Genomic DNA, 115,343 nt, shown 5'->3' on the forward strand with positions numbered 1-115,343 from the left:
CGAGTGGAACATGGGCCAGTTCGCCTCGGCCAACACGCGCGCGTCCGGCACCTGGACCAGCGCCTACTCGGCGGACCTCGCGAAGGCCTGGCCCAGGTACGTCAACCGCCTGGGGCTGCGCGACGAGCAGGGCAGGCATCTGAAGCTGGCCGAGTCCAGCAGCGGCACCTACCTGGCCGGCAGCTACTACGACCACCTGATCGAGGTGATCACCACCTCGCTGAACAACTTCCTGTCCGACAACACCTTCCCGTACACCATCACCACGATGGGCGGCCCGCCCGGATCGGGCCAGCCGGGTTCCTCCACCACGTACGAGACGGTCGACGACTACATCGCCTACCTCAACACCGCCGGCACCTGGGTCACCTACGACGCCACGACCAACACCGCCACGGTGTCCGGCCTCGAAGGCTTCGTCAAAAGCCAGAAGACCGCGAGCAAGCCGGTCGGCGCGTTCGACGGGTACTCCCGCGGGCAGACCGAGAACGGCGTCTTCGCGATGGGGCTCAACGCTCCGTCGCACTTCGCGCCGCTCACCCGTGACGTCATCAAGGCGAACGAGACGACGTACGCCACCTACTCCGACTGGAACTCCGACTACGGCTCCTCGGCGTACGACAGCGACTTCGCCAAGAAGGACAGCGTCGGCAAGGACATGGCCTGGCGGGCCGACGCGTACAACCCCCTGTACTTCCTCTCGCCCGCCTTCGACGGCTACCGCAGGTCGCAGCCGGCGCGCCACTGGCGCATCCGCACCGGCATCATGCAGGGCGACACCGCCAACACGACCGAGATCAACATCGCGCTGGCCCTGCGGAACTACGGCATCCACAGCGTCGACTTCGCCACCGTGTGGGCCCAGGGACACACACAAGCCGAGCGCACCGGCAACTCCACGACGAACTTCATCAGCTGGGTGGCGTCCGTCACCAAGAGGTGACCACCGGTCCGGACAGCCCGGGCGCCTGACCGACCAGCCTCGATCAGGCGCCCTACACCGGCACCGGACGACGGTGTGAGCGCTGCCCGGGGGATGGCTACGCCGTGAGCGCGGGGGCGGTCGTTCGTGGTGGGGGCGCGGCTGGGCGGCTTATCTCGGCCAACCCCAACGCCCGCCGATTTCCCGGGCTTTGAGGGCGTCGGACCGGCTCCGGTGAGGGCGAAGGCCAGGACAGGGGCGTACCGCCGGGTCCGCGTCGCGACCACCCGCCCGGCAAATGCCAAGGCTCGGCCCCCCGCCCGCCGTTTCGCCCGTGACCAACCCCATACGGTCTGCGTAGCCGCCTGGTGGCGCACGGTCAGTTCTTGCCCCTACGCTGTTCGGTATGTCCCCCGATTCCCGAACCCCTGCTTCCGCGCGGTCTGCTGCCGAGGTCAACGAGCACATCCGCGCGCTGTGGCTGCGTGCGGGCGGAACGCTGTCGGCCCAGGAGCGGTCGGAGTACGAGCTGTTGGTGGTCGAGTGGGCCGAGGCGATCCGCGGGCGGATCATCGAGGCCGCCTGACCGGGGACCGGGTTCAGCGCCCGCCGGAGACCCGCAGCACCGCACCCGTCGTGTAGGAGGCCTCCGGCGAGAGCAGCCAGGCGATGGCGGCGGCGATCTCCTCCGGCCGGCCGGGCCGTCCCAACGGCACTGCGGCGCCCATCCGTCGGGCCCGCCCCGGGTCGCCCATCGCCGCGTGCATCTCGGTGTCGACGACTCCGGGCGCGACCGCGTTGACCCGCACCCCGTCCGGTCCGAGCTCCTTGGCGAGGCCCACGGTCAGGGCGTCGACGGCCGCCTTCGTCGCCGCGTAGTGCACGTACTCGCCAGGGCTGCCGAGCGTGGCCGCCGCCGAGGACACGTTCACGATCGCCCCGTTCCCGCGCTGCGCCATCAGCCGGGCGGCCCGCCGTGAACACAGCAGCGTGCCCAGCAGATTGACCTCGACGACCCGCCGCAGATCGGCGCTATCCACGTCCGTGAGCCGCCCGAGCGGCCCGGTCACGGCGGCGTTGTTGACCAGTCCGGTGACGGCACCCAGTTCCCGTTCCGCCGTGTCGAACAGCCGCTCGACATCCGCCTCCACGGCCGTGTCCACCGCTACGACCACACAACGCGCCCCGCCTTCACGCACCCCCTCGGCGACCGCCTCTGCGGCGCCCGCGTCCCGGACGTAGCCGATCACCACATCATGCCCATCGGCCGCGAGCCGCAGGCAGACGGCGGCGCCGATACCCCGGCTCCCACCGGTGACGACCGTGACGGGACGTGCCATACGAACCTCCTGAGACCGACCGGGCGATGATCTTACGGTCGAGGACGCGCCGAGGACGCGAAAGGCCCCGTCGGCGGCCGCACCCGAGGGAACTGCCACAGGCCGACGCCCCCCCAGAGGCGACCGGGGATTTCGTCGAACTGGTGTTCCTGTTCGACCCACCGGCCGTACACATGACCGAGGTCGGGGCCGGGTCGGTTCGAACATCGCCGAATATCACCCGCATATCGCCCACACCTCTTGGCTGTGCTCGCCCCGTGCCCAACACTGAGCCGATGACGCAGCGCGTGGAGCTCGCGACCGTGATGGACCGGCTGGCCGTGGACGGACTGGTCACCGACTACGCGGTGGCCGTCGACGACGGAGACTGGACGGCGTACCGCAGACTGTTCACCGCGGACGGGCGGGCCGACTACCGGTCGGCCGGCGGGATCGAGGGGGATGCCGGGCAGGTGGCCGGGTGGCTCTCGGAGAGCCTGACCCTGTTCTCGATGCGGCAGCATCTGATCGTCAACCGCCAGGTGCGGTTCGGGATCCTGGAGCAGGACGCCGGGGACACCGCCCACCTCCAGGCCGACTACATCAACCCCATGCGGTTCGCCGGCGGCGACGGCGCCTCCACCGCCCCGGACTTCGTGTGCGGCGGCCGCTACGCCTTCGCGTTCCTGCGCACCCGGGACGGGTGGCGGCTGCGCCAGGTGGTCGTCGAGGAGAAGTGGCGCAGGATGAGCGAGCAGCGCGCGGCGGTCGTACCGGACTGACCCCACGCCGATGCCCCCTGTCGGAGATCCCCGCCGGTCCCGCACACTGGAAGGACCCGCAGGCAGGAGGCGACGCATGAGGACCGTCGAGCGCTGGCTCACCTCCCCTTGGCGGCGTTCCTGCGTGGCGGCGCTCGCGGGCGCGCTGCCCGTACTCGCCTTTCCGGCGCCGTCGCTGTGGTGGTTCGCCTACGGCGCCCTGGTCCCCTGGCTGCTGCTGGCCCGCTCGGCGCCGACCGGGCGGCGGGCGGCGTACGACGGCTGGTGCGGCGGGTTCGGGTTCATGGTCGCCGTGCACCACTGGCTGCTGCCGAGCCTGCACGTCTTCATCTTCCTGATCGCCGGCCTGCTGAGCGTGCTCTGGGCACCCTGGGGCCTGCTGACGCGCCGGCTGCTGGGCGGGACGCCGTCACCGGGGCGGGCCGCGACCGCGGTGCTGGTGCTGCCGTCGGGCTGGCTGATGGTGGAGCTGGTGCGGTCCTGGCAGGGGCTGGGCGGGCCGTGGGGCATGCTCGGCGCCACCCAGTGGCAGGTGACGCCCGCGCTGCGGCTGGCCTCCGTGGGCGGGGTCTGGCTGCTGAGCTTCCTGGTCGTGGCCGTCAACGTGGCGCTGACCGTGCTCGTCTGCGTGCGCGAGGCACGGGTGCCCGCGGTGGCCTCACTGGTGGCCACGGCCGCCGCGACCTCCGCCGCCTGGGTGTGGTCACCGCGCCCGGACGTCGACGGCCAGGTCCGTATCGCCGTCGTACAGCCCGGCATCGTCGACGGCACCGACAGCGGTGACCGGCGCTTCGCCCGCGAGGAGCAGCTGACCCGGCAACTGGCCGGGCAGCACCCCGACCTGATCGTCTGGGGCGAGAGCAGCGTCGGGTACGACCTCGGTGACCGGCCCGACCTCGCCCGGCGGATCGCCGCCCTCTCCCGGGAGACCGGCGCCGACATCCTGGTCAACGTGGACGCCCGGCGCTCCGACCGGCCCGGCATCTACAAGAGTTCCCTCCTGGTGGGCGCGGACGGACCGACCGGGGACCGGTACGACAAGATGCGGCTGGTCCCGTTCGGCGAGTACATACCGGCCCGTTCCCTGCTCGGCTGGGCCACCTCGGTCGGCAAGGCGGCCGGCGAGGACCGGCGCCGCGGCACCGAGCAGGTGGTGATGAACGTCGGCCACGGGCTGCGGATCGGGCCCATGGTCTGCTTCGAGACCGCGTTCCCCGACATGAGCCGGCATCTCGCCCAGGACGGCGCCGAGGTGCTGATAGGCCAGACCGCGACCTCGTCGTTCCAGCACAGCTGGGCCCCCGAACAGCACGCCTCGCTGGCCGCTCTGCGGGCCGCCGAGACCGGCCGCACCATGGTCCACGCGACGCTGACCGGCGTCTCCGCCGTGTACGGCCCGGACGGGGCGCGGCTGGGCCCGTGGCTGGGTACGGACGCCAGCACGGCGCGGGTCTACGAGGTGCCGATCGCCCACGGAGTCACGCCGTTCGTGCGGTACGGCGACTGGACGGTGGACGGCGGGCTGCTGGTGCTGGCCGGCTTCTGTCTGGGCGAGGGGCTGCGACTGCGGGCGGTCAGGCTGCGCCGGGGTACCGCTGAACCTCTCGTACCACCTGCTCGCACAGCTCATGAGTCGCCAGTGCGTCCCGGGCGCTGAGCACCTTGCCGGCGCGGACGGCGTCGAGGAAGGCGAGCACGGCCTGTTCGATGCCGCGCTGCCGGGCGACCGGCACCCAGTCGCCGCGCCGCCGGACCGTCGGCTGCCCCTTGTGGTCGATCACCTCGGCGAGGTTGAGGACCTGACGCTTGGTGTCCTGCCCGGAGACCTCCAGGATCTCCTCCGCCGAGCCGCTGAGCCGGTTCATCACGCCGAGCGCGGTGAAGCCGTCCCCGGACAGTTGCAGGACCACGTGGTGCAGCAGGCCCTCGGCGACGCGGGCGCGGACGGTGATGTCGTCGACCGGGCCGGGGGCGAGGAAGCGGAGGGTGTCGACGACATGGATGAAGTCGTCGAGGATCATCGCGCGAGGTTCCTCGGGCAGCCCGACGCGGTTCTTCTGCATCAGGATCAGCTCGCGCGGGTGGTCGGCGCACTGGACGTAACCGGGGGCGTGGCGCCGGTTGAAGCCGACGAACAGCGACAGGTTCCGCGCCTCGGCGAGCGTCACCAGCCGCTCGGAGTCGGCGAACCGGTAGGCCAGGGGCTTGTCGACGTACGTCGGTACGCCCGCCTCCAGGAGCCGGGTGACGATCTCGGGGTGGGCGGTCGTGGGCGCGTGCACGAAGGCGGCGTCGAGATCCTGGGCGAGGAGGTCGTCGAGGGTCGCGTGCCGGCGGCCGGCGGGCAGCCGGAGGCTGTCGGCGACCTCGGCGAGGGTGGCCGGGGTGCGGGTCTGGAGATGGAGTTCGAGGCCCGGCTGCGCGCCCAGCACCGGCAGATACGCCTTCCGCGCGATGTCGCCGAGTCCGATGCAGCCGACCTTCACTGACGCTCCCCTAGCGGTTGCCTACGTGCCTGTCCGGAAGCATACGGGCCGATAATCCGTGGTGGGATCGGACGGGGGTGGGCGAGGATGCCGGGCATGACGACCGAACGCCGTTCACCCGCCTTCGACGCCGACGAACGCACCATGCTGGAGGACTGGCTGGAGTTCCATCGCCAGACCCTCGCGATGAAGTGCGCGGGCCTGACCGACGCCCAGCTCGCCATCGCCTCCGTGGAGCCGTCCCCGCTGTCCCTCATGGGGCTGGTGCGGCACATGGCCGACGTGGAGCGGTCCTGGTACCGCAGGGTGCTCGCCGGCGAGGAGGCGCCCCCGCTCTACTGGAGCGACGAGAACCCGGACGGCGAGTTCCACTTCGGCGCGGCGGACACCTGGCAGGAGGCCTACGCGAGCTGGCAGGCCGAGATCGGGGCCGCCCGGCGCAACGCGGCCGGCTTCGGCCTGGACGACCTCTCCAAGGGCCGCCACCGCCGCACCGGGGAGCAGCCCAGCCTGCGCTGGATCCACACCCACATGATCGAGGAGTACGCCCGGCACAACGGCCACGCCGACCTGATCCGGGAGCGTATCGACGGCGCGACCGGCGACTGACGTCAGCCTCGCAGCCGCCGGTCCCCCATACGGGGCACGAGATCACCCGTGCGGGGCACCAAACTCCCGTCGGCGGTGCCAACCTCCCTGCGGAACCAGCAGAGTTGCGCGGGTGCATCGAACGACCACCACCGCAGCGCTTCTGGTCACCGTGACCGTCTCGGCCCTCTCCGGCTGCGTGACGGTCCAGCGTCCGGCGGCGCCCGGCCCGCCGCCCGGTACGGCGCCCTCGCAGCCGTCGGTGCCCCGCCCGGACGGGACCGCCGAGCCCCGGGTGGTGCAGGCACCGGTCAAGGAGGCCCTGGAGATGGTCGGCCCGTCCCGCCCGGCCCACCGGGCCACGCCGACCGCCGCCCACGCCCCGGCGCCCCCTCCCCCGGCCCACCACCGGACCCCCGCCCCGCGCGTCGCCGCCCCGCATCCCCACCCGCACCCGCACCCGCACCCGCAGCGGACCCGCGGCGCGGGGAGCGACGTCCCCGGTCTCTCCGGGTCCGTGCCGAAGGCCCCGGACGTGTGCGCCCTCGGCAGGCAGTACGGCGGCTGGCACACGGACAGCCCGGAGGCGCGGATCTGCCAGCAGACGTACGGGCGTTGAGGAGGCGCCGGCCATGATGCGGTGAACCGTGATCGACCGGACCGCCGCTAGTTCGGCCGCTGCCGTGGTGGGCCCCAGGAGTCGCCGTCCGGCGTGTCGTCCTCCCCCAGCCGCAACTCCAGGCGGCTGATCGCGGCCCGCACCCCGTCGCCGTACCCGTCGTCGCCGAGGGCGGCGGCGGCCGCGCCGCGGGCCCGGCGCAGATGGGTGCGGGCGGCTTCGGTGCGGCCGAGCTTGACGTAGTCGGCGGCGAGGTTCAGATGCAGCGAGGGGTAGAAGCCGCGCAGCCCCTCGGCTCCCTCCGCCTCGTCCGCCGCCGACAACGCCCTCAGATCCCAGGCGAGTTCGTCGGCCGGGTCGTCCTGGGTATCGGCCAGATAGTGGGCCAGGGTGCAGCGGTGCAACGGCTCGCCGTGTTCGCCGAGCTCCGCCCACAGGTCGAGCAGGCGCCGGCGGGCCTCCTCACGGTCCCCGGCGTGGTGCAGCATCACGACCTGCCCGATCCGTGTGAGCACGGCATCGGGTGCCGTGCGCTCCTGTCGCTCCGCCACCACGTCCTCCGAGCTCTCCGCTGTCTCCGACGACGCTAACCGCCACCGGGGCCCCTCAGGGCCATCCGACCCACCCCGAAACCGACGTGTTCCCACGCACCGGCCGGCCCTCCACCCGACCAACCCGCACCACGCGGGACCACCGCCCCCCGGCGCCCCGCGCCGGACCGGATCGCCGCCCACCCACCGCGCACCACCGCCGCGCCCACCAGCCCGCCCCGCGGGCGACCACCCCCACCCGCCGCCCGCACCGCGCGGGACCGCCCCGGCGGCCCCGCCCCCGTAGGTCCGATGCCCCCTCCGGCCGGCACCCCCCGTAGCCCCGGCACCCCGGCTACCCGTGCTCAGCCCAGGTTCGGGATGCGCCAGTCGATCGGCTGGTGGCCCTGCTCGGCGACCGCCTCGTTGATCTGGGTGAACGGGCGGGAGCCGAAGAACTTCTTCGCGGACAGGGGGGACGGGTGGGCGCCCTGGACCACCACGTGCCGGGTCTCGTCGATCAGACGGAGCTTCTTCTGCGCGTAGCCGCCCCAGAGGACGAAGACCGCCGGGTCGGGCCGCTCGGCGACCGCGCGGATCACCGCGTCCGTGAACTTCTCCCAGCCCTTGTTCTTGTGCGAGTTGGCCTCACCGGCGCGGACCGTGAGCACCGCGTTGAGCAGCAGCACGCCCTGCCGGGCCCACGGCATCAGATAGCCGTTGTCCGGCGTCTCCTCCCAGCCCAGCTCCTCCTTCATCTCCTTGTAGATGTTCCGCAGGGACGGCGGGATCTTCACCCCGGGGCGGACGGAGAAGCACAGACCGTGGCCCTGGCCCTCGCCGTGGTACGGGTCCTGGCCGAGCACCAGCACCTTGACCTGGTCGTACGGCGTGGCGTCCAGCGCGGCGAAGACCTCCTCGCGCGGCGGGTAGACAGGGCCGTTCGCCCGCTCCTCCTCGACGAACTCGGTCAGCTCCTTGAAGTAGGGCTGCTGCAGTTCGTCGCCCAGAACCCCGCGCCAGGACTCGGGCAGCATGGCGATGTCGGTCACGTCAACGTCCTTACGATGTACGGTCACTTGCAGTTCCTGCTGATGCCCAAGAACCTACAGGCGGCCACTGACAATCGCCCTCGCACACCGGTTCACCAGCTGGTCTTGCGGTGCAGCTCCCACATCATCATGATCGTCGACGGGTCGAGCGCCAGCTCGCCGCCGGAGATGTCGTCGCTGGCCGCGACGTACTGCCGCCCCTGCCACAGCGGGATCAGCCGGGCGTCGTCGACGAGGATCTGCTGGGCCTCCTCGAACTGCTTGACGACCTCGCCGCGGTCGCTCTCGGTGCGCGACTCGGGCAGCAGCTTGCCGGTGATCACGGGGGACGGGTACGGCGTACCGAGCGCGTTCCGCTCGCCGACGAACGGGGCGATGAAGTTGTCCGCGTCGGGGAAGTCCGGGAACCAGCCGCGCCCGAACACCGGGTACTCGCCCTTCTGGTAACCGACGACATAGGTCTTCCAGGGCCGACTGCGGAGGGTGATGGTGAACAGCCCGGAGTCGTCCAGCTGTTGCTTGAGCTCCTGGAACATCCGGCCGGTCTCGGAGCCGTACCGGTCGGTGGTGTACCAGAAGGTGAGCGGGACCTTCTGGGTGATGCCGGCGTCGGCGAGGAACTTGCGGGCCTTGGAGGTGCTGGGGTCGCCGTAGTCGTCGAAGAAGCCGGTGGTGTGGCCGGTGAGGCCCGCCGGGACCATGGAGTAGAGCGGGTCGACGGTGCCCTCGTAGACGGTGTGGGCGATCGCGGAGCGGTCGATGAGCTGGGCGACGGCCTTGCGCACCGCGGGCAGCTTCGCCCACGGGTCGCTGGGGTTGAACACCAGGTAGCTGATGTCGGTGCCGGCGCCGTCGATCAGTTGCAGGTCGGTGTCGGTGCGCGCCTCCAGAGCGACGATGTCGGCGGCGGCGAGGCCGCGGTAGGTGACGTCGATGTCCCCGGACCGCAGGGCCTTGACCATGCTGGCCGAGTCCTGGAAGTAGCGGATGGTCACCGCGTCGTTCTGCCGGTCGGCGAAGCCGTGGTAGCGGTCGTTGCGGACGAGTTCGGCCCGCTTGCCGTCGTACGACTTGAGGGCGTACGGCCCGGAGCCGTGCACCGAGTCGTCCTTGCGCAGCGACCTCGCGGGGTAGTCGTCGGGGTCGACGATCGACATGGCCGGGGTGGCGAGCACGAACGGGAAGGTGGCGTCGGTCTTGTTGAGGTGGAAGACCACCTCCCGGTCGCCGAGCGCCTGCACCCGGTCGAGGCTGCCCAGCAGTCCGGCGGGGCCGCTGGGCGCGTTGATGGTCCGGATCCGGTCGATGGAGTACTTGACGGCCTCCGCGTCGAGCGCTTCGCCGTCGGCGAACTTCAGGCCGGAGCGCAGTTCGCAGCGGTAGGTGCGGTTGCCGGAGTCCGTGAAGGCGCAGTTCTCGGCGGCGTCGGGCTGCGGGGTGGTGGCGCCACTGGGGTAGGCGAGCAGGGTCTGGTAGATGTTCCGGAACAGCTCCCAGGAGCCGTCCCAGGACCCGGCGGGGTCGAGGGTGCTGGGGGCGCTGGTGGTCCCGACGACGATCGGCCCGCTGTCATCCGTCCTGCTGCCGGTGAACACACCGCAGCCGGCCACCAGGGCTATGGACGCGACAGCGGCCACTCGTCGAAGGCCTCGGTTCCGGTTGAACACGTGCTCGCTCCTCGATCCGCCATACCAGGGGTCGGCGGCAGACCATACCGCAGCGTTGTCCTCCTTGAACCGCCCCGGAAACACGGGCGTTGATCGAATGTGCTATGACGACGTTGTCATTCAGCTGTGCGGATCTTGTACGGCCGTCCGGGCGCCGTTTCCGTCGTTCCTGGGGGGAAATGTCTGTGACGAAAACGACGCCCGGAGGCCGTCCGGGGTCCTGTGGGGCCGTCAGGCCATGCCGGCGTTGAGGAAGATGCCGCCGTCGACCACGAGGGTCTGGCCGGTGACCCAGTCGGACTGCTCCGAGGTCAGGAACGCGGCCGCGCCGCCGATGTCGGAGGGCACGCCGAGCCGCTTGAGCGGGTAGCCCGCGGCGGCCTCCGCTTCCCGGCCCTCGTACAGGGCCTCGGCGAACTTGGTCTTGACGACCGCGGGGGCGATCGCGTTGACCCGGACGCCCGGCGCGAACTCGTGCGCCAGCTGCTGGGTCAGGTTGATCATCGCGGCCTTGCTGATGCCGTACGCGCCGATGAACGGCGAGGCCGACAGACCGGCGACGGACGCGATGTTGACGATGGCGCCGCCGTTGTCCTTCTGCCAGGCGTGCCAGGTCTTCTGGGCGAAGCCGAGGGCCGAGACCACGTTGGTCTCGAACACCTTGCGGGCCACGTCCAGGTCGACGTCGGCGATCGGGCCGAACACCGGGTTGGTGCCGGCGTTGTTGACCAGGAAGTCGACGCGGCCGAAGACCTCCATGGTGCGCTCGACGACCTCGCTCTGGTGGGCCAGGTCGTGGGCCTTGCCGGCGATGCCGATGACCCGCTCGGAGCCGAGGCTCTCGACGGCCGCCTTGAGGGCGTCCTCGTTGCGGCCGGTGATGGCGACCCGGTCGCCGCGGGCGATCAGCGCCTCGGCGACGCCGTAGCCGATGCCGCGGCTGGCGCCGGTGATGATGGCGACCTTGCCGGACAGCTCGGGCAGCTCAGGCATTTCAGTCATGTCCGTGATCCTCGATAGTCCCTGGTGGGTCCCTGGTGCCCGCTAGTCCAGCGGTCCGCCGGCCACGTACAGCACCTGGCCGGAGACGAATCCGGCCGCCTCGTTCGTGAAGAAGGCGATGGCGTTGGCGATGTCCTCGGGCTCACCGACACGCTGCACCGGGATCTGGGTGGCGGCGGCGGCCTTGAACTCCTCGAAGCCCATCTTCACGCGCTCGGCGGTGGCCTTGGTCATCTCGGTGGCGATGAAGCCGGGGGCGACGGCGTTGGCGGTGATGCCGAACTTGCCGAGCTCGATGGCGAGGGTCTTGGTGAAGCCCTGCAGACCCGCCTTGGCGGCGGAGTAGTTGGCCTGGCCGCGGTTGCCGAGCGCCGAGGAGGAGGACAGGTTGACGACCCGGCCCCAGCCGGCCTCGACCATGTGCTGCTGAACGGCCTTGGTCATCAGGAAGGAACCGCGCAGGTGCACGTTCAGGACCGTGTCCCAGTCGGACGCGGACATCTTGAACAGCAGGTTGTCGCGGAGCACACCGGCGTTGTTGACCAGGATGGTCGGAGCGCCGAGTTCCTCGGCGACGCGGGCGATCGCCGCCTGGACCTGGGCCTCGTCGGAGACGTCGGCGCCGACCGCGATCGCCTTGCCGCCGGCCGCGGTGATCTTCTCCACGGTGTCCTTGCAGGCGGCCTCGTCGAGGTCGATCACGGCGACCGCGCGGCCCTCGGCGGCCAGTCGTACGGCGGTGGCGGCGCCGATCCCGCGTGCGGCACCGGTGACGACCGCGACCCGCTGCTCTGTGGTGGACATTCCTGTGTCTCCTCGCCCTTGAGAGAACCTGATCGAGTGAGCCCGCTCACGGAGCCCGCCCTGCGGTGAGCGACCGCTTAGTACCTTCAGCAGACGTGACGCTAGAAGCCCTGGCACGCGGTGTCAACGTCACACCGCGCGGGTGTGATCCATTACCTCACCAGGAGCTCCAGCAACCGCTCGGTCTCGGCCGCCGGATCGAGGGTGAGCCCGGTGTGCACGGGGCCGGGCTGCACGACCGTCGAGCGGGGGGCGGCGAGCCAGCGGAAGCGCCGCCCCGGGTCGTCGCCGGCCGCCTGCCCAGCCGCCTCCCCGCCCGCGCAGACGCCCTCGACCGCCCCGAGCGCGGCCCGCACCCCGGCGACGTCCGCGTCCGGGTCCAGGGCCAGCAGCCGGGCCTCGTCGAGATGGGTGCGGGCGCCGACGTAGGCCTTGGCCCGGCAGTAGACGATCACGCCCGCGTTGATGCACTCGCCGCGCTCCACGCGGGGTACGACACGCAGCAGGACGTACTCGAAGACGTCCCGGTCGCCGCCCTGACCGTCCCGGGTGATGTGGCGCTCGGTCACATGTCCGGCCACGTGGATATGGGTCTGGCTCACTTGGCTCCCTTGGTGCGGGGCTCGACGCCGGTGATGCGCTCATGGATGACGGCGGCCCGGGCGAGCAACGGCCGGGCATAGGTCCGCCGCAGGTCGTCGGGGGTGTCGAAGCCGGGCTCGCCGGCGAGCCAGACGTCGGGGATCTCGGCGGTGACCTCGGCGAGCAGGTCCTCGGTGACCCGGGGCCCCAACTCGGCGGCGGCCGCCCGGACATCGGGGGCGAAGCCGCTCAGCGCGTGGTCGGCGGCGTCGTAGGGGCGGGCGGCGGAGGCCTCGGCGGCGGGCCAGTTGTGCTGCCAGATCATGGTGGCGCCGTGGTCGATGAGCCACAGGTCGCCGCGGTGCACCAGCAGGTTGGGGTTGCGCCAGGAACGGTCGACGTTGTTGATCAGCGCGTCGAACCAGACGATCCGCCCGGCCTCCTCGGGGCTCACCGTGAAGGCGAGCGGGTCGAAGCCGAGGGCACCGGAGAGGAAGCCCATGCCGAGGTTGCTGCCGCCGCTGCCCCGCAGCAGGTCCTGCACCTGCTGCTCGGGTTCGCCGAGCCCCAGCACCGGGTCCAGTTCGACGGTGACCAGACGGGGCATCCGGAACCCGAGCCGGCGGGCGAGTTCACCGCAGACGACCTCGGCGACCAGCGTCTTGCGGCCCTGCCCCGCGCCGGTGAACTTCATGACGTACGTCCCGAAGTCGTCGGCCTCGACGAGCCCCGGCAGCGAGCCGCCCTCGCGCAGGGGCGTGATGTAGCGGGTCGCGGTGACCTCTTGCAGCATGTCCCGGGGCCACCCATTCTCTTCAGCCTTGCAGTCCACGGTCGGGCCCGGAGGGAGGCAGCAGCGGAGATCAACCGCCAACAGGCCTGGGGAGAATCCGGGGAGTTTCGACCGGCGCCCCCATAGTAACCGAGGGTGATCGCAGGCGAGGAATGCCCGAGCCACAGGGCGGCTGGATATGCACTCTGGTACCGGATGGGACGCCTGGGTAGCCTGAGGGCCGTTTGTTCATCGCTCCCTTGACCAGCAGACAGTGTTGTGCAGCCGACCGGCGCATCGTCGCGGTGGAGTAGTGAGAAGCGGGAGTGCCAGTGAAGTACACGAACCTCGGACGCGCGGGCCTGACGGTGAGCCGACTGGGACTGGGGACGATGAACTTCGGCCCGGTGACCCCGGAAGCGGACGCCCACCAGATCATGGACCGGGCACTGGAGGCGGGCGTCACCCTGTTCGACACGGCCGACATCTACGGTTGGAAGCTCGGGGAGGGGATCACCGAGCAGATCATCGGCCGGTGGTTCGAGCAGGATCCCTCCCGGCGCGAAAAGGTCGTGCTGGCCACGAAGATGTACGGCCCGATGGGCCGCGGGCCCAACACCAACCGGCTGTCCGCGCTGCACATTCGGCGGGCCTGCGAGGAGTCGTTACGGCGGCTGGGCACCGACCGTATCGACCTGCTCCAGCTGCACCACGTCGACCGGAGCACCTCCTGGGAGGAGATCTGGCAGGCCCTGGAGATCCTCGTCGCACAGGGCAAGGTGCTGTATGTCGGCTCGTCCAACCACGCCGCCTGGCACATTGTGACCGCCCAGCAGGAGGCCCGGAGCCGCAACCTCCTGGGGCTGGTCAGCGAGCAATCGCCCTACAGCCTCCTGGAGCGCACGGTCGAGCTGGAGGTACTGCCCGCCTGCGAGGCGCACGGGATCGGTTTTCTTCCTTACAGCCCGCTGCAGGGCGGACTCCTCGCCGTCAGCAACGGACAGGAGGGCAAGGCCGTCGGCCGCGCCGCGGAGCCGAAGACCCGCAGGTCGCTGGAGCGGCACCGGGACAGGCTGGCGGCGTACAAGAAGTGGTGCGCCGACCTGGGCCAGGACCCCTCGCGAGTAGCCCTGGCCTGGCTGCTGCACCAGCCCGGTGTGACGGCTCCGATCATCGGTCCGCGTACCCTCGCCCAGTTCGAGCAGTCGTTGTCGGCCACGCGGCTGAAGCTGACCGACGAGCAACTGACGGAACTCGACGCCCTGTTCCCGGGGCCGGGCGGCGCCGCTCCGGAGGCTTACGCCTGGTGAATCGGGCCTGCCGTCCGGTTCAGGGCACGGGGGACGGCAGTCGACGACAACGCCGCGGGGGTCCCCACGCCTTTGCGGCAGTGGGGAGCGCGGGCCGGACCCGGTGGCCGCGGCGTGATCCAGACGTCGGGCCCAAGGGGCGCGGGTGGGTCAGCATGGCCCCAGCAGCGCCAGATGCTCCTTCGTCACCAGTCCGAATCTGAGTGCCGTCGACACCACCGCCTCGCGCTGCCAGTTCACCCGTACGCCTGTCCCGGGGATCTCCTCGTCCCGGACCCGCAGCTTGCGCCGGGCAAGGTAGTCGATGTGGAAGTTGACGGCGGCCCCCGTGATGCCCCGCCAGGTCCGCTGCTTCCGCAGCCGCCTCACGATCTCGGGGGTGCTGGGGATCGTGGGCGTCGACGCGCCGCGCAGTCGCGGTTCGCACAGGGCGACCAGGACGAGAAAGTACTTGGCCCGCTCGTCCAGCGAGAACGCGGCCGGCTTCTGGTCGTCCGGGCCGGCCGGCTCGCCGACGTAGGCGGGCGGCTGGGCGGTGACCGTCAGTGAGGACAGCCCGCCGGCCGAGGGCAGTGCCAGCCTCGCCCGGGTGAAGGGGATCGGCATGTTCAGCCGGCGAGGCGGCACGCGTACGTACTCTCCCTGGTCGTCGTCGTTCTGCACCACGTAGCTGAACACCTGGCTCAGGTTGGTGACGAGCCAGTAGTCCGCGGTGGCCCGGATGCGCCCGGCCAGCGGCTCGGTGGCGGAGTCGTCGAGCAGGATGTCCACCGGTTCACCGACGGAACCGCTGCCGAAGGTGACCTCCTGACCGCTCTCCACGTCGACCGTGCAGGACGTGCCGCCGGCCGGATCGGACAACTCGACGAGGAGGCCCGCCACTACGCCCGGTCCTCCGGTGTCAGACGCACCTCCAGATGCGCCAGCCCGTGCAGGAAGTTCGACGCCCGCCGGACGGGTTCGCCGACCACCTCGATGGTGCGGACCCGGCGCAGCAGGGCGTCCAGCACACAGCGCACCTCCAGCCGGGCGAGGGTCGAGCCGATGCAGTGATGGGGGCCGGCCCCGAAGCTGATGTGCGGATTGGGGCTCCTGTCGATCAGGAACGTGTCCGGGTCGTCGAAGACGCTCTCGTCCCGGTTGCAGGACGGGAACCAGATCACGACCCGGTCGCCGCGGCGGATCCGAGCGGGGCCAAGGTCGGTGTCCTCGGTGGCGATCCGCATGGCGTGGGTGGGGGGCGAGGTCCAGCGGAGGATCTCCTCGGCCGCGCTGTCGACGAGATCCGGTCGCTCCTTGAGCCTCTCCCAGGCACGTGGATGCTGCGCGAGGACCAGCAGGGCTCCCGAGACGGCGTGGGGGGTGGTCTCCAGCCCGCCGTTCATCAGGCCGTCGCAGTTGAGGATGACGTCCTCGTCGCTCAGGGGCCTGCCGCCGGGCCGTGCCTGTATCAGCGAGGTCACGATGTCCTGGCCGGGGCACTCGCGGCGCTGGTCGAGCAGGTCCGCGAAGTAGCCGAAGATCTCGGTGTGCGCCTCGGTGCGGGCGGCCCGCGCGGCCGGATCGCCGTCGCTGTCGTCGAACGCCCGGTCCGTCATCCGGGCCAGTTCCTCCCAGTCCTCACCCGCGACGCCCATCATGTCGAAGAGCACCCAGGTGGGGATCCGTACGGCCAGTTCGGCGACCGCGTCGAAGGGGGTGTCGCGGGCCAGGAGCTCCATCAGGGCGGCGTCCAGACGCCGTTGCAGCATGGGCCTGAGTGCGGCGACCGCCCTGGGCGTGAACCAGGAGGAGTGCGCGGAACGCAGGGCCCGGTGGCGTTCTCCGTCCGACACCACGAGCATCCGGTCCGAGGCCGCCCGGACCGCGGCGGGGTCACTGCCCAGGCGCATGCCCAGGCCTGACCTGAACAGCGCGGGCTGTTTCAGCACCCGCAGCCCCTCCCGGTGTGTGGTCACCGACCAGACTCCGCCCTCGCCCGATTCGGTCCAGGCGACGGGATGGACACGGCGTGCCGCGCGCCAGATCTCCAGATGGCGGCCGTCGGTGTAGAAGTGCGGATCGGCCAGGTCGTCGGGTGCGCGGCTCACTTCCCACACGGGACTGCGGCCGATGTCCCGCACTTGAGCGGGATGTGTCACGGACTCTGTCACGGTGTCTCCTGAATTTGTCGTCGTACCCAACCTGAATTTTTCGAGGATGGCAGGAACTCGTCGAATGCGTATCATCTGTCGATGACGGAATTATCTGGTCCGTGGAGGGGCGGTAGGGGCGATGGCTGACCGGGCGACTCTGTATTCTCCGTTGGTCAGGGAGGAGCAAGGAAAAGTATGGGTGGAGTTCTCGCCGGATCATCCCGGATATCATGACCAAAAATACCGGGATCACCGTGCACGAATAGCGAAGCAGGCGCTGTCCTACCGCCTCGGGCAACCGGTGCCGGTCATCGGATACACCGAGGAGGAGCAGGGCATCTGGCGGCTGATCAATGCCGACCTCGCCATCCGGCACGAGCGTTACGCATGCCGGGAGTATCTGGCGGCGGCCGACCGGCTGGCCCTGCCCAGCGACCGGATTCCCCAGCTCGGCGAGGTGTCCGAGGTGCTCCGACGGGAGACCGGATTCAGGTTCGCGCCGGCCGCGGGGCTCGTCGGGATCAGGGAGTTCTACGGGTCCCTGGCGAGCCACCTGTTTCTGGCCACGCAGTACATCCGGCATTCCTCCTTTCCGCGCTTTTCGCCGGAACCGGACATGATCCACGAGATAGTCGGCCATGGCACCCATCTGTGCGACCGGCGCTGGGCCGAGATGTACGAGCTCTTCGGACGGGCGGTGCGGCGGCTCACGGGCCTGGCGGCGGTGAAGGAGGTGTCGCGGGTTTTCTGGTTCACGGTGGAATACGGCCTTGTGCGGGAGGACGGGAAGGTCAAGGGGTGCGGTGCCAGTCTCCTGTCCTCGCCCGGCGAGATGGAGCACTTCCACAATGCCGAGATCAAGCCGCTGGACCTGCCGGCCATGGTCGGTCAGGAATACCAGGTCGAGAAATTCCAGCCGGTTCTCTTCTGCGCGGACTCCTTCGCGCACCTGGAGGACTTCCTGGGAGATTTCCTGACCACCGTGGAGGATCGGGAAGCGGTGCCGTCCACCTGAGCGGGTCACCCTCGGCCGTCCCCGGGCGGGGCCGGTCGGGGTCGGCTTTCGGGCGGCAGCAGCCGCCGCAGATTGCCGTGGAGGATCAGCTCGCGCTCCCGCGCGGGCACCCCCGCGAACACTCTCCCGCCCTCCAGGACCTCGGCCACCAGACGTTTCAGCCCGCCCGCCATCCGGCCGAGCGGCCAGTCGGTGCCAAAGACGATCTTGTGGTTGACGCCCAGCCGGAACAGCCGGTTCAGATGGCCCGGCCAGTCGTCGATCGTCGGGGTGCTCGCGAAGCCGCCGATGTCGAGGTACACGTTCGGACGGTGCGCGGCCAGGGCGCCGGCCTCGTCCACGTGGGTGAGACCCGCGTGCCCCAGGATGAAGTCCACCCCGGGGAAGAGCCGGGCCGCCCGGTCGATCAGCAGCGGGTGAGCGGGGGCGAAGTCGAGACTGCCCGCGGTGGGTCCGGTGTGCACGAGCACCGGCAACCGCCGCTCGGCGCAGATCTCGTAGTACGGGTACAGGCGCTCGTCCGAGGGCGAGAAACCGCAGGGCGGGTAAAGCTTGAGCCCCTCGAAGCCGTACTCGTCGATCACGCGCGCGAAGGCCCGTACCCCCTCGGGGCCCCGGCGCGGGTCCGCCCCCATGAAGACCCGGAACCGGCCGGGATGGCGCAGTCGGATCGCGTGGTGCTCCCGGGCCATGTCCTCCCAGGTCAGCGGCGTCTCCATCCGTAGACCGAAGTCCGGGACCAGGAGGACGGCCCGGTCCACACCCGCCATGTCCATCTCCGCCACCAGCCCGTCGGCCAGGTGGTCCTGGTGCTGCGTGACGTACCCCTCGACGATCCGCGCCAAGGAGGGAGCCTCGCCCCTCGCCTCCAGCCTGCGGTGGACGTTGCGGGCGACGTCCTCCAGGAACCGCCGGGGGATGAACCGTGTGGACGCCACATGGCAGTGGCCGTCGTAGAGCACTGATCCTCAGCCCACGCAGTGCCGCACCAGGCGGCGGATCGACGTGCCCTCGACCGGGTCGAAGGAGGCGAAGTCGAACGTGGCACCCGTGCGGTCCTCCAGGAACGCCACGAGTCCGACCAGGGCCATCGAGTCCAGCAGGCCCGTCGAGCTCAGGTCGGTGTCCGCGTCGACGTCCCCGTCCAGCTCTCCCTCGTTCCAGTTCACGACCCACTCGATCAGGTCCTGCTCCAGGTTCTTGTCGAGGGGCTTGGCCTCAGCGTCCATGTCCGTCTCCCGGTCCGTCTCCCGAGGCCTTCGCCAGCAGGCGCAGGCCGTTGCCGCTCGTGATCAGTTCTCTGCTCGTCCGCCTCACGCCGTCGAAGACGGCGGTGCCCTCCGCGAACTCCTTGACGAGACCGCCCAGCGATTCCGACATCCGGTAGGAGGGCCAGCACGTGCCGAAGAGGATCTTGTGTTCGAGCCCCTGCCGGAACAGCCGGTTCAGGTGCCGCTGCCAGCCGTCCGCGCTGAGCACAGAGTGGAACTGGCTGATGTCCATGTGCACGTTGGGCCGGTGCGCGCACAGGTACGACGCCTCGTCGACGTGCGTGACACCGCCGTGCCCGAGGACGAAGTCCACCGACGGGAAGTCCCGGGCGGCCTCGTCGATCAGCAGGGGCCGGCCGAACGAGAAGTCGAGCGGACCCCAGCCCGGCCCGGTGTGGCTGATCACCGGCAGCCGGTAGCGGGCACAGATCTCGAAGTACGGGTACAGCCGCCGGTCGCTGGGCGAGTACCCGCACAGCGGATAGAGCTTGAGGCCCGCGAAGCCGTACTCCGTGACGCACCGCTCGAAGAGGTCGAGGCCGTCCTGCCCCGCCCGCGGATCCACCCCCCAGAACACCCGGAACCGGCCCGGGTGCCGCCGGCTCACCCGGTGATGCAGCCGGGCGAGCTCCGGAGGGGACAGCGCGCAGTCCGCCACGTGCGAGAAGTCGGGGGCCACCATGAAGGCGAGGGCGATCCCCGCCTCGTCCATCTCCGCGACCAGCCGGTCCGCGTCGTCGTCCTGGTAGAGGGCGAACACCCGCTCGCGGATGCGGTCACGCCGTACCGCGTGGCCATGGGCGGCCATGCGGTGATGGGCGTTGTCCGCCTGGTACTCGATGAAGGCGCGGGGGATCGCCAGCTCGCTGCCCAACTGCACCTGCGCGTCCAGGAACAGGGGCCGCGGGCCGCCGGCCGCGCTCGCCGCCGTCATGCCTGGCGCCCGCCGGCCGCCCTCGGCGGGCTCTGCCCGGCCAGCGCCTCGGTGAAGAAGTCCGCGGCGCGCTGCCGGCTGACCTTCATGTTGCCGGTCATGAACCGTGGGTCCGAACGCAGCGGCTGCGCGCTGAACACGACCGACATCACCCGCTGGTAGGGCTCCAGCGTCTGGTTGACCTCGTGGATCCGCCGGCGTACGGCCTCCTGGGTCTCCGGTCCGTCCGGCGACGCAGTGACGATGGCCCCCAGCCGCTGGGACTGCGCGGTGGGGACGACGAGCAGCTCCGCGATCCCCTCCACGCCGGCGAAGAACGCCTCTATCTCCGCGGGGTGCACCTTGCGCCCGCTGCCCAGCGCGATGACGTCCTTCTTGCGGCCGAGGAGGGTAAGGAAACCGTCCTCGTCCAGCCTCCCGTAGTCACCCGTGACGATGGAGCCGTCGGAGCGGAAGGTCTGGTCGGCGGCCTCGCCGCCGGTGTCGAAGTATCCCGTGCTCAGCGGGGCCGGCCGACGGATGATCAGCTCCCCGTCGGACAGGAGGGTCACGGCATCCGGGTCGATGAGCCTGCCGACACTGCCGATCCGGTGGGCATCCTCCGTGTTCCAGGCGATCATGCCGGACTCGGTCATGCCGTACGCCTCCAGCAGCCGTACGCCCCCGTCCCGGAACGCCTCCAGCGTCTCGCGCCGGATCGGGGCCATGCCGGTGATCAGGAAGCGGATCCGCCCGCCCAGGAAGTCTCCGAGGGACGCGCCGCCGCCGGACTTGCGGTACAGCCCCAGGGCCGTGTCGTAGAACACCGGCGGGCCGATCAGGAACGTCGGCCGCTCGGCGGCGATCGCGGCGAACACCCGCTGGAAGGGCGTCAGTATCAGGTCGGCCCCGGTCCACAGGCAGCAGTACAGCGACAGCCGCTGCTGGTAGTTGGACAGCGGCAGGAAGATCAGGTGCCGGTCCTCGGCCGTGACGGAGAAGGCGTCCACGAACCGGGCGATGACGTACTCGGTGCCCTTGCGGCTGATCCGCAGGCCCTTGAGCCGTCCCGAGGTCCCCGAGGAGTAGACGAGGCTGTGCAGGTCCTCGGCCTCCTCGTGCCGGGCGGTGGCCGGCACCGCCTTCTCGTCCGGCGCGTCGGACGGACCGATCACGTACGGCAGGCTGCCGGCCGCGTTGTCGTCCGTGATCAGCAGGGCCAGTCCGTGGCGTGCCGTGAACTCCTCGACGTCGTCGAGCGCGGTGTCGTCGGGGAACGCCTCCAGGACGGCGCCGCTCAGGAGGACCGCGAGATCCCAGGCCGCCCAGTCCAGACTGTTGTGCGCCCGGATCCCGACCACGTGGCCGGGCAGCACCCCGGCGGCGCGCAGCTGATCGGCCCGGGTGACGGCCAGTTCGTACAGCTCGGCGTGGGTGAGGGTACGGCGTCGGCCCGCGGTGTCGATCTCGACCACCACGGCGGACGTGTTGCCGCTGTACCGTTCGGCGAGTCCGGCGAGGTTCATGCCCACTGCTCCTCCGCATGCGCGATGAGTTCCGAAAGCCGCCGGGCGGCGAGAAAGCCGATCCGGCCGGCGACCATGTCCTCGTAGGCGCCGCTGCCTGTGTCCCAGTCGACGCGTATCTCCACGGCCGAGCCCGTCTCGTCCGCGAGCGGCCGTACCACGGCCGAGCGCTGGAGCCGGTCCCACAGCCAGCAGGGCTCGGCCCGCAGCAGTACCCCGTCGGGACGGATCTCGGTCTCGTCCGCCCAGACGACGCGGTCCTCGCCGAGCATCCCTTCGAACTCCGGGTCGGTGTGCCGGCCGGACGCCGCCGCGGCCTTCGCGTCGGGGTGCGCGGCGAACGGGTCCAGCAGCCGGGGGGCGGCCCACAGCGCCTCCAGCACCTCCTTGGGGCGCACGCCGGGCAGTTGGACCTCGCGCACCAGCGGCGATGCGGCCGCCGGCCCGGTCGCGCCCCGGTGGTCGCTCACCTCGGCGAGCACGCCCAGCAGGACGTCGAGACCGTGACGGAGTTCTTCCGGCGAGATCACCATCGGTGGCTGCACCCGCAGCACCCTGGTGTTGTAGAGCGAGTACGTCGAGGTCACGCCCTCGGCGAGAAGCCGGCCGAGGACCAGTCCGACCAGGGATTCGTCCCGCAGCTCCAGGCCGTGCATCATCCCGATGCCCCGGTGCTCCACGATCAGGTCGGGGTGGTCCGCCGCCGCGGCGGCGAGCGTCTCGCCGATCACCCGCCCGGCGTCCTCGACCCCGGTGAGGAACTCGGGCGACGAGGCGACGGCGATGGACTCCAGCCCCACCCGACACGCCAGGGGGTTGCCGCCCAGGCTGGAGCCGAAGGACGACGGCAGGGTCTTCAGGACCTGCCACACCGCCTCGGTGCCGAGTACGGCGGACAGTGCCAGGATCCCCCCGCCGAACGCCTTCCCGATGCACAGCAGGTCCGGTGTCACCCCGAACCGCTGATGGGCGAAGAAGGTGCCGCACCGGCCGAAGGCGGTCTGCATCTCGTCGAAGATCAGCAGGGCGCCCGCCCGGTCGCACACCTCGCGCACCCGCCGCAGGTAGTCCGGCGGCGGCACGACCACTCCCGCCTCCGCCTGGACCGGCTCCAGCAGTACGGCGGCGGTGCCGCCGTCGACAGCACCGGCCAGCGCCTCGATGTCACCGAAGGGCACCTGGGTGAACGCGTCGGGGAACGGGCCGAACACCGCGCGGTGTTCGGGGCGGCCGGACGCGGCGAGGGTCGCGAAGGTCTTGCCGTGGAAGCAGCCGTCGGCGCTGACGATGTTCGCCCTGCCGGTGGCGGCACGGGCCAGCTTCAGGGCGTTGTCGATGCTCTCGCCGCCCCCGTTGGCGAAGTAGGCGTAGGGCAGGGCGCCGTCCGTGAGCTCGGAGAGGCGCTCGGCGAGGCGGATCGATTCCTCCTCGAACATGATCTTGGTGCTGTTCAGCACCGAGCTGTCCAGCTGCTCGCGGACGGCCGCGACGATCCGCTCGTGCGCATAGCCGAACGACTGGTTGCCGTACTGGTCGAAGAGCGCGAGGAAGGACCGTCCCCGTTCGTCCGTCACATGGCTGCCGCGGCCGGGCCCCTGGATGCCGCAGCCCATGACGAACGACATCTTCGAATAGGCCGGATGGTTGTGGGCGGCCTTCGCCTCCGCCAGTTCCTGACGCCGTGTCCGCACGGCTCACCTCCCTGCCGCGGGGGCCGGAAGGCCGCCCGCGTGGGTGTCGTAGTCCCCGAAGAAGTACTGGAGCCCTTGCACGGCGCGTCCCTCGGGGGTCCTGGCCAGCCGGACCGCGTGGTCGATGTCGAGCATCCCGACCACGCTCAGCGGTGCCCCCTGGAAGCGGGTGTCCGGGTAGGGCCTGCCCACCGGCACGAACCCGAGCTGCGTGTAGAACGACCGCAGGCCGCCGGAGTCGTCCGCGAAGAAGTCCCCGAGGACACGTGTCACCCGGTGCTCGCGCACGCTGTGGACCAGCGCCTCACGCATGAGCGCCATGCCGATGCGGTGGTGGCGCACCTCGGGCAGGGTCATGAGGTGTCCGAACTCCACCAGCCGGTGCCCCGGCCGGATCCCGGCCAGATCCACGACGTCGTCGCAGGGCAGCCCGGCGGCCGAGTCCGGGACCACCTTGATGGTGCCGACCGGCTCCGCGTCCAGACAGCCGAGGATGTATTCCGCCCGGTCGTCGAACCGGTCGAACGTCTCGGCGGTGTCCGCGGCGTCGGCGAGACGCCCCTGGTCGTGGACGTAGACGGAGTCGCGCAGCCGCAGTACCGCATTCCGGTCCGCGGCCGACCGTACGAGCCTGAGGGAGAGGGATCCCATTGCCGATGCCTTCCGGGTCACTTGCGCAGCAGTCGGTAGAAGAAGCGGCCGTAGCCGGAGTGGAAGTGCCGCAGCCGGTCGCGCACCAGGACGTGAGCCTCCGGAAGCCGCTCGATCGGGAGGTTGGGCAGCAGGTGGTGCTCGACGTGGAAGTTGTTGCCGTTGGTGAACCAGTACATGAAGCGGTTCGACCGGATGGTCCTGGTGTTCGCGAAGGCATCCTCGTCGAGCGTCTCGCAGCCGTAGTGCTCGGGCAGTTCGATCGCCGCGTGCACCGGTGCGGCGACGAGGAAGAGCGGCAGTGCCCACACCAGGACGACGACCGGCCGGCCCAGCGCGAACGACAGCACGGTCATCGCCACGAGCGCGGCCAGGACGACGAGATGGTCACGGCGGATACGGCGCGAGGTGGTGGCGGTCTCGCCCTCGAAGTCCCGGCCGCGCAGCGAGTCGAACAGGTTGCGCAGGAACAGCGCGTAGTGGTGCAGCATCGAGAACCGCACGAACCAGTTGAGCGCGGTACGCAGCCGGTTGCGGTCCTCCTCGGCGCCGTACTGGTCGCCGTAGTCGAAGAACTCCCGGTTCAGCGGGGTGCCGAGATACCGGTGGTGGCGCAGGTGCGCGACCCGGTACGCGGCGAACGAGATGAGCATCGGCACGCCCAGCACGATCCCCGCGACCGTGTTGGCCCGGTGTCCGCGGAACCCCAGGCCGTGCAGGGTCTGGTGCTGGAGTTCGGCGGCGTGGGCGAACATGCATCCGGTGAGCACGATGCCCGCGCACCGCAGCCACCACGGCTGTTGCAGCGCCGCCGTGATCCCGGCCGCCGTCAGCACGGCGCACAGAGCGAGTTTCAGGGCGAACAGCCTGCCGTTCACCTCGACGCGTAAGCGTTTCAGCGAGGCCCGCAGGTCCTCCTTGCCGTCCCCGGCCGATGGCGTGGCCGGCTCTGGCACCGGTGCCTGGGCCCCGGCCGCCGTACCCGTGGCCGGGGGTTGGAAGTTGCCGGACCTCATCATTCCTCCAGAGACTGGTGCCGGGGCGCGTCGTCCGGCCGGAGCGCGTTGTCGATCACGGCGGCGATCCGCTCCAGCGGGGCCGGGTGGAGCAGGTCGTCGTGCCGGGACTCGAGGGCATGGACCACCAGCCGCCCGCTCACATGAGACCGCCACGCGTCCGGCACGGGGGCGTCGGCGGCCCGGTCGAGTGCCGCGGCGAAGAACAGCGCGTCGCCTTCGAACGTCCCGGGGGTGAAATCGCAGGCGAGCTCGCTGGTGTGCTGGAACATGTGCATCATCGACGCCGTGTCGCTCTCCTCGAAGTGCTGCAGCTGTCCCCCGTGCGTCTGGAGAGCCTCGGTGACCAGCCCGGGTGTCAGCCGGCCGTCCGGCGGGGCGGGGGCCGTGACGTCGAAGTAGCGGAGCAGCGCCCGCAGCGCCCCGTCCTCCGTCAGCGGCTCGTTCATGTGGGTGTCCGTTCGGGGATAGCTGTCGAGCAGCGCGAGCAACTCGACCTCCTCGCCCCGTGACTGGAGCAGGGTCGCCATGGCGTGCGCGACCAGGCCGCCGAAGGACCAGCCCAGCAACCGGTACGGGCCGTGCGGCTGGACGGTGCGGACGGCTGCGACGTACTCGGCGGCCATCTCCTCGACCCGTGCCGCCCGGTGCGCCGGATCCTCGCTCGCCCGTGCCTGGAGTCCGTACAGGGGCAGGTCCGGCGGGAGGTGTCCCGCGAGCCGCAGATAACCCCAGGACTCGCCGCTGGCCGGGTGGACGCAGAAGAGCGGCGGCTCGTTCCCGGCCGGGCGCAGCGGCACCAGTACCTCGTCGTCCTGTTGGGAACGTTTCTGCAGGCGGCGGGCGAGGCCTGCCACCGACGGTGCCTCGAACAGGTCGCGCACGGACACCTGCGCACCCAGCCTGCGCCGCACCCGGCCTCGCAGCCGTGTCGCCGACAGGGAGTGGCCGCCCAGGTCGAAGAAGCTGTCGTCGATCCCGACCTGGGGCAGCCCCAGCGTCTCGGCGAACAGCCCGGCCAGGATCTCCTCGGTGGAGGTCCGCGGCATCCGGCGGCGCGCCGCGGCCGACGGGACGACGGGGGCGGGCAGGGCCTTGCGGTCCAGCTTTCCGCTCAGCGTGCGGGGCATGGCGTCGACCACGGTCACCAGATGCGGTGTCAGATGGGCGGGCAGTTCGTCGGCCAGCCGCTGCCGCAGACCCGCCGGGTCCAGGCGGGCGCCGGGTTCGGCGACGACGTATCCGACCAGCCGGCGGTCGCCCTGCTCGCCGTCGTGCACCGCGGCGGCGGCCTGGGCCACCCCGGGACAGCGGGCGAGGGCCGTCTCGACCTCGCCCAGTTCGATCCGGAAACCCCGTACCTTGACCTGATCGTCGTCCCGGCCGACGAAGACCAGCTCCCCGTCGGCGGTCCACCGCGCCAGGTCGCCGGTGCGGTACATGCGGGCTCCCGGCGGGCCGAAAGCGTCCTCCAGGAACCGCTCGGCGGTCAGGTCGTCGCGGCCCAGATAACCGGCGGTGACGCCGGCCCCCGCCACGTAGAGCTGGCCCACCGCCCCGGTCGGCACCGGCTCCAGCCGGGCGTCGAGGACGTAGGTGCGCACGTTGCGCAGCGGGCGGCCGATCGGGGGGACTCCGGCCGACGGTGCCGGCTCCAGCTGCTCGCTCATCGCGGTGGCGACAGTCGTCTCCGTCGGGCCGTAACCGTTGAACAGCCGGCAGACAGGGGCCCAGCGCTCCACGACGGTGGGCTTGCACGCCTCTCCGACCACCGACACGATGACCCCGGGCGGCATGTCCTCGGGCGCCATCACCTCCAGCGCCGAGGGCGGCAGGACGAGGTCGTTGATGTGTTTCTCGCCGATCAGCGCGGTCAGTTCGGGGCCCGGCACCAGCCGCTCCGCGGGGGCGCCCACCAGCGTGCCCCCGTTGAACAGCGACTGGGTCATCTCCCCGACGAACGCGTCGAAGCTGGACGAGACGAACTGGAGCGTCCGTGTCCCCGGTCCCGCGTCCAGCCGGTCGACGTAGGCCGCGGTCAGGTTGACGACTCCCCGGTGGGGGACCACCACGCCCTTGGGCACACCGGTCGAACCGGACGTGTAGATGACGTAGGCCGGCTGGTCGGGGCGGAAGCCGCCGGTCTCGTCCTCGGTGAGGTCGTGGTCCGGCAGCTCCCGCAGCTCTCGGACCACCTCGGCCTCGTCCAGCCCGAGGTACTCGGCGCCGAGCGCGGGACCGAGGTGGGCCGTCGCCGAGTGCAGCAGCACCAGGGTCGGCTTGGCGTCGTCCACCATGAAGGCCAGGCGGGGCAGCGGGTAGGACGGGTCCAGTGGTACGAAGGCCGCGCCGGTCTTGAGCACACCCAGGGCCGCCACGTGCAGGTCCGTCGACCGGGTCAGTGCGAACGCCACCCGGTGCCCGGCGCCCACCCCCGCGGCGGCCAGCCTGCGGGCCAGCCGGTTGGCCCGCCCGTTGACCTCGGCGAAGCTCAGAACCCTGTCCCCGAATTCCAGGGCGGGGGCCTGCGGGGTACGCGCCGCCCACTGCTCGACCATGCCGTGCACGGAGACGTCCGCGACGGGGCACTCCGGCCCACGGGCCCAGGCCAGCACCCGTTCTCTCTCCGCGGGGCTCGTCAGGGGCAGCTCGGACAGCGGCGTGCCGTGCCAGTCCGCGCGGCCGGCCGAGTCGAGCAGGAACAGCAGGCGCTCCAGGTGAGCGTCGACCTCCGCGGGGCCGTAGCGGTCCGGATGCGCGTCCACGAGCAGCTCCATCCGGTCCTCCGACGAGGTCCGGAAGAACGTCACCGAGAGGTCGTCCACCGCGGTGCGGGAGACGTTGCGCACCGTCGCGGGATGCCCGTCGAACCCCAGCTCGTAGGGGAAGTCCATGATGTTGACCACCGGCCCCCACAGGGAGCGCCGGGTGCCGACCAGACCGAGCTCGCGGATCAGGTCCTCGCTGCGGTACCGGCTGTGCAGACCGGCCTCCCGGACGGCCGCCTGGGTGCGGTGGGCGAGCTCGGCGAGGGACCCGTCCGGGTCCACGGCGAGCGGGATCGGCAGGCCGTTGGTGGTCATACCGGGGACGTCGCGCTGGTTCCTGCCCAGGCGCGCGGTCAGCGGCACCCCGAGGACGATCTCGCGCGCGGCGGTCATCCGGGCCGTGTAGGCCGCGGTGACCGCCAGCAGCAGATCCTGGCGGGCGACGCCCAGGGTCTCCGCCACCTCCCGCAGGCGACCGAGCGTCCGCGGCGCGACAGCCGCCCGGCGGCGGTGCGCCGGCCGGGAGGCCGCGGCCGGCGCGTACGTCAGCCGGACGGGGTCCTGGTGGCCGCGGAGCCGTTCCACCCAGTACGTACGGTCCCTGCCGAGGCGTGGCAAGGAGCGGTACTCCGTCTCGTCCTCCAGCAGGGTGTGCCACGGCGGGAAAGGCGTGTCGTCCACCGGCCGGTTCCGGGCGAGCGCGGTGTACACGGCCGCGGTCCGGTTGTGGAGCAGCGCCAGGCTCCAGCCGTCGAGCAGGAGGTGGTGGACCCGGCGGTAGAGGATGTGGCGGTCGGGGGCGATGCGGAACAGGGCGGTTGTGCACAGGGGGTCGTCCGGCAGCCGTACCGGCCTGGTGCCGTCCGCGGCCATCCAGGTCTCCGCCGCGGCGACCGGATCCTCCTCGGCGCTGACGTCCAGGTAGTGCAGCGGAGAACTCGCCGACTCGTCGAGATACTGGACAGGGCCCTCGTCACCGGCGGCGAACCGCAGTCGCAGGGCCTGGGCCTCCTGCTCGACCCGACTGTGCGCTGCCCGCACGAGGTCCGGATCCACCGGGCCGTGGATGTCGAGGCAGTCGCTGATGCTGTAGGCGGTGGAGGCAGGATCGGCCGACTGGGCGAACCAGATGCCCTGCTGCGCGCCGAGCAACGGCCAAATTTCCCTGCTGTGAACAGACAACACTCGTCCTTCCGAGATGCTCTTCCGGCATGACGGCACAAATGAATGCGTGCGCCGAACCTCCCCCTGGAAAACAGGAGGTGATCTTGAATGAAAGGAGCGGATGCGCTTTACGGATCGGAGTGATCAATCCGGCCGGTGGGCGGAGATCGAAGGCATCTTCAGGATCCTGCCCAGGCAAACTTGTGCCACACACGGACCTGGATGCACTTCGGTATTTTTGCTGCACTCCGCGCGCAGAGTCAAGAGTGCATTTTCCTGGCAGCGGGAGGACGAAGGGGATACCGACCGGCCACCTTGGCCGAATTTTGACCTCGCCACTTTTCGGCCATGATTGAACTGTCGGGTTCCAGATGCCCAGGGAGATCGTGTAGCGTCCACTTTCCGTTGGTCGCCACTCGAGGACGACTGTTCATGGACGGCGCGATCCGGTAATGCTTTCTCCAATTCTCCGGACAATTGGGGCGGTCGTGAAACTGGATGTCACCTTTCTTGAAATTCCCTTCAATCTGCCGTACAGCTTTGCGCGGGCGCATCATGTTGTCTCCGCACCTCTGATCCGGGTGGCTCTGTCGGACGGCTCCGTTTCGGGCCGGGGCGAGGCCACACTCTTCGAGAGCCCGCACGCCGACCCGAGGGCGGCGACGGCCGGACAACTGGAGTCCGTGCGGTCGGTGATCGAGGCGGGCGTCACCCGCGAGGACCTGCTCAAGCTCCTGCCGGCCGGCCCGGCCAGGAACGCGGTCGACGCCGCCCTGTGGGACCTCGAGGCCAAGCAGAGCGGCACCAGGGTCTGGCGCCTGCTGGGTCTGCCCGAGCCCGTTCCGCTGGAGGACATGGTCACCATCTCGCTGGCGGACGCACCGCAGTTCGAGCAGGAACTGCGGGACAGCTCCGACTGCCGTGTCCTGAAACTGAAGCTGGGGTCGGACAACGATATCGAGCGGCTGGAGGTCACCCGCCGGCTGCGGCCGGACGCCCAGCTGGTGGTCGACGTCAACTGCGCCTGGACCGTGGGGCGGCTCGAGGAGATGCTTCCGGTGCTGGCCCGCCACGACGTTCGTATGGTGGAGCAGCCGGTCCACGCGGACGACGAGGCAGGACTGCGCGGGCTGACCCACGCGGTGCCGATCATCGCCGACGAGTCGTTCTACGGCGAGGAGGACCTGCCCCGCATCTCCGAGCTCTACGACGGCGTCAACATCAAGCTCGACAAGTGCGGCGGCCTCACCGCGGCGCTGCGGATCGTCGAGCAGGCACGCGAGCGCGGTCTGCGCCTCATGGTGGGCTGCTTCGCGGCGAGTTCGCTGGCGACGGCCGCGGCGTTCCAGGTGGCCGGTCTCGCCGAGTTCCGGGACATCGCAGGCCATCTCATCCTGACCGAGGACACCGAGCCCTCGATTCCCTGTGTGAACGGCTGGCTGAGCCCGCCCGCACCGGAACTCTGGGGCTGAACGCACACCTTCCGCTCTTCCGCGGATCGAGATGGGACATCTGTATGGTTCAGTTCGGCATGCGACAGCGGGCCGCTGTCGTCGCCGCCCTGTCGTTGGCCGCCTTCGTGTTCAACACCACCGAAAGCCTGCCGATCGGACTGCTCGGGCTCGTCTCGTCCGACTTCGACGTGTCGGTGTCGTCCGTGGGTTACCTGGTCACCGGCTACGGGCTGGCGGTGGCGGTCATGTCGGTGCCGCTCGCCCAGCTGACCCGCCGAACCCCGCGGCGCCAACTGCTCTCCGTCGTCCTCGCCGTGTTCGTGCTCGCGACCTGGATCTCGGTGGCCACGTCGTCGTACTGGATCCTGCTGGCCTCGAGGGTGTGCATCGCCCTCGCCCAGGCCGTGTTCTGGGCGGTGATGATGCCGGTCGCGGTGGGTCTGTTCCCGCAACGGGTACGGGGCCGGGTAGTCGTCGTCACGGCCGTCGGCGGGTCGCTCGCCACGGTGCTCGGGGTGCCGACGGGCACCTGGCTGGGCCAGCAGACCGACTGGCAGACGCCGTTCCTGGTGCTCAGCGGTCTCGGCCTGCTCTCGCTGGTCACGATCGCCCTGCTGCTGCCCACCTCACGCCCGGAGGAGGGACACGCGGCGTACGCCTCCCAGCCGGACGGCCGGCGCTTCGCCCTGGTGCTGGGGACCACCGCCCTGTCCGTCACGGGTGCCTTCGCCGCGTTCACCTACGTCACCGAGTTCCTCACCAAGGACGCCGGTTTCAGCACCGACACGGTCAGCGTGCTGCTGATGGTGTTCGGAGCGGCGGGCGTCGCCGGCGTCCTGGGTCTCGGCGCCCTCGTCGACCGGATGCCCGCGGTCGGCGTGGCACTGCCGGTGGCGCTCCAGGCGGTCGCACTGACCGCGATGTACCAGTTCAGTTCCACACAGGCGGTCGTCGTCGCCATGATGGCCCTGTTCGGCCTCTCCGCCGCACCGGTCTTCACGGCCACCCAGAGCCGCATCCTGATCGTCGCCCCCGGCAGGACCGAGATCGGCCTGGCCATGAACTCGGCCGCGTACAACGTCGGAATCGCCGTCGGCGCCTTCGTCGGCGGGCTGCTCCTGCCGACCCTCGGGCCCGACGGCCTCTTCCTGCTCGGCGGACTGCTGAACCTGGCGGCCTTCTTCGTGCTGATGAGCGAACGGCTGCTGCCCGAGAAGAGCGCGACGGAATCACCCCGCAGTCCTGGGCAGCCGACGACGGACGTGCTCAGTGGTTAGCCAGGAGCCGATTCGACGATGGACGAGCGGTGGGAGCCGAAGAGATGACGGACGAGTCACTATCCGAGGTCGCTGCGCTTTTTGACCTCTACCAGCAGGGGATCGCCGTCCACTGCGTCTGTGCCGTCGCCCGCCTCGGAGTCCCCGACCTGTTGGCGGACGCGCCACGCCCTGTCGAGCCCCTCGCGGCCGAGGTCGGCGCCGACGCGGACGCGCTGCGGCGGGTGGTACGGCTGCTGGCCGGGCACGCGCTGTTCACCTACACGCCCGACAACGACGAAGTGGGGCTGACCCGGCGCGGCCGACTGCTGTGCGGCCGGCATCCGATGTCGTTGCGGGCGACCTTCGCGACGTTCGGAATACTGGACGTCGCGCACGGTCTGACCGAGACGATCAGGACGGGCAGGCCGGCCACCGAGTCCGTGCTCGGCACCGGGTTCTGGGACCATCTGGCGACCCGCCCGCGAGAGCAGCAGGTGTTCGGCGAGGCCATGGCGGAGCAGGCCCGGCTGCTGTCCCTGCCGTGTGTGCCGCTGCTGGACTGGCCTGTCGGCGGAACCGTCGCCGACATCGGCGGCGGGTTCGGCGCGCTGATCGCGGCCGTGCTCCAGGAGGAGCCGGGAGCACGCGGGATCCTGGTGGACCAGCCGCTGGTGCGCGAGCACGCCGAGGCGTTCCTGGCGGAACAGGGCGTCCTCGGCCGGTGCACGGTGCGGAGCGGGAACCTCTTCGACGCGCCGCCGCCGGCCGACATGTACCTGCTCTCCCGGGTGCTGCACGACTGGGACGACGACGCCGTGGCCGGGATACTCGGCGCGATCAGCCGGACGGCCCCCGCGGGGACCCGCCTGCGGATCTTCGAGGACCTGCTGCCGGAGGACGGCATCCCGCGGCCGGCCCAGAGCTGGTCCGACCTGGTGATGATGGCCCTCTACGACGGCGCCCGCGAACGCACCCTCACCGACTATCGGGAACTCCTGGAACGGGCCGACTGGGTGCTCGACGGGGTCGTCGAGGGACCACCCGGAATGAACGTCATCGAGGCGACCCGCAAATGACCCGTGAGACCGTATGAATCCGTCACGCCGGGCGGCGCGCACAGCCGAGGTACCCCGCCGACTCCCACAGTCACAGCACCCTCACCCGTAACAGCCCCTCGCGGTGGACCGCGAGGGCGCCGCTCACCCCCACCGGACCGTCATCGGCCGCCCCGTGAAAGGGAATCGGGGATTGACGTCACCGCATTTACTTAGAGTAGCCTTGCCTAAGTTGACCGGTTTCCGGAGGGTGGCTGGTGGGATCAGGGGAACCGTCGGGGCGAGCAGTCCTGGCACGCTCGGTCAGGGGGCAGGGGCGGCGGCTCGCTCTGGGCTCCGCGCTCGGCTGTGTGCACCAACTCGGGGAAGCGCTGGTCCCCGTGCTCATCGGTGTCGTCGTCGACCAGGCCGTGGCCGGACAGGACGCCGGACGCCTGGCGCTGTGGCTGGCCGTCCTGGCCGTCCTGTACGTGTGCCTCTCGTGGAGCTTCCGGCTGGGCGCACGCGCCGGTGAACGCGGCGCCGAGGAAGCCGCGCACACCCTCCGGCTGACGATCGTGCACCGGGTGCTCGACCCCCGGGGCGGCGCCGAGGAGGACCGGCTCTCCGGCGAACTCGCCAACGTGGCCACCGAGGACGCCAAGCGGGTCGGTGCGGTCAACATGGCGCTGATGAGCGGGATCTGGGCGGTCGCCGGCATCACCGTGAGCGCCGTGGCCCTGCTGCTGACCTCCGTGACGCTCGGTCTGATCGTGCTGCTGGGCACGCCGGTGCTGCTGTGGCTGGGCCATCTGCTCAGCAAGCCGCTGGAGCGGCGCAGCGAGGCCGAGCAGGACCGGGCCGCGGGCGCCGCCGGAGTCGCGGCCGACCTGGTGGCCGGGCTGCGGGTGCTGAAGGGACTCGGCGCGCAGCGGGCGGCCGTGGAGCGATACCGCCGTACCAGCAGGGTCTCCCTCGCGGCCACCCTGCGCGCCGCGCGCGCCGAGGCGTGGCAGACCGGTCTGGTACTGGCCCTCACCGGCGGGTTCATCGCACTGATCGCCTGGGTGGGCGGGCGGCTGGCGCTCGACGGCTCGCTCACCCTGGGGCAGTTGGTCTCGGCCGTCGGACTCGCGCTGTTCCTGCTGGGACCGTTGGAGACCTTCGCCTGGGTCAACACCGAGCTGGCGCAGGGCCGCGCCTCCGCCGCCCGGATCGCCCGGGTGCTGGCCGCCGGACCCGCCGTCATGGGCGGGGACGAGCCGGTGCCGGACGGGGTGCGCGGGCAGGTGCGGCTGCGCGGGGTGCGGTTCGGCGGCCTCGACGGCGTGGACCTCGACCTGCCCGCCGGCCGGCTGACCGGGATCGCGGTGACGGATCCGGCTTGTGCCGAGGCCCTGTTGAGCTGTCTGGGCCGGGAGGCGGACCCGGAGTCGGGCTCGGTGGAGCTGGACGGGGTGCCGCTGACCCGGCTGGACCCGGCGGGGCTGCGGGCCGCGGTGCTGGTCGCCGCGCACGACGCCGCGCTGTTCGAGGGTTCCCTGGCCGCGAACGTGACCCCCGGGGGCGGCGACGGGCCGGACCCGCGCACGGACCGGGCCATGGCCGCCGCCGACGCCGACGAGGTCGCCCGTTCGCTGCCGGACGGAGCGGACACCGGGGTCGGGGAGGGCGGGCGGTCGCTGTCCGGCGGGCAGCGGCAGCGCGTCCTGCTCGCACGGGCGCTGCGCGCCGAACCGCCGGTCCTGGTCGTGCACGATCCGACGACCGCGGTGGACGCGGTCACCGAGGCCCGTATCGCCGAGGGGCTCAGGGAGATCAGGCAGGGCCGGACGACGGTCGTGGTGACCAACAGCCCGGCGCTGCTCGCCGTCACCGACCGGGTGGTGTTCCTGGACGGCGGCCGGGTGGGCGCCGAGGGCACGCACGCGGAGCTGGCGCTGACCCACGAGACCTACCGGACGGCGGTGCTCGCATGACCCGGACCGACCGAGGGGCCGATCCCGGGCGGGCTCTGCTGCCCACCGCCACACCCGCCCGCACCCGCGCGGCCGTACGCGAACTGCTGCGCCCGAACCGGGGGCTGGCGGCCGCCGGCTTCGGCGTGATGGTGCTCGCCACGGCCGTCGGCCTGCTCACCCAGCCGCTGCTCGGCCATGTCGTCGACCTGGTCACCCGGCGCCGCTCCCCCGACGCGCTCACCGCGCCCGTGCTCGCGCTCGCCGGGGTGGCCGTGGTGCAGGGCGTGACGACCGCGCTGGGCATGTCGCTGGTGTCCCGGCTCGGCGAGACCGCGCTCGCCCGGCTGCGCGAACTGTTCGTGGAGCGTGCCCTGGCGCTGCCGCTGGAGCGGCTGGAGCGGGCGGGCTCCGGCGACCTCAACTCCCGGGTCACCCGGGACGTCTCCCGGGTCGCCGACGCGGTGCGCACCGCCCTGCCCGAACTCGCCCGCTCCGCGCTGTCGATCGTGCTGACCCTGGGCGCCCTCGCCCTGCTGGACTGGCGGTTCCTGCTGGCCGCGCTGCTCGCCGTGCCGGTGCAGGCGCACACCGCGCGCTGGTACGTGCGCAACGCCGTCCCCCTGTACGCCCAGGAGCGGATCGCCACCGGCGAGCAACAGCAGCAGTTGCTGGACACCATCGGCGGGGCCCGCACGGTACGGGCGTACCGGCTCCAGGACGGCCACGGCCGCCGGGTCACCGAGCGCTCGCGGGCGGCGGTGGAACTGACCATGCGCGGGGTGCGGCTGGTGCTGCGCTTCTACAGCAGGCTGCACATCGCCGAGTACGTGGGTCTCGCCGCCGTCCTGGGCACCGGGTTCCTGCTGGTGCGGTCCGGTTCCGCCTCGGTCGGCACGGCGACGGCCGCCGCCCTGTACTTCCACAGCCTCTTCGGTCCGGTCAACACCGCGCTGGTGCTGCTCGACGACGCCCAGTCGGCGACGGCGGGCCTGGCCCGGCTGGTCGGTGTGATCGACGAGCCGGTGCCCGCGGTCTCCGGGCGGCGGGACGCCGGTACGACGGCCGGGGCGGACCCGTCCGTGACCCTGGCCGGTGTCTCGCACGCGTACGTGCCCGGCCGTCCGGTGCTGCGCGGTGTCGACCTGGAGGTGCGGCCCAAGGAGCGGATCGCGCTGGTCGGCACCACCGGTGCGGGCAAGACGACGCTCGCCAAGCTGGTGGCAGGGCTGCACCGCCCGGAGTCGGGCCGGGTCGACATCGGCGGCGCCGAACCGGACGAGTCCGGCCGGCTGGTGGGGCTCGTCACCCAGGAGGTGCACGTGTTCGCCGGGCCGCTCGCCGACGACCTGCGCCTCGCCCGCCCGGACGCGAGCGACGAGGAGCTGTGGGACGCGCTGGCCCGGGTGGGCGCCCTCGGCTGGGCCGAGGCCCTGCCGGAGGGGCTGGACACGGTCGTCGGCGACGGCGGCCACCGGCTCACCGCCGACCGCGCCCAGCAACTCGCCCTGGCCCGTCTGCTGCTGGCCGATCCGCCGGTCGTCGTGCTCGACGAGGCGACCGCGGAGGCCGGCAGTTCGGGCGCCCGGCTGCTCGACGAGGCCGCCGAGCAGGCGCTGCGGGGCCGTACGGCGCTGGTCGTGGCCCACCGGCTGAGCCAGGCCGCCGCGGCCGACCGGGTCGTCGTGCTGGACGCCGGCCGGATCGTCGAGGAGGGCACCCACGACGAACTCCTCGCCGCCGAGGGCCGGTACGCGGCCCTGTGGCAGGCCTGGGCCGGCAGCCGCGCCACCGCCGAACGCCCCGCCGACGCCTTCCCGAACCCCCGCTGACCGCACTCCCCGCTGACCGAGCCCCCACTGATCCAAGCCGCCCCCCGCCGGACCCATCGCCCGAACAGAAGGATCACCCGATGCCCCGCGCCACCAGAGTCTCCAGGCTCACCGGCCTGCTCGCCTCCGTACTCCTGCTCACGGCGACGGCGGTCGCCTGCGGCTCCGCCGACAGCGGCTCCGACTCCGCCTCGGCCGGTTCCACGGGCTCGTCCGCGTCCGCGGGCGCCTACCCGGTGACGATCGCCCACAAGTACGGCAGTACGACGATCAAGTCCGAGCCGAAGCGGATCGTGACGGTCGGCCTCACCGACCAGGACGCGGTCCTCGCCCTCGGCAAGGTCCCGGTCGGCACGACCGAGTGGCTGGGCGGCTACCAGGGCGCGATCGGTCCGTGGGCCCAGGACAAGCTGGGCAGCGCCGCCGCGCCGACCGTGCTCAAGGACACCGGCACCGGCCCCCAGGTGGAGAAGATCGCGGCGCTCAGGCCGGATCTCATCCTCGCCGTGTACGGGGGGCTGACCAAGGCGCAGTACGAGAGCCTGTCGAAGTTCGCGCCGGTGGTGGCCCAGCCGAAGGAGTACAACGACTACGGCGTGCCGTGGCAGCAGCAGACCGAGGAGATCGGCCAGGCGCTCGGCAAGGCCGACGAGGCCAAGACGCTGGTCTCGGGCGTCGAGGCCGAGTTCGCGGCGGCCAAGAAGGCCAACCCGGAGTTCGCCAAGGCCACGGCGGTCATGGCGACCCCCTATCAGGGCGTCTTCGTCTACGGCAGCCAGGACCCGCGCTCCCGGCTCCTGTCCGACCTCGGCTTCTCGCTGCCCAAGGACCTCGACAAGGTGATCGGGGACCAGTTCGGCGCCCAGATCAGCAAGGAGCGCTACGACCTGCTCGACCAGGACGTGGCCGTATGGATCGCGCCGGACACCACCACCTCGGTCACCAAGCTGCACAGTGACCCGATCTACGGCGATCTGAACGTGGTGAAGCAGGGCCGCGAGGTCTACATCAAGGAGACCAGCGACTACGGCAACGCGGTGTCCCTGTCCACCGTGCTGAGCATTCCGTACGTCCTGGACCGCCTGGTGCCGCAGCTGGCGGCGGCGGTGGACGGCAAGACCGCGACGAAGGTCGAACAGCCGGCGTCGTAACGCACACGAGGGGGGCAGGTCCGGGAAGACCGGACCCGCCCCCCCTTTTTTTCGTCTGTCAGGAGCCGTCGACGAGGCTCCTGGGCCGCAGGTCCGTCCAGTGGGTCTCGATGTGGTCCAGGCACTCCTGCCGGGCGGCCGGGCCGTGGACGACCGTCCAGCCCGCCGGGACGTCCACGAAGTCGGGCCACAGGCTGTACTGGCCCTCGTCGTTGACGAGGACGGTGTAGACGCCGTCGGGGTTCTCGAACGGGTTGCTCATGTCAGCGGGTCCTTGCCTCTCGGTCTGTTCGGTGGGTCTGTCCGGTGGGTGCGGTCGGTCAGTTCAGTTCGTCCGCGCGGACTACCAGCGCCTCCAGCGCGCGGAACCAGGTCTCGGCCAGCGCCCGTACCGCGTCCTCGGTGAGGAGTCCGGCCGCGTACGCCCAGTGGGCGCTGAGTTCCGGCCCCTCGGGGCGGTCCTCGGTGAGGGCGTTGAGGGTGAGGGCGTGGGACATCGGCATGCCCGGGTCGGCGTCGAGGTCGGCGGCCGACTCCTCGGCGGCGTAGGACCAGTCGGCGGCGGCCGGCCGGTCGAAGCGGCCCATGTAGTTGAACTCGATCTGCGGTTCCCCCAGTTCGGCGAGGAGCGGACCGGTCACGGGGTTGAGGTGGCGCAGCAGGCCGTGGCCGATACCGGCCGTGGGGAGGTCGGTGAGGTGCTCCCGGATCCGGGCCACCGCCCCGTCGAGCGCGGCCCCGCCCGCGAGGGCGTCCGGGCCGGCCGCGCCCGGGTCGAGCCGTACCGGGACGACGCTGGTGAACCAGCCGATCGTACGGGACAGGTCGGCGTCGCCGGCGAGTTCCTCCTCGCGGCCGTGGCCCTCCAGGTCGACCAGGACCGGGCCGCCGGCGTGCTCCGCGCCCAGGGTCCGGGCCCGCCAGTCGCCGACGGCCAGGGCGAACGCGGTGAGCAGGACGTCGTTGACGCTCGCCCCGAAGGCGGCCGGGGCCCGGCTGAGCAGCGGGCCGGTGACACCCGCGGGCAGGGTCAGGGAGAGGTAGCGGGTGGTGGCGACGGTGTCCCGGGCGGGGTCGAGGGGGCGGGCCAGGGGCAGTCCGGCGCCCTCGGCGAGAGCGGACGTCCACCACGGCAGCTCGTCCTCGGCGGCCGGGTCGGCGGCGCGGGCGCCGAGCAGCCGCGACCAGCGGGCGAACGACAGCTCCACCGGGGCCGGTTCGGGGGTACGGCCGCCACGGACGGCCGCCCAGGCGGTGGCCAGGTCGGGCAGCAGCACCCGCCAGGAGACGCCGTCGATCACCAGGTGGTGGACGAGGAGCAGCAGCCGCCCGGGGTGGCCGGGACCGGCGTCGAACCAGACCGCCCGCACCATCGCCCCGGCGTCCGGGTCGAGGCCCGCCAGGGCCGGGCGCGCGTGGCGGGCGACGGCGTCCCGCAGCGCGGTCTCGTCGGCCACGGAGTCGCGCACGTCGACCCGGGTGAGCCAGGTCCGCACGTCGGTGTCCGGTGCGGCCGGCACCCACAGGGCGGGCTCCGGTGCGCGCACGAGCCGGGCGCGGAGCATGTCGTGCCGTGCGGCGAGCGCCCCGAGCACGGCCAGCAGGCCGGGTTCGGTGAGGTCGGCCGGGGTGCGGATCAGGGCCGCCTGGTGGTAGGCGGCGAGCGGGCCGCCGCGGTCGATCAGGGCCCGCATGATCGGGGTGAGCGGGACGCTGCCGGTGCCGTCGTCGTGGGTGGTGTGCCGTTCGCCGGCGCCCAGCGGGACGGCGACGGTGGCGAGGGCGGCGACGGTGCGGTGCTGGAAGACCTGGCGGGGCGTGATCCGCAGGCCGCCCGAGCGGGCCCGGGCGACGAGTTGCATGGCGACGACGCTGTCGCCGCCGAAGGCGAAGAAGTCGTCGTCCGTGCCGACGGCTTCGGCCGGCAGCCCGAGGGCGTCCGCGAACAGGTCGCGCAGGGTGTGCTCGGTGTCGTTCTCCGGGGCCCGGCCGCCGCCCGCCGCGGTGAAGTCGGGGGCGGGCAGGGCGGCCCGGTCGAGCTTGCCGTTGGACAGCAGCGGCAGCCGCTCCAGCACGACGACGGCGGCCGGGACCATGTAGTCGGGCAGGGTGGCCGCGGCATGCGCCCGCAGCTCCGTACCGTCCGCGCCGTCGGCTTCGACGACGGTGTAGGCGATCAACTGCCTTGTCCCGGGCCGGTGTTCGCGGGCCACGACGACGGTCCCCGCGACCGCCGGGTGGGTGTCGAGCGCGGCCTCGATCTCGGCGAGTTCGACGCGGTAGCCGCGGATCTTGACCTGGTCGTCGGTGCGTCCGGCGAACTCCAGCAGGCCGTTCTCGGTCCAGCGGGCCAGGTCGCCGGTGCGGTACATCCGCTCCCCCGGTGCCCCGAAGGGGTCGGCGACGAAGCGTTCGGCGGTGAGTTCCGGGCGGCCGAGGTAGCCGCGGGCCAGGCCCGGCCCGGACAGGTACAGCTCGCCGGTGACGCCGGGCGGGACCGGGCGCAGGGCGGTGTCCAGGACGTAGGCGCGGGAGTGGTGGACGGGGCGTCCGACGACCGGGCGGGCGCTGTCGCGGACCCGGCCGACGAGGGCGTCGACGGTGGCCTCGGTGGGGCCGTAGAGGTTGACGGCCTCGGTGTCCGGGAGCGCGGCCAGCCGGTGCCACAGGGACTCGGGTACGGCCTCGCCGCCGAAGCCGACCAGCGCGAGCGGGCAGCCGCCGTCGGGGCCGATCAGGCCGCTGTCCGCCATCCGGGCGAGCAGGGACGGGGTGACCTCGATGAAGTCGATGCCGTGGTCGCGGACGAAGGCGGCGAGGAGTTCGGGGTCGCGGCGCGTCTCGTCGTCGGCGATGTGCAGCGCGTGCCCGTCGAGGAGCCACAGTTGCGGCTGCCAGGAGGCGTCGAAGGAGAACGACCAGGCGTGTCCGACCCTCAGGTGCCGTCGCCCGGTGCGCTCCTTGGCCAGGTCGTGCAGGTCGTGGCGGTGGCTGTGGAAGAGGTTGGCGACACCGCGCTGGGTGACGACGACCCCCTTGGGGCGGCCGGTGGAGCCGGACGTGTAGATGACGTAGGCGGGGTGGTCGGGGCCGGGCGGGGTGGGCTCGGCCTGCGGGAGGCCGTCCGCCGGGGCGTCCAGGGGCAGGACCGGGACGTCGGTGGCCGGCAGCGCGGCGGCGGTCTCCGTGGTGGCGAGGAGCAGCGCCGGGCGGGCGTCGGCGAGCATCGCGGTCAGCCGGGTCTCGGGCAGGTCGGGGTCGAGGGGGAGATAGGCGGCGCCCGCCTTCATCACCGCGAGGATGGCGGCGATGTGGTCGGCGGTGCGGGGCAGGGCGAGCGCCACGATCCGCTCGGGGGCGACGCCGTGCCCGGCCAGGGTTCGCGCCAGCTCGCTGCTGCGGGTGTCGAGTTCGGCGAAGGTCCAGGTGGTGCGGCCGTCGGTGACGGCGACCGCGTCCGGGGTGCCGGCGGCCTGCGCGGCGAACAACGCCGGTACGGTGCGCAGCCGTTCGGCCGCCGGGAGCGCCGTGTCGTTCCAGGTCTCCAGGACGGTGTGCCGGTCGGCGGGGCCGAGCAGGTCGAGCCGGCCGACGGGGCGGTCCGGGTCGGCGGCCATGCCGGTGAGGAGACCGGTCAGGGCGTCCGTGATCCGCCGTACGGTGGCCGCCTCGAACAGGTCGGCGCGGAACTCGGCGGTCACCCGCAGCCGTTCGGCGGGTTCGACGGCCCAGGCGAGTGGATAGTGGGTGGAGTCCGCGTGGTCGCGGACGGTGACGCGCGGCGCGTCACCCGTCTCCTCGTCGGTCTCCGCCACCGGGTACGACTCGAACACCACAAGCGTGTCGAAGAGTTCGCCCAGTCCGGCGGCGCGCTGGATGTCGGCGAGGCCGAGGTGCTGGTGGGCGATGAGCCGGGACTGCTCGTCCTGGAGCCGCTCCAGCAGGGCGGCCGTGCTCTCCTCGGGGGGCACCCGTACCCGTACCGGGACGGTGTTGATGAACAGGCCGATCATCGCCTCGGATCCGGCGAGTTCGGGCGAGCGGCCGGCGACGGTGGCGCCGAACACCACGTCCTCGCGCCCGGTGAGCCGGCCGAGCAGCACGCCCCAGGCCGCCTGCACCAGGGTGTTGACGGTGACGCCCCGGCGCCTGGCGAACGCCTCCAGCTCCGCCGTGCGGACGGCGTCCAGCTCCACGGTGTGGGTGCCCGGGACGGCGGCGGCCCGGTCGGGGTCGGCGGGCGCCAGCCGGGTGGGCTCGGCGAGACCGGCGAGGGCCTGGGACCAGGCGGCGGTGGACGCGGCCGGGTCCTGGGCGGCCAGCAGCCGCAGGTGCGCGCGGTAGGGGGCGGCCGGGGCCGGGGTGCGGCCCGCGTAGCGCGCCCACAGTTCGGCGGCCAGCAGCGGCAGTGACCAGCCGTCGAGGAGCAGGTGCTGGTGGGAGAGGACCAGCCGGTGCCGGTCCTGGCCGACCCGGGCCAACAACAGCCGCAGCAGCGGCGGGCGTTCGGGGTCGAAGCGGCGCCGCTCCTGGGCGAGCAGCCGGGTCCAGTCCTGCGGTTCCCCGGTGAGGTCGAGCTGCCGCCAGGGCAGCACGGCGGTGCGCGGTACGACGGCTACGGGCCGTCCGGAGGACAGGTGCCTGAAGCCGCTGCGCAGGTTCTCGTGGGCGTCGAGCACGGCCTGTGCGGCGGCGCGCAGCCGGTCGGCGTCCAGGGGGCCGTCCAGGTCGTAGGAGACCTGGACGGTGTAGACGTCGGGCCCCTCGTCGCCGGAGTCCAGGGCCGCGTGGAAGAGCAGGCCGGCCTGGAGCGGGGAGACGGGCAGGACGTCGGCGCCGGCGGGCAGGGCGGCGAGTTCGGCGCGCTCGCTCTCGGTGAGGTCGAGCAGGGCGGTCTCGTCCCGGCGTTCGGCGGCGGCCGTGGTGGTGACCGTGGCCAGCCCGGCGGCCGACTTGTGCCGGAACACGTCCCGTGGGCTGAACGCCAGCCCGGCGGCACGGGCCCGCGCGACCAGCTGCATGGCGACGATGCTGTCCCCGCCGAGGGAGAAGAAGTCGTCCTCGACACCTACTCGTTCGAGTCCGAGCACCTCGGCGACGAGACCGCACAGGGTCTCCTCCAGGGGGGTGCGCGGCCGGGTGCCGGTGACCTCGGCGGCGAAGTCCGGCGCGGGCAGGGCCCGGCGGTCCAGCTTGCCGTTCGGGGTGAGCGGCAGGGCGTCGAGGGTGACCACGGCGGCCGGGACCATGTGGTCGGGCAGCGACCGGGCGGTGTGGGCGCGCAGTTCGGCGGGGTCCGCGCCGGATCCGGCGGGCACCACGTAGGCCACGAGCCGTTCGTCCCGCGCCACGACCGCGGTGTGCGCGACGGCCGGGTGGGCGGCGAGCACGGCCTCGGTCTCGCCGGGCTCGATCCGGAAGCCGCGCAGCTTGACCTGGTCGTCGGTGCGGCCGAGGTACTCCAGTTCGCCGTCCGCCGTCCAGCGGGCCAGGTCGCCGGTGCGGTACATGCGGCTGCCCGCGGGGCCGTACGGGTCGGCGGCGAACCGCTCGGCGGTCAGCCCGGGGCGGCCGAGGTAGCCGCGCGCCAACTGGACGCCGGCCAGGTACAGTTCGCCGGCCACACCGGGCGGTACGGGCCGCAGGGCGCCGTCCAGGACATAGGTACGGGTGTTCCACACCGGGCGGCCGATGGGCACGGTGGCCGGGTCGGCGGGCACCTCGTGGGCGGTGACGTCGACGGCGGCCTCGGTGGGGCCGTACAGGTTGTGCAGGCGGGTGCCGGGCAGGACCTGGTGGAAGCGGGTGGCGAGCGGGGTGGGCAGTGCCTCGCCGCTGCACATCACCTGGCGCAGCGCGGTGCGCCGGCCGGCGGCGGGCTCGTCGAGGAAGGCGCGCAGCATCGACGGTACGAAGTGGGCCGTGGTGATGCGCTGCCGCTCGATCAGGCCGGCGAGGTAGACCGGGTCCTGGTGGCCCTCGGGGCGGGCGACGACCAGGGTGGCGCCGGTGATCAGCGGCCAGAAGAACTCCCACACGGACACGTCGAAGCCCGCGGGGGTCTTCTGCAGTACCCGGTCGTCCGCGTCGAGGTGGTAGGAGTCCTGCATCCACTGCAGGCGGTTGGCGATGCTCCGGTGCGGGACGGTGACGCCCTTGGGGCGGCCGGTGGATCCGGAGGTGTAGATGACGTAGGCGGGGTGGCGGGGGTCGTAGGCGGTGGGCAGCGGGGCCTGGGCCGGGTCGGCGGGGGTGCCGTCGGCGTCGACCGCGAGGCGGGGCACGCCGGTGTCCGGGAGGGTGACGCCGTCGGTGGTGACCAGGCAGACCGGCCGGGCGTCGGTGAGCGTGTACGCCAGCCGCTCGGCCGGGTAGCCGGTGTCCAGGGGCAGATAGGCGGCGCCCGCACGGTGCACCGCGAGCAGGGTCACCACGAGCGCGAGGGAGCGCGGAAGAGCGACGGCGACCGTCGCCTCGGCTCCCGCCCCGTGCGCGGCGAGGGTGTGGGCGAGCCGCTCGACCCGCTGGTCCAGTTCCGCGTAGGTGAGCGAGGCGTCCTCGAAGACGAGCGCGGTGGCTCCTGGGGTGCGGGCCGCCTGGGCCCGGAACAGCTCCGGGAGGGTGAGGTCCGGGACGTTCCGGGCGGTGTCGTTCCAGCCGGTGAGGACGAGCGCGCGTTCCTCGTCGCGCAGCACGTCCAGGGTGCCGACGCGGCGGTCCGGGTCGGCGGCGACCTGCGCCAGCAGGGATTCCAGGCGGCGGGCGAGGAGTTCGGCGGTCCGCCGGTCGAAGAGGTCGGCGCTGTACTCGATCCAGCCGTCGATGTGCTCGTCCTGCTCGACGAAGTCGAAGCTGAGGTCGAACTTGGCGCTGTCCTGGCCGACGGTCTCGCGGCGGACCGTGAGGCCGGGCAGGACGGGTGCGTCGCCCTGGCCCGCGAGGTGGACGACCATCACCTGGAACAGCGGGTGCCGGGCAAGGGAGCGTTCGGGGTTGAGGGCCTCCACCAGCCGCTCGAAGGGCAGGTCCTGGTGCTCGTAGGCGGCCAGGTCGGTCTCCCGGACGCGGCCGAGCAGCTCCGCGAAGGTGGGGTCGCCGGACAGGTCGGTGCGCAGCACCAGGGAGTTGACGAAGAAGCCGACCAGGTCTTCGAGGCTCTCGTCGGAGCGGCCGGAGACCGGGGCGCCGAGCGGGATGTCGTCGCCGGCGCCGAGCCGGTGCAGCAGCGCGGCCACGGCCGCCTGGGCGACCATGAACATACTGACGCCGTGCTCGCGGGCGAGTCCGCGCAGGGCATGGGCCAGGGCGGCCGGGACGGTGAAGCCGGTGGTGCCGCCGCGTCCACCGGGTTCGGCGGGGCGCGGCCGGTCGGTGGGCAGGGTCAGCTCGCCGGGCAGCCCGCGCAGGGTCTCGGTCCAGTGGGCGAGCAGCCGGGGCTCGGTCGCGGCCAGCAGGTCGCGCTGCCAGAGCGTGTAGTCGGCGTAACTCGCACGCAGTGGAGCCCAGTCGGGGGTCCGGCCCGCGGTGCGGGCCGCGTAGGCGGTGGAGAGGTCGGCGAGCAGCGGGCGGTCGGACCACTCGTCGGTGGCGATGTGGTGCAGCAGGAGCAGCAGGACGTGCTCGTCCGGGGCCGCCCTGAACAGGGCGGCCCGGATGGGGAGTTCGCGCTCCAGGTCGAAGAGGTGCGCGGCCTGCTCCGTTAGGTCCTCGAACGGGGCTGTGACCAGCGGGACTTGGACGTCCGCCGGGTCCAGGACGTGCTGGTGCGGGACCCCGTCGACCGCCGGGAAGACGGTCCGCAGCGGGGTGTGCCGGGCGGCCACGTCGTTCAGGGCGGCCTGGAGGGCCTCGCGGTCGAGGAAGCCGGTCAGCCGCCAGGCCGACGGCAGGTTGTACGCCGTGCTCGCGCCCTCCACCTGCGCGAGCAGCCACAGCCGGCGCTGCGCCGAGGACAGCGGCAGCGGTTCGGGACGCGGGCGCGGGTCGGCGAGCGCGGGTCGGGCCGCGCCGCCGGAGGTGTCCGTGCGGGCGGCGAGCGCGGCCACCGTGGGCGCCTCGAAGACCGAGCGGACCGTGAGGTCGGCGCCGAGCACGGTGCGGACGCGGCTGACCAGACGCATGGCGAGCAGCGAGTGGCCGCCGAGCGCGAAGAAGTCGTCGTCCACGCCGATCCGTTCGAGGCCCAGGACGTCGGCGAACAGGGCGGCGAGGATCTCCTCGTGCGGGGTGCGCGGCGGGGTGCCGTCGCCCGCGCCGGTGGTGAACCCGGGGCCGGGCAGGGCCTTGCGGTCGAGCTTGCCGTTCGGGGTGAGCGGCAGTACGTCCAGGGTGACGTAGGCGGCCGGGACCATGTGGGCGGGCAGCGCGGCGGCGGCGTGGGCGCGCAGTGCGGTCGCGTCCACCACCGGACCCGCGTCGGGAACCACGTAGGCCACGAGTGCCTGGTCGCGGACGGCGACCGTGGCGTGCGCGACGGCCGGGTGGGCGGCGAGCACGGCCTCGATCTCGCCGAGTTCGACCCGGAAGCCGCGCACCTTCACCTGGTCGTCGGTACGGCCCAGGTACTCGACCGTGCCGTCCGCCGTCCAGCGGGCCAGGTCGCCGGTGCGGTACATGCGCTCCCCCGGCGCCCCGAAGGGATCGGCGACGAACCGCTCGGCGGTCAGCCCGGGCCGGTCCAGATAGCCGCGGGCCAGCTGTACGCCCGCCAGATACAGCTCGCCCGGGACCCCGGGCGGCACCGGACGCAGACCGGCGTCGAGGACGTGGAGACGGGTGTTCCAGACCGGGCGGCCGATCGGCACGCTGGTCGCGCCGGGACCGATCTCGATCGCCGTGACGTCGACGGACGCCTCGGTCGGGCCGTAGAGGTTGTGCAGTTCGGCCGGGACCACCTCGTGGAAGCGCCGGGTCACCGCGGCCGGCAGGGCTTCGCCGGAGCACATCACCCGGCGCAGTCCGGTACAGTCGGCGGCCGTCGGCTCCTCCAGGAACAGCTGGAGCATCGAGGGCACGAAGTGGACGGTGGTGACGTCCTGTTCGCGGATCAGCCGGGCCAGATAGGCGGGGTCGCGATGGCCCTCGGGCCGGGCGACGACCAGCGTGGCCCCGGTGATCAGCGGCCAGAAGAACTCCCACACCGACACGTCGAAGCTGGACGGGGTCTTCTGCAGCACCCGGTCCCCGGCGTCGAGCCGGTACGCGTCCTGCATCCACAGCAGCCGGTTGACGATCCCCTCGTGCGGGACGACCACGCCCTTGGGGCGGCCGGTGGAGCCCGAGGTGTAGATGACGTACGCCGGGTGGCGGGGATCGTACGAGGCCGGCAGTTCGCCCTCCGGTCCGGTGGGCAGGGCGTCGCGGATCACGCACACCGGGCGGGCGTCCTCGACCATGAGGGCGAGCCGGTCGGCCGGGTAGTCCGGGTCCAGCGGCAGATAGGCGGCCCCGGCGCGGTGCGCGGCGAGCAGGGCGACGACGAGGTCGGCCGAGCGCGGCAGGGCGACGGCGACGGTCCGCTCCGGGGCCGCGCCGAGGCCGGCCAGGACCCGGGCGGTGTGCTCCACGCGGGCGTCCAGCTCCGCGTAGCTGAGCCGCTGTTCCTCGAAGACGAGGGCGGTGGCGTCGGGGGTGCGGGCCGCCTGGGCGCGGAACAGCTCGGGCAGGGTACCGGAGGGGACCGGGTGGTCGGTGGCGTTCCAGTCGGTGAGGACGCGGGCCCGCTCGTCCTCGTCCAGGACGTCCAGGTCCCGTACCCGCAGGTCCGGCTCGGCGGCGGCGCGGGACAGGAGCCGGACCGCGCGGGCGGCCAGGCGCTCGGCCGTGGTGTGGTCGAAGAGGTCGGTGGCGTACTCCAGGAGCAGGACCACCCGGTCGGACTCGTCGACGTAGGTGAAGTGCAGGTCGAACTTGGCCATGCCGGTGTCCATGTCGAACCACTCGGTGGCCAGGCCCAGCACGTCGGGGTCGCCGTCGGGACGGAAGTGGTAGCCGAGCATGACCTGGAAGAGCGGGTTGCGGCCGGCCACCCGCGGCGGGTTGAGGGCCTCCACGACGCTGTCGAAGGGCAGGTCCTGGTGCTCGAAGGCGGACAGCGACGACTCCCGTACCCGGGCGATGAGCTGACGGAAGGTCACGTCGCTGCCGGACAGGTCGGTGCGCAGCACGAGGGTGTTGACGAAGAAGCCCACCAGGTCGCCGAGCGCCTCGTCGGTGCGGCCCGCGATGGGGGCGCCGAGCGGGATGTCCTCGCCGGCGCCGAGCCGGTTGAGCAGGGCGGCGGTGGCGGCCTGGAACAGCATGAACATGCTCGTGCCGGTGGCGGTCGTGAGGTCGCGCAGGGCGAGTCCGGTGGCGGCGGGCAGCTCAAGGCGGACCTTGCCGCCCCGTCCGGTCGGCCCGGCGGGGCGCGGCCGGTCGGCGGGCAGGGTCAGCTCCTCGGGCAGCCCGCGCAACGCATCACGCCAGTACGCGAGTTGGGCCTCTCCGGTGGCGTCGAGCAGCTCCCGCTGCCACAGGGTGTGGTCGGCGTACTGCACGGGCAGCGGCGCCCAGTCCGGGGCCGTACCCGTGCGGCGGGCCGCGTAGGCGGTGTCGAGGTCGGCGAGGAACGGCCGGTCGGACCACTCGTCGGTGGTGATGTGGTGCAGGACGACGGCCACCACGTGGTCGGCGGCACCGAGCCGGAACACCTGGCAGCGCAGCGGGAGTTCGGCGGTGAGGTCGAAGGGGCGGCGCTGGACCGCCTCGATCAGCGTGGGCAGGTCGCCCTCGGAGGCGTCGGTGACGGTGAGGGCCGGGTCGGCCTCCTCGGCGGGGACGATCCGCTGGTACGGCTCGCCCTCGTGCGAGGGGAACACCGTGCGCAGGGCCTCGTGGCGGCCCGCCACATCCCGCAGGGCGGCGCGCAGGGCCTCGGTGTCCAGGTCGCCACGCAGCCGGAAGACCAGCGGGAAGTTGTAGGCGACACCGCTGCCGGTGATCTGCTCGACGAGCAGCAGCCGGCGCTGGGCCGGGGACAGCGGGATGCGGTCGGGCCGGTCGGTCACGGGGGTGACGGGCGGCCGGGCCGGGCTCGCCTCGCCGACCCGGGCGGCGAGCCGGGCCGGGGTGGGTGCCTCGAAGAGGTCACGGATGGCGAGTTCGGCACCCAGCTCGGTGCGGGCGCGGCTGACCAGCCGGGTGGCGAGCAGCGAATGGCCGCCCAGGTCGAAGAAGTTGTCCTCGGCGCCGGCCTCCGGCAGCCCGAGCACCTCGGCGAACAGGCGGCACAGCACCTCTTCCTGCGGGGTGCGGGGGCCGCGCCCGCCGCCGAGGGCGACCGCGGGTTCGGCCTCGGGCAGGGCGCGGACGTCGAGCTTGCCGTTGGCGTTCATGGGCAGGCCGTCGACGGTGACGAAGGCGGCCGGGACCATGTACTCGGGCAGTTCGCGGCCGAGGTCCTCGCGCAGCCTGCGGATCAGGGCACTGGTCTCGCGGGCGGCGGTGGGGTCGTTGGCGTACGGCCCGGTACCGCCGCTGGAACGGAACAGGCCGCCAGTGAGGCGGTGTTCGGCCGTTTCGGCCGTTTCGGCCGTTTCGGCCGTGATGAAGACGGCGTCGTACGTGCCGGTCCGTGCCGACCAGGTGGTCAGCACCCGGTATCCGGCGTCCGCGCCGAGCGCGTGCAGGGTCTCCGGGTCGACGCCGTCCTCGTCCGTCCGGCCGTCCGGGATGCCGGTCACCCGCAGGGCGGCGGCCCGCTCGGCGCGCGAGCGGCCGCCGAGGTGGCCGGTCAACTGGCCGCCCTCCGCAAGGAGTTGGCCGACAGCCTCGGAGGTCCAGCCGCCGCGGGCGAGTTCGCCCACGGTGTGGGCGGTGGTCCACCGGACCGTCGGGGCCTCGTCGAGGCGGACGTCCGGCTCACCGGCGTACAGGACGACGTCGTAACGGTGCCGGGTCAGTTCGTTGTGGTGGCGGCCGCGCTTGGTGCGCAGGTCGACACCGTGGCCGAGGGTGGTGAAGAAGTCCGGGTCGACCAGGAGTTCCTTCTCCAGGCGCAGACCGCGCTCCACCGCCCGCTCCAGCTCGGCCTCCGCCGTGCCCCGGGCCTGCTGGATCTCGGTGTGGAAGGTGCGGGCAAGGCGCAGGTTGCGGACGTCGCCGACGAACAGGGCGCCGCCGGGAGCGAGCAGTGCCATGGCGCCGTCGATGACGGCGGTGAGGTACTCGATGCTCGGGAAGTACTGGATGACGGAGTTGATGACGATCGTGTCGAAGTAACCGGTGGGCAGGCCGCTGAGATCGTCGGCGGGACGGCAGCGCAGCTCGACCCTGGCCGCCAGCTCCGGGTCCCGGGCGCGCAGTTCGGCGCCGATCTTGCGGATGACGGGGGCGGCGAAGTCGGTCGCCCAGTAGGCCTCGGCGTCCGGGGCGAGCCGGGAGAGCAACAGGCCGGAGCCGACGCCGATTTCAAGGACGCGGCGCGGGTTCAGGGCGCGGATGCGGGCGAGGGTGGCCTCGCGCCACTCGTGCATCTGCTCGAAGGGGATGGGCTGTCCGTCGTAGGAGCTGTCCCAGCCGTCGTACTGCTCGGTGAAGACGGCGGTGCCGATCTCCTCGTACTCGTCGGAGTAGATCTCCTGCCACTCGCCGACCTGGGCGGCCTCGGCGGCGGTGCGTTCGGCGGTGCCGACGCCGGAGGGCACGACATAGCCGACGAGGCGCTCGTCGCGGACGACCACGGCGGCCTGGGAGACCAGCGGGTGGCGGCTGAGGGCGGTCTCGATCTCGCCGGGTTCGATGCGGTAGCCGCGGATCTTGACCTGGTCGTCGGTGCGGCCGAGGAAGTCGAGGTTGCCGTCGGGGCCCCGACGCACCAGGTCGCCGGTGCGGTACATGCGCTCTCCGGGCGTCCCGAACGGGTCGGCGACGAACCGTTCGGCGGTCAGGCCGGGGCGGTCGAGATAGCCGCGGGCCAGGCCGATGCCGGCGATGTACAGCTCGCCGGGGACGCCGTCGGGCACCGGGCGCAGCCAGGTGTCGAGGATGTGGGCGCGGGTGCCGCGGATGGGCTTGCCGACGGTCGGGGTGGCGCTGTCGAGGGTGCCGCCGCCGAGGGTGTTGATGGTGTACTCGGTGGGCCCGTACAGGTTGTAGCCGTAGGTCCCCTCGGTGTCGCGCAGGGCCGCCCAGACCGTCTCCGGGACCGCCTCGCCGCCGAGCAGGACGAGCGGCGGGACATGCCCCTCCAACAGGCCCTGCTCGATGAGGAGCCGGGCGTAGGTGGGCGTCACGTTGACGACGTCGATGCGGTGTTGTTCGCAGTAGGCGACCAGTGCCTCGGCGTCACGGCGCAACTCCTCGTCGCAAACGTGCACTTCGTGGCCCTCGACCAGCCAGAGCAGCTCCTCCCACGACATGTCGAAGGCGAAGGAGACGGTGTGCGCGATCCGCAGCCGCCGGCCGCCGGCCGCCGCGATGGCCGGTTCGAAGATCTCCTTCTGGTGGTTGAGCTGCATGTTCGTCAGGCCCCGGTAGGGGGTGACGACGCCCTTGGGGCGGCCGGTGGAGCCGGAGGTGTAGATGACGTAGGCGGGGTGTTCGAGGCTGAAGCAGCGGAGCACGGGCGTGTCCGGCAGCCCGGCCAGCTCCCCCTTCGTGGCCGGGTCGTCGAGCAGCACCCGGGCCATGTCGCCGTCCAGCGTGGCCGATACGGCCGTGTTGCTGAGCAGCAGCAGGGGGCGGGCGTCGGCCAGCATCAGGGAGAGCCGGTCGGCCGGGTGGTCCAGTTCCAGCGGCAGATAGGCGGCACCCGTGCGCAGCACGGCGAACAGGGCGACGACCATGTCCAGGGAGCGCGGCAGGGCCAGGGCGACGACCCGCTCGGGGCCCGCGCCGCGCTCGATCAGCAGCCGGGCTGTGCGGTTGACGGCCGCGTCGAGTTCGGCGTAGGTCAGGGTGCGCTCGCCGAAGACCAGGGCGCGGGCGTCCGGGGAGCGGGCGGCCTGGGCGGCGAGCAGGTCGGCGATGGTGTCCTCGGGGTCCGCGACCCGGCCGGCGGCCCACTCCTCGCGCAGCGCCGTGTGTTCGGCGGGCAGCAGCGGGTCCAGGGAGCCGACGGGTGCCGTCAGGTCGGCGGTGAGACGGTCGAGGAGCAGGGCGAAGCGGTCCAGGAGGGCCTGTGCGCGGTCCGCGGGGACCAGGTCGGGCCGGTGGGTGAGGGTGACCGCGATCCGGCGGCCCGGGGTGACGACGAGGTTGGCCGGGTAGTGGGTGGCGTCGACGTTGGCGACGGCGACGACGCCGTGCCGGGTGCGCAGCTGGGCCAGCCGGTCCTCGGTGTCGTTGTTGCGGAGCACGAACAGGGTGTCGAAGAGCTTGCGGTGCCCGGTCTCGGCCTGGAGCACGCCGAGGCTGAGGTGCTCGTAGGGCATCAGGTCGAGCCGTTCGCCCTGGATGCGGCGGAGGAGGCCGAGGACCGGCTCGGCGGGGTCGAAGGCGATCCGGGTGGGGACGGTGTTGAGGAACAGCCCGATGATGTTCTCGACGTCGTGGACCTCGCTGGGCCGCCCGGCGACGGTGGTGCCGAACACGACGTCGGGGCGGCCGGTGGCGGAGGCGAGGGTGAGCCCCCAGGCCGCGTTGAGCAGGGTGTTCAGGGTGAGGCCGTGGACGCGGCCGGTCTCCCGCAGCCGGTCGCCGAGTGCGGCGGTCAGGCGTACGTCGAGCTGGTCGGGGATGACCGGTTCGAGACCGTCGGCGGCTGTCGGGGCGAGCAGGGTGGGCTCCTCAAGGCCGCCCAGGGCGGTGCGCCAGGCGGCGGTGGCGGCGGCGTCGTCCTGCTGGTCCAGCCAGGTCAGGTAGTCCCGGTAGCTGCCGGGCGTGGCCAGGGCGGAGGCGTCGCCGTCCGTCTCGTACAGCGCGAACAGCTCGTCGAGGAAGAGCCAGGCCGACCAGCCGTCCCAGAGGATCAGGTGGCGGCCGATGACGAGCCGGTCGCCGCGCTCGGCGCCGAGCCGCAGCAGGAGCAGCCGGAACAGCGGGGGCGCGGACAGGTCGAACCGCCGGTTGCGCTCGGCATCGGTCAACTCCCTTACATCCAAGTCCTGTTCGTCGGCCGGGAGGTGGGCGAGGTCGACCTCCTCCAGCGGGATCTCCGGGTCCTCGACGATGAACTGCACCGGCTGGTCCAGGCCCTCGCTGGTGAAGCCGGCGCGCAGCCCGGGGTTGCGGTCGAGGAGGGTGCGGACGGCGGCGCGCAGCCGGGCCGCGTCCAGCGGGGTGGCGAAGTCGAAGGTCTCGTGGACGGTGTAGACGTCCAACGCGCCCTGGTCGTAGGCCGAGTGGAAGAACAGGCCCTCCTGGAGGGGGGCCAGCGGCCACACGTCGGCGACGGCCGCCGGGGCGGCGAGGGCGCGGATCCGCGCGTGCTCGGCGTCGGTGAGGGTGAAGGCGGCGGTGGCCGGAGTGGCGGCCGTGGCCGTGCCGGCGTTGGCCGCGAGGGCGGCGGGCGTGCGGTGGGTGAACACGTCGCGCGGGCTGAGGTCCAGGCCGGCGGCGCGGGCCCGGCTGGCGACGCCGATGGAGCTGATGCTGTCGCCGCCGAGCCGGAAGAAGTCGTCGTCCGGGCCGACGTCGGCGATGCCGAGGACGGCCGCGAAGATCCCGGTGAGCTGCCGCTCCAGGGGTCCGGCGGGCTCGCGGCGGGCGGCGCGTCCGGTCTCGGGGGCGGGCAGCGCGGCCTGGTCGAGCTTGCCGCTGGGGGTCAGCGGCAGGTCGGTGAGGACGACGTACGCCTCCGGGACCAGCGGCGCGGGCAGCGCGTCGGCGAGCGCGGCGCGCAGCTCGGCGGGGTCGGCGACGGCACCGGCCGCCGGGACCGCGTAGGCGACCAGGCGCTGGTCGCGGACGACGACGGCACCGCGCGCCACCGCCGGGTGCCGGGTCAACGCGGCCTCGATCTCGCCGAGTTCGATCCGGTTGCCGCGCAGCTTGACCTGCCGGTCGGTGCGGCCCAGGTAGTCGAGGGTGCTGTCCGGGCGGCGGCGCACCAGGTCACCGGTGCGGTACATCCGGGCGCCGGGGGTGCCCGCGTAGGGATCCGCGACGAAGCGGTCGGCGGTGAGCGCGGCCCGCCGGTGGTAGCCGCGGGCCAGCTGGACGCCGGTCAGGTACAGCTCGCCGGGCACACCGTCGGGCACCGGGCGCAGGCAGGAGTCCAGCACGCGCAGGCCGGTGTTCCACACGGGCCTGCCGATGGGCACGGTGGTGTCGGGTGCGCCGTCGAAGGCGTGGTGGGTCACGTCGACGGCGGCCTCGGTGGGCCCGTACAGGTTGTGCAGCGGTACGCCGGTCAGCTCGTGCCAGCGGGCCGCCGCCCGTCCGGGCAGGCCCTCGCCGCTGCTGAAGACGCGGCGCAGGCTGGCCGCCCAGGACGGGTCCGCGGTGACCTCCTCGGAAGCGAGGAACGCCTCCAGCATCGACGGCACGAAGTGCGTCGCCGTCACCTGCTCGGCCCGGATCAGCCGGGCGAGGTAGGAGGGGTCGCGATGCCCGTCGGGGGCGGCGAGGACGACGGCGGCACCCTCGTGCAGCGCCCAGAAGAACTCCCAGACACTGACGTCGAAACTGGCCGGGGTCTTCTGCAACACCCGGTCGTCGTGGCCGAGTTGATACGCACCCTGCATCCAGGCGAGCCGGTTGCCGATGGCGCGGTGGGTGACGACGACGCCCTTGGGGCGGCCGGTGGAGCCGGAGGTGTAGATGAGGTAGGCGGGGTGGTCGGGGGTGAGCGGCGCGGACGGGGGTGCGTCGGGGACGTCCTCGTCGTCCTTGTCGTCCTCGACGTACAGGATGTCCAGGCCGCCCGTGTCCGGCAGGCGTACGGCGTCCCGGGCGGTGGTGACGACGGTCCGGGCGCCGGAGTCGGTGAGCATGTACGCGATGCGGTCGGCCGGGTAGTCGAGGTCGAGCGGCAGATAGGCGGCGCCCGACTTGAGCACGCCGAGCAGGGCGACCATCAGCTCGGCCGAGCGCGGCACGGCGACGGCCACGAACTGCTCGGGTCCCGCTCCCCGGGCCCGCAGCCGTCGGGCCAACGCCTCGGCACGGACGTCGAGTTCGGCGTAGGTGAGGGTGGTGTCGGCGAAGACGACGGCGGTGGCGTCGGGGGTGCGGGCGGTCTGCGCGGCGATGGCGGCGGGCAGGGTGACCGCCGGTACGGCCTGCCGCTCGCCCTCGGGGTGGGTCCGCTCGGCCGGGATCAGCAGGTCGAGGGCGGCCACCGGGCGTGCGGTGTCCTCGGCGAGGGCGTCCAGGACCAGGGTGAGACGGTCGGCGAGGGTCCCGGCGGCGTCGGCGGAGAGCCGGCCGGCGTGGTGCTTGAGGCGCAGGTCGAGTCGGCGGCCGGGCTTGACGACGAGGGCCAGCGGATAGTGCACGGCATCGTGGAAGGCGTGCCCGGTCAGCCGGACGGTGCCGGTGGGGTCGGTGAGGTTCGCGTTGGCTGGGTAGTTCTCGAACACCACGAGGGTGTCGAAGAGTTCGCCGCCGCCCGCGTGCCCGGCGGCCCGCTGGATCTCGGCGAGGCCGAGGTGCTGGTGGTCCAGCAGAGCGCTCTGCTCCCGCTGGAGCCGCTCCAGGACGCCGCCGAGGGTGTCGGCGGGGGCCCAGCTCAGGCGGGTGGGCAGGGTGTTGATGAAGAGGCCGACCATCGACTCGATACCGTCCACGGCGGCGTCACGGCCGGATACGGTGGTGCCGAACAGCACGTCCTGACGGCCCGTAAGACCGGCCAGGAGCAGACCCCAGGCGGCCTGGACGACGGTGCCGAGGGTGACTCCGTGCTCGCGGGCGCGGGCGGCGAGGCGGGCGGTGGTGCGCTCGGGCAGCTCGATGCGGATCTGGGCGGGCTCGATCCGCCCGGCGGCGGGGGTCTCGACCAGGCGGGTGGGCTCGTCGATCCCGGCCAGGGCGTTACGCCACGCAACCCGTGCGGCCTCGCGGTCGGCGCGTACGACGCGGGCCAGGTAGCCGCGGTACGGGGCGACTTCGGGCAGCGCGGTGGGCTCGGCGCCGTAAAGGGCGAGGAGTTCGCGGTGCAGGACGGGCAGCGACCAGCCGTCCGCGACGATGTGATGAAACGTCAGGATCAGTCGGTTGCGGTCCGGGCCGAGGCGGACCAGGGCGCAGCGCAGCAGCGGCGGCTCGGCGAGGTCGAAGCGGCGGGCGCGTTCGTCGGCGGCGACGGCCTCGGCGAGGCCCGCGCGGACGGCGGAGTCCTGGGCGGCGAGGTCGACCTCGCGCCACGGCACGTCGAGGCCGGTGGCGACGATCTGGACGGGGCGGCCGCCCGGGAGCTGGCGGAAGCAGGCGCGCAGCGGGGCGTGCCGGTCGAGCAGCCGCTGGGCGGCCTGCCGCAGCAGGTCAGCGTCGACGGGTCCGGCGAGTTCGATCACCTGCTGGACGACGTAGGCGTCGTGCTCGCCGCCGTCCACCAGGGCGTGGAAGAAGAAGCCCTCCTGGAGCGGGCCGAGCGGCAGGACCTCGGCGACCGTGAGCGGGTCCCGGCCCTGGAGCGCGGCGAGTTCGTCGGCGGTCGGCGCGGCCCAGGGCAGCTCGGCGCTGTCGTCCGCGTCGGCGGCGGTGCGGGCGACGGTGGCGAGCTGGGCGACCGTACGGTGCCTGAACACGTCGCGCGGGGTCAGCTCCAGGCCGGCCCGGCGGGCCAGGACGAGCAGCTGGATGGCGACGATGCTGTCGCCGCCGAGCGCGAAGAAGTCGTCGTCGACGGTGACCGAGGGCACCCGCAGGGCACGCGCGTACAGGTCGCACAGCAGGCGCTCGCGCTCGGTGCGCGGGGCGCGGCCCGAGCTGAGCAGGCCGTAGTCCGGGACCGGCAGGGCGGCGGAGTCGAGCTTGCCGCTGGGGGTGACGGGCAGCCGGTCCAGCGGCACCAGGGCGGCCGGGACCATGTACTCGGGCAGGAACTCGGCGGTGTGGGCGCGCAGTTGGGCCATCAGCGCGGTGACGTTGCGGAACGGCGCCGGGCGGTTGGCGTGCGGGTGGTGCTGGGCGGGGCGGTAGAGCGGGCCGAGCGGGGTTTCGTCGCCGAGGGCGAACACCGCGTCCAGGCTGCCGTCGTCGGCGTCCGCGGTCCAGGTCAGGGCCGCCCGGTAGTCGTGCCGGGCGGCGGTCTCGTGCAGGGCCTCGGGGTCGACGCCGGCACCGCCGGTACGGCTGCTGTCGTCGAGGGTGCCGAGCGCGGCCAGGTCGGGGGCGAGGCGGGCGTTGGGGATGCCGGTGACGCGGAGGCGGGCCGGTCGGTCCGATGCGGTGAGCCGCTCGGCGAGGGCCTCGGGGGTGCCGAGCGCGGACCAGGGGACCTCGGTGGTGGAGTGGGCGGGGACCTCGGTCGCGGTGTCGGCTGAGGTCTCGGTGTCCGGGCGCAGGACGACGTCGTAGCGGTAGCGGGTCAGTTCGTTGTGGTGGGTGCCGCGCTTGACCCGTACCTCGGCGGTGAAGCCGTCCAGGGCCGCGAAGTAGTCGGGGTCGACGAGGAGTTCGCCCTCCCAGGCCACGGCCCGGTCGACGGCGGCGCGCAGTGCGTCCTTGTCGTCCGTACGGGCCCGGCCGGTCTCGATGGCCGCGTTCAGGGTCCGCAGCAGCCGCAGGTTCCGTACGTCGCCGACGAACAACGCGCCGCCGGGCGCGAGGAGCCGGGCCGCCGAGCGCAGGACGCCGGTGAGGTAGTCGGCGCCCGGGAAGTACTGGATGACGGAGTTGACGACGATCGTGTCGAAGGAACCCTCCGGCAGGCCGGTCAGCTCGTGTGCGGGCCGGGCCAGCAGGGTGACCTTGCCGGCCAGCTCCGGTACGGCGTCGACCTGGGTGCGCAGGGCGTGTACGGCTTCCTCGGAAAGGTCGGTGCCGACGTACTCGGCGCAGTCGGGGGCGATCCGGGAAAGCAGCAGACCGCTGCCGACGCCGATCTCCAGGACGCGGCGGGGCCGCAGCTCCCGGATCCGGGCGACGGTCGCGTCCCGCCACTCGCGCAGGTCGGCGAGCGGGATGGGCAGCCCGTCGTACATGCTGTTCCAGCCCGCGAAGTTCTCCTCGAAGCCGTCCGAACCGGCGGCGGAGTAGAGGAGTTCGTGCAGGTCCTTCCAGTCGGACACGGCCTCGTCGGCCTCGGCCGCCGCGTCCAGGGAGGGCACGACGTAGGCGGCGAGGCGGCGGTCGCCGGGGCGGTCCTCGCGGACCACCACGGCGGCCTGGTCGACGGCCGGGTGGGCGCGCAGCACCGACTCGATCTCGCCGGGCTCGATACGGAAGCCGCGGATCTTGACCTGGCTGTCGGCGCGGCCGTGGAACTCCAGCCGTCCGTCCGCCTTCCAGCGGACCAGGTCGCCGGTGCGGTAGAGGCGCTCGCCGGGCGCGCCGAACGGGTCGGCGACGAACCGCTCGGCGGTCAGCGCGGGCCGGCCGAGGTAGCCGCGGGCGAGTCCGGCGCCGCCGAGGTACAACTCCCCCACGACACCGGCCGGTACCGGCCGCAGCCGGTCGTCGAGGACGTGGGCGCGGGTGCCGGGGTCGGGGACGCCGATGGGCACGATGGTGCCGGCCGGGGTGTCCGGGTCGCACCGGCCGAGCGTGGAGTTGGTGGTGGCCTCGGTGGGGCCGTAGGCGTTGAACATCATCCGGCCGCGCGCGTACCGCCCGACCAGCTCCGGCGAGACCCGCTCGGTGCCCGCCAACAGGGTCGCCGTGGGAGGGAGTTGAACATCGTCCGGCATGGCGGCGAGCAGCGCGGGCGGCAGGATCATGAAGGTGATGCCGTGCTCGTTCGCGTAGTCGGCGAGCGGTGCGCCGGGCACCCGGCGGTCTGCGGGTACGACGACCAGCCGGCCGCCGGACAGCAGGCCGAGGCACAGGTCCCAGAAGGCCACGTCGAAACTGGGCGAGGCGAACTGCAGGACCCGGCTGTGCGGGCCGATCCCGAACCGTTCGCGCTGGGTGGCGACCAGCTTGGCGACACCGGCGTGGGAGAGCACCACGCCCTTGGGACGGCCGGTGGAGCCGGAGGTGTAGATGACGTACGCCGCGTGCGCGACGGTCAACTCGGCTGCCGCCGCGGGGTCGTGGGCGGGGAACCCGGCGAGTTCCGCGCGGGTCTCCGGGGCGTCGAGGACCAGCGGGTCCTGGTCCGGCGGCAGGTCGGGGACCGTCTCGGCGGTGGTGACGAGGCAGACCGGCCGGGCGTCCTCCAGCATGTAGGCGATGCGGTCGGCCGGGTAGTCGGTATCGACGGGCAGATAGGCGGCGCCCGCCTTCAGCACGGCGACCTCGGCCACGATCATGTCGGCCGAGCGCGGGACGGCGAGGGCCACCACCTGCTCGGGACCGGCCCCCCGGGCCACCAGGGCGTGCGCCAACCGGGCGGCTCGGGCGTCGAGTTCGGCGTAGGTGAGGCGGACGTCCTCGTGGATCAGGGCCACCTCGTCGGGGCGGGCGGCGACCTGGTCGGCGAACATGCGCGGCCAGGTGAGCGCGGGCACGTCGTGCGCGGTGTCGTTCCACTCGGCGAGGATCCGGTGCCGTTCCTCCTCGCCGAGGAGTTCCAGGGCGGCGACCGGGGTGTCGGAGCATTCGAGGGCGGCGGCGAGCAGGGTGGCGTAGTGGCCGAGGATCCGGTCGACGGTGGCGGTCCCGAAGAGGTCGGCGTCGTAGTCCGCGCGCAGTTCCCCGTCGGCCACGGACAGCGCCAGGTCCAGCGGGCCGCCCTCGTCCCAGGGCGCGGTGCCGAAGCCGGTGGCGCACAACAGGGTGCCGCCGCGGCCGGGTTCGGGAGCGAGCAGTCGTAGCAGGTCGGCGGTCGGCAGCCGGTGGGCGGCGGCCTCCGTACGGGCGGCCGTGACGCGTGCGCGCAGCTGGGCGAAGGACAGGCCGCCGGTCACCGTCAGGCGCAGCGGGAGCCCGTCGTACGCGACCGTCAACTCGGTCGCCGCGGCGCCGCCGTAGCGGTGCAGCAGGGCGGCGAAGGCGGCGAGCCGGGTCGCCTCGTCGGCCGCGGTGCCCGACGCGACCGTGCGGCGGGCCGGTCGGCGCCGCTCCTGCGACCGCGGCGGGTGGGGGAAGTCGAGCGGCAGCGCGGTCTCCGGTGCCGGTGCGGCGAACCTCTGCCGCCAGTAGTCCTCGGTGGTTGTCACCCTCGTCGCCGAACTCGCAGAAGCCGCCGAACTCGCCGAAGCCGAACTCGCCGAAGAAGGTGCGGAAAAACGCGTGTTGCCCGACACAGCTGCCCGTGCCTCCCCATAGGTGTGGAACGGCTCAGCGGAGCCGCGACCGCTCGATAGTAAGGTAAGGATTGCCTAACTCAACAGGGTCGATGCGCTTTCAGCGGTCCAAGTCACAGCGGCTGAGGTTATGCTCACCTAACCCGCCCTCAGGAGTGGCCGCGGGCCCACCGGCAGACGGCATGGAGACCGGCAAGTGGCTTCAGACAGAAGGCTTCGTACGACGGTGCTGGTGACACTGATCGTCGCCCTCCTGGTCCTTTTGTCCCTTCTCTCCGTGGCGCTGGGCGCGTTGAGCGTCCCGCTCGACCAAGTGGTCCGCTCGGTCCTCGGGCATCCGCCCAGCCGGCTCGTGGACCACGTGATCTGGTCGGTGCGCATCCCCCGCACCCTGCTGGGTCTCGCGACCGGCGCGGCGCTCGGCATGTCCGGCGCGCTGATGCAGGCCCTGACCCGAAACCCCCTCGCCGACCCCGGGATCCTCGGGGTCAGCGCCGGCGCCTCCTTCGCGATCGTCGTCTCGGTCGCGGTGTTCGGGGTCGGATCGCTGTACGGCTACGTGTGGTTCGCGTTCGCCGGGGCGCTGGCCGCCAGCGTCCTGGTCTTCCTGCTCGGGCGGCTCGGCCGGTCCGGGGCGACCCCGGTCAAGCTGGCGCTCGCCGGAGTGGCCGTCACCTCGCTGCTGTCCTCGCTCACCAGCGCCGTGGTGCTGACCGACCAGGACGCGCTGGACCGGTACCGCTTCTGGTCCGCCGGCACCCTGGCCGACCAGGACTCCGGCGATCTGCTGCGCATCTGGCCGTTCCTCGCGGTCGGCGCCGTCCTAGCGCTGTCCTGCGCCCCCGCCCTCAACAGCATGGCCCTCGGCGACGACGTGGCCGCCTCGCTGGGGCGGCGGCTCGGTCTGGTACGGCTCCAGGGCGTGACCGCGGTCGTACTGCTGACCGGCGCGTCGGTCTCCGTGATCGGCCCGGTGGTCTTCCTCGGCCTGGTCGTCCCGCATATCGCCCGGGTGCTCGCCCAAGCGGCCGGCGTCGGCCCGGACCACCGCTGGCTGCTGCCGCTGTCGGCGGCGCTGGCCCCCGTCCTGCTGCTGACCGCCGACATCGTGGGCCGGATGGTGGCCAGGCCCACCGAGATCCAGGCCGGCGTCCTGGTCGCGTTCCTCGGCGGCCCCTTCTTCATCGCCCTGGTGCGCCGCCGCAAGCTCGCGGAGGTGTGAACGTGACCTCTCCATCGGCCGCTCAGCCGAACACACAGTCCTCCCCCGGCGCCCGGACCCGGCCCGTGCTGCGCGACCGGCCCTTCCGGCTGGCCGCGCCCCCCGTCTCCGGGACGTTCCGGCCGCGCCTCGTACTGACCGGAGTGCTCGTCGCCCTCGGCGCGTTCGCGCTGTTCTGCTGGGGCCTGGCCCTCGGCGACTATCCGGTGAGCCTCCCCGACGTCGTCAAGGCCCTGTTCGGCGTGGGCGATCCCGGCACCCTCACCGTCGTACGGGACCTGCGGCTGCCGCGCGCCCTCGCCGGGCTCCTCGTCGGTATCGCCTTCGGTGTCTCCGGGGCCGTGTTCCAGACGATGACCCGCAACGCGCTGGCCAGCCCCGACATGATCGGGCTGACCGAGGGCGCCGGAACCGCGGTGGTCGCGGCGGTGGTCCTCGGCTGGACCGGTGGCCTCGGGCTGTCCACGCTGGGACTGCTCGGCGCCCTCGCGACCGCGCTCCTCGTGTACGCGCTGGCCTGGAAGGGCGGGACCACCGGCTACCGGATCATCCTCGTCGGCATCGGCGTGTCCTGGATCTGCACCAGCGCCACCGACTTCCTGGTGGCCCGGGGCAACCGGTTCCAGGCGGAGGAGGCGCTCGGCTGGCTGGTCGGCAACCTCAACGGCCGTACCTGGGAGCAGGTGGACGCGCTGGCCGTCGCCCTGGCCGTGCTGCTGCCGGTGGCCCTGGGCATGGGCCGCTGGATGCGGACGCTCCAGCTCGGCGACGACGTGGCGGCCGGGCTCGGCACCCCCGTCCAGCCGGTCCGGCTGGCGCTGCTGCTCACCGGCGTCGGCCTGATCGCCTTCGGCACCGCCGCGGCCGGCCCGGTGGCGTTCGTGGCCCTGGCCAGTCCGCAGATCGCCCTGCGGCTGGCGGGCACCTCGTCACCGCCCCCGCTCGTCTCCGGCCTCACCGGCGCGTTCGTCGTCCTCGGCTCCGACCTCGTCGCTCGCGAGGCGATCCCCGGGACGGAACTGCCGGTCGGGGTCGTCACCGGCGCCCTGGGCGCGCCGGTCCTGCTGTGGCTGCTCATCCGCGCCAACCGCGCGGGCTCTGGAGGCTGATCCCATGTCGACCACCGACTCGCGCACCCCGCGGCCGACCACCCCCCGCTCGGCCGGTTCCCCCGAAAAGCCCGCGGCCGGGCCTGAGTTGCGGGCCGCCGGCCTCCATCTGGCCTACGACGGCCGGCCGGTGGTGGAGGACCTGGACCTCACCGTGCCCACCGGCCGGATCACGGCCATCGTCGGCGCCAACGCCTGTGGAAAATCCACCCTGTTGCGTGCCCTTGCCCGGCTGCTCGCCCCGCGGCAGGGCGTCGTCGAGCTGGACGGCGCCGCACTGCGCTCGATACCGACCCGCGAACTCGCTCGCAAGCTCGGCATTTTGCCGCAGACGCCGGTGGCGCCGGAGGGGCTGACCGTCGTCGACCTGGTGGGCCGCGGGCGTTCCCCGCACCAGACCTGGTGGCGGCAGTGGTCGGCGGCGGACGAGGAGGCCGTGCGGGCGGCGCTGGCCGCGACCGAACTCACCGACCTCGCGGACCGGCCGGTGGACGAGCTCTCCGGAGGCCAGCGGCAGCGCGCGTGGATCGCCATGGCGGTCGCCCAGGGCACCCCCGTACTGCTGCTGGACGAGCCGACGACCTATCTCGACCTCGCGCACCAGATCGACGTGCTCGACCTGATCACGGACCTCAACCGGCGCGAGGGCCGCACGGTGGTGATGGTGCTGCACGACCTCAACCAGGCCTGCCGGTACGCCGATCACGTCATCGCCATGAAGGCGGGCCGGATCGTCGCCGAGGGCCCGCCGGCCGAGGTCGTCACCGAGGCCACCGTCGAGGACGTCTTCGACCTGCGCTGCCGGATCACCCCCGACCCGGTCAGCGGCACCCCGATGGTCATCCCGCTCGGCCGCCACCACCACGACGACGGCACCCACGCCACCGAGAAGACGGTACCGGCCGCCATCGACTGAGCCGACCTCCCGCGGCACCGCGCCCTGCCGGTCGGCCGGGGGAGAGCGGCTGGGCGGACGGAGAACTGGGCAACGCGAGCCTCGGCCCCGGGAGGAACGGCGAGTCCCCGCGCCGCTGAACCCTCCGGCCCCCTGAACGGCCGGGCGGGTCCGCCGAGTCGGCCGGAAGGCCGCTGCCCCCCGGAGCCCGCCGGGGGCCACCAGGTTCACCGAAGGGCCGTCAGGCGGGCCGGGGGTCCGCGAACGGCCGGCACCCGCCGGGGACGCAAGCCCCGGACGGCCGCCGGGCTCGCCGGGGGCCGGGGCCCGCTGTCAGGGGCGGGACGTCAGATAGCCGCCCATCGTGCGGAAGTAGTCCGCCGCTGCGTACTCCGTGCCGTCGTCGGTCCGTACCCGCCGGACCAGGAGACCCCGGCCGCGGCCCGTATGGGCGTCGGCGCCGGCCACGACGACCACGCCGTCCCCCTCGCGGATGAAGATCCGGCCCGGGGTGCCGCCGTAACGCCCCTCGGAGACCGCCGCGGAGACGATCCGCAGCCGCTCGCCGCCGTGGAAGGCGTACGAGTTGGGGTACGGGTCCGACTGGGCCCGCACCAGGCGCTCCAGGCGCTCCGCCGGCCACGTCCAGTCGATGCGGCTGTCCTCCAGGGACCGCTTGTGGAAGAAGCTGGCACGGCCGCGGTCCTGCGGTATCCACTGGCCGGCGTCCCGGCCGGAGGCGATCAGGTCGAGCGACTCCCGCACGATGGGCGCGATCAGGCCGACGGTGCGGTGGAACAGGTCGGTTGCCGTGTCGGTGGGCCCGACCGGCACCGAGCGCTGCACCAGGACGTCCCCGGCGTCGAGTTCGGCGTTCATGCGGTGCGCGGTCACCCCGACCCGCTCCTCGCCGTTGAGCAGCGCCCAGATGATCGGCGAGAACCCTGCGTAGGCCGGCAGCAGGGAGTCGTGGACGTTGAGGGTGCCGTGCGGGGGCAGGTCGAACAGCTCCGGCGGCAGCCAGGTCCGCCAGTTGTTGGCGACGATGATGTCCGGACGGGACTCCCTTACGGCGGCGAGGAGTTCGGCGTCGTCGGGGCGGTTGCGCAGCAGCACCGGCACGTCGTGCTTCTCGGCCAGCTCGGCGACGTTGTCGTCCCAGATCTTCTCGTAGGCGTGCTCGCTCCTCGGGTGGGTGATGACGAGGACGACCTCGTGATCGGAGTCCAGCAACGCCTGCAGCGTTCGGTGACCCCACGTCTGGTAGCCGAGCATGACGACCCGCATGACGGTCCTTCCCTTCCAAGACTCCATTGCTAGGTAAGCCTTACCTTATCTAGCATGGGCTGGCCTGAGGGAGGCGATGCCAAGGTGAAATCACCGGTCAATGGTCCCGACGTCGTCCACGACATCGTCGGGATCGGTTTCGGCCCGTCAAATCTCGCTCTGTCCATAGCGGTTGAGGAACACAACGCGGGTCTCGCGGGGGACCGTCGGATCGATGCCCTGTTCCTGGAACGCCAGCCGCGGTTCGGCTGGCACCGGGGCATGCTGATCGACGACGCCACGATGCAGGTCTCCTTCCTCAAGGACCTCGTCACGCTGCGCAATCCGACCAGCGACTACAGCTTCCTGTGCTTCCTGCGCGAGCGCGGCAGACTGATCGACTTCCTGAACCAGAAGACGCTCTTCCCGCTGCGGATGGAGTTCCACGAGTACTTCGAATGGGCGGCCACGCGGGTCGCGCACCAGGTGTCGTACGACAGCGAGGTGCTCGCGGTGGACCCGGTGCGCGACGAGGACGGCCGGGTGGGCTTCTTCGACGTCACCCGCCGTGACCCGGCGCGCCCCGGGGCGGCCGTGACCCACCGGGCCCGCAACATCAGTGTGGCGATGGGACTCGAACCGCATGTGCCGCCCGGCCTCGAACTGGCCGAACGCGTCTGGCACAACAGCGAGTTGATACCGCGTGCCGAGCAACTGGCCGGAACGGGTGCGGCGGTGCGGCGGGCGGTCGTGCTCGGCGCCGGGCAGAGCGCCGCCGAGACGGTGGACTACCTCCACCGTACCTTTCCGGACGCCGAGGTGTGCTCGGTCTTCGCCAAGTACGGCTACACCCCCGCCGACGACAGTCCGTTCGCCAACCGGATCTTCGATCCGGAGGCGGTCGACGTCTACTTCTCGTCGCCGTCCGAGGTCAAACAGTCCCTGCTCGACTACCACCGTTCCACGAACTACTCGGTGGTCGACATGGATCTGATCGAGTCGCTGTACGCCACCACGTACCGGGAGAAGGTGGCCGGCCGGGAGCGGCTGCGTTTCCTCAACGTCTCGCGGGTCCGCGGTGTCACGCCCGCCGCCGACGGCGCACTCGACATCGCCGTCGAGTTCCTGCCCACCGGCGAGCGGCAGGTGCTGCCCGCCGACATCCTGGTGCTCGCCACCGGTTACCGGCCCCGGGACCTGGCGGCGCTCCTCGGTGACGCGGCCAAGCTGTGCCTCAAGGACGACGGTGACGCGATCCGGGTGGGCCGGGACCACCGTGTCGAGACGGTGCCGGAGGTCACCGCGGGCATCTACCTCCAGGGCGGCACCGAGCACACCCACGGGCTCACCAGCACGCTGCTGTCGACCGTGGCGGTCCGGGCGGAGGAGATCCACCGGTCCGTGCTGGCCGACCGGCTGACGGCGGCCTGACCTCGCCCCCCCGCACTCCCGTGGCCCGGACGGTACGGTCCCGTCCGGGCCACGGGGCTTTCCGTGACCGGTCGTCGAACACGGTCGGCAACGCCGTCGCGGAGCGGGTTCAGTACGGCCCGTGGGTCCAGCGGCCGTCCGTCATCGTGGCGTGCACCGGCATCGCGCGCAGCGTGTCCGGGTCCGCCGTCAGCGGATCCGCGTCCACGACCACCAGGTCGGCGGGGTCCCCGACCCGGATGAGCCGGCGCCCGCGCGCCGCCGCGGCCAGCGCGTCCCGTACCGGCAGGCGCTGTTCGGGATGCCAGGCGGGGCGGCCGTCGTCGGTGCGGCTGACGGCCGACGCGACGGCGAGCCAGGGGTCGAGCGGTGAAACGGGGGCGTCCGAGCCGAACTCCAGCCGCGCCCCGGCGGCCAGCAGGTCGGCGTAGGCGAAGGCGCGTTCGGTGCGGCCGGCCCAGTACCGGTCCGCCACGTCCCGGTCGTCCGTGGCGTGCCGGGGCTGCACCCCCGCGACCACGTCCAACTCCGCGAAGCGCGGCAGGTCTTCGGGGCTCAGCAGCTGGGCGTGTTCGATCCGGCCACGGCAGCGCACGGCCTCGAAGGCGTCCAGGGCCACGGTGTTGGCGCGGTCGCCGATGGCGTGCACCGCGGGTTCGATGCCGTGGGCGCCGTCCGCGCCCTCAAGGCCGGGGTAGGGGTCACGGCAGAGCGCGGTACGGGTGTTGAGCGAGCCGTCCGTGAAGAGCTTGAGCGGGCCGACCCGCACCAGGTCCCCGTGCGCGCCGATCCCGGACCCGGTGCGCAGTCCGCGCGCCAGGGCCGCGTCCAGGTGGCTCGGGTAGACGGCCGCGGCCACCCGTACGGCCGGCGGGACGTCCGCCGAGCGCCGCTCCCAGGCGCCCACGGTGTCGCCGAACTGGAAGTCGATGACACCGGTGACCCCGCGTGCGGCGGCGGCCCGGCAGGCGTCGGCGACCCAGTCGTCCACCGTCTCGGCCGGCGCCTCGGGAAGCGCCGAGAGGACCACGTGTCCCTCGTGCTCCCGGACCAGTCCGGTCGGGTGGTCGCCCCGGCCGGCCAGCGCCAGGCAGGCGGAGTTCAGCCACACGGCGTGCAGATCGGCGCTGACCAGGGCGACCGGCCGATCCGGCAGGGCCGCGTCGAGCAGCTCCTTGTGCGGGGCGTCGCTCCAGAGCCCGTCCCGGAAGCCGTATCCGAACAGCACCGACCCGCCGGGGGCCGTACGGCCGTGGTCGCGGACCCGGTCGGCCACCTCCCGTGCGGAGGCGGTGCCGGACAGATCGAGCCGGCGGCGCGCGCTGGCCCACTCGGCGAGATGGACGTGGGCGTCCCACAGTCCGGGCAGGAGTACCCGCCCGTCCAGGTCGAGGACCCGGTCACCCGCGACGAGTCCGGCGGACGCCGGGGGCCCCTGCTCCGCGACCACGTGGGTGACCCCGCCGTCCGCCACCCGCACGCGGACGGGCGGTCCGCCCGCCCCCAGCCGAACCCGGGCGAGCGTCACCGCCGTTCCCCGGGGCGGTGTCCCCGCCACCGGCGCGCGCGATGTGCCTGCGAAGTCCGTCATCGAGCCTCCCTCCGCGGCGGCACAGTCGCCCGGCAGAGGCACGCTACGCCACCGCTCAACAGCGACAGCCACACAAAATTAGGCTTACCTTACCCACTTGCCCTGGCGCGCCACGGCCCGCCGGCACGGTGACTTCTGCCGCTTCCTCGGGGCGACACGCTCCGTCTCGTCCCGAATCGGTCGCCGTCCGCGGACGCCGACAGGGAACCGACAGCGACGTTTTACCGGGGGCTCATGTCGAGGTGGTCACTATCGGGATGCCGTCTGAACAGGTGGTGCCCGAAGACCGTACCCCTGGACGGATCAACGAGAAGCTCCGCGGAAGGGAATCCCTCACATGACCAGCGCATCGCTCAACCCCTCTGCCAAACCGGCCCGCCGTACGATCATGGCGGCTGCCGGCGCGGCGGGGCTCGCCGCCGCGCTGACCGCCTGCGGGTCGTCCGACGACGACTCGAGCTCCACGACGACGAACAACGCGGGCGGTGGCTCCACCACCCAGGACAGCAACGGCTCGGGCGGCTCGACCGACACCTCCACGGCGGCGGCCGGTGGCTCCGCGCTCGCCAAGACCTCGGACATACCCGAGGGCGGCGGCACGATCTACAAGGACCAGGCCGTGGTCGTCACCCAGCCGGCGGCGGGCACCTACAAGGCGTTCTCGACGAAGTGCCCGCACGCGGGCTGCGCGGTGGCGAGCATCGCCAACGGCGCGATCGTCTGTCCCTGCCACGGCAGCGAGTTCGCCATCGCCGACGGCAGCGTGAAGAAGGGCCCGGCGACGACGGGTCTGACGGCCGCGAACATCACCGTCTCCGGTGACCAGATCACGCTGGCCTGACCCTCGGCTCAGGCCCGCCTGCGTGGGTTCTTGAGGCAGCCGAGCACCTCGTCCGTGGTCGCGACCGTAGCGACCAACGCGAGGGTGTTGCGGACCATCGCGGGGGTGTACTCGGAGGGCACTCCCGCGACGGCGTCGGCCGGGACGACGGCCGTGTAGCCCCGGTTCACCGCGTCGAACACGGCGTTGGGGACGGCCACGTTGGCCGAGACCCCGGTGACGATCAGGGTGCGGCAGCCGAGGTTGCGCAGCAGCGGGTCGACGTCGGTCCCCTGGATCGGCGACAGGCCGTGCAGCCGCCGTACCACCAGGTCCTCCTCCGCGACCTCGATGGGCGGCGCGACGCGGACCGCCGCGGTGCCGGAGAGCTGCTGGACGGGCAGCCGCTCGGCGGCCCGGAACAGGCGGGCGTTGCGGTTCGCCCCCCGGCCGTCGGGGCGGCGTTCGGCGACCGCGTGGATCACCTGGACGCCGGTGTCGTGGGCGGCGGCGACCAGCCGGGCGATGTTGGCGAGGGCGCCCGACGCCCGGGCCTCGTGGGCGAGTTCGGGCAGCGCGCTCTGCGGGCCGACCACGCCCTGCTGGCACTCCACGGTGAGCAGGACGGTGCTCACGGGATCGATGAGCTCCGCGAGCCGTTCGTACGACGGCATGTGACGCCCCCTTCCGCCTTGGTGCGGGGCGGGCGAGACTAACCAGCATTGCGCGGGAACGGAAGAAGAGGGGGCCGCATGACCGTCACTCAGCGCCGGGGCCGGAAGATCATGATGACGTCCGGCGAACTGGACGAGTTCCTCACCACACAGCGCACCTGCCGGGTCGCGACCGTGTCGGCGTCCGGTGACCCGCATGTCAGCGCCCTGTGGTTCGCCTGGGACGGCACGTCGCTGTGGCTGTACTCGGTGGTGCGCAGCCAGCGCTGGAAGGACCTGAGCCGCGATCCGCGGGTGGCGGTCGTGGTCGACTCCGGTGAGGAGTACGACCAGTTGCGCGGCGTGGAGCTGAGGGGGACCGCCGAGTTCGTGGGCGAGGTGCCGCGCACCGGTGAGCTGGTCGCCGAACTCGACTACGTCGAGACGCTGTTCGCGCGCAAGAACTTCGGCCTGGACGAGATGCCGCACGACGGCAGGCACGCCTGGGCCCGGCTGACCCCGACGAAGATCGCCTCCTGGGACTTCCGCAAGCTGGGGAGCTGAGGAGCATCGGGCCTACTCGGTGGCGACGGCCGCGGCGGACAGCAGGGTGGCCGCGGCCAGGGTGCCCCAGGGGGCGGCCGGGCCGCGCGCCGTGAGCGTGGTGATGACCGCCGGGGAGACCGCGAGGCCGAACCCCGTGGAGAGCTGGAAGCGGGCGAGGGCCCGGCCCAGGAGATGGGCCGGGGCGAGATGGGTCACGAGTGCGGTGGCGCTGCCCGCGTAGCCGATCTCACCGAGGGCGCAGACCACGGACACCGCGGCGAGGGCCGGGGCGCCCCAGCCGGATCCCGCCCCGGCGACCGCGAGGAAGCCGAGGTAGGACGTGGTGAGCACCAGGCCGGCCAGGGCGAGCGCGGTCCGCCGGGAGAACCGGGACATCAGGACGGTGACCGGTACCTGGAGGCCGACCACCAGCACCGTGTTGGCCACGAAGATCACGGCCGACCACACCGGGGACGCGTGCAGCTGTGTCACCAGGACCAGCGGGAGCGCGATCTCGGGGACGTTGAGGCAGAAAACGTAGACCACGTTGGCGATCAGCAGCGCGCGCATCCGGGGTGCGGGCCGGTCGTCCGCGTCCTCCGTCGGGGCGGCGGCCGGATGCGCGTGGATGCGGACCGACCATGCCAGGGCCGCGGCGGCGCAGTAGGCGAGCCCGGTGCCGGCCGCCAGGGCCCGGAACGCGGTGCTGCCGCCCGCCAGGCTGGCGGTGGCGACGAGTGCGCCGACGCCCATGCCGGCGTTGCGCAGGGATCGGCCGGCCGCGAGGGCCGCGTCGCGTTCCCGGCCGTGGGCGACGGTGGCCACGAGGGCGGCGTGGGCGGCCGGCCAGGCCGTGTTGCCGATGCCGAGGAAGAGCGCCGCAGCCACGAAGAAGGAGACATGCCCCGCCGGGGCCGCCAGCAGCAGGACCACGCCCACCACCCGCACCAGCAGCGACGCCGCCACGGCCGTGCTCCGGGCGCGCGTTTCAGGAGATCGCCTCGGCCGCGCCCCGCAGGGCCTGTACCGCCGCGCGGATCGAGGGACGGCGGTCGGCGTCGGCCCGCCAGACGGCGTAGACATGGCGGCGCGCCCGCTGCTTCAGCGGCACCATGAGGACGCCCTCCGGCACCGGGTGGCGGCCCAGCAGCGGCGCGATGCAGACCCCCAGCCCGGCGGCCACCAGGTTGAGCTGCGTGTGGGTCTCGGCCGCGCGGTGGCCGATGAGCGGTTCGATGCCGCGGGAGCGCAGCGTGAACATCAGCCACTCGTGGCAGAACTCGCCCTCGCCCCAGGTGATCCACTCGTCGTCGGCGAACTCCCCCAGGTCCACCTCGTCCCGCCCGGCCAGCCGGTGCGCGGCCGGCAGGGCCACATCGGCGGGGTCGTCCAGCAGCGGCGCCTTGACCAGCCCGTCGGGCAGCGGCATCGGCTTGTTGTACCAGTCCAGGACGACGGCGAGGTCGAGGTCGCCGCGCACCACCCCGGCGACGCCCTTCTCCGGTTCCAGTTCGCTGGAGCGCACGCGCAGCGCCGGGTGCAGGGCGTGCAGGGTGGCCAGCGCGGTCGGGAACAGGCCGCGGGCGGCCGTCGGGAACGCCGCCATCGCGAGCTCGCCGACGACCTGACCGCGGTGCGCCTCCAGGTCGGACTGGGCCAGCTCCACCTGGGAGAGGATCCGGGCCGCGTGCTCGGCGAGCAGCCGGCCGGCGTCGGTGAGCCGCACCCCCCGGCCGTTCTTGGCGAGGAGCTGCTGGTCCACCTCCCGTTCCAGCTTGCCCATCTGCTGCGACACCGCCGACGTGGTGACATGCAGGGCCTCGGCGGCCCCGCTCACCGAGCCGTGCCGGGCGAGGGCGTCGAGGGTGCGCAGGCGCTCCAGGTTCAACATGTAAGTGATTCTAAGAGGTTCCGACCGGGAAAACTCAATGGTGCTACGACGTTGGCGCCGGCACCCGCGACGCGTCCTCACCCGAGGGTTCGGTTCCGCCTAGGCCTGGATGCGCCCTCTAGCCGGTGTGACCGCCGCCGCGACGGCCGCCGCCAGCGGGCCGGTCTCCTCGGGGGTCAGTGTCGAAACCGTGATCCGGATGCCGGACGGGGAGGCCAGGCGGTACCGCGCCCCCGGGGACACCGCCCACCCCTCGTGCAGCAGACGGGACACCGCGCCCGTCTCGTCCGGGACCGGGACCCAGACGTTCATGCCGCTGCGGCCGTGCGCCTCGATGCCGTGGTCGGCGAGCGCGTCGATCAGCAGCTCGCGGCGGGCCCGGTAGGCCGCCGCCACCTGCGGGCCGTGCACCGCGCCGTCCGTCCGCATCCGGACCACCGTGCGCTGGAGCAGGCGGCTCACCCAGCCCGGTCCCAGCCGCTGCCGGCCCCGTACCCGGTCAACGGTGACCTCGTCGCCGGTCATGACGGCCAGCCGCAGGTCCGGGCCGTAGGCCTTGGCGACCGAGCGGACGAAGGCCCAGTGCCGGGTGGTGCCCACCAGGGGGTGCAGGGGCAGGTCGACGATGCCGTGGCCGTGATCGTCCTCGATCAGCACGGTGTGCGGGTGGTCGCGCAGCACGGCGCGCAGCGCACGCGCGCGGGCGGCGCTCACCGCGGCGCCGGTGGGGTTGTGCGCCCGGGCGGTGACGATCAGGGCGCGCGCCCCGGACTCCAGCGCCCGGCGCAGGCTGTCGGCGCGCGGTCCGTCGTCGTCGACGGCCACCGGGACGGTGCGCAGCCCCAGTGCGGGGACGAGATCGAGGGTGCGGCCCCATCCGGGGTCCTCGACGGCGACCGGGTCGCCCGGCTTGAGGTGCGCCAGCAGGACCCGCTCGACGGCGTCGAGGGAGCCGGAGGTGATGGTGAACGGCCCGTCGGGCACGCCGTCGGCGGTGAGTTCGGCGCGCGAGATCCGCTCCAGCTCCGGCTCGACGGGGTCGACGCCGTAGAGGACCGGGGCGCGCTCGCCCTCGTCGGCCGCCAGAGCCGTCAGGGCCGGCGCGAGGGCGGGGAGCAGCGCGGGGTCGGGGTTGCCGGAGGACAGGTCGCGCACGCCGGCCGGGACGTCGACCCGGATCTTCTCCCGTCCGGTGGTGGCCGGCGTGGACCGGACCCGGCTGCCCCGCCGGCCTGCGGTCTCGATGACCCCGCGCTCGCGCAGGGTGCGGTATGCGGCCGCGACCGTATTGGGATTCACCCCGAGCCGGCCCGCCAACTCCCGCATCGGTGGCAGCAGTTGGCCCGGCTCCAGCTCGCCCGTACCCACCGCACGCTCGACGCTGGCCGCAATCTCCGCTGCGCCCCGGCCTTCGATCCGATATTCTCCTAGCACAAAGCCGATTATGCACTAGTGCAATGGAGATGCGCAATGGAGACCGCCGAGCCCGCCGTGCAGGAGACCGTACCGACGCAGCCCGCCGCCTACACCCCGACCGACCGCACTGTCCCGACGCGCTCCGCAGAGCGGGCGACGTACGACAAGGACGTGGTGCACTCGATCCTCGACGAGGGGTACGTCTGCCACCTCGGCTTCGTGCGCGACGGCGCGCCGGTGGTGCTGCCGACGCTGTTCGCCCGGGTCGGCGAGGTGCTGTACCTGCACGGTTCGACGGGCTCGCGCCCGCTGCGGATGACCGGCCAGGCCGACCCCGGGCTCCCGGTGTGCGTGACGGTCACCCATGTCGACAGCCTGGTGCTGGCCCGCTCCGCCTTCCACCACTCGATCAACTACCGCTCGGTCGTGGTGCACGGCGTCGCCCACCAGGTCACCGACCCCGAGGAGAAGCGCCTCGCGCTGGACGCCCTGGTCGACCACGTGGTGCCGGGCCGCTCCGCCGACTCCCGCCCGGCCGACAAGAAGGAACTGGCCGCGACGGCGGTGATCCGCCTGGACCTGGCCGAAGTCTCGGCCAAGACCCGCACGGGCGGCGCCCACGACGAACCCGAGGACCTGGACCTGCCGTACTGGGCGGGCTTGGTGCCGCTGCGCAAGGGGTACGGCACTCCGGTCGCCAACGCCGACCTGGCGGCGGACGTACCGGTTCCGTCGTACCTGAAGGGCGTCTGATCTCGGTTCCGGCAAGGGGCACGCGCCCCGTCAGGGGCGCGGGGCCGTATCGATGAGCGGCTGCCGCCATGTGGGCGCGATCGGCCACGGACAACCCCGGCCCGCCGACGGACCGGTCACCCCGCGGACGTCGAGGCGACCCGCCCCTCCACCGCGCTCCGGTCCACCACCGACTCCGCCGCCGGCGTCGAGGACTGCGCGATGAACGCGCCCAGCAGCACGACGGCCCCGCCCAGTACCTGCGGCGCCGCCAGCCGCTCCCCCAGCAGCACCCAGGCCAGCACGGTCGCCACGACCGCCTCAAGACAGGCCACCACCCCCGCGACCTGCGGAGACAGCCGCCGCACCGACAGCACACCGGTGACGTAGGCGACGACCGTCGAGACCAGCACGACCCACACCAGCAGGACGAACGCCGGCACCGTCGACCCGTTCATCCGCGCGGAGCCGCCCAGCACCGACCAGTCCATCGTCCACGGCCGCGCCACGAGCGTCAGCACACCGGCCCCCACCAGCAGCCCGTACGCGATGACTCCCAGGGGATCCACGCCGTCTCCGCCACCGTGATCGGCGAGCACGAAGTACCCCACCTGACAGCACGCCGCCGCCAGGGCCAGCGTCAGCCCCAGCGCGTCGAAGCTCAGCCCCGCCCACACCTCCACGACGCACGCGAGACCGCCGGCCGCGAGGGCGACACCGAGCGCGGCGGCGCGGGTGACCGGCCGGCGCTGGACGAAGCGGACCCAGCCGAGCACCAGCGCGGGGGCGAGGTACTCCACGAGCAGTGCCACCCCCACCGGTATGCGGGAGATCGCGGCGAAGTAGCAGGCCTGGACCCCGGCGACGGCGAGCAGGCCGAACCCGGCGAGCAGCGCGGGCCGGCGGCGCGGCAGGTCACGGTGGCGGACGGCGAGCGGCAGCATCACCAGGGCGGCTCCCGCCACCCGCAGCCACACCACGTGCAGTGGGTCGAGCCCGGCCTCGATCAGCGGCTTGGCCGCGACGCCGGAGCCGCCGAAGGCGAGCGCCGACCCGAGGGCGAGGGAGAGCCCGAGGCCCCTGCCATGGCTGCTGTCAGTGATACGCACCGGCACATGATGCCAGGGCGCGACATGAGCGTCACCCCGGTTGACCCCTGTCTCACAGACTGGAGGTGCGGCTCTCCGCCTCGGCGTCCCAGACTCCGACGTCCCCGTCGACCCGCACGGCCAGGGCACGGGCGGCCACTCCGGCCCGCTCCAGCACCTCCACGGCCCGGGACTCCGGGTCCACGACGAGGCCCGCCAGCAGATCGGTGCCGTCGGCCCGGTCGGCGGTGCGGCGCCGGGCGCGGCTGCGGGCGTACTCCAGGGCGGCCGCGGCCACCGGCGACCAGGCCCCGTCCCCCTTCGCGCCGGCCTGCGGAACGGCCGGCAGCGCGCCGGAGTCCTCGACCCCGCTCTGCCAGCGCAGCCCGTAGCCGATGCTGCGCTGCACGAGATAGCCGAGCAGCCGGGCGAGTTGCGGGGCGTCGCCGATGACGGCGCGGACCTCGGGGTCGTACTCGATCAGCGAGTGCAGCAGATGGGCGGTGTCGACCTGGCGGTCCCCGTCCCGCACGGCCCTCCGGCGGGCACCGGCGACCACCGCTGCCAGCTCGGCACCGAGCCCTGCATCGTCGTCCGCGTGGATGCCGCCCTGGTCCTGGTCGGGCTGGCGGGGAATACGGGGTTGCACATCCCCTACCTCATCAACCGCAAGCGCTTGAGTCATCGCCGGGGGGAAGCATCTTCGCGTCCCACGCAGAGTGGACGGCGACGGCCGGAATCTCCTCCTTACGGATGAGATCAGGCCGATTCCCCCCGCGAGGGCGCGCGCCGTCTTGCCGTGCGCCCCGTACGCAACCGCCGCACACCGGTCGTACGTCTCTCGTCGTTGTGGAGAGCGGGTGCGGTTGCTGGCTGGTCGCGCTGCCTGCGGTCGACGGCAGGCAGTACGTGTACCGGGTGTACGCGCCGGAGGACGCGCTGCTCGCGGACCTGTTCTGGGATGCGTGGCACTGCCACGACGAGAGCGCGTTCCCGCGGGCCTGGGACCTGTTCGACGCGGCGGAGATACGGCGGGTGGGCTGAGGCTCCGGGCGCGACCGGGGATCCGCACATTTCCTGACGGTTCATCAGTATTGAATGTTCGAGGCCCTGCGGCTACGTTCCGCGACACCGTAGCCCGATACGAAGGGGTGGTCGCATGGCCGAAGTCAGCGCGGAGTCACGCATCCAGGCACCGGCCGAGAAGGTGTGGGCACAGCTCACCGACTGGCCGGCGTACGGGCAGTGGAACGCGACCCACACCAGTTTCCCCAAGGGCGGCCCGGAGAACCTGGCGGTGGGCGTGACCTTCCAGGAGAACATGAAGCTGATGGGCTTCCCGGCGGAGGTCGAGTGGACCATCGAGGAGCTGGAGCCGACGCGGGTGCTGGCGATCCGCGGCAAGGGCCCGATGGCGGTGACCGTCGCGACCCGCTACACGCTGACCCCCGACGGGGACGCGACGGGAGTGCGGATCGACGGCGAGTTCACGGGCGCGGCCGTGTCACTGATGGCCGGCAAGCTCAAGGACTCGGCGACGGCCGCCCTGAACGAGTCGCTGCGCAAGCTGGCCGGACTGGTGGCCTGAGCCCTGCCCCGGGCAGCCGGAAGGGCGCCCCGCGGATCACTCCACGGGGCGCCCTGTTCGCCGTGACCACGAGGGTCAGTCCTCGTCGGCGAGGATGAGGTACAGCTTCTTGCGGGTCTCGTTGATGACGGCCAGCGCCTTCTCGCGCTGTTCCTTGCTGCCGGTCTTCCAGACCTGCCCGAAGGCCTCCATCAGACCGAAGCCGGCCTGCCGGATCTCGCCGAGGGCCTCGAAGTCGACCCCGCGGGAAGCCTCTTCCCAAGGGGCGTCCGGACCCTCGTCGGCGGCCGTGCGGCCGCTGTCGGTGAGGGAGAACAGCTTCTTGCCGCCCTCGCTCTCGCTGGTGATCAGGCCCTCGTCCTCCAGCAGCTGGAGGGTGGGGTAGACCGAGCCGGGGCTGGGCTTCCACGCACCGCCGCTGCGCTCGGCGATCTCCTGGATCATCTCGTAGCCGTGCATCGGGCGGTCCTTCAGCAGGGCCAGGATCGAGGCCCGGACGTCACCGCGCCGCGCCCTCCCCCTGGGACCTCCGCGCCCTCGCGGCCCCCAGTGCCCCGGTCCGAAACCGGGCCCGCCGGGGCCGAAGCCGGGGCCGCCCGGGCCGAAGGGCCCGAACGCCGCACGGCGTCCCTGTCGCTGTCCATGTCCATGTCCATGTCCACGCTCGTATCCGTGGGAACGCATGGCAACCACTCCATTCCATCGTTGATCTGTCGCGTATCGTTCGCGATGCGTCAACGATATATCGGGAGTGTTCGGATGACAACCCCGTTCGGTAATCCGTTCAGTTCAACCGCGAACCGGGGGCACTGCATGACGTTGCATGACCATGCGTTCTGATGCATACTCTTCCTATGTCCAAGGTCCTCACCTCCCTTCCCGCCGGCGAGCGCGTCGGCATCGCCTTCTCCGGCGGGCTCGACACCTCGGTCGCGGTCGCGTGGATGCGCGACAAGGGCGCCGTCCCGTGCACCTACACCGCCGACATCGGCCAGTACGACGAGCCCGACATCGCCTCGGTGCCCGGCCGCGCGCAGACCTACGGTGCCGAGATCGCGCGCCTGGTCGACTGCCGGGCCGCGCTGGTCGAGGAGGGCCTGGCCGCGCTGACCTGCGGCGCGTTCCACATCCGCTCCGGTGGGCGGGCGTACTTCAACACCACCCCGCTGGGCCGTGCCGTCACCGGCACGCTGCTGGTGCGGGCCATGCTGGAGGACGACGTCCAGATCTGGGGCGACGGCTCGACCTTCAAGGGCAACGACATCGAGCGGTTCTACCGGTACGGCCTGCTCGCCAACCCGCACCTGCGGATCTACAAGCCCTGGCTGGACGCGGACTTCGTCACCGAGCTCGGCGGCCGCAAGGAGATGTCCGAGTGGCTGCTCGCGCACGGGCTGCCGTACCGGGACAGCACCGAGAAGGCGTACTCCACGGACGCCAACATCTGGGGCGCCACGCACGAGGCGAAGACCCTGGAGCACCTGGACAACGGCATCGAGACCGTCGACCCGATCATGGGCGTGCGGTTCTGGGACCCCGAGGTCGAGATCCTCCCCGAGGACGTGACGATCGGCTTCGACCAGGGCCGGCCGGTGACCGTCAACGGCAAGGAGTTCGGGACCGCCGTCGAACTGGTCATGGAGGCCAACGCGATCGGCGGCCGGCACGGCCTCGGCATGTCCGACCAGATCGAGAACCGGATCATCGAGGCCAAGAGCCGGGGCATCTACGAGGCGCCGGGCATGGCGCTGCTGCACACGGCCTACGAGCGGCTGGTCAACGCGATCCACAACGAGGACACGGTCGCGCAGTACCACAACGAGGGCCGGCGGCTGGGCCGGCTGATGTACGAGGGCCGGTGGCTGGACCCGCAGGCGCTGATGATCCGCGAGTCGCTCCAGCGGTGGGTCGGCGCGGCCGTCACCGGTGAGGTGACACTGCGGCTGCGGCGCGGCGAGGACTACTCGATCCTCGACACGACGGGTCCGGCGTTCAGCTACCACCCCGACAAGCTGTCGATGGAGCGGACCGAGGACGCGGCGTTCGGTCCGGTGGACCGGATCGGCCAGCTGACCATGCGCAACCTCGACATCGCCGACTCCCGCGCGAAGCTGGAGCAGTACGCGGGCCTCGGCCTGATCGGCTCCGCCAACCCGGCGATCGGTGCGGCGCAAGCCGCGGCGACGGGCCTGATCGGCAGCATGCCGGAGGGCGGCGCCGAGGCGATCGCGTCCCGCGGGGAGGCCGCGGCCGACGCCGACGAACTCCTGGACCGGGCGGCGATGGAAATGGGCACGGACTGAGCGTGCCGCTCAGGAGGGCCGAGTCGGTGACGGGTCGGCCCTTTTCGTTGCCGGGGTGCGGTCGGGCATCGCGCCGTGGGAACTGACGGTCCGCCGGCCGGTGCGGCGCCGTCGTGCCTCTTCGCACAGTTCCCCGCGCCCGTGAAGGGCGCGCCATTGTGGTTGCGGAGGCCTTGCCTCAGCCCCTCCGCCATGCCACCCGCGCTTCACGACCCCCGCCCCGCCCTTGACGGTCCGCGCGGTGACGAGTCCACCCGGTGGAAATCGGGCCAGGGATCCGGGATTGGCCTTGGGTGGGTGCGGTGTGCAAGCCCTAGCGTCTGGTCCATGCGGATTCGAATCGTCGACGCCTTTGCCGAGCGGGCCTTCGCCGGGAACCCGGCCGGGGTCGTGTTGCTGGACGGCTTTCCCGAGGACGGGTGGATGCAGAACGTCGCCATGGAGGTGAACCACGCCGAGACCGCGTTCGCGCACCCCCTGCCCGAGGGCGCGGACGCCGACTGGGCGTTGCGGTGGTTCACCCCGGTCACCGAGGTCGCGATGTGCGGGCACGCCACGCTCGCCACCGCCCATGTGATCGGTACGACGGGGACGCAGGCGGGGCCCGTGCGGTTCGCCACCCGGAGCGGGGTGCTGATCGCGACGCCCGGCGCGGACGGGGCGATCACCCTCGACTTCCCCACCGCCCCGCTCACCCGCGTCGACACCCCCGCCGGCGTCCCCGACGCGCTCGGCGCCGAACCCGTCGCCGCCTTCGACACCGGCCCGAACATCGGCGACCTGCTGCTCGAACTCGCCGACGAGAAGACCGTGCTCGGCCTCTCCCCCGACCTCAAGGCCCTCGGCGCCCACTCCGCGCGCGGGATCATCGCCACCGCCCGCGCCGAGGACCCGGCGAAGGGCTACGACTACGTCTCCCGGTGCTTCTTCCCGAACGTCGGCATCGACGAGGACCCGGTGACCGGCAGTGCGCACACCGCCCTCGCGCCGCACTGGTCCGCCCGGCTCGGCAGGCCCGACCTGACCGGGCTCCAGGCCTCCCGCCGTACCGGCTTCGTCCGTACCTCGCTGCGCGGCGACCGCACCCTGCTCACCGGACGGGCCGTCACCGTGATCGACGGGGAACTGCTCACGCCGTAGGCAGCCAGCCGACCTTGCCCGCCAGCAGCGCGTAGCCGACGAAGGCGCCGATGTCGAGCAGGGAATGCGCCACCACCAGGGGACCGACCCGGCCCCACCGCCGGTACAGGTAGACGAAGACCACACCCATCACCATGTTGCCGACGAAGCCGCCGATCCCCTGGTAGAGGTGGTACGACCCGCGCAGTACGGAACTGGCCACCAGGGCGGTGCCCGCGCTCCACCCCAACCGGTCAAGGCGGCGCAGCAGGTAACCCACCACGATGACCTCTTCGAGGATCGCGTTCTGCATCGCGGAGAGGATCAGCACGGGGTACTTCCACCACACGTCCGGCAGTGCCTCGGGCACCACCGTGAGGTTGAAGCCGAGGCCGCGTGCGGCCAGGTAGAAGGCGATTCCGGTACTGCCGATCACCGCCGCGATCCCCGCCCCGCGCCCGAGGTCGGGCCAGGGGCGGGTGCGGTCGAAGCCGAGCGTGCGCAGGCTCGCACCCTCGCGCAGGAGGAGATGGGCGACCAGGAGGACGGGGACGAGCGCGCTCGCGATGCCGAACAGCTGCCAGGCGAGGTCCAGCCAGGGGCGGCCCGGTGCGGCGGACGCGTTGAGGGTCGCCGCCTGGTCCTTGAGCCCGCCCGGCTTGGTGACCGATCCGACAAAGCTGATCAGGGCGGACACGCCACTCGCACCGAGCGAAAGCCCCAGAACGAGCAGCGTCTCGTCCCTGAACATGCGCTGCGAGGGCCGCTCCAGTGGGTAAGTCCCGGCCACCTGATCCGCCTCCACCTGCACTCCTGCCTCCGGTTGAGCAAGACCGTACGTGCCTGGCTGTCGGAGGACAGGAAAGGCACCACCGTCATGGGACGTCACAGCTTGCCCGATCAACCCCGGACAGGCGCGGCCGACCCCCGACGCCGCGTACCGGCGTACGGCGGACTGCACCGCCATCGCGGTGTAAGAGAGTGCGCGGCAACGTGGTCAGGGGCGCGGGGAACTGCGCGACCAGCCCCGACGGCGCCGCACCCGACACTCCGCCGCACCACGTACAACAACAACCCCCACCGCATCACACACCACAACGCCCCCCCACCGCACCACGCACCGCGACACCCCCACGGCGCTCCCCCCTCGCCCCTCACCCCATCAGCACCGGCTCCAATAACCCCACCGGCCACGTATGCACCGGCTCCCCCTCATTCATCAGCTCCGCATAGCGCCGCGTCATCGCGGCCAGCGCCTCGTCCCTCGGCAGCCCCCGTTCCACCGCCCGGTGGAACGTCGCCGCCTGCCAGGACGCCCCGTTCACCCGTCGCCGGCACCGCTCCTCGATCACGCCCAGGTAGAAGTCCCGGTCGGCGGCCTCCACCCCCCACGCGTCCAGTCCCGCCGCCGCCAGCGGCAGCAGCTCGTCGCGGACCAGGGTGACCGCGTCCACCTCGGTCGTACCGCCGCCGTACCGGGCCCTCCTGGGCCACACCAGCCGCGCGTCGATGCCATGACGGCACGCCGCGTCGAAGTTCGCCTCGGCCGCGGCGAACGGCAGCCGGGTCCACACCGGTCGCGACTCCTCCGCGAGGGCACGCACCAGGCCGTAGTAGAACGCCGCGTTGGCGATGACGTCGGTGACGGTCGGCCCGGCCGGCAGGACACGGTTCTCGACGCGCAGGTGCGGGACCCCGTCGGCGACGCCGTACACCGGCCGGTTCCAGCGGTACACCGTCCCGTTGTGCAGGACGAGTTCCGCGAGCTTCGGCACCCCGCCCGCGTCCAGCACGGCCAGCGGGTCCTCCTCGTCGCAGATCGGCAGCAGCGCCGGGAAGAAGCGCAGGTTCTCCTCGAAGAGTTCGTACGCGGAGCTGATCCAGCGCTCGCCGAACCAGATGCGCGGCCGTACGCCCTGCGCCTGTAGCTCGGGGGGCCGGGTGTCCGTGGCCTGGAGGAACAGCGGGGGCCGGGACTCCCGCCACAGTTCACGGCCGAAGAGGAAGGGGGAGTTCGCGCCCACGGCGATCTGCGCGGCGCAGGCCGCCTGCGCCGCGTTCCACACGTCGGCGAAGCGGGCCGGGGTGACCTGGAGGTGCAGTTGGACGGAGGTGCAGGCGGCCTCCGGGACGATCGACTTCGACGTGCACCTGAGGTGTTCGACGCCCTCGATGTCGAGCACGAAGTCCTCACCCCGGGCGGCCACGATCTGGTCGTTGAGCAGGGTGTACCGGTCGACCTCGGAGAGGTTCGCGGAGACCAGGTCGTCCCGCTCCAGCGTGGGCAGAATGCCGATCATCACGATCCCGGCGTCCACCTCACCCGCCTTGCGGTCGGCGTACGCCAGCGACGTCCGGAGTTCTTCGTCGAGCCGGTCGAATACCCGGCCGCCGAGCCGGTGTGGAGCTATGTTCACTTCCAGATTGAACATGGCGAGTTCTGTTTGGAAATCTCGGCTCGCGATTCGTTCGAGAACCTGTCCGTTCAACATTCTCGGCATGCCGTCCGCACCGGCGAGATTCAATTCGATCTCGACGCCCATGAGGTTCTTGGGGCGGTCGAACCGCTTCTCCACCAGCAGTCGCTCCAGCCCCGACAGACAGTCGCGGAGCTTTTCACGGTAGCGCTGGCGATCGGACAGGTCGAACCGGCCCGCCACGACCTTCTCCCCCATCGAAGCGTCCCTCCTCGAATGGGCGGACCGGGCTTCCGGCCGCCGGTGGTCCCGGGTCCAGGTGGGATGATGCCCACCGGAAGCGATCGATAACGTCGCGCGCGGCACCGGTAGCCGCTAGTCTGTTGGAATGTGTCCTGCGGCACATTCACGGGGCATGGGGCATCATGCAACTTCGGGTTCCCCGATGTCCTCGTGAAAAACGCCGACGACATTCGGCCGACCGCGAGAACCTCGTATTCCGAGGTCAGCACGGTCGCGGCGGGCCGGAAATCGGGAGGATTCCGTACGTATCAACGGCCGAATTGCGCCTTGTTCACTTCTGTGAAACGACCCGGTGAAACACCGTCTGAACAGGCGTCGTATAAACTCCGCGAACAAGGCAGAAGGCTGGCGCCCACGGTCTGGTTCCTGCCCTCTGAATGACGTGCGGCAGACAACGCCCGCACCTCTCTTCACCGAGCCGGGCCCCCGCCTCTCTGACCCCCCTGTGAGCTGACAGCGCCGTCCGCCCCTGCCCTCGCGCCGCCGCGCCTGTCGAACGAGAGGCGACCCACCATGCCGCTGCAATTCCCTCCTGCTCCCGCGCCCGCCCTGCGTTCCGTCCTCACCGCCCTCGGTTCCCCCACCGCGGTCCGCGAGGCCCGTACCCCCTCCCTGCGCACCGCCCAGGGACCCGCGACCCCCGAACTCCCCCTGCCCGTGCACATCCTGGACCGGATCGACCCGGAGGGCGTGTCCGCCACCCGGCTGGCCGGCTGGCGCTTCCTGATCCGCTGCGGCGACCGCGCGGTGGCCGCGGCCGAGACGATGCTCACCCCGGACGGCTGGGCCTTCTCGCACTTCTTCGAGGGGCCCTACATCTCCTCCACCGAGCGGGCCCTGCACCAGGCCGAGGCCCTGCAACAGACCTACCAGCCGCGCCTGTTGTCCCTGCCCGGCCTCTACATGCTCGCCCTGTGGCTGCACGGCGACCGCACCGCGGACGGCGCCGAGGGCCACCCGGCGGCCAACGACCTGCTCGTCCCGCTCGCCCCGGCCCCGCCCGGCATCGCGGCCCACCGGCCGTACCCGGTGGCCGAGCTGCTCCCCGTGCTGACCCACCGGCTCACCACGGCACCCCTGCTCATCACACCCGCCTGAGACCGTCACCCGCCGTACCCCGTCGCCCTTGAACGAGTGACGGGGTACGTTCGTATTTCCACACGTCAATATCTGGGACACCAGAAGCCGCTCGTACGAGCAATTGACCGCTCCTAAGAGCCCGATAACCCTTCTCCGCCGACCTGACTAGCTCCATCCGGCCATACGAAACCATCCGAATTGGCAGTCCGTTCGAGATGAACCGTCCGCGCGAGTGATGCGTCTCCAACCTGTGAGAAGCGGTGCGGCTAAATCCCTGCGGAACATCGCCCGGAGGGCAACACTGGTTTCCGACCGACTCATCACCCCGGGGGACCGAGATGACCACCACAGAGCGAGAGACCCCACTCATGTGCCAGCACCAGCCACCGTGCCCGACAGCAGAATCCGCCGACCGGGAGTCCGCCCGCCTGACGGCGCACCACCCGGAGCAGGGGTGGAGCCTGCTGTGCAACGGCGTCCTGCTCTTCGAGGACACCGGTGAGCTCCTGCCCGACGGCCAGATCATCGCGCCGCACCGCCCGCTCGGCGCCGGCAGCGTGATGACCGCCGCCTGACAGAACACCGCACCACCCCCCGGGCGGCCCCGCCGCTCCGCCCGGTGACCAGCAGGGGCCGGACGCACACACATGGTGCGCACCGGCCCCGACGTGCGTCCAGGGGTGACTACCCCCTGTAGCCGAGCGCTTGGCGCAGTGCGAAGTAGGCCGGTTTCGGAGCGAGTTGCTCGTCCCAGGGCAGGGCCGCGCCCTCGCCCGGGAAGAACGCCGGGATCCACGAGTACTTGTCCGTGTAGTCCCAGACCGTCACGCCCACGCACCGCCGTACCGCGAGGCACGCCTTGGTCAGATCCGCGTACCAGGTCGCCTGCTCGGCCAGTTTGGCTTCGGTGGCGGGCAGTTGCATCCGGACGTCCACCTCGGTGAGCGCGGTGTCCAGGCCCAGCCGGGAGAAGCGGCGGAGGTTCTCCTCCAGGGTGGCCGGATAGCCGTACTGGAGGGCGAGATGGGCCTGGAAGCCGATGCCGTTCAGCGGCACGTGCGCCGCCTTCAACTGCTGGGCGAGCGCGTAGTAGGCGTCGCTCTTCGGGCCGGTGGCCTCGATGTTGTAGTCGTTGAGGTAGAGCCTGGCGTGCGGGTCGGCCTGGTGGGCCCAGCGCAGCGCATCGGCGATGTAGCCGGGGCCGAGCGTCTTGTACCAGAGGGTCTCGCGGTAGCTGCCGTCCTCGTCGAAGGCCTCGTTGACGACGTCCCAGGAGTAGACCTTGCCCCGGTAGTGCCGCACCTCGGTCTGGATGTGCTTCTTCAGCACCACCCGCAGTTCGGTGGCCGTCCACTCGCGGGAGGTGAGCCAGTCGGGCAGCTGGCTGTGCCAGACCAGGGTGTGGGCGCGGACCCGCTGGTGGTTCTCGCGGGCCAGGTCGACGATCTGGTCGCCGTTGGTCCAGTCGAAGACGCCCTGCTGGGGCTCGGTGGCGTACCACTTCATGCCGTTGCCGGGTGTGATCATGTCGAACTCGGTGCCGAGCAGCCTGGTGTAGGCGGTGTCGGTGAGTTCGGGGTTGTCGGTGGCGCTGCCGAAGTAACGGCCGTGCCGCTGGGCCAGTTCGGCGAGGGTGGCCGGCCGGCCGTGGGCCTGGGCGGCGGGGCCGGTGGCCACGGCCACCAGCACGGCCGCGAGGGCACCGGCGAGTCTGAGACGTGTGCGGGACATCGTGCGACTCCGATCAGTAGGGAGTGCGGATTCAGCCCTTGGTGGCGCCGGCGGTGAGGCCGCCGACGAGCTGGCGCTCGGCGACCGAGTAGAAGGCCAGGGCCGGGACCATGGCGAGGACCAGATAGGCGAAGACCCGGGCGGTGTCCGCGGAGTACTGGCCCTGGAACTGCTGCACGCCGATCGGGATGGTCCACCAGGTGGAGTCGGTGAAGACCAGCAGCGGCAGCAGGAAGTTGTTCCAGCTGGTGACCACCGCGAGCACGGAGACCGTGCCGAGCGCGGGCCGGGCCATGGGCAGCAGGATCCGCCAGAAGAAGGCGAACGGCCCGCAGCCGTCCAGTGTGGCCGCCTCCTCCAGCTCACCGGGGATCTCCCGGAAGAAGCCGCGCAGGATGATGATGGTCATCGGCAGTCCGAACGCGGCCTGCGGGAGGATCACGCCCAGCGGGTTGTCCAGCAGGTTCATCGAGCGCAGCAGCAGGAACAGCGGCAGCGCCGCCACCGCGAACGGGAACATCAGCCCCATCGTGAACACCGTGAACAGCACCTCACGGCCCCGGAAGGCGAACCGCGCGAAGGAGAAGGCCGCGAGCGCCGACACCGCGACCACCAGCACGGTCGTGCCCACCGCGATGAGCGTGCTGTTGCCGACCAGCCGCCAGAACCCGCCGGAGCCGAGGATGGCGGTGTAGTTGGAGACGATCCAGGAGCCGGGCAGCCCGACCGGGTTGCGGGACAGCTCGTCGGTGGACTTGAACCCGGACAGCACGGCGTACAGCAGGGGTACGACCATCATCGCGCCGACCACGACGAGGACCAGGTGCAGGGGCAGGTTCCGTCCGGTCGTCCTACGGCCGCTCATGCGCCGTCTCCCCTCATGTTCGTGGTGGCGCCCGCCAGGTCGCGGCGGAGCACGAACCGCTGGTAGGCGAGGGCGAAGACGAGGCTGATGGCGAACATGACCACACTGATCGCGCTGGCGTAGCCGACCTGGTAGCGCTTGAAGCCGTACTGGAACATGGTCACGGCCATGGTCTCGGAGTGGTGGTCGGGGCCGCCCGCGGTGATCACCCAGACCAGGTCGAAGAGCTGGATGGAGCCGATGACCGACAGGAAGACGCTGATGCGCAGGGTCGGGGCGAGCAGCGGCAGGGTGACATGGCGGAAGCGCTGCCAGGGGTTCGCGCCGTCGACGGTCGCCGCCTCGGTCAACTCGGCCGGGATGGACTGGAGTCCGGCCAGGTAGAGCATCATGTGGAAGCCGAAGTACTTCCAGGTCATGACCAGGAAGAGGGTGGCCATCACGGTGGAGGGGTCGGAGAACCACTCCCCGCCGAGGCCGTCGAGCCCGACGGCGCCCAGCACATGGTCGGCAAGCCCCTGGCCGGGCGCGAAGATCATGCCGAACAGCACACCGGTGATCGCCTCGGACAGCACGTAGGGCGCGAAGAACAGCATCCGGTAGACGGCCCGGCCGCGGATCCTCTGGTTGAGCAGGACCGCCATGGCCAGCGCGAACGGCAGTTGCAGCGCCAGCGAGAGCAGCACCAGGAGCAGACAGCGCCACAGGTCGCCGAGGAAGACGTCGTCCTGGAAGAGCCGGGTGAAGTTGTCGGTGCCGGTGTAGTCGGACGGCATGCCGAAGCCGCCCCAGCGGAAGAACGAGGCATAGACCGCGAACAGGATCGGCAGCAGGACGAGCACGCCGAACAGGACCAGGGCGGGCAGCTGGAAGCCCATCGCGGTGAGCCAGTGCAGCAGCCGGCGCCGGGAGCGGGTCCGGCCGGAGGGCGGGGGCGGCTGGGGCGGGGCGTCCGGTCCGGACCGCATGCCGGACAGGTAGGTCGAGGTCATCGGCCGGCCTACTGCTCTTCCTTCGCGGTCTTGGTGATCGCCTGGGTGACGTCCGCGGGCGACTTGGACCCGGCGATCAGACCGGCGACGCTGTCGTTGACCTGCTGGCCGACGGCGGGCGCGTAGGCCTGGTCGAGGTAGAGCTGGAAGCCGGTGGCGGCCTTCAACTGGGCCTGTACGAGCTTCAGGTTGGCGTCGGTCAGCGCGCTCTCGGCGGCGGGCACGACGGGCAGTACGCCGGTCTTCTTCACCAGCTCCGCGTCCGTGGTCTCGGAGGCGAAGAACTTCAGGAAGTCGACGGCCGCCTGCGGGGCGTCGGCGCGCAGCGCGTGTCCGCCGCCGCCTCCGAACACCTCGGTGATGGTGCCCTTTCCGCCGTCGACGGCCGGGAACGGGAAGAAGCCCAGGTTCGCCCCGACGCCCTTGCCGGCGTCGGCCTCGACGACCGGGGCCCACTGCCCCATCAGCTCCATCGCGGCCTTGCCGTTGCCGACGGTGGCGGCCTGCCCGGTCGGGCTGGAGTAGGCGGCGCCCAGGAAGCCCTTCTGGAACGGCTCCAGGGCGACCAGGTCCTTCAGATGCTGCCCGGCCTGGACGAACCCGTCGCCGGTGAAGTCCTTGTCGTCGTCGGCCTTCTTGAGGGCGTCGATCCCGGCGGTGCGCATCGCCAGGTACGCCCAGTAGTACATGCCGGTCCAGCTCTCCTTGCCGGCCAGCGCGAGCGGGGTGACCCCGGCGGCCTTCAGCTTCTTCACTGCGTCGAGGAACGCGCTCCAGGTGGTGGGGGGTTGGCTGACGCCGGCCTGCTTGAAGAGCGCCTTGTTGTACCAGAAGCCGACCATGCCGATGTCGAAGGGGATGCCGTACGTCTTGTTGCCGAGGAGGTACGGCTCCTTGGCGACCGGGAGCAGCCCTTCGGCCCAGGACCTGGTGGGGTCGGTGAGGTCCTTGACGAGCCCGGCGTCGACCTGCTGCTGGAGAACCCCGCCGCCCCAGGTGTGGAAGATGTCGGGGAGTTTCCCGGAGGCGGTCAGGGCCGTCATCTTCGACTTGTAGGCGTCGTTCTCCAACTGCACGATCTTTACCTTGACCTTGGGGTTCTGCGCCTCGAACTTCTTGGCGAGGGCGGCCCAGACGCCCTTGGTCGGGTTGGTCGTGGAGATGTTCCACCACTCGATGGTGGTGTTTCCCCCGGACGAGCCTCCGTCCGAGTCGCCGCCGCAGCCGCTGAGGGCGGTCATGCCCAGTCCGGCGGCCGCGGTGGCCGCCAGGAAACCGCGACGGGACAGTGCCGGGTCGCCCATGATGCGCTCCTTGGGGTACGGGACGACCGACGCCGTCCTGGTTCGGTGGTGCTCTCGGGTCGCCGTTTTCGAAACATTCGGTATTTTCACCGAACGTTCCGAACGGCGACTCTAGAAAGGCGCATCAGGAGCGTCAAGGTGTCGCGCATCAGCTCATGGGCACGTATGCGAACCAGTCGAAGGCGGCCCGGCCCTCGGTGACGTACATGCCGATGACCCGGCCGGTGAACCCGCCCGCCACCTGCGTGGAGAGATACCGCCCGTCGAGTTCGGCCAGCCGAACGACACCGTCGGACGTTTCGACCGAGAGGGTCACGGCGTCGGGCCCTCCGCGACCGACCTCGGTCGTGCCGGTCGCGATGACGAGGGTCAACGGACCCGGGGGCACGGGGTGTTCGGAAATCGTCTGCCGCAGCGGCCCGATCCGCGCGACCGCACTCACCGTTCCCCCGCTCACCTCCAGGTCGTAGTGGTGGGCCTCGTCGATACGGACCGAGAGACCCGCGCGTGCCGTGCCCGGGTCGAGCAGAGCGGCGGCACGGCAGTCCGGGTGCTGCTGGCGGCGGCCGACGAAGGTGTGCCCGGCCCGGTCGAGGCTGTCCCCGGTGGCCGTGAGCGTCAGCCACCCGGGCCGTTCGGCCAGCGACCAGCAGCCGGCCGGCCGGCTCCGCGGGGAGATCCAGTGCGGTGCGAGGGCGGTGGCCGTGAAGTCGTCCCGTACGGGCGGCTGTTCGACCGGATGCCAGGCGGCCGGGGCCTGCTCCCGCTCCCGCACCCGTCCCATCCGCGGCCAGCCGTCCACCCACTCCACCGGCGCCAGGAAGGTCTCCCGGCCTAGCACGTGGAACTCCGGGAACCAGCCGCGCGGCCGGGTGCCCAGCAGCACCGCCCACCAGCTGCCGTCGGCGGCCTGGACCAGGTCGGCGTGGCCGGTGCACTGGACCGGCTCCCGGGTGCCCCGGTGGGAGACCAGCGGATTGCCCGGCGCGGGCTCCCAGGGCCCGCGCGGTGAGCGGGCGCGGGCCACGGACACCCCGTGCCCGAGCGCGGTGCCGCCCTCGGCGACCAGCAGGTACCACCACTCCCCGACCCGGTACAGGTGCGGCGCCTCGGGGTCGCGCAGCCCGGTCCCGGACCACATCGGCAGCGGCCCTTCCAGCACCTTCCCGGTCCGGGTGTCGATCCGGGCCACCGCCACCCCCGCCACGGCACACCAGCAGTCGCCGTTCTCGTCCCAGGCGAGGTCGGGGTCGATGCCGGGGACGTCGATCCACACCGGGTCGGACCAGGGGCCCTCGGGGTGCTCGGCGGTGACCAGGAGGTTGCCGCCCGCACTGACATTGGTCGTGACGACGTGGAAGAGCCCGTCGTGGTGCCGGATCGTCGGGGCGTAGACCCCGGCCGAGGCCGGCGTCTCGTCCGGCAGCGCCAACTGGCCCGGCCGGTCGAGCACGTTGCCGAGCTGCCGCCAGTGCACGAGGTCCCGGCTGTGGAAGAGCGGGACGCCGGGGAAGTACTCGAAGCTGGAACACACCAGGTAGTAGTCCTCCCCCACCCGGCACACGCTCGGGTCGGGGTGGAATCCGGGGATGACCGGGTTGCCGTAGGTCCGCATGTGGTGCCCCTCCCTGACCTCGCCGAAAGTTTCGGCGAGGGCGGCGAACATTACGAGGCGCACTGTAAGGGGCTGTCCGAGGCCCGACAAGGCGGGTGCGCTACAGCTTCAGGCGGTACGGGAGCAGGCAGACCACGACGTCGGTGCGGGCCCGCAGGACGGTGGCGAGGAGCAGGCCGCGCTGGTTCTGGAGGATCTCTTGACTTGCTCCTCGGGCTGAAGCCCGAGGATTCTGGCCTTCTCGATCGTTGCTGTGCCGCTACGCGGCACGGGCTTGGGTCGGGAATCCGTGGCTTCCTGTTTCTTCGCGCTGTGCCGGGATCGCTCCTGGTCTTACCGGCGCTCCGCAGGCCGATACCGCCAGTCCGGCGGCCGTCTTCACGTTGATCGCGGCATTGTGGTCCCGGTCGTGGACGGTGCCGCAGGCGGTGCAGGTCCATTCCCGGACGCTGAGGGGTTTGGGTCCGTCCTTGACGCCGCAGGTGGAGCAGGTCTGGGAGGTCGGCTCGAACCGGCCGATCCTGACCAGTGTCCGCCCGTACCGGGCGGCCTTGTATTCCAGCATGCTGATGAACGATGACCATCCGGCGTCGTGCACGGACTTGGCCAGCTTCGTGCGAGACAGTCCCGCCACCGACAGGTCCTCCACGGCGATCCCTTGGTTTTCGGAGATCAGCCTGGTGGAGAGCTGGTGGTGGAACTCGCGGCGGGCGTCAGCAACTTTGGCGTGGGCGCGGGCGACCTTGAGGCGGGCCTTCTCCCGGTTCTTCGATCCCTTCTGCTTGCGGGAGAGCTCCCGCTGGGCCTTCTTCAGTTTCTTCTCCGCCCGGCGCAGAAACCGGGGACTGTCGATCTTCGTCCCGTCGGAGAGCACGGCGAAGTGGGTCAGCCCCAGGTCGATGCCGACCGTCTGGTCGGTGTCGGGCATCCGGGCAGCGTCCGCGGCCGGGTCGGTGTCGACGACGAACGAGGCGAAGTACCGCCCGGCCGCATCCTTGATCACGGTGACGGAGGAGGGCTGTGCGGGCAGGGTCCGGGACCACTTCACCTTCACCGCGCCGATCTTCGGGAGGTTCAACCGCCCGCTGTCCGTGACCGACCAGCGGGCATTGGCCGTGAAACGGATCGACTGACGGCTGTCCTTGCGGGACTTGAAACGGGGAGCACCCATCCTGGGCCCTTTGCGACCGCCCTTGAGGGAGGCGAAGAAGTTGCGGTACGCAGTCTCGACGTCCCGCAGGGACTGCTGGAGCACCACCGCGGACACCTCGCCCAGCCAGGACCGCTCCACCGTCTGCTTCGCCTCGGTAATCAGCCTCTTGGACAGCTCTGCGGCCTTGGGGAACGGCTGATTGGCCGCTCTGGCCTCCTCACGGGCGCGGACCGCGTCGTTGAACACGACACGGGCACACCCGAACACCCTCGCCAACGACCTCCGTTGGCTGGTGTCCGGGTACAACCTGAAGGAGTACCGGAGCTGCATGACGATCACGATACGTACTTGGGTTATGGGCGATATGCGGAAGATCAGAACTGGTAGGCACTGCACTTTCGTGATGCACGTCCACTTGGTCTTCGTGACCAAGTTCCGGCACAAGGTGTTCACCGATGCCCACTTGAGGCGTATGGAAGAGATCATGCGGTCGGTGTGTACGGACTTCGAGTGCGAGCTGGTGGAGTTCAACGGTGAGGACAACCATGTCCACCTGCTGGTGAACTTCCCGCCCAAGGTCGCCGTGACCAAGCTGGTCAACTCCCTCAAGGGCGTCTCCTCCCGCCGCCTGCGGCTGGGGGCACCTCCCGGCCGAAGGCTGGGGGAGAGTTCCCCGACCTGGTACGCCACTACTGGAAGGCCAACAAGCAGCAGAAAGGTGATCGCGAGGGTGATGGGCGGGGTGGCGGTGAGCGCCCCCGTACCGGCGACCACCAGGGCCAGCACGATCGACTCGGGACCGTAGGCCACCGAGCTGAGCGCGTCCAGGGACACCGCGGCCAGCCCTTCCAGGCTGGTCAGACCGTGTTTGTCGCCCTCACCCGGGCGCAGCGGAACCCTCGGTCTCAGTTCACGACGTGCCAGGCCATACGCCAGGGACCCCATCACGGCCGGTGGGACGGTCGGCAACAGTGTCCTCTGTGCCCGGGCGGCCCGCCCCGTGAAGGGCCCGGACAGGCCGGCGTGAGTGAGGGATGGCCGGCCCGTCCGGGAGTCTCTGGAGGAAGCCCCTCCGCCAACGGGCCGAGGGACAGCGCGGGCAGGAAGTTGAGCAACGCCAGGATGAGCGCGGCCCCGGTGGCCAGGGCGACGAAGTTGACGCCGCGGGCCTGGAGGGTGCCGCCGGTGACCACGCCGGGCTGCTGGCGGGCCAGCCGGCCGGCCAGGGCCAGCAGGAACACCATGGGCACATAGCGGCCGACGAGCATCGCCACCGTCATCAGCAGGTTGTGGAAGGCGGTGGCGCCGTTGAAGCCGGCCATCGCGCTGCCGTTGCTGTTGAAGTTGGAGGTGTAGGCCTACACCAGCTCCGTCAGGCCGTGCGGCCCCGGCTCTCGGCGACCGCCTCGGCCAGGTTGGCGAAGACGACGGTCAGCCACAGCCAGACGGTGATCAGCCAGCCGAACCCGGACGGGTGGGCGATCGCGAGCCCCGTGGTCAGGGCCGCGCCGATCTCGGTGACGAACATGACCGGGTGGCGGGCCAGGGTCACCGGGTTCAGCTTGCGCAGGGCCGCCGGGAGGGCCCGCCACAGCTGCTGGGGATCGAGCAGTCCGGCGCCGATCCGGCGGGCGGACCCCGCGTCGGGTGGTCGTACGCTGCCGGCGGGTTTCTCGCGCACGGGTGCGGGCGCGGTCATCAGAAGCCCTCCGGCCTGATCAGGGCCACCACCAGGTAGGCCAGTAGGGCGACGGCGACGATCAGCCCGACGATGTTCTCGATCGTCACAGGGACCTCTTCTTCACGAGCAGGCGTGGTACGGGGACTTGGGATGGGACACCTCCGGGCGAGGGCCGGGCCGTCGCCCGCCCGGAGGTGGATCGGGGGGACGGGCCGGGTTACAGCCCGACGTCCCGGCGGCGGATGTCGTCCAGGGACTCGCGGCGGACCAGCAGCCGGGCGTGGCCGTCCCGGACCGCGGTGACCGGCGGCCGGCCGACCAGGTTGTAGCCGGAGGCCATGGAGAGGTGGTAGGCACCGGCCACCGGGACCGCGAGCAGGTCGCCCGGGCGCAGGTCGCAGGGGAGTTCGACGTCGGCGGCCAGGATGTCCCCCGCCTCGCAGTGCCGCCCCATGACGGTCACCGGAGCCGGCGCCGCGCCGCTGGTGCGGCCGACGAGCCGGGGCGCGTACCGGACGCCGTACAGCGCGGGCCGCGGGTTGTCGCTCATCCCGCCGTCGACGGCGACGAACGTGTGGTCACCGGTCTTCTTGACGGCGAGGACGCGGTACACGGCGATCCCGGCCGGCCCCACGATCGCCCGGCCCGGCTCGATGATCAGGCGCGGCACCGGCAGCCCGGCCGCCGCGCACGCGTCCGTCAGCTCGGCGCGTACCCTGCGGGCCAGGGCGCCGCACATCCCGCGGGTCCCGGCCGGACGGGTACGAACAGGGGTCCGGCCGGGGAGCGATCGGAAGGCTCCGGATCGTCACCGCACAAGAGTTCTGGCATGGCATGCCTCCTGGTACAGGAAAGAGCTGGTGCCCCGGACGCCGGGAGGCTGACCGGGGCTCACCCAAGAAGCTATGCCCGCCCCCGGCGGTCCTCCGATGCCTCATGACGGGACGCTGACGGTGATCGCGGCGACGTTGACGGGATGCTGACGGAGGCGCCGTCGACGCTGGTCGCGGGCGTCAGAGGCGTGCCGAGAAGCGGCTGCGGGACTGCGCGCCCGGCAGCGGGGAGTGTCATGGAGGCGGTCCGTCCCCGGGACACGCCCGGGGCCGCTGCGGAAGTACGGTGGATACATGTCCGGTTACGACACCTGCACATCCGGTCGGGTCGTCGTCGGCGTGAGCGGTTCGCTGGGCAGCGTCACGGCCCTGCGCCGCGCGGCGGCGGAGGCCCGACGGCGGGAAGCCGAGCTGTGGCCGGTGCTGGCCTGGGAGCCGCCGGGCGGTGAACTGGCGGCACGTCGCTCCCCCACCCCGCCGGCGCTGGTCGAGGAGTGGCAGCGGCTGGCCCGGGAGCGGCTGCTGGTCGTGCTCGGCGAGGTCTTCGGCGAGGCGGCGCCGGCCGGCGTCCCGCTGCACGGTCTCGTGGTCCGCGCCACCCCCGGCCTGGCCCTGGTGGAGACGGCCGACCGGGACGACGACATCCTGGTCGTCGGCGCGGGCCGGCGCGGCTGGCACCGGGCCTTCTCGGGCCGCGTCACCCGCTACTGCCTGACCCACGCGCACTGCCCGGTCCTCGCGGTGCCGCCGTCCCCGCTGGAGGACGCGCTGACATCCGCACACCGCCGCAACACCTGGCATCTGCCGCTGAATGTACGGCAGTTGTCGTCCTGAGGCGTTACGACGTCACCGCGGCCGGGAGATCCGGCCGTTCCGGTCTGCGCCCCGGTGCCAACGGCAGGCTCAGCACCATCGTGAGCCCCCCGCCCGGGGTGTCCTCGGCCGTGAGCGTGCCGCCCATCGCCTCGGTGAAGCCCCGCGCCACGGCCAGCCCCAGGCCGACACCGGCACCGCGCGGCGAGTCGCCGTAGCGCTGGGAGGGCTCGAAGATGCGCTCCTTGGCCTCGTCCGGGACGCCGGGTCCGCGGTCCACCACCCGGACCTCCACCCGGTCGGCTATGGAACTGGCCTTCACCAGTACGGGGGTGTCCGCCGGGCTGTACTTCACCGCGTTCTCGACCACGTTGGCGACGACCCGCTCCAGCAGCCCCTTGTCGACGTGGACCATGGGCAGCGTCTCCGGGATGTCCAGCCTGACGCTGTCCTCGGGGACCCCGCCGAGTGCCATCGGCACCACCTCGTCCAGGTCGGCCTCGCGCACGATCGGCGTGACGGTGCCGGTCTGCAGGCGGGACATGTCGAGCAGGTTGCCCACCAGGAGGTCCAGCCGGTCGGCGCCCGCCTCTATCGCCTCCAGAAGCTCCGCCCGGTCCTGCTCGGACCACTCCACGTCGTCCGAACGCAGCGACGACACCGAGGCCTTGATGCCGGCCAGCGGGGTGCGCGGCCGGTCGTGGTGCTCGACGAACGCGACCACGCAGTCGGTGCCGCGCTCGATCCTGCGGTGGGCCTCGGAGAGCATGGCGTGGGTCTTGCCCACGCCGGGTGCCGCGCCGAGGTGGATCCGAAGCCTGCCGCGTGCCATGTCATCCTTCGAAGCGATAGCCCATGCCGGGCTCGGTGATCAGGTACCGGGGGTGCGCGGGGTCCGCCTCCAGTTTGCGGCGGAGCTGGGCCATGTAGACCCGCAGGTAGTTGGCCTTGTTGCGCTGCGACACCCCCCACACCTCCTGCAGCAGGTGCTTCTGGGTGACGAGTCGGCCGGGGTTGGTGACCAGGATCTCCAGCAGATGCCACTCGGTGGGGGTGAGGCGTACGTCGCGGCCGGAGCGTACGGCCTTCTTGGCGAGCAGGTCGATGGTGAAGTCGTCCGTCTCCACCAGGGTGGTCTCGGGGGCGAGCGGCACGTCCTCGGTACGGCGGACCGCCGCCCGCAGCCGGGCGAGGAGTTCGTCCATGCTGAACGGCTTGGTGATGTAGTCGTCGGCGCCCGCGTCCAGCGCGGCGACCTTCTCGTCGGAGGCCTGCCGTGCCGACAGCACCAGGATCGGTACACGGGTCCAGCCGCGCAGCGCCTTGATGACGTCGACCCCGTCCATGTCGGGCAGTCCGAGGTCGAGCATCACCACGTCCGGCTGACGCGCGGCCGCCAGCCGGAGGGCCGTGGCGCCGTCGGGCGCCGCGTCCACTCCGTACTGGCGTGCCTGCATGTTGATCACGAGTGCCCGTACGAGCTGTGGGTCGTCTTCCACGACCAGCACTCGGGTCATCAGCTGCCCTTGATCAGTTCCTTCAGCGCGATGTTGAGTTCGAGGACGTTCACCCGGGGCTCGCCGATGAAGCCGAGGGTGCGGCCGTCGGTGTGGTCCTTCACCAGCTTCTCCACCTGGTCGACGGAGAGGTGGTTCTTCGCCGCGACCCGGTGGACCTGGAGCTCGGCGTAGACCGGGGAGATGTCCGGGTCCAGGCCGGAGCCCGAGGAGGTGACGGCGTCGGCCGGCACCTGGGCGGGCGTGACCGTGTAGCCGGGCACCGAGTTGTCCTTGACGACCGCGGCCTTGGCGTCCTTCACCTGCTGGATCAGCACCTTGTTGTCGGCGGCGAGGTTGGTGGCGCCCGAGAGGATCAGCTTGTACTGGGTGTTGATGCTGTTGCTGCCGAGCCCGTTGGCCGGACGGCCCTGGAACCACTGCAGGTCCGCCTCCGGGGTCTCCTGACCCTTCTTCAGCGGAAGGTTGTACGACTGCCCGATCAGGGACGAGCCGACGACCTTGCCGTCCGCCCTGACCTCGGAGCCGTTCGCCTTGTCGCTGAACGCGGCCTGGGCGATGCCGGTGACGACGAGCGGGTAGACGACGCCCGTCACCAGGGTCAGCACCAGGAGGGCGCGCAGGCCCGCCCAGAGCAACCGGGCGGTTTTGCTTAGGGAGTTGTTCATGGTGCTCAACCGATTCCGGGGATGAGGGAGATGATCAGGTCGATGATCTTGATGCCGATGAAGGGCGCGATCAGACCGCCGAGGCCGTAGATCCCGAGGTTGCGGCGGAGCATCTTGTCGGCGCTGACCGGCTTGTACTGGACGCCCCGAAGCGAGAGCGGCACCAGCGCGATGATGATCAGCGCGTTGAAGATGACCGCGGACAGGATCGCGGAGCTGGGCGAGGACAGGTCCATGATGTTGAGCTTGTCCAGGCCCGGGTAGACCACGGCGAACATGGCCGGGATGATCGCGAAGTACTTCGCGACGTCGTTGGCGATGGAGAACGTGGTCAGCGCGCCGCGGGTGATCAGCAACTGCTTGCCGATCTCGACGATCTCGATGAGCTTGGTCGGGTTCGAGTCGAGGTCGACCATGTTGCCGGCCTCCTTCGCGGCCGACGTACCCGTGTTCATCGCCACGCCGACGTCCGCCTGCGCGAGCGCCGGGGCGTCGTTGGTGCCGTCACCGGTCATCGCGACCAGCTTGCCGCCCGCCTGCTCCCGCTTGATGAGGGCCATCTTGTCCTCGGGGGTGGCCTCGGCGAGGAAGTCGTCGACGCCCGCCTCCTCGGCGATCGCCTTGGCGGTCAGCGGGTTGTCACCCGTGATCATGACCGTCTTGATGCCCATGCGGCGCAGTTCCTCGAACCGCTCGCGCATGCCGTCCTTGACGACGTCCTTGAGGTGGATGACGCCCAGGATCCGGGCGCCCTCCGCGTCCTCGACCGCGACGAGGAGCGGGGTGCCGCCGGCCTCGGAGATGCGGCCTGCGAGGGTGTCGGCGTCCTCGGCGACGGTGCCGCCCTGCTCGCGGACCCAGGCGATGACCGAACCGGCCGCACCCTTGCGGATCTTCCTGCCGTCGACGTCCACACCCGACATGCGGGTCTGGGCGGTGAAGGCGATCCACTCGGCGTGCACCAGCTCGCCCTGGTGCCGCTCGCGCAGCCCGTACTTCTCCTTCGCCAGGACGACGATGGAGCGGCCCTCGGGGGTCTCGTCGGCCAGCGACGACAGCTGGGCGGCGTCGGCGACCTCGGCCTCGGTGGCCCCGCGCACCGGCAGGAACTCGGAGGCCTGGCGGTTGCCGAGGGTGATGGTGCCGGTCTTGTCCAGCAGCAGGGTGGAGACGTCACCCGCGGCCTCGACCGCACGGCCCGACATGGCGAGCACGTTGCGCTGCACCAGGCGGTCCATGCCGGCGATGCCGATCGCGGAGAGCAGCGCGCCGATGGTGGTCGGGATGAGGCAGACCAGCAGAGCGACCAGCACGACCATCGTCAGGTGGGTGCCCGCGTAGTCCGCGAAGGGCGGGAGGGTGGCGACGGCCAGCAGGAAGACGATCGTCAGCGAGGCGAGCAGGATGTTCAGCGCGATCTCGTTCGGCGTCTTCTGCCGGGCCGCGCCCTCGACGAGGCTGATCATCCGGTCGATGAAGGTCTCGCCCGGCTTCGTCGTGATCTTGATGACGATCCGGTCGGACAGCACCTTGGTACCGCCCGTGACCGCGGACCGGTCACCGCCGGACTCGCGGATGACCGGAGCCGACTCACCGGTGATCGCCGACTCGTCGACCGACGCGACACCCTCGATGACGTCACCGTCACCCGGGATGATGTCGCCGGCCTCACAGACCACCAGGTCACCGATCTTCAGCTCGGTGCCGGGCACCTGCTCCTCGGTGTCACCGACCAGTCGCCGGGCGACGGTGTCGGTCTTGGCCTTGCGCAGGGTGTCAGCCTGGGCCTTGCCTCGGCCCTCGGCGACCGCCTCCGCGAGGTTCGCGAAGATCACGGTCAGCCACAGCCAGGCGCTGATGGTCCAGCCGAACCAGTCGCCCGGGTCCTTGAAGGAGAAGACCGTGGTCAGGATCGAGCCGACCCACACCACGAACATCACGGGCGACTTGATCATGACCCGCGGGTCGAGCTTGCGGCAGGCCTCGGGGAGGGACCTGATCAGCTGCTTGGGGTCGAACAGGCCCGCGCCGACGCGGCCTTCGGCGGGCTTGTGCCCGGTCGGCGCGTCCTGGTGGGGCGCAAGGGCGGGTGTGGACATGGTGTCCTCGTGGGCTTCCGTTCGGGTTTTCACGACGCCAGCCCCTCGGCCAGCGGGCCCAGCGCCAGGGCCGGGAAGTAGGTCAGACCGGTGATGATCAGGATCGCGCCGACGAGCAGGCCGGTGAAGAGCGGCTTCTCGGTGCGCAGGGTGCCGGCCGTGGCCGGGACGGGCCGCTGCTCGGCGAGCGAGCCGGCCAGCGCCAGCACGAACACCATCGGCAGGAAGCGGCCGAACAGCATCGCGAGTCCGGTCATGGTGTTGTACCAGTCGGTGTTCGCGTTCAGGCCGGCGAAGGCCGAGCCGTTGTTGTTGGCCGCCGAGGTGAAGGCGTACAGCACCTCGGAGAAGCCGTGCGCTCCCGGGTTGAGCATGGAGTGCGGCGGGGTCGGCAGGGCCATGGAGACCGCGGCGAACACGAGCGCCAGCGCCGGGGTGATCAGGATGTAGATCGCCGACAGCTTGATCTCGCGGGAGCCGATCTTCTTGCCCAGGTACTCGGGCGTGCGGCCGACCATCAGACCGGCGATGAACACCGCGATGATCGCCATGATCAGGATGCCGTAGAGGCCGGAGCCGGTACCACCGGGGGCGATCTCGCCCAGCATCATGCTGAGCAGGGTGATACCGCCGCCCAGGCCGGTGAACGAGGAGTGGAAGGAGTCCACCGCGCCTGTCGAGGTGAGCGTGGTCGCCACGGCGAAGATCGACGAGCCGCCGACGCCGAAGCGGACCTCCTTGCCTTCGTACGCGCCGCCCGCGAGCTGGAGCGCCGGGCCGTGGTGGGCGAACTCGGTCCACATCATCAGCGCGGTGAAGCCGATCCAGATGGTGCCCATGGTGGCGAGGATCGCGTAACCCTGTTTGACCGAGCCGACCATCACACCGAAGGTGCGGGTCAGCGCGAACGGGATCAGCAGGATCAGGAAGATCTCGAACAGGTTGGTGAAGGGCGTCGGGTTCTCGAAGGGGTGGGCGGAGTTGGCATTGAAGTAGCCACCACCGTTGGTGCCCAGCTCCTTGATGGCCTCCTGGGAGGCGACCGCGCCGCCGTTCCACTGCTGCGAACCCCCCATGAACTGGCCGACCGCGTGGATGCCGGAGAAGTTCTGGATGGCACCGCAGGCGACCAGGATCACCGCGGCGACCACGGCGACCGGCACCAGGATGCGGACGATGCCGCGCACCAGGTCGGACCAGAAGTTGCCGATCTCACCGGTGCGCATGGGGGTCCCCCCGCTCGAGCGAAGCCGAGAGTGGGGGAGCGCGAACCCGCGCACCAGCGCGACGGCGACGGCGATGCCGACGGCCGCGGAGACGAAGTTCTGCACGGCCAGACCGGCGGTCTGCACGACGTGACCCATGGTCTGCTCGCCGTAGTACGACTGCCAGTTCGTGTTGGTCACGAAGGAGACGGCCGTGTTGAACGACTGCGCCGGGTTGACCGAGGAGAAGCCGAGCGAGCCGGGCAGGATGCCCTGGAGCCGCTGCAGCAGGTAGAGGAAGAGGACGCCGACGAGGGAGAAGGCGAGGACCCCGCGCAGATAGGCGGGCCAGCGCATCTCGGTGTCGGGGTTGGCGCCGATGCCCTTGTAGATCCACTTCTCGACGCGCCAGTGCTTGTCGGAGGAGTAGACCTTGGCCATGTAGTTGCCGAAGGGGACGTAGCAGAGCGCCAGCGCGCCTATGAGCGCGGCGAGCTGGAGCACGGCGGCGGTTACGGGACCCATGTCTGTCTCAGAACCTCTCCGGGAAGATCAGGGCGAGGACGAGATAGCCCAGCAGGGCGACGGCCACGACGAGGCCGACGATGTTCTCGGCGGTCACAGCTTGGTCACCCCCTTGGCGATGAGGGCCACCAGCGCGAAACCCGCGAGCACGGTGACGACGAAGGCCAGATCGGCCATCGTGGACTCCTGGATGAGGTTCGGAACGGACTCGGACTGTTAGAGGAAAGCGTCTTTCCGGCCGGTTTCAGCCACCGTTGACGGGTCCCTTACGGCGGTGTTCGCCCCTTTGACGGGACTCTTACGCGGCCTCGACCAACCCGCGACCGGGCAACGCCATTCGGCCGCCGAAACCCCCCTGAACTGGGGGAACGCCGGCCTCGGGCGTATCAGGCGCATGAGGACAGGCGAAACCGCAGACGGCAGATCACCGCGTCGGTCTCCCGGCGCACGGCGTGCGCGACGACGGCACCGCGCTGGTTCTGCAGCAGCCGCTGCCAGAGCCGCTCTGGCTCGGTCTCCGGGATCAGCACGGTCACCTGGGTGGCCGGCTCGGCCGCGGTCACCTCACGGACGTATGCGGCGATGGGACGGCCGAGCGTGCGCCGCTCGCACGTCAGCCGGACCAGCGGCACCCCGGGGTCCCACTCGGCCCAGGCGCGCTCCAGGGCGTGCAGCTGGGCCCGGTCCTCGGGGTCGGGATGGCAGACGGTGACGGCACGGACCTCGTCGCCGAGGGAGGCGGCCGCGGAGAGCGCCTGGGAGGTGAGCCGGGACAGGGACGACACCGGCACGATCACCACCGACCGCTCGCGGTGCGGTGACTCCGGGATCCGCCCGAGCCCGAGCCGCTCGCCGACCCGCCGGTAGGCGCGATGCACGGCGCCGAAGGCGGCGACGAGCAGCGGCAGCATCACGACGACGAGCCAGGCGCCCTCGGCGAACTTGCCGGCGGTGACGACAACGGTCGCGACACCGGTCAGGACCGCCCCGAAGCCGTTGAGCAGCGCCTTCCCCCGCCAGCCGGGCCCGCGCTCCAGCCGCCAGTGCTTCACCATGCCCACCTGGGCGATGGTGAAGCCGACGAAGACACCGATGGCGAACAGCGCCACCAGCGTGTTGGTGTCGCCGCCGGAGAACACCAGCAGCGCGGCCGAGACCAGGGCCAGGGCGAGCACGCCGTGCCGGTGCACCTGGCGGTCGGCCTTCAGCGCGAAGACGTGCGGCAGGTAGTTGTCCCGGGCGAGCAGCTTGAGCAGCACCGGCAGCCCGCCGAACGACGTGTTGGCGGACAGCGCCAGCAGGATCATCGTCGCGAACTGGACGACGTAGAAGCCCCAGTTGTGGCCGAGGGAGGCGTCGGCGAGCTGGGCGAGCACGGTCACGCCCTCGACGGGCTGAAGGTGGAACCGGGAGATCAGCACCGAGAGCCCGATCAGCATCGCTCCCAGCACGGCCCCGAGGGCGGCCTCGGCGTGCTGGGCCCGCTTGACGCGCGGCACCCGGAAGGAGGGCACGGCGTTGGCGATGGCCTCGACGCCGGTGAGCGCGGCACAACCGGAGGCGAAAGCTTTCAGCAGGAGCAGGGCGCCGATGGTGGAGGCGTTGTCGGCGAGGACGGAGGCATGCCGGGCGGCGGTGACGGTACTCGCCGGCGACGACCGGAACAGCCCCACGACGATCAGCACGAAGATCGCCCCGACGAACACGACCGTCGGCACGATGAACGCCTTCGCCGATTCGACGATGCCGCGCAGGTTGACGCCCGTGATCAGCACCAGCACCGCCAGGCAGATCCACAGCCGGTGCGGGTAGAGGGCCGGGAAGGCGGACGTGAGCGCGGCGACGCCGGCCGTGACGGCGACGGCGACGTTGAGGACGTAGTCGAGCACCAGGGAGGCGGCGGCGACCAGGCTGGTACGGGTCCCGAGATGCGTCCGGGCCACGGCGTACGAACCGCCCCCGTCCGGGAAGGCCGCGATGACCTGCCGGTACGACGCGACGAGCACCGCCAGCAGGGCCGCGATGGCGAGGGTGACGGGCAGCGTGTAGCCGAGTCCGTGCGCACCGGCGGCGGCCAGCACGAGCACGATGGCCTCCGGTCCGTACGCCACCGACGCCATGGCGTCCAGCGACAGCGCGGCGAGGCCGGTGACGGCGGTGAGCCGGTGCCGCTCACCGGTATCGGGCGGCTCCTCACCGGCGGGCACGGCGCCCGGTTCGGCGGTCAGTACGGACATGGGAGGTGCTCCTTAACGAACGGGATATGCCTTCGCGCGCGGCAGTGCCGCGCGCGGTGCGATCAGGTTCCGTCCCGTTCCGGCCAGGTCCGACAATTCCTTGCGCGTTCTTCGCGCGGGAGGGTTCGACTTTGACGCCTTCTTGACAGGGGCGCGGCGCTGTACCGATGGGCGACCACCACCCCGCAGCGGCCCACAACCCGTCAGAGTCCCATCAAGGACATGCCGCACCTACTGACGCCGTGCTCCCCCACTCCCTACCTTCACCCCATGCATCCCGGCGCCAAAGCCACCTCCGCCGAGGACCACCGCTGGTCCAAGGACGTCTACGCGTCTGCCCGTTGTGCCGGCGCCCTCCTCGCCCTGCTCCTCCTGATCGACTGGGGGTCAGGGAGGGTCACCTGGTGGCGCGGTGCCCTCTGGACCACCCTCGCCCTGCTCCTCTTCGCCGCCCTGTGCCCCGCCAGGGTCCGCGCCGGCGACGGCTGGCTCACCTCCCGCCGGCTGCTGCGCACCCGCAGGGTCCGCACGGACCTCCTGGTCTCCGTCCGGTGCCTCGACGGCGTCTCTCCCCGGCTGCTGCTGCGGGACTCGTCCGGCGACCGGCTGCGCATCGACCCACAGGTCCTGATCGACAACCCGAGGCTGTGGCGTCACGTCGACGAAGGCGCCCGCAGGTCGGCCGCGGCCGGCACCCTGCTGTGTGGCGCGACCGCGTTGAGCCGCCTCGCCGAACGCGTCGAACACGAGAACGCCCTGGGCGTCTTCAGGGCATCCGGCCTGGAGTAGACCTCGTCCAGGGGTGGATCAGCCCGCGCTCACCGGCCCCGCCGTGTCCAGCGCGGCCCCGGTCTGGTCGGCCAGTGTCACCGCGACCAGCCGCGCCTGCCGCGGAGGCACCGGCCCGGACCCCGGCGTGAGCATGAACCGGCCGAGGTAGTGCCGTGGCCGTACGCGCGCAGTTCGATCTCGCCCTCCGGCCAGCCGCCCCTCTCCAGGTCCCAGGCCCGCCGTCCGACGGTGATCCCGCCGTCCTTGCCCAGCCGGGCCGGCTGTCCCAGCAGGGTGCCGTACTCGAACCGGCAGCCGGACAGGCCGAGCAGGCCGGTCAGTTCGCCGCGCACGTGGCCGACGACGGCGTCGGCGGACTTGGCGGACCGGACCAGGTCGGCGGTGGTGTGGATGCGGGTGAGGTAGCCCTCGTCGGTCACCGGGACGGTCTCCAGCCTGCGTGCGTGGGCCGCGAGCCGGGCCACGATCAGACCGACGGCGAGCAGCAGCACGGCCGTCTCGATGTCGACGGTGGCGCTGATGTCGAACGTCTCGTACGGCCTGGTCAGAAAGCTGTGTTCATGTGCGGCTCCGCCGCGGGCGAACCACGCCGCCGCCGAGAGCGCCGCCACCGCTCCGGCGAGGCGGCTGCCCAGCGCGGCCACGGCGACGACCACCACGACCAGGACCAGCGCCGCGTTGGTGTGGGACAGGTCGGTACGGAAGGGGACCAGGACGAGAGCGACCAGGAAGGGGAGGGCGAGGCCCGCGGCGAGCGCGGCCCCGTTTCTGGTGGGCACGGGCACGGGCCACCCGAAGGTCGCGTGTCCCATACCGGCGGATGTGCTGCTCATGAGGCACCTCCTACGCTCTGCGGCGTCCGGAAGGGTTGGGTCCGATCGGCCAGGGGCAGCGAGACGACCATGGTCAGTCCGCCGCCCGGGGTGTCCTCGGGGGTCAGGGTGCCGTCCATCGCCTCGGTGAGCCCGCGCGCGAGGGCGAGGCCGAGGCCGAGGCCGGTGGTGTTGTCGGTGTCGCCGAGCCGCTGGAAGGGCTCGAAGAGACGGTCGCGGCCGTTGGCAGGCAGACCGGGGCCCCGGTCGATGATCCGGAGTTCGGCGCGCCCCGCCAGCGCGCTCGCCGTCACCAGCACCCGCTTGCCGGGCGGGCTGTAGCGGGCCGCGTTGCCGACCAGGTTGGCGATCACGCGCTCCAGCAGCGGCGGGTCGGCCAGCAGCGGTGGCATGTTCTCCGGCTCGCCGTGCACGTCGGCCGTCGGCGTGTCGGCGAGGGCCGCCGGGAGCACCTCCTCCAGTGCGGTGGCCCGGAGGTTGAGGGTGAGGACGCCGGCCTCCAGGCGGCTGAGGTCGAGGAGGTTGTCGATCAGCCGGCTCAGCCGGGCCATGGACTCCTCGGCGGTGGCGAGGAGTTCGTCGCGGTCCTCCGGGGAGAACTCCACCTCGCGGCTGCGCAGCGAGGTGACCGCCGCCCAGCCGGCCGCGAGCGGGGTGCGCAGGTCGTGGCCGACGGCCCGCAGCAGCGCGGTGCGCATGCGGTCGGCGGCGCGTACCGGTTCGACCTCGGCCGCGGCCTGCGCGAGCCGGGCCCTCTCCACCGCCGAGCCGACGTGCGCGGCGAAGGCGCCGAGCACCCGCCGCTCGGACGCGGAGGGGGTACGACCGCGCAGCACCAGGTAGTTGCCGGGGCCGGCCGGCACGGTGGTGACGTCGGCACCATCGGGCGGCTCCTGGACGAGCACGGCGGAATCCATGCCGAAGGTCTCGCGGGTGCGTTCCAGCAGGGCCGGGATGGTCTGGCCGCCGCGCACGATGCTCCCGGCCAGCGACGACATGGTCTCGGCCTCCGCGGCGGCCCGGGCCGCGCGCCGGGACAGCCGCAGCGAGCGGTCGACGACCCCGGCGACGGTGGCGGCCACGACCGCGAACACCCCGAGCGCCAGCAGGGCGTTGGGATCGTCGAGGGTGAACTGGCCGACGGGCGGTATGAACCAGTAGTTGAGCAGCAGGGACGCGGTGACGGAGGCGATCACGGCGGAGGTGACCCCGCCTATGCAGGCCACGCCGACCACCGCGAGCAGGAAGAGCAGGGCCTCGCTGGTCAGGTTGACGGTGCCGCGGACCTGGGCGAGGGCGATGGTCAGCAGCACCGGGAGCACCAGCCCTGCCACCGGTCCCGCGATCAGGCGGCGGGGGGAGAGCGTGCGGCGGCGGGAGGGCAGCAGGGTGCCGCGGCCGGCGCGCTCATGGGTGACCCGGTGGACGTCGATGTCGCCGGAGAGCGCGGTGACGACCTCCCCCGTCCCCGGTCCGGTGAGGAAGCGTTCGAGGCGGCCTCGGCGGCTGGTGCCGAGGACGAGCTGGGTGGCGTTCTCGGCGCGGGCGAACTCGACCAGGGCGGTGGCCACGTCGTCGCCGACCACCGAGTGGTAGCTGCCGCCGAGGTCCTCGACCAGCCGGCGCTGCCGGGCCAGCGAGGCGTGGGAGACACCGGCGGCCAGTCCGTCGCTGCGGGCCACGTGCACGGCGAGCAGGTCGCCGCCCGCCGATCGGTCGGCGATGCGGGCGGCCCGTCGTACCAGCGTGTCGCCCTCCGGACCGCCGGTCAGCGCGACCACGACCCGCTCCCGGGTCTCCCACACCCCGCCGATGGCGTGCTCGGCACGGTAGGACTGGAGCGCCTCGTCGACCCGGTCGGCGACCCAGAGGAGGGCCAGCTGGCGCAGGGCGGTGAGGTTGCCGGGGCGGAAGTAGTTGGCGAGGGCCGCGTCGACCTTTTCGGGGGCGTAGATGTTGCCGTGCGCCATGCGACGGCGCAGGCCCTCCGGCGGGATGTCCACGAACTCGATCTGCTCGGCCCGCCGGACCACCTCGTCGGGCACCGTCTCGTGCTGCGGCACCCCGGTGATCTTCTCGACGACGTCCTTGAGTGATTCCAGGTGCTGGATGTTGACGGCGGTGATCACGTCCATGCCGGCCGCGAGCAGGTCCTCGACGTCCTGCCAGCGTTTGGGGTGCCGGCCGCCGCCGGGGATGTTGGTGTGGGCGAACTCGTCGACGATCGCCACCTTCGGGCGGCGCGCCAGCACGGCCGCGACGTCCATCTCCTCGAACTCGCCGCCCCGGTAGTCGCAGCGCAGGCGGTCCACGACCTCCAGGCCGTCGATCATGGCCGCGGTCCGGGGGCGCCCGTGGCACTCCACGAACCCCACCGCCACGTCCGCGCCCCGGGACGCGCGGCGCTGAGCCTCGTCGAGCATGCGGTAGGTCTTGCCGACCCCTGGGGCGGCACCGAGGTAGACCTTGAGTCGTCCGCGCGGTACGTCGTTCATCACCTCAAAGACAAGCGCGCCGCAAGGCCCGGGAAGCGGCCTCTTGACGCGTCTCTGGCGCCACTGACGAGGACGTTGACACTGTCTTGACGGCCCTTGCCCGGATAGGGTGAAGGCGGTGTGCCGGGAAGTCTGGTCGGCGGGGAGTCACTGTGGCTCCCGCAGAGCCCCAGGGGGACGGCATGCGCGGCGTGGGTACGGTTCTGGCACTTGTGGTACTGGCCACGGTGGTGGCGACCTTCGCGCGCCGATGGCGGATTCCCGCGCCCTCCCTCCTCGTCGTCGCGGGCCTCGCCGTGGCCCTGCTGCCGGGCACCCCGCAGATCCGGATCAGCCCGGAGGTCATCGGGCTCGTCGTCCTCCCGCCGCTGCTCTACGCCAGCGCCGAGGAACTCTCCTGGCGGGAGCTGCGCGCGGTCTGGAAGCCGGTCGGGGTGCTCGCGGTCGGCCTGGTGCTGGCCTCGGCGGCGGCCGTCGGCGCGGTCGCCTCGCTGGTCACCCCGCTGTCCTGGCAGATGGCGCTGGTGCTGGGCGCGATCCTGGCCAGCACCGACCCGGTCGCGGTGACCGCGCTCGGCCGCCGGCTCGCGCTGCCGCCGAAGGTGCAGATGCTGGTCCAGGCCGAGAGCCTCTTCAACGACGCGACCTCCCTGGTTCTCTACCGGGTCGCGGTGAGCGTCGCGGTGGCCTCGGCGGCGGCGAACTGGGGGGCCGCGGGAGGCGAGTTCCTGCTGCTCGCGGGCGGCGGCACCCTGATCGGCGCCGTCGTCGCCGGTGTCGTCGCGGTGATCAGGCGGCGCACCGAGGACCCGGTCCTGGAGACGGTGATATCGCTGGTCACGCCGTACACCGCGTACGTCCTCGCGGAGGCGGCCCACACCTCCGGTGTCACCTCCGTGGTGGTCGCGGGGGTCGTCCTGGGCGGCCGCGGCGACCGGCTCACCAACGCCCGTATAAGGCTTCAGCTGCACGCCGTCTACGGCACGGTGGTCTTCCTGCTGGAGAGCGTGGTCTTCAGTCTGATAGGGCTCGCACTGCCCGCCCAGGTCCGGGCCCTGTCCGACGGCGACCGGGCCTGGCCGCTGTACGCGCTGGCGGTGGCCGGCACGCTGATCGCGGTGCGGCTGCTGTGGCTGGCGCCGCTGTCGGCGGTGGTGCAGCGCAAGGGCGGCATCCAGCGGCCGAACTGGCGGGTGCCGGTGGTACTGACGTGGGCCGGCACCCGGGGTGTGGTGCCGCTGGCGGCCGCGCTGTCGATCCCGGTGGTGGCGAAGGACGGCTCGGCGCTGACCGAGCGCCCGCTGGTCCTGGTCCTGACCACCTCGGTCGTCGTGGTCACCCTCGTCGTGCAGGGCTTCTCCCTGGCCTCCGTCGTGCGCCGCTCCGGCATAGCCCTGGAGCCCGACCACACCGAGCGCGAGGAGGCCGCCGCCCGCTGCCGGCTGGCCGACGCGGGCATCCGGCGCCTGGAGGAGCTGTCCGAGCTGGAGGCCGTGCCCGAGGTGGTCCTCGACCGGCTCCGGCGCGGTCTCCACGCCCGCCTCGACGACGCCCGCGACCGGCTGACCGACAGCACGGTCGAGTCGGCCGACCTGGTCTACCGGCAGCTGCGCCGCGACCTGATAGCGGTGGAGGCGGCGGAGCTGCGGCGGCTGTACGACGAGCACACGATCAGCGACACGACCCGAAGACGGCTCCAGCGGTCCCTGGACCTGGAGGAGGCCCGGCTGGCGGACGCGTAGCGCTCCGCCGGGGGGACCGTCTTCGTCTGCTGGTGAGCGGGAGGCTGGTCGCGCCCCGGCGGCGGAGCCGCATCTCGGCACAGTCCCGCGCCCCCGGGCAGGTGTCAGCGGAACTCCGCCAGTCGGGGCCGCAGGCCCAGGGCGGCCAGGGCCATCGCCGCGCACAGCAACCCGCACGCCCACGGAAGCAGGCCGCTCAACTCCGACCGGCCCTCGCCGACGGACGAGGTGAAGTGGGCGCGGTTGATGTCGGTCACCTGGTCCAGTGCGGTCATCCAGGCGCCGAAGTGCGCGTTGGACGTGCCCGCCTGCCAGCCCATGCAGAACTCCACCGCCTGCTGTTCCTCGCCGGCGGCGAGCAGCGCGCGGATCTTCCGGTCGTCACGCTCGTAGACGGCGTACGCGTCGACCGTCTTGTCGGCCGCGGCCCGCTCCCCGGGGAAGGTGATGTTGTCCAGCTCGCGCCGGAACTCGCCGGTGAAGCGCGGGTCGGTGGCGTCGGCGCGGTAGTCCTGCCAGGTGGCGGCGAGTCCGGCGTCGTAGGTCGACAGCGTGGCGCCCTTGATGCCGTACAGCTCCTGGGACTTGGCGAGGAAGGAGTCCGCGTACCGGGTGCGGCGCTGTGGGTCGAGGAGGTAGCGGCTCTCGTCGGCGTTGGCGTCGTAGGCGATGGCGCGGGCGCGGGAGAGGGCGACGACGGAGTCGAAGGCGTCGTGCCGGGCCACCTTCAGATGCGTGGCCGTGGAGGAGAGGAGCTGGGTGCCGAGGACGACGGCGGCCAGGGCGCACACGGTGGCGGCCAGGAGGGCGGGGTTGAGGTTCCGGCGGAAGCGGCGGGCCAGGTACCACTGCACGACGCCGAGGACGGCCAGGAGCGGCAGACCGAGGGCGAGGACCGCGACGAGCTGGGCGGACAGTGCCGAACGGGCCGCCGTGTACCGGGAGTCGAAGGCCGTGTCGTTGGAGGAGACCAGCTTGCGCGCGTCCGGCAGAAGGCTGTCGCGCAGCAGGTCGGTGGCGTGGCGGTAGTCGGCGATCGCGTCCGGTTTGCCGTCGGCTCGGCGGTCGTTCTCCAGGGCGCGGCCGATGAGTTCCTGGTACTCGGCGAAGTTGTCGGTGATCGACTCGACGGTCTTCTCGTCGGTCCGGTCCCCCTGGGCGGCGGCCGCGAGGGTGCGCAGGTCGTGCCCGATCTCGCGGCGGGCGTCGCCGTACAGGGTGACGGCCTTGGCGTGCGGGGCGGTCAGCTCGCCCGTCCCGCCGTTCCCGCTGGACAGCAGGATGTTGGCGGCCTGGGCGTCCATGTCGTTGAGGGCCAGGTCGAGGCCGGCCGCGCTGGTGGTGCGCGGGGCGTCGCGGTCGGCCACTGCGTCCCAGGTGTCGTTCGCGGCCAGTCCGGCGACGAGGAGCACGGTCCCCAGGGCGACGGCGAGCAGGACCGTGGCCGCGCGCAGAAGGCGCAGCCGTGCCGGCACGGTCGACCGGAAACGGTGGCGCAGAGCGGCCCGCGCGGCCACGATCCGCTGCCCCGGGCGCCGCTTCGGCGGCTCCGGGGTGGGTACGGGCGGCGGGACGACCGTGGCCTGCCGTGGCTCTTCGACAGCCTCCTTCGGAGGTCTGTGTGCTGTGCCGGCCGTGATGGTCACGGTCCCCTCCCAGGTACCCGCCACGGACGGTCGCCCGTCCCCCGTACCGATCGAGTCTGCGACCGGATCCGGCCAGGAACAGGCGGCCTTGATGCGCTCCTGACGACCCTTCAGGCAGGTTTGACGGGATCTTGACGGCGTGCTCGTGGCGCCCGTACGGGTTCCGTATATTCCGTGCTGAGCAGGTATGTCCGGCACTCGCCGAGGGATGATTCACGGTCGGCCGCCCGAGAAGACCGCGGGCGTCAGCGGCCTCACGGCCCGGGACCACGGATCCGACGCGGACCGCGGCGGCCGGGGGCCCGTTCCGGCGACGGCACCAACCGGACGCTCCAGGCCGAGCCGCAGCGCCCGCCGGTCCCGAGGAACGTGACGATTCGGCGCCTGGAACCGGCCGACACGGACGCCGTGTTCGCCCTCGGCCCGGACGCCTCCTGGCTCTCCGCCAGCTGGGGCGGACCGCGGGGCCTGGCCGCCTCCGGCCACGCCTGACGAGCCGCACCGGCCGCGTCCTGGCGGTCGCCCGCACCTACTTCCGCGGCACCCGCTACGAGGACCTCGGCGTCCACACGGTGCCCGAACGCCGGCGCCACCACCTCGCCCTGGCCTGCGTCACGTCCCTGTGCGCCGACATCACCGCGCGCGGACACGTCCCCACCTGGAACTGTCCGGTCCACGACCGTGCCGCCCGTCTGCTGGCCCGGACCGCGGGGTTCCGCCTGGTTCGCGAGTATGTGCAGTACGCGGTCGGCAGCCCGGTCGTACACGAGCGGCTGAGCGCGTGAGACGGGGCGCGGCAGCCGCCGTACGGGATAACGCTCGGTGTCCGGGCCCGGCACCCGCCCGCCGTCCCCCGTACAGCCGAACGCCTCGTCGCGGCCTGAGTGCCGTCCTTTCCTGATGCTCCGACGCCTCCTGCCAGGCGATTCTTAACGCAAGCTTGACGCCCGGGGCCCGCTGATCCGTGGGCCCAGGCGTCACTCTCTGCATACGCTGGTGCCGCCGTCCGCGTGATGGCCGGAATCGAACTGCCCCGCACTCAGCGCGCCGGACACCAGGAGCCCGACCGATGGCCACGACCGAACACCCCCCTCCCAGTCGCCTGCGCGCCTGGATGCTGGAGGGGCTGTCCGACATGGGCAAGAGCGGCGGCCACACCGGGCCCCACGCGCAGCCGGAGCCCGCGCACAAGGGCCAGCGCTGGTGGCGGGTGATGTGCCTGACCGGTGTGGACTACTTCTCGACCCTCGGTTACCAGCCCGGCATCGCGGCCCTCGCGGCCGGGCTGCTGTCGCCGATCGCGACCATCGTGCTGGTCATCGTCACCCTGGCCGGCGCCCTGCCGGTCTACCGGCGCGTCGCCGCGGAGAGCCCGCACGGCGAGGGCTCCATCGCCATGCTGGAGCGGCTGCTCTCCTTCTGGCAGGGCAAGCTCTTCGTGCTCACCCTGCTGGGCTTCGCCGCCACAGACTTCCTCATCACCATCACCCTGTCGGCCGCCGACGCCTCCACCCACCTGGTCGAGAACCCGCATCTGACGGACTTCCTCCAGGGCAAGCAGATGATCATCACGCTGATCCTGGTGGCGCTGCTGGGCGCGGTCTTCCTCAAGGGCTTCCTGGAGGCCATCGGCGTCGCGGTCGCCCTGGTCGGCATCTACCTCGCACTGAACGTCGTGGTCGTGATCGTCGGCGTCTACCACGTCATCACCGCCGAGCACGTCATCACCGACTGGACCAGCGCCCTGACCACGGAACACGGCAACGTCTTCGTCATGATCGGCGTGGCCCTGATCGTCTTCCCCAAGCTGGCGCTGGGCCTGTCCGGCTTCGAGACCGGCGTCGCGGTCATGCCGCACGTCCAGGGCGACCCGGGCGACACCGAGGAGCGGCCCACCGGCCGGATCCGGGACACCAGGAAGCTGCTCACCACGGCGGCCCTGATCATGAGCTGCTTCCTGATCGCGACCAGCTTCATCACCACGCTGCTGATCCCGGAGCAGGAGTTCAAGTCCGGCGGCGACGCCAACGGCCGCGCGCTCGCCTATCTGGCGCACGAGTACCTCGGCAACGCCTTCGGCACGGTGTACGACGTCTCGACCATCTGCATCCTGTGGTTCGCCGGCGCCTCCGCGATGGCCGGCCTGCTCAACCTGATGCCGCGCTATCTGCCCCGCTACGGCATGGCCCCGCACTGGGCCCGCGCCGTGCGCCCGATGGTCATCGTCTTCACCCTGATCGCCTTCCTGGTCACCTGGATCTTCGACGCCGACGTCGACGCGCAGGGCGGCGCCTACGCCACCGGTGTACTGGTGCTGATCAGCTCCGCGGCGATCGCGGTGACCATCGCCGCCCGCAAGGCCCAGCAGCGCAACTGGACCATCGCCTTCGCCGTCATCTCGGCGGTGTTCCTCTACACGACGGTCGTGAACGTCATCGAGCGTCCGGACGGTGTGAAGATCGGTGCCTGCTTCATCGTCGGCATCATCCTGGTCTCACTGCTGTCCCGGCTGGCCCGCGCCTTCGAGCTGCGCGTGACGAGTGTGGCGCTCGACGACATGGCGGAACGGTTCATCAGGGACATGGCCAGCCGCAAGATGCGGTTCATCGCCAATGAGCCGGACGCCCGCGACAAGGCCGAGTACCGGGACAAGATCGAGCAGATCCGCGCCGACAACGACATGCCCGAGCAGGAGGACTTCGTCTTCGTCGAGGTCACGGTCACCGACCCCTCCGAGTTCGAGGCGGGCCTCAGCGTGCGCGGCGAGGTCCTGCACAACCGCTACCGCGTCCTGACCCTGGAGTCGGCCTCCATCCCCAACGCCCTGGCCGCGCTGCTGCTGCACGTCCGTGACGACACCGGCTGCATCCCGCACATCTACTTCGAGTGGACCGAGGGCAATCCGTTCGCCAACTTCCTGCGCTTCTTCCTCTTCGGCCAGGGCGAGGTCGCCCCGGTCACCCGGGAGGTACTGCGCGAGGCGGAACCGGACCGCTCCCGACGGCCGCGCGTGCACACGGGCTGAGCGCCCACGCCGAAACGACCGGGTCGTAAGAATCCCGTCAATAACCGCTCGGTCCGCATAAGAACCCCGTCAGCCGCCGTTCCCGAGCGCCCCGCGGCCCCTACCGTCGGCCTCATGGACGACGGAAGACGCGGCGGCCGGGCAGTCGGCGACCGCACCTGGCGCGGCAGCGCACGGCTGGCCGTCGGCTGCGCCCTCGGCTTCGGCGGCGTGACGCTCCTGGTGGACTGGGACGCCGGCACGCTCACCCCGGTCCGCGCCCTGCTCTGGGCCACCCTGTCGGCCGCCGTTCTCGTCATGCTGCTGCCGGCCCGGGTCACGGCGGGCCCCGGGTGGCTGGCCGTCCGCGGGCCGCTCCGTGGCCGTACCGTCCGTACCGACTCCCTCGTCTCCATCGGCCAGTACGGCGATGTCTCCGCCCATCTGGTGCTGCGCGACACCGCCGGCAACCGGCTGGAGCTCGACCCGAACGTCCTGCACGCGAATCCGCTGCTCTGGCACGAACTGGACACCGGCGTCCGCCGCTCCCTGGACCGCGGCACCCTGCGCCGGGGCACCGAGGTCCTCGCACGGCTCGGCCACGAGATCGACGACACCAACGCGCGCGCGGTCCTCAAGGCATCCGGCCTGACCTGACCAGCACCGGGCGCGGGCCGCTGCGCGACGCCGGCATCGGTCTCTCGGACGATCCGGGTGACGCCGTAACGAAGGTGCGGCGCCATCGTGGCTTTGTCGCGCAGTTCCCCGCGCCCCTCGGGGGTGGCAGTGGTCCCGTCCGAAGGGGTGTGCGGAACTGCTCTGTCCGCCGGCCACCTGGTCCGCGGGCCCCGCCGACCGGCCCTATCGTGACCCCATGCAGTCCTACACGATCGGCCAGGCGGCGCGGCTGCTCGGCGTCAGCCCCGACACCGCCCGCCGCTGGGCCGACGCCGGCCGGGTGACCACCCATCGCGACGAGGGCGGCCGGCGGCTCATCGACGGCAAGGACCTCGCCGCGTTCTCCGTCGAACTGGCCAGGGCCGGCACCGGCGAGGAGGACGCCTCCTACACCTCGGTCCGCAACGCCTTCCCCGGCATCGTCACCGCGATCAAGCTCGGCGACGTCGCCGCCCAGGTCGAGATCCAGGCCGGCCCGCACCGCCTGGTCTCCCTGCTGACCCGCGAGGCCGTCGAGGAACTGGGCCTGGAGGTGGGCATGGAGGCCACCGCCCGGGTGAAGTCGACGAACGTGCACATCGACCGCGTCTGACCCCGTCACCGGCACATCAGCGCCGCCCACAGGTCCAGCCGGTCGCTCAGCCGGGACAGGTCGCGCACGTGAAGTGCTCCACCCGCTGCATCCGGTAGTGCACGGTGTTGACGTGCAGATGCAGCGCCTCGGCGGTCCGCGCCCAGGAGCCGTCGCAGGCCAGGAAGGTCTCCAGGGTGCTCAACAGCACGGCGGAGGCGGCCCGTTCGCCGGTGAGCAGCGCGGCGAGGCTGGTGAACGCGCCTGCGTCGAGGAGGGCGGAGGCGTCCGGGGCGGTGCCGTGGGCGGAGGTGAACGCGTACCGTGGCTGCGCCGGCGCCCCGGCCAGGGCACCGGGCCCGGTGGCCGCCGACCCGGTCCCGCCGTGCAGCGGTACGCCGGGCTCGCAGCCGGCGACCAGCGCCCAGACCTCGGCCGGCACGTCTCCCGCGGTGGGCAGTACCGCGAAGGCGAGCCCCTCCGGCAGCCGCCCCACCGCCGCCCCGGGCGCCACATGCCCGGCGACCTCCGTCAGCGCCCCTTCAGTTGCGGGCCCGCCAGGTCCAGCGGGGTGCCGTCGATGCCGACGGCGAGCAGGACGGGGGCGTGGGCGAAATCCGGGTCGATCTCCGCCCAGGAGAGCAGGGCGTGGTGCCCGTCGGCGCCGGTGACCGCGATGAGGAAGCGCAGGCGGTCCTTGCGCCGGGCGGGGTCGAAACCGGGGCCCGCGTCGCTGAGGACGTCGTACAGCAGGGGTCCGGTGAAGCCGTGGCGCTGGACGCCGCTGGTGGCGCACTCGAAGCTGACCCGCGCCTGGTGCTGGGGCCGGCGCAGGGGGTCGGACACGGTGAGCCGGGCCGGTCGTGCCAGGTCCCCGGTGAGGTCGAGTTCGGCGAGCGTCATGTGCGGCCACCTCCTGGATGACGGTACCCGCGGCGCACCTCCGTACAAACGCACATGCCAGGTTCAAGCCACAAGTGTGCAGCTCATGCGATGTGACAGATGACTTACGCCTGGCACGTGCGGCAGTATCATCGCCAGGTGGCCGGTAGAAGGGTCGCAGCAGGGCGCGACAGCTTTTTCATCTGGATTCAGAGGAGTTCACTCGTGATGACCCGTTCCGCGCGCCGGACCCGGCGGACGCTGCAGGTGGCCGGTGCCTCGGTCGCGGCCCTGCTGGCCCTGAGCGCCTGCTCCTCCTCGGACGACGACTCGTCCGCGAAGACGAAGTCGGACACCTCGTCGTCGGCGTCACCCAAGCTGTCGGGCTCGATCACCGTGTTCGCGGCGGCCTCCCTCAAGGAGAGCTTCACGACGCTGAAGGCGG

86 protein-coding genes and 5 pseudogenes (1 of these 91 running past the window's edge) are annotated in these 115,343 nt (G+C 72.0%); 37 read left to right on the plus strand and 54 right to left on the minus strand.

Annotated features, from left to right (window positions below; genetic code table 11):
• Both ACGFZQ_RS47070 and ACGFZQ_RS47075 read left to right on the plus strand, forming a co-directional pair.
• Positions 1-943: pseudogene (locus ACGFZQ_RS47070) on the plus strand (esterase); the annotation flags it as partial.
• Between the two features lie 385 nt (positions 944-1,328).
• On the plus strand, positions 1,329-1,508 hold the full coding sequence (locus tag ACGFZQ_RS47075; RefSeq protein ID WP_393845687.1) for a hypothetical protein: 180 nt from the start codon (positions 1,329-1,331) through the stop codon (positions 1,506-1,508).
• A gap of 13 nt (positions 1,509-1,521) precedes the next feature.
• Here ACGFZQ_RS47075 and ACGFZQ_RS47080 read toward each other — a convergent pair whose 3' ends face one another.
• Complete coding sequence (locus ACGFZQ_RS47080; protein ID WP_393845688.1) at positions 1,522-2,262, minus strand: SDR family oxidoreductase; 741 nt, start codon at positions 2,260-2,262, stop codon at positions 1,522-1,524.
• A gap of 275 nt (positions 2,263-2,537) precedes the next feature.
• On the opposite strand from ACGFZQ_RS47080, the gene ACGFZQ_RS47085 reads away from it, so the two are divergent.
• Both ACGFZQ_RS47085 and lnt read left to right on the plus strand, forming a co-directional pair.
• Complete coding sequence (locus ACGFZQ_RS47085; protein WP_351706205.1) at positions 2,538-3,023, plus strand: nuclear transport factor 2 family protein; 486 nt, start codon at positions 2,538-2,540, stop codon at positions 3,021-3,023.
• Between the two features lie 76 nt (positions 3,024-3,099).
• Positions 3,100-4,680: an apolipoprotein N-acyltransferase gene (lnt, locus tag ACGFZQ_RS47090; RefSeq protein WP_393845689.1), complete on the plus strand. Its 1,581-nt coding sequence runs from the start codon at positions 3,100-3,102 to the stop codon at positions 4,678-4,680.
• On the opposite strand, the gene ACGFZQ_RS47095 is transcribed toward lnt, so the two are convergent.
• Complete coding sequence (locus tag ACGFZQ_RS47095; RefSeq protein ID WP_393845690.1) at positions 4,598-5,509, minus strand: Gfo/Idh/MocA family protein; 912 nt, start codon at positions 5,507-5,509, stop codon at positions 4,598-4,600. The two genes, lnt and ACGFZQ_RS47095, sit on opposite strands and share 83 nt — an antisense overlap.
• A 96-nt stretch (positions 5,510-5,605) precedes the next feature.
• On the opposite strand from ACGFZQ_RS47095, the gene ACGFZQ_RS47100 reads away from it, so the two are divergent.
• Together ACGFZQ_RS47100 and ACGFZQ_RS47105 are read left to right on the plus strand one after the other, a co-directional pair.
• Positions 5,606-6,118: a DinB family protein gene (locus ACGFZQ_RS47100; protein ID WP_393845691.1), complete on the plus strand. Its 513-nt coding sequence runs from the start codon at positions 5,606-5,608 to the stop codon at positions 6,116-6,118.
• A gap of 112 nt (positions 6,119-6,230) precedes the next feature.
• On the plus strand, positions 6,231-6,716 hold the full coding sequence (locus tag ACGFZQ_RS47105; protein WP_393845692.1) for a hypothetical protein: 486 nt from the start codon (positions 6,231-6,233) through the stop codon (positions 6,714-6,716).
• Positions 6,717-6,763: 47 nt separating this feature from the next.
• Here the strand turns inward: ACGFZQ_RS47105 and ACGFZQ_RS47110 are convergent, their stop codons facing one another.
• The 7 genes from ACGFZQ_RS47110 to ACGFZQ_RS47140 all read right to left on the minus strand — a co-directional run bounded on the left by ACGFZQ_RS47110 (position 6,764) and on the right by ACGFZQ_RS47140 (position 13,146).
• Complete coding sequence (locus ACGFZQ_RS47110; protein WP_393845693.1) at positions 6,764-7,267, minus strand: hypothetical protein; 504 nt, start codon at positions 7,265-7,267, stop codon at positions 6,764-6,766.
• A 344-nt stretch (positions 7,268-7,611) separates the two neighbouring features.
• Positions 7,612-8,298 (minus strand): uracil-DNA glycosylase, encoded by a 687-nt coding sequence (ung, locus tag ACGFZQ_RS47115; protein ID WP_393845694.1) that lies wholly within the window; start codon positions 8,296-8,298, stop codon positions 7,612-7,614.
• 92 nt (positions 8,299-8,390) lie between these two features.
• A complete protein-coding gene (locus tag ACGFZQ_RS47120) occupies positions 8,391-9,965 on the minus strand; it encodes an ABC transporter substrate-binding protein (protein WP_393845695.1) in 1,575 nt (524 codons plus the stop codon).
• 231 nt (positions 9,966-10,196) lie between these two features.
• Positions 10,197-10,958, minus strand: a complete 762-nt coding sequence (locus ACGFZQ_RS47125) for an SDR family oxidoreductase (protein ID WP_393845760.1) — start codon at positions 10,956-10,958, stop codon at positions 10,197-10,199.
• Positions 10,959-11,009: 51 nt separating this feature from the next.
• Positions 11,010-11,771: a 3-oxoacyl-ACP reductase FabG gene (gene fabG / locus ACGFZQ_RS47130; protein ID WP_382530233.1), complete on the minus strand. Its 762-nt coding sequence runs from the start codon at positions 11,769-11,771 to the stop codon at positions 11,010-11,012.
• A gap of 152 nt (positions 11,772-11,923) precedes the next feature.
• A complete protein-coding gene (locus tag ACGFZQ_RS47135; protein ID WP_393845761.1) occupies positions 11,924-12,340 on the minus strand; it encodes a DUF3037 domain-containing protein in 417 nt (138 codons plus the stop codon).
• A gap of 29 nt (positions 12,341-12,369) precedes the next feature.
• A complete protein-coding gene (locus ACGFZQ_RS47140; protein ID WP_393845696.1) occupies positions 12,370-13,146 on the minus strand; it encodes a HipA family kinase in 777 nt (258 codons plus the stop codon).
• A 311-nt stretch (positions 13,147-13,457) separates the two neighbouring features.
• Here ACGFZQ_RS47140 and ACGFZQ_RS47145 point away from each other — a divergent pair, with 311 nt between their 5' ends.
• Positions 13,458-14,435, plus strand: a complete 978-nt coding sequence (locus ACGFZQ_RS47145; RefSeq protein ID WP_393845697.1) for an aldo/keto reductase — start codon at positions 13,458-13,460, stop codon at positions 14,433-14,435.
• Positions 14,436-14,585: 150 nt separating this feature from the next.
• Here the strand turns inward: ACGFZQ_RS47145 and ACGFZQ_RS47150 are convergent, their stop codons facing one another.
• A complete protein-coding gene (locus ACGFZQ_RS47150) occupies positions 14,586-15,317 on the minus strand; it encodes a serine/threonine protein kinase (RefSeq protein WP_351734053.1) in 732 nt (243 codons plus the stop codon).
• Entirely contained in the window at positions 15,317-16,588 is a 1,272-nt protein-coding gene (locus ACGFZQ_RS47155; protein ID WP_393845698.1) for a cytochrome P450, read from the minus strand. The genes ACGFZQ_RS47150 and ACGFZQ_RS47155 overlap by 1 nt, the downstream gene beginning before the upstream one ends.
• 181 nt (positions 16,589-16,769) lie before the next feature.
• Between ACGFZQ_RS47155 and ACGFZQ_RS47160 the strand changes: the two genes are divergently transcribed.
• Positions 16,770-17,585 (plus strand): phenylalanine 4-monooxygenase, encoded by an 816-nt coding sequence (locus tag ACGFZQ_RS47160; protein ID WP_393845699.1) that lies wholly within the window; start codon positions 16,770-16,772, stop codon positions 17,583-17,585.
• A gap of 5 nt (positions 17,586-17,590) precedes the next feature.
• Here the strand turns inward: ACGFZQ_RS47160 and ACGFZQ_RS47165 are convergent, their stop codons facing one another.
• From ACGFZQ_RS47165 to ACGFZQ_RS47200, 8 genes are read right to left on the minus strand one after another with little or no spacing between them, the layout of a single operon-like run.
• Complete coding sequence (locus ACGFZQ_RS47165; protein ID WP_393845700.1) at positions 17,591-18,547, minus strand: amidohydrolase family protein; 957 nt, start codon at positions 18,545-18,547, stop codon at positions 17,591-17,593.
• A gap of 6 nt (positions 18,548-18,553) precedes the next feature.
• Positions 18,554-18,814: a phosphopantetheine-binding protein gene (locus ACGFZQ_RS47170; protein ID WP_393845701.1), complete on the minus strand. Its 261-nt coding sequence runs from the start codon at positions 18,812-18,814 to the stop codon at positions 18,554-18,556.
• A complete protein-coding gene (locus tag ACGFZQ_RS47175; RefSeq protein ID WP_393845702.1) occupies positions 18,804-19,790 on the minus strand; it encodes an amidohydrolase family protein in 987 nt (328 codons plus the stop codon). Before ACGFZQ_RS47175 ends, ACGFZQ_RS47170 begins: the two co-directional genes overlap by 11 nt.
• The gene (locus ACGFZQ_RS47180) at positions 19,787-21,295 is read right to left on the minus strand and encodes an AMP-binding protein (RefSeq protein ID WP_393845703.1); all 1,509 of its coding nucleotides are present in this window, start codon (positions 21,293-21,295) and stop codon (positions 19,787-19,789) included. The genes ACGFZQ_RS47175 and ACGFZQ_RS47180 overlap by 4 nt, the downstream gene beginning before the upstream one ends.
• Positions 21,292-22,986, minus strand: coding sequence for an aspartate aminotransferase family protein (locus ACGFZQ_RS47185; RefSeq protein ID WP_393845704.1), 1,695 nt, complete (start codon positions 22,984-22,986; stop codon positions 21,292-21,294). Before ACGFZQ_RS47185 ends, ACGFZQ_RS47180 begins: the two co-directional genes overlap by 4 nt.
• A 3-nt stretch (positions 22,987-22,989) precedes the next feature.
• Positions 22,990-23,637: a GNAT family N-acetyltransferase gene (locus ACGFZQ_RS47190; RefSeq protein WP_351734069.1), complete on the minus strand. Its 648-nt coding sequence runs from the start codon at positions 23,635-23,637 to the stop codon at positions 22,990-22,992.
• A gap of 17 nt (positions 23,638-23,654) precedes the next feature.
• Positions 23,655-24,653, minus strand: a complete 999-nt coding sequence (locus tag ACGFZQ_RS47195) for a fatty acid desaturase family protein (protein WP_382530211.1) — start codon at positions 24,651-24,653, stop codon at positions 23,655-23,657.
• Positions 24,653-28,573 carry an amino acid adenylation domain-containing protein gene (locus tag ACGFZQ_RS47200; protein WP_393845705.1) on the minus strand — a complete coding sequence of 1,307 codons (3,921 nt, stop codon included), beginning with the start codon at positions 28,571-28,573 and terminating at the stop codon, positions 24,653-24,655. Before ACGFZQ_RS47200 ends, ACGFZQ_RS47195 begins: the two co-directional genes overlap by 1 nt.
• 464 nt (positions 28,574-29,037) lie before the next feature.
• Here ACGFZQ_RS47200 and ACGFZQ_RS47205 point away from each other — a divergent pair, with 464 nt between their 5' ends.
• The 6 genes from ACGFZQ_RS47205 (at position 29,038) to ACGFZQ_RS47230 (ending at position 37,273) form a co-directional block, all read left to right on the plus strand.
• On the plus strand, positions 29,038-30,057 hold the full coding sequence (locus tag ACGFZQ_RS47205; protein WP_393845706.1) for a dipeptide epimerase: 1,020 nt from the start codon (positions 29,038-29,040) through the stop codon (positions 30,055-30,057).
• A 59-nt stretch (positions 30,058-30,116) separates the two neighbouring features.
• Positions 30,117-31,316, plus strand: coding sequence for an MFS transporter (locus ACGFZQ_RS47210; protein WP_351734077.1), 1,200 nt, complete (start codon positions 30,117-30,119; stop codon positions 31,314-31,316).
• 44 nt (positions 31,317-31,360) lie between these two features.
• Positions 31,361-32,374: a methyltransferase gene (locus tag ACGFZQ_RS47215; protein ID WP_393845707.1), complete on the plus strand. Its 1,014-nt coding sequence runs from the start codon at positions 31,361-31,363 to the stop codon at positions 32,372-32,374.
• A 236-nt stretch (positions 32,375-32,610) separates the two neighbouring features.
• Positions 32,611-34,311: an ABC transporter ATP-binding protein gene (locus ACGFZQ_RS47220; protein WP_393845708.1), complete on the plus strand. Its 1,701-nt coding sequence runs from the start codon at positions 32,611-32,613 to the stop codon at positions 34,309-34,311.
• Positions 34,308-36,122, plus strand: coding sequence for an ABC transporter ATP-binding protein (locus tag ACGFZQ_RS47225; RefSeq protein WP_393845709.1), 1,815 nt, complete (start codon positions 34,308-34,310; stop codon positions 36,120-36,122). Before ACGFZQ_RS47220 ends, ACGFZQ_RS47225 begins: the two co-directional genes overlap by 4 nt.
• An 80-nt stretch (positions 36,123-36,202) precedes the next feature.
• A complete protein-coding gene (locus tag ACGFZQ_RS47230) occupies positions 36,203-37,273 on the plus strand; it encodes an iron-siderophore ABC transporter substrate-binding protein (RefSeq protein WP_393845710.1) in 1,071 nt (356 codons plus the stop codon).
• 58 nt (positions 37,274-37,331) lie between these two features.
• On the opposite strand, the gene ACGFZQ_RS47235 is transcribed toward ACGFZQ_RS47230, so the two are convergent.
• Together ACGFZQ_RS47235 and ACGFZQ_RS47240 are read right to left on the minus strand one after the other, a co-directional pair.
• Positions 37,332-37,535 carry an MbtH family protein gene (locus ACGFZQ_RS47235; RefSeq protein WP_382530196.1) on the minus strand — a complete coding sequence of 68 codons (204 nt, stop codon included), beginning with the start codon at positions 37,533-37,535 and terminating at the stop codon, positions 37,332-37,334.
• A gap of 58 nt (positions 37,536-37,593) precedes the next feature.
• Positions 37,594-59,460, minus strand: coding sequence for a non-ribosomal peptide synthase/polyketide synthase (locus tag ACGFZQ_RS47240; RefSeq protein ID WP_393845711.1), 21,867 nt, complete (start codon positions 59,458-59,460; stop codon positions 37,594-37,596).
• Positions 59,461-59,773: 313 nt separating this feature from the next.
• Between ACGFZQ_RS47240 and ACGFZQ_RS47245 the strand changes: the two genes are divergently transcribed.
• The 3 genes from ACGFZQ_RS47245 (at position 59,774) to ACGFZQ_RS47255 (ending at position 62,794) form a co-directional block, all read left to right on the plus strand.
• On the plus strand, positions 59,774-60,769 hold the full coding sequence (locus tag ACGFZQ_RS47245) for a FecCD family ABC transporter permease (RefSeq protein ID WP_393845762.1): 996 nt from the start codon (positions 59,774-59,776) through the stop codon (positions 60,767-60,769).
• Positions 60,770-60,837: 68 nt separating this feature from the next.
• A complete protein-coding gene (locus ACGFZQ_RS47250; RefSeq protein WP_351734221.1) occupies positions 60,838-61,878 on the plus strand; it encodes an iron chelate uptake ABC transporter family permease subunit in 1,041 nt (346 codons plus the stop codon).
• A 4-nt stretch (positions 61,879-61,882) separates the two neighbouring features.
• Positions 61,883-62,794 carry an ABC transporter ATP-binding protein gene (locus tag ACGFZQ_RS47255; RefSeq protein ID WP_393845712.1) on the plus strand — a complete coding sequence of 304 codons (912 nt, stop codon included), beginning with the start codon at positions 61,883-61,885 and terminating at the stop codon, positions 62,792-62,794.
• 312 nt (positions 62,795-63,106) lie between these two features.
• Here ACGFZQ_RS47255 and ACGFZQ_RS47260 read toward each other — a convergent pair whose 3' ends face one another.
• Positions 63,107-64,060 carry a methionyl-tRNA formyltransferase gene (locus ACGFZQ_RS47260; RefSeq protein ID WP_393845713.1) on the minus strand — a complete coding sequence of 318 codons (954 nt, stop codon included), beginning with the start codon at positions 64,058-64,060 and terminating at the stop codon, positions 63,107-63,109.
• Between the two features lie 84 nt (positions 64,061-64,144).
• On the opposite strand from ACGFZQ_RS47260, the gene ACGFZQ_RS47265 reads away from it, so the two are divergent.
• On the plus strand, positions 64,145-65,470 hold the full coding sequence (locus ACGFZQ_RS47265; protein WP_393845763.1) for a lysine N(6)-hydroxylase/L-ornithine N(5)-oxygenase family protein: 1,326 nt from the start codon (positions 64,145-64,147) through the stop codon (positions 65,468-65,470).
• A 109-nt stretch (positions 65,471-65,579) separates the two neighbouring features.
• On the opposite strand, the gene ACGFZQ_RS47270 is transcribed toward ACGFZQ_RS47265, so the two are convergent.
• Positions 65,580-67,061 carry an amidohydrolase gene (locus ACGFZQ_RS47270; RefSeq protein ID WP_393845714.1) on the minus strand — a complete coding sequence of 494 codons (1,482 nt, stop codon included), beginning with the start codon at positions 67,059-67,061 and terminating at the stop codon, positions 65,580-65,582.
• A gap of 337 nt (positions 67,062-67,398) precedes the next feature.
• On the opposite strand from ACGFZQ_RS47270, the gene ACGFZQ_RS47275 reads away from it, so the two are divergent.
• The gene (locus ACGFZQ_RS47275; protein WP_393845715.1) at positions 67,399-67,902 is read left to right on the plus strand and encodes a Rieske (2Fe-2S) protein; all 504 of its coding nucleotides are present in this window, start codon (positions 67,399-67,401) and stop codon (positions 67,900-67,902) included.
• Positions 67,903-67,910: 8 nt separating this feature from the next.
• On the opposite strand, the gene ACGFZQ_RS47280 is transcribed toward ACGFZQ_RS47275, so the two are convergent.
• Positions 67,911-68,555, minus strand: a complete 645-nt coding sequence (locus ACGFZQ_RS47280; protein ID WP_393845716.1) for a cysteine hydrolase — start codon at positions 68,553-68,555, stop codon at positions 67,911-67,913.
• A 78-nt stretch (positions 68,556-68,633) separates the two neighbouring features.
• Between ACGFZQ_RS47280 and ACGFZQ_RS47285 the strand changes: the two genes are divergently transcribed.
• The gene (locus tag ACGFZQ_RS47285) at positions 68,634-69,098 is read left to right on the plus strand and encodes a pyridoxamine 5'-phosphate oxidase family protein (RefSeq protein WP_393845717.1); all 465 of its coding nucleotides are present in this window, start codon (positions 68,634-68,636) and stop codon (positions 69,096-69,098) included.
• Between the two features lie 12 nt (positions 69,099-69,110).
• Here ACGFZQ_RS47285 and ACGFZQ_RS47290 read toward each other — a convergent pair.
• The 3 genes and pseudogenes from ACGFZQ_RS47290 to ACGFZQ_RS47300 all read right to left on the minus strand — a co-directional run.
• Positions 69,111-70,061 (minus strand): annotated as a pseudogene (locus ACGFZQ_RS47290) (MFS transporter); the annotation flags it as partial.
• A 7-nt stretch (positions 70,062-70,068) separates the two neighbouring features.
• A complete protein-coding gene (locus tag ACGFZQ_RS47295) occupies positions 70,069-70,971 on the minus strand; it encodes a LysR family transcriptional regulator (protein WP_393845718.1) in 903 nt (300 codons plus the stop codon).
• 99 nt (positions 70,972-71,070) lie between these two features.
• Positions 71,071-72,405 carry an aminotransferase class I/II-fold pyridoxal phosphate-dependent enzyme gene (locus ACGFZQ_RS47300; protein ID WP_393845719.1) on the minus strand — a complete coding sequence of 445 codons (1,335 nt, stop codon included), beginning with the start codon at positions 72,403-72,405 and terminating at the stop codon, positions 71,071-71,073.
• Positions 72,406-72,441: 36 nt separating this feature from the next.
• On the opposite strand from ACGFZQ_RS47300, the gene ACGFZQ_RS47305 reads away from it, so the two are divergent.
• Positions 72,442-73,140, plus strand: coding sequence for a pyridoxamine 5'-phosphate oxidase family protein (locus ACGFZQ_RS47305; protein ID WP_393845720.1), 699 nt, complete (start codon positions 72,442-72,444; stop codon positions 73,138-73,140).
• A 116-nt stretch (positions 73,141-73,256) separates the two neighbouring features.
• On the opposite strand, the gene ACGFZQ_RS47310 is transcribed toward ACGFZQ_RS47305, so the two are convergent.
• Complete coding sequence (locus tag ACGFZQ_RS47310) at positions 73,257-74,228, minus strand: DMT family transporter (protein WP_393845721.1); 972 nt, start codon at positions 74,226-74,228, stop codon at positions 73,257-73,259.
• 52 nt (positions 74,229-74,280) lie between these two features.
• Entirely contained in the window at positions 74,281-74,856 is a 576-nt protein-coding gene (locus tag ACGFZQ_RS47315) for a Clp protease N-terminal domain-containing protein (RefSeq protein ID WP_393845722.1), read from the minus strand.
• Positions 74,857-75,056: 200 nt separating this feature from the next.
• Between ACGFZQ_RS47315 and ACGFZQ_RS47320 the strand changes: the two genes are divergently transcribed.
• Positions 75,057-75,251 (plus strand): hypothetical protein, encoded by a 195-nt coding sequence (locus tag ACGFZQ_RS47320; RefSeq protein WP_351734115.1) that lies wholly within the window; start codon positions 75,057-75,059, stop codon positions 75,249-75,251.
• A 115-nt stretch (positions 75,252-75,366) separates the two neighbouring features.
• Positions 75,367-75,795, plus strand: a complete 429-nt coding sequence (locus ACGFZQ_RS47325; RefSeq protein WP_393845723.1) for an SRPBCC family protein — start codon at positions 75,367-75,369, stop codon at positions 75,793-75,795.
• A gap of 75 nt (positions 75,796-75,870) precedes the next feature.
• Here the strand turns inward: ACGFZQ_RS47325 and ACGFZQ_RS47330 are convergent, their stop codons facing one another.
• Entirely contained in the window at positions 75,871-76,479 is a 609-nt protein-coding gene (locus tag ACGFZQ_RS47330) for a PadR family transcriptional regulator (protein WP_393845724.1), read from the minus strand.
• A gap of 170 nt (positions 76,480-76,649) precedes the next feature.
• Between ACGFZQ_RS47330 and argG the strand changes: the two genes are divergently transcribed.
• Positions 76,650-78,098, plus strand: coding sequence for an argininosuccinate synthase (gene argG / locus ACGFZQ_RS47335; protein WP_351734227.1), 1,449 nt, complete (start codon positions 76,650-76,652; stop codon positions 78,096-78,098).
• A 327-nt stretch (positions 78,099-78,425) separates the two neighbouring features.
• On the plus strand, positions 78,426-79,238 hold the full coding sequence (locus ACGFZQ_RS47340; RefSeq protein WP_393845725.1) for a PhzF family phenazine biosynthesis protein: 813 nt from the start codon (positions 78,426-78,428) through the stop codon (positions 79,236-79,238).
• On the opposite strand, the gene ACGFZQ_RS47345 is transcribed toward ACGFZQ_RS47340, so the two are convergent.
• A complete protein-coding gene (locus ACGFZQ_RS47345) occupies positions 79,228-79,968 on the minus strand; it encodes a CPBP family intramembrane glutamic endopeptidase (protein ID WP_382530505.1) in 741 nt (246 codons plus the stop codon). The genes ACGFZQ_RS47340 and ACGFZQ_RS47345 overlap by 11 nt on opposite strands.
• 403 nt (positions 79,969-80,371) lie before the next feature.
• Positions 80,372-81,892 carry a glutamate--cysteine ligase gene (locus ACGFZQ_RS47350; protein ID WP_351734121.1) on the minus strand — a complete coding sequence of 507 codons (1,521 nt, stop codon included), beginning with the start codon at positions 81,890-81,892 and terminating at the stop codon, positions 80,372-80,374.
• 558 nt (positions 81,893-82,450) lie between these two features.
• Here ACGFZQ_RS47350 and ACGFZQ_RS47355 point away from each other — a divergent pair.
• Together ACGFZQ_RS47355 and ACGFZQ_RS47360 are read left to right on the plus strand one after the other, a co-directional pair.
• Positions 82,451-83,035 carry a hypothetical protein gene (locus ACGFZQ_RS47355; protein ID WP_393845726.1) on the plus strand — a complete coding sequence of 195 codons (585 nt, stop codon included), beginning with the start codon at positions 82,451-82,453 and terminating at the stop codon, positions 83,033-83,035.
• Between the two features lie 350 nt (positions 83,036-83,385).
• Positions 83,386-83,592 carry a DUF5999 family protein gene (locus ACGFZQ_RS47360; protein ID WP_046727224.1) on the plus strand — a complete coding sequence of 69 codons (207 nt, stop codon included), beginning with the start codon at positions 83,386-83,388 and terminating at the stop codon, positions 83,590-83,592.
• Positions 83,593-83,701: 109 nt separating this feature from the next.
• Here the strand turns inward: ACGFZQ_RS47360 and ACGFZQ_RS47365 are convergent, their stop codons facing one another.
• From ACGFZQ_RS47365 to ACGFZQ_RS47390, 6 genes are all read right to left on the minus strand, one after another.
• Positions 83,702-84,748: an endo-1,4-beta-xylanase gene (locus ACGFZQ_RS47365; RefSeq protein ID WP_393845727.1), complete on the minus strand. Its 1,047-nt coding sequence runs from the start codon at positions 84,746-84,748 to the stop codon at positions 83,702-83,704.
• 31 nt (positions 84,749-84,779) lie between these two features.
• Positions 84,780-85,613, minus strand: a complete 834-nt coding sequence (locus ACGFZQ_RS47370) for a carbohydrate ABC transporter permease (protein WP_393845728.1) — start codon at positions 85,611-85,613, stop codon at positions 84,780-84,782.
• A complete protein-coding gene (locus tag ACGFZQ_RS47375; RefSeq protein WP_393845729.1) occupies positions 85,610-86,605 on the minus strand; it encodes a carbohydrate ABC transporter permease in 996 nt (331 codons plus the stop codon). The genes ACGFZQ_RS47370 and ACGFZQ_RS47375 overlap by 4 nt, the downstream gene beginning before the upstream one ends.
• Before the next feature lie 8 nt (positions 86,606-86,613).
• Entirely contained in the window at positions 86,614-87,909 is a 1,296-nt protein-coding gene (locus ACGFZQ_RS47380) for an extracellular solute-binding protein (protein WP_393845730.1), read from the minus strand.
• 148 nt (positions 87,910-88,057) lie between these two features.
• A complete protein-coding gene (locus tag ACGFZQ_RS47385) occupies positions 88,058-89,524 on the minus strand; it encodes a glycoside hydrolase family 43 protein (protein ID WP_393845764.1) in 1,467 nt (488 codons plus the stop codon).
• 259 nt (positions 89,525-89,783) lie between these two features.
• Positions 89,784-91,007 (minus strand): RNA-guided endonuclease InsQ/TnpB family protein, encoded by a 1,224-nt coding sequence (locus ACGFZQ_RS47390; RefSeq protein WP_393845731.1) that lies wholly within the window; start codon positions 91,005-91,007, stop codon positions 89,784-89,786.
• Between the two features lie 25 nt (positions 91,008-91,032).
• On the opposite strand from ACGFZQ_RS47390, the gene tnpA reads away from it, so the two are divergent.
• Positions 91,033-91,482, plus strand: coding sequence for an IS200/IS605 family transposase (gene tnpA, locus ACGFZQ_RS47395; protein WP_393845765.1), 450 nt, complete (start codon positions 91,033-91,035; stop codon positions 91,480-91,482).
• 139 nt (positions 91,483-91,621) lie between these two features.
• Here the strand turns inward: tnpA and ACGFZQ_RS47400 are convergent.
• The 4 genes and pseudogenes from ACGFZQ_RS47400 to ACGFZQ_RS47415 all read right to left on the minus strand — a co-directional run.
• Positions 91,622-92,023: pseudogene (locus ACGFZQ_RS47400) on the minus strand (potassium-transporting ATPase subunit KdpA); the annotation flags it as partial.
• Positions 92,024-92,049: 26 nt separating this feature from the next.
• Positions 92,050-92,376, minus strand: a complete 327-nt coding sequence (locus ACGFZQ_RS47405) for a hypothetical protein (RefSeq protein WP_393845732.1) — start codon at positions 92,374-92,376, stop codon at positions 92,050-92,052.
• Positions 92,376-92,465, minus strand: coding sequence for a K(+)-transporting ATPase subunit F (gene kdpF, locus ACGFZQ_RS47410; protein ID WP_393845733.1), 90 nt, complete (start codon positions 92,463-92,465; stop codon positions 92,376-92,378). The genes ACGFZQ_RS47405 and kdpF (ACGFZQ_RS47410) overlap by 1 nt, the downstream gene beginning before the upstream one ends.
• 110 nt (positions 92,466-92,575) lie before the next feature.
• A pseudogene (locus ACGFZQ_RS47415) lies at positions 92,576-93,085 on the minus strand (diaminopimelate decarboxylase family protein); the annotation flags it as partial.
• Between the two features lie 400 nt (positions 93,086-93,485).
• Between ACGFZQ_RS47415 and ACGFZQ_RS47420 the strand changes: the two are divergent.
• Positions 93,486-94,025: a universal stress protein gene (locus tag ACGFZQ_RS47420; protein WP_393845734.1), complete on the plus strand. Its 540-nt coding sequence runs from the start codon at positions 93,486-93,488 to the stop codon at positions 94,023-94,025.
• 4 nt (positions 94,026-94,029) lie between these two features.
• Here ACGFZQ_RS47420 and ACGFZQ_RS47425 read toward each other — a convergent pair whose 3' ends face one another.
• The 7 genes from ACGFZQ_RS47425 to ACGFZQ_RS47455 all read right to left on the minus strand — a co-directional run bounded on the left by ACGFZQ_RS47425 (position 94,030) and on the right by ACGFZQ_RS47455 (position 102,255).
• Positions 94,030-94,836: an ATP-binding protein gene (locus ACGFZQ_RS47425; protein WP_393845735.1), complete on the minus strand. Its 807-nt coding sequence runs from the start codon at positions 94,834-94,836 to the stop codon at positions 94,030-94,032.
• A gap of 1 nt (position 94,837) precedes the next feature.
• Positions 94,838-95,521, minus strand: coding sequence for a response regulator (locus tag ACGFZQ_RS47430; protein WP_393845736.1), 684 nt, complete (start codon positions 95,519-95,521; stop codon positions 94,838-94,840).
• Positions 95,521-96,189 carry a potassium-transporting ATPase subunit C gene (locus tag ACGFZQ_RS47435; RefSeq protein WP_393845737.1) on the minus strand — a complete coding sequence of 223 codons (669 nt, stop codon included), beginning with the start codon at positions 96,187-96,189 and terminating at the stop codon, positions 95,521-95,523. The genes ACGFZQ_RS47430 and ACGFZQ_RS47435 overlap by 1 nt, the downstream gene beginning before the upstream one ends.
• Positions 96,190-96,194: 5 nt before the next feature.
• Positions 96,195-98,288: a potassium-transporting ATPase subunit KdpB gene (gene kdpB, locus ACGFZQ_RS47440; RefSeq protein WP_393845738.1), complete on the minus strand. Its 2,094-nt coding sequence runs from the start codon at positions 98,286-98,288 to the stop codon at positions 96,195-96,197.
• 29 nt (positions 98,289-98,317) lie between these two features.
• Complete coding sequence (gene kdpA, locus ACGFZQ_RS47445) at positions 98,318-100,018, minus strand: potassium-transporting ATPase subunit KdpA (protein WP_393845739.1); 1,701 nt, start codon at positions 100,016-100,018, stop codon at positions 98,318-98,320.
• Positions 100,019-100,025: 7 nt separating this feature from the next.
• Positions 100,026-100,115, minus strand: coding sequence for a K(+)-transporting ATPase subunit F (gene kdpF, locus ACGFZQ_RS47450; protein ID WP_016434100.1), 90 nt, complete (start codon positions 100,113-100,115; stop codon positions 100,026-100,028).
• 289 nt (positions 100,116-100,404) lie between these two features.
• Complete coding sequence (locus ACGFZQ_RS47455) at positions 100,405-102,255, minus strand: APC family permease (protein ID WP_393845740.1); 1,851 nt, start codon at positions 102,253-102,255, stop codon at positions 100,405-100,407.
• A 270-nt stretch (positions 102,256-102,525) separates the two neighbouring features.
• Here ACGFZQ_RS47455 and ACGFZQ_RS47460 point away from each other — a divergent pair, with 270 nt between their 5' ends.
• Positions 102,526-103,044 (plus strand): hypothetical protein, encoded by a 519-nt coding sequence (locus tag ACGFZQ_RS47460; protein WP_393845741.1) that lies wholly within the window; start codon positions 102,526-102,528, stop codon positions 103,042-103,044.
• A 77-nt stretch (positions 103,045-103,121) separates the two neighbouring features.
• On the opposite strand, the gene ACGFZQ_RS47465 is transcribed toward ACGFZQ_RS47460, so the two are convergent.
• Together ACGFZQ_RS47465 and ACGFZQ_RS47470 are read right to left on the minus strand one after the other, a co-directional pair.
• Positions 103,122-103,880, minus strand: coding sequence for a DUF4118 domain-containing protein (locus ACGFZQ_RS47465; RefSeq protein WP_393845742.1), 759 nt, complete (start codon positions 103,878-103,880; stop codon positions 103,122-103,124).
• The gene (locus ACGFZQ_RS47470) at positions 103,877-106,375 is read right to left on the minus strand and encodes an ATP-binding protein (RefSeq protein WP_393845743.1); all 2,499 of its coding nucleotides are present in this window, start codon (positions 106,373-106,375) and stop codon (positions 103,877-103,879) included. The genes ACGFZQ_RS47465 and ACGFZQ_RS47470 overlap by 4 nt, the downstream gene beginning before the upstream one ends.
• 182 nt (positions 106,376-106,557) lie before the next feature.
• Between ACGFZQ_RS47470 and ACGFZQ_RS47475 the strand changes: the two genes are divergently transcribed.
• Entirely contained in the window at positions 106,558-108,117 is a 1,560-nt protein-coding gene (locus ACGFZQ_RS47475; protein WP_393845766.1) for a Na+/H+ antiporter, read from the plus strand.
• A gap of 104 nt (positions 108,118-108,221) precedes the next feature.
• On the opposite strand, the gene ACGFZQ_RS47480 is transcribed toward ACGFZQ_RS47475, so the two are convergent.
• Positions 108,222-109,763 carry a hypothetical protein gene (locus ACGFZQ_RS47480; RefSeq protein ID WP_393845744.1) on the minus strand — a complete coding sequence of 514 codons (1,542 nt, stop codon included), beginning with the start codon at positions 109,761-109,763 and terminating at the stop codon, positions 108,222-108,224.
• Positions 109,764-110,132: 369 nt separating this feature from the next.
• On the opposite strand from ACGFZQ_RS47480, the gene ACGFZQ_RS47485 reads away from it, so the two are divergent.
• The 5 genes from ACGFZQ_RS47485 to ACGFZQ_RS47505 all read left to right on the plus strand — a co-directional run bounded on the left by ACGFZQ_RS47485 (position 110,133) and on the right by ACGFZQ_RS47505 (position 114,037).
• Positions 110,133-110,255 (plus strand): hypothetical protein, encoded by a 123-nt coding sequence (locus ACGFZQ_RS47485; protein ID WP_393845745.1) that lies wholly within the window; start codon positions 110,133-110,135, stop codon positions 110,253-110,255.
• A 20-nt stretch (positions 110,256-110,275) separates the two neighbouring features.
• Positions 110,276-110,548, plus strand: coding sequence for a GNAT family N-acetyltransferase (locus ACGFZQ_RS47490; RefSeq protein ID WP_393845767.1), 273 nt, complete (start codon positions 110,276-110,278; stop codon positions 110,546-110,548).
• Between the two features lie 284 nt (positions 110,549-110,832).
• Positions 110,833-112,788, plus strand: coding sequence for an amino acid transporter (locus tag ACGFZQ_RS47495; protein ID WP_393845746.1), 1,956 nt, complete (start codon positions 110,833-110,835; stop codon positions 112,786-112,788).
• A gap of 114 nt (positions 112,789-112,902) precedes the next feature.
• The gene (locus ACGFZQ_RS47500; RefSeq protein ID WP_393845747.1) at positions 112,903-113,424 is read left to right on the plus strand and encodes a hypothetical protein; all 522 of its coding nucleotides are present in this window, start codon (positions 112,903-112,905) and stop codon (positions 113,422-113,424) included.
• 217 nt (positions 113,425-113,641) lie between these two features.
• On the plus strand, positions 113,642-114,037 hold the full coding sequence (locus ACGFZQ_RS47505; protein WP_393845748.1) for a molybdopterin-binding protein: 396 nt from the start codon (positions 113,642-113,644) through the stop codon (positions 114,035-114,037).
• A 46-nt stretch (positions 114,038-114,083) separates the two neighbouring features.
• On the opposite strand, the gene ACGFZQ_RS47510 is transcribed toward ACGFZQ_RS47505, so the two are convergent.
• Positions 114,084-114,530 carry a helix-turn-helix domain-containing protein gene (locus tag ACGFZQ_RS47510; RefSeq protein WP_393845749.1) on the minus strand — a complete coding sequence of 149 codons (447 nt, stop codon included), beginning with the start codon at positions 114,528-114,530 and terminating at the stop codon, positions 114,084-114,086.
• Positions 114,531-114,559: 29 nt separating this feature from the next.
• Positions 114,560-114,919, minus strand: a pseudogene (locus ACGFZQ_RS47515) (molybdopterin-dependent oxidoreductase); the annotation flags it as partial.
• A gap of 207 nt (positions 114,920-115,126) precedes the next feature.
• Between ACGFZQ_RS47515 and modA the strand changes: the two are divergent.
• A protein-coding gene (modA, locus tag ACGFZQ_RS47520) for a molybdate ABC transporter substrate-binding protein (protein WP_393845750.1) crosses the window boundary here: on the plus strand, positions 115,127-115,343 show its 5' portion. The gene runs 611 nt beyond the window's last position; 217 of the gene's 828 nt are visible here — the first part of the coding sequence; it begins with the start codon at positions 115,127-115,129; the stop codon falls past the right edge of the window.

The sequence above is a fragment of the Streptomyces sp. NPDC048254 genome, assembly GCF_043201895.1.
Classification (GTDB): domain Bacteria; phylum Actinomycetota; class Actinomycetes; order Streptomycetales; family Streptomycetaceae; genus Streptomyces.

Bases quoted from the DNA above. Each gene is read 5' to 3' on its own strand.
- ACGFZQ_RS47325 (WP_393845723.1), top strand. From the start codon at position 75,367: ATGGCCGAAGTCAGCGCGGAGTCACGCATCCAGGCACCGGCCGAGAAG.
- ACGFZQ_RS47340 (WP_393845725.1), top strand. From the start codon at position 78,426: ATGCGGATTCGAATCGTCGACGCCTTTGCCGAGCGGGCCTTCGCCGGG.
- ACGFZQ_RS47330 (WP_393845724.1), bottom strand. From the start codon at position 76,479: ATGCGTTCCCACGGATACGAGCGTGGACATGGACATGGACATGGACAG.
- ACGFZQ_RS47180 (WP_393845703.1), bottom strand. From the start codon at position 21,295: ATGAACCTCGCCGGACTCGCCGAACGGTACAGCGGCAACACGTCCGCC.
- ACGFZQ_RS47375 (WP_393845729.1), bottom strand. From the start codon at position 86,605: ATGACCTCGACCTACCTGTCCGGCATGCGGTCCGGACCGGACGCCCCG.
- ACGFZQ_RS47385 (WP_393845764.1), bottom strand. From the start codon at position 89,524: ATGCGGACCTACGGCAACCCGGTCATCCCCGGATTCCACCCCGACCCG.
- ACGFZQ_RS47285 (WP_393845717.1), top strand. From the start codon at position 68,634: ATGACCGTCACTCAGCGCCGGGGCCGGAAGATCATGATGACGTCCGGC.
- ACGFZQ_RS47360 (WP_046727224.1), top strand. From the start codon at position 83,386: ATGTGCCAGCACCAGCCACCGTGCCCGACAGCAGAATCCGCCGACCGG.
- lnt (WP_393845689.1), top strand. From the start codon at position 3,100: ATGAGGACCGTCGAGCGCTGGCTCACCTCCCCTTGGCGGCGTTCCTGC.
- ACGFZQ_RS47380 (WP_393845730.1), bottom strand. From the start codon at position 87,909: ATGGGCGACCCGGCACTGTCCCGTCGCGGTTTCCTGGCGGCCACCGCG.
- ACGFZQ_RS47125 (WP_393845760.1), bottom strand. From the start codon at position 10,958: ATGCCTGAGCTGCCCGAGCTGTCCGGCAAGGTCGCCATCATCACCGGC.
- ACGFZQ_RS47365 (WP_393845727.1), bottom strand. From the start codon at position 84,748: ATGTCCCGCACACGTCTCAGACTCGCCGGTGCCCTCGCGGCCGTGCTG.
- ACGFZQ_RS47465 (WP_393845742.1), bottom strand. From the start codon at position 103,880: ATGAGCAGCACATCCGCCGGTATGGGACACGCGACCTTCGGGTGGCCC.
- ACGFZQ_RS47275 (WP_393845715.1), top strand. From the start codon at position 67,399: ATGACCAGCGCATCGCTCAACCCCTCTGCCAAACCGGCCCGCCGTACG.
- ACGFZQ_RS47270 (WP_393845714.1), bottom strand. From the start codon at position 67,061: ATGACGGACTTCGCAGGCACATCGCGCGCGCCGGTGGCGGGGACACCG.
- ACGFZQ_RS47215 (WP_393845707.1), top strand. From the start codon at position 31,361: ATGACGGACGAGTCACTATCCGAGGTCGCTGCGCTTTTTGACCTCTAC.
- ACGFZQ_RS47075 (WP_393845687.1), top strand. From the start codon at position 1,329: ATGTCCCCCGATTCCCGAACCCCTGCTTCCGCGCGGTCTGCTGCCGAG.
- ACGFZQ_RS47210 (WP_351734077.1), top strand. From the start codon at position 30,117: ATGCGACAGCGGGCCGCTGTCGTCGCCGCCCTGTCGTTGGCCGCCTTC.
- fabG (WP_382530233.1), bottom strand. From the start codon at position 11,771: ATGTCCACCACAGAGCAGCGGGTCGCGGTCGTCACCGGTGCCGCACGC.
- ACGFZQ_RS47430 (WP_393845736.1), bottom strand. From the start codon at position 95,521: ATGACCCGAGTGCTGGTCGTGGAAGACGACCCACAGCTCGTACGGGCA.
- ACGFZQ_RS47280 (WP_393845716.1), bottom strand. From the start codon at position 68,555: ATGCCGTCGTACGAACGGCTCGCGGAGCTCATCGATCCCGTGAGCACC.
- kdpB (WP_393845738.1), bottom strand. From the start codon at position 98,288: ATGTCCACACCCGCCCTTGCGCCCCACCAGGACGCGCCGACCGGGCAC.
- tnpA (WP_393845765.1), top strand. From the start codon at position 91,033: ATGGGCGATATGCGGAAGATCAGAACTGGTAGGCACTGCACTTTCGTG.
- ACGFZQ_RS47295 (WP_393845718.1), bottom strand. From the start codon at position 70,971: ATGTTGAACCTGGAGCGCCTGCGCACCCTCGACGCCCTCGCCCGGCAC.
- ACGFZQ_RS47455 (WP_393845740.1), bottom strand. From the start codon at position 102,255: ATGTCCGTACTGACCGCCGAACCGGGCGCCGTGCCCGCCGGTGAGGAG.
- ACGFZQ_RS47425 (WP_393845735.1), bottom strand. From the start codon at position 94,836: ATGGCACGCGGCAGGCTTCGGATCCACCTCGGCGCGGCACCCGGCGTG.
- ACGFZQ_RS47190 (WP_351734069.1), bottom strand. From the start codon at position 23,637: ATGGGATCCCTCTCCCTCAGGCTCGTACGGTCGGCCGCGGACCGGAAT.
- ACGFZQ_RS47195 (WP_382530211.1), bottom strand. From the start codon at position 24,653: ATGAGGTCCGGCAACTTCCAACCCCCGGCCACGGGTACGGCGGCCGGG.
- ACGFZQ_RS47205 (WP_393845706.1), top strand. From the start codon at position 29,038: ATGCTTTCTCCAATTCTCCGGACAATTGGGGCGGTCGTGAAACTGGAT.
- ACGFZQ_RS47475 (WP_393845766.1), top strand. From the start codon at position 106,558: ATGCGCGGCGTGGGTACGGTTCTGGCACTTGTGGTACTGGCCACGGTG.
- ACGFZQ_RS47260 (WP_393845713.1), bottom strand. From the start codon at position 64,060: ATGCGGGTCGTCATGCTCGGCTACCAGACGTGGGGTCACCGAACGCTG.
- ACGFZQ_RS47350 (WP_351734121.1), bottom strand. From the start codon at position 81,892: ATGGGGGAGAAGGTCGTGGCGGGCCGGTTCGACCTGTCCGATCGCCAG.
- ACGFZQ_RS47505 (WP_393845748.1), top strand. From the start codon at position 113,642: ATGCAGTCCTACACGATCGGCCAGGCGGCGCGGCTGCTCGGCGTCAGC.
- ACGFZQ_RS47175 (WP_393845702.1), bottom strand. From the start codon at position 19,790: ATGACGGCGGCGAGCGCGGCCGGCGGCCCGCGGCCCCTGTTCCTGGAC.
- argG (WP_351734227.1), top strand. From the start codon at position 76,650: ATGTCCAAGGTCCTCACCTCCCTTCCCGCCGGCGAGCGCGTCGGCATC.
- ACGFZQ_RS47435 (WP_393845737.1), bottom strand. From the start codon at position 96,189: ATGAACAACTCCCTAAGCAAAACCGCCCGGTTGCTCTGGGCGGGCCTG.
- ACGFZQ_RS47355 (WP_393845726.1), top strand. From the start codon at position 82,451: ATGCCGCTGCAATTCCCTCCTGCTCCCGCGCCCGCCCTGCGTTCCGTC.
- ACGFZQ_RS47405 (WP_393845732.1), bottom strand. From the start codon at position 92,376: ATGACCGCGCCCGCACCCGTGCGCGAGAAACCCGCCGGCAGCGTACGA.
- ACGFZQ_RS47100 (WP_393845691.1), top strand. From the start codon at position 5,606: ATGACGACCGAACGCCGTTCACCCGCCTTCGACGCCGACGAACGCACC.
- ACGFZQ_RS47170 (WP_393845701.1), bottom strand. From the start codon at position 18,814: ATGGACGCTGAGGCCAAGCCCCTCGACAAGAACCTGGAGCAGGACCTG.
- ACGFZQ_RS47495 (WP_393845746.1), top strand. From the start codon at position 110,833: ATGGCCACGACCGAACACCCCCCTCCCAGTCGCCTGCGCGCCTGGATG.
- ACGFZQ_RS47235 (WP_382530196.1), bottom strand. From the start codon at position 37,535: ATGAGCAACCCGTTCGAGAACCCCGACGGCGTCTACACCGTCCTCGTC.
- ACGFZQ_RS47345 (WP_382530505.1), bottom strand. From the start codon at position 79,968: ATGTTCAGGGACGAGACGCTGCTCGTTCTGGGGCTTTCGCTCGGTGCG.
- ACGFZQ_RS47255 (WP_393845712.1), top strand. From the start codon at position 61,883: ATGTCGACCACCGACTCGCGCACCCCGCGGCCGACCACCCCCCGCTCG.
- ACGFZQ_RS47500 (WP_393845747.1), top strand. From the start codon at position 112,903: ATGGACGACGGAAGACGCGGCGGCCGGGCAGTCGGCGACCGCACCTGG.
- ACGFZQ_RS47140 (WP_393845696.1), bottom strand. From the start codon at position 13,146: ATGCTGCAAGAGGTCACCGCGACCCGCTACATCACGCCCCTGCGCGAG.
- ACGFZQ_RS47370 (WP_393845728.1), bottom strand. From the start codon at position 85,613: ATGAGCGGCCGTAGGACGACCGGACGGAACCTGCCCCTGCACCTGGTC.
- ACGFZQ_RS47230 (WP_393845710.1), top strand. From the start codon at position 36,203: ATGCCCCGCGCCACCAGAGTCTCCAGGCTCACCGGCCTGCTCGCCTCC.
- ACGFZQ_RS47460 (WP_393845741.1), top strand. From the start codon at position 102,526: ATGCATCCCGGCGCCAAAGCCACCTCCGCCGAGGACCACCGCTGGTCC.
- ACGFZQ_RS47390 (WP_393845731.1), bottom strand. From the start codon at position 91,007: ATGCAGCTCCGGTACTCCTTCAGGTTGTACCCGGACACCAGCCAACGG.
- ACGFZQ_RS47225 (WP_393845709.1), top strand. From the start codon at position 34,308: ATGACCCGGACCGACCGAGGGGCCGATCCCGGGCGGGCTCTGCTGCCC.
- ACGFZQ_RS47085 (WP_351706205.1), top strand. From the start codon at position 2,538: ATGACGCAGCGCGTGGAGCTCGCGACCGTGATGGACCGGCTGGCCGTG.
- ACGFZQ_RS47305 (WP_393845720.1), top strand. From the start codon at position 72,442: ATGGAGACCGCCGAGCCCGCCGTGCAGGAGACCGTACCGACGCAGCCC.
- ACGFZQ_RS47470 (WP_393845743.1), bottom strand. From the start codon at position 106,375: ATGAACGACGTACCGCGCGGACGACTCAAGGTCTACCTCGGTGCCGCC.
- kdpA (WP_393845739.1), bottom strand. From the start codon at position 100,018: ATGGGTCCCGTAACCGCCGCCGTGCTCCAGCTCGCCGCGCTCATAGGC.
- ACGFZQ_RS47080 (WP_393845688.1), bottom strand. From the start codon at position 2,262: ATGGCACGTCCCGTCACGGTCGTCACCGGTGGGAGCCGGGGTATCGGC.
- ACGFZQ_RS47420 (WP_393845734.1), top strand. From the start codon at position 93,486: ATGTCCGGTTACGACACCTGCACATCCGGTCGGGTCGTCGTCGGCGTG.